The organism is Larkinella soli (genome assembly GCF_003703975.1).
GTDB classification, from domain to species: Bacteria; Bacteroidota; Bacteroidia; order Cytophagales; family Spirosomataceae; genus Larkinella; species Larkinella soli.
In genome coordinates this window covers 55703-164735 of sequence record NZ_QTJY01000003.1, presented here as the reverse complement: position 1 = coordinate 164735, position 109033 = coordinate 55703, and the positions used below count along the sequence as shown (strand labels likewise).

Here is a 109033-nt window from a genome sequence, read left to right as displayed (position 1 = left end):
TTCGTTGATGAACAGGCGGTTGGCCCGCCGGGAAGTGTCGGAGCCGAAACCGGCCACGCTGACGTATAGATCCTGAAAGCCGTCCTGATTGAGGTCAACCACGGTCACCCCGGTACACCAGACGTCGGTTTTCAGGCCTGCCGGTTCGGTGACGTCCTCGAACTGCATCCCGCCCCGGTTCAGATACAGCCGCCCCGACACCTGATTGCCTGAAAAGTAGACGTCCTGCCGGCCGTCGTTATTGAAATCCCCGATACCGACGCCCCCGCCGTTATACAGGTATTCGAACCGCAGGATATTGAACGTGTCGGACTCCTGAATCCGGTTGCTGAACCCGATTCCGGTCCGGGACGACGGCAGCCGCCGGAAGAGCCGGCCGCCGGTCGGCTCGCTCCCCAGCATCCAGGAGATGGAACCGATACAGGCAAGGAGGAGTAGGCGCTTCATGTCAGGAGTTTGGGGTTGAGGGGTTCGGGAGTTGTGGGGAGTTGCTGGTTTTATCCTTCCGACGCTTTTGTCATCACATTGCTTTTGTCATCCCGAGGAACGAGGGATCCTGGACCCGGAGGTTTATAGGGAAAACTCCTTGTCTCGTCAGGACCACCCCCCGGCCCCCTCCTTAGAAAGGAGGGGGAGTGCTCCGCCATTTTCAGGTTCTGCGAAGCCCCCCCTCCTTGCTAAGGAGGGGGCCGGGGGGTGGTGGTTCAGCCGGGGGCGGTCCGGAGAGTCTGCCCGAATGCGCAAGCGGCCCACTGACGGTTGGGGAAAGCGCCATAAGGGACTTTTGCGGCTCCGAAATGACGGATTCGGACCAGCAGGAGGGTCCCCCTGCGTCGGAATGACAAAAGCATCGTAGCGAAGAAAGACTGGGCTTGATAAATGCATTTGGTTGTATATAAGCATAGGGATGACAACCGAAATGGGGATAACGAAAGGTCAGAGGGAGGGGCGGTGAATGAACTGGAGCGGGATGCGGACGTGCCGGCGTTTGCCCGACGCGATGAGGTCGCTCAGTTGCCGGGCGAGGGCGGAGAAGTCCGTCCGGATCACGGAAATGCCGCCTGCCAGCAGGGCCTTGTAACCGGCGTCGTTGAAGGAAAGCAGTCCGATGTCCCGGCCCGGCTTCAGCCCCCGGCGGTCGAGGGTCCGGATGGTCTCGACCAGGTCCTCGTCGTCGAACAGGAGGTAGGCGTTGCCCGGTTCGAGGGGGGCTTCGTCCATACCGTCCAGAATGCGCCCTTCCGGGCCGAAGGCGTTCGTGAAGTTGAGGAAGGCGCTGTACCAGTCGGCGGGAATGTATTCCCGGTCGGTGGTGACGAAGTTCAGTTTCCGGTATTTTCCGAAGAGGCCCGCATTCTGTTCCAGCAGGTCCCGGAACTGCCGTCCGCAGCCGTAGCCCACCGAGGAGCAGTTCCGGGAAATCGGCGAGGGCCCTTCCTCCAGCAGAAAAAGCCGCTCGTTCGGGATTTTCCGCAGGGTGTTACGAAGGTCGTCGGACTCACCCAGGTGGTGGGGCATCACGACGTAGTAATGGTATTTCCCGGCCTGGTTATCCAGAATATCGCAGAAGAATTCCTTCCGGTATTCGTAGGCGAACATATCGATCCGGTAGTTCCGGCCCAGTGCGTCGCTCAGGGCATTGAAGAGGACATGGCTGCTGTCGTTGATCCGCCCGACCAGAAACAGCACCCGTTTGAGGGCTTTGCCGTCGGCGACGAAAAATCCTTTCCGGTAGAGGGAAGTGATGTGGCCGCTTTTCAGCAGGCTGCCGTAGGCTTTCTCGACGGTGGCCCGGGCCAGGTAATATTCGGCGCTGGTTTCGTTGATGGACGGAAGGCGGTCACCGGGTTTGAAAACGCCGGTTTCGATACCGGAGATGACGCCGTTGACGATCTGTAGAAATTTCGGGGTTTTGCCGGATTCGTCGATTTGCAGGAAACTTCCGTTTTTGACAGGACTGCCTATCATGATTTCGTCGGTTTGGGTGACCTTACATCCAGCCGATACCGAAAATGACCATGAGAACCAGAAGCAGCAGCAGCAAAATCTCGAAAAGGTAGGTCCGGTCGTAACGGCCCGGGCTGACCTGATCCTGCATCTTGTGACGATACTTCCGGATGATTCGGGTCAAAAACATGGTCGGTTGGCAGGGGCTAAGGTAGCCGGAAGGCGACGGAACCAGTTGGACGATTTGTGCAAAAACTTGGATAAATATTGCAAATCGGGGCGTTCGGGAGGGATTTGGCCCCCGGCTCACCACCGGGGGCCAGGCGTCATCTCAATAGCCGGCGTTCTGCCGGATGTTCGGGTTCAGGTCGATTTCGTTGTTCGGAATGGGGTAATAGAGGTTTTTCGGAACCGAGATCGACACGTCGTTGCGGTCGGAGCTGAAATTGAAACCGGTCAGGTTGATCTTGCCGCCGATGTGCCACCGGCGCAGGTCGAACCAGCGGTGGCCTTCCTCCCCGGCCAGTTCCAGAAACCGTTCGTTCATGATCCAGTTGAAGATCCGGTTTTTGTCGGTTTCCGAGGTAGCGTAATCGGCCGGGACGGTTCCGTTTGCCACCATCTTCCGGGCCCGGCTCCGGACCTGGTTGATCAGCCCGACGGCCTCGGCCGTCGATCCGCCCGATTGCAGAACGGCCTCGGCCTTCAGCAGCAGCACGTCGGCATAGCGCAGAATCCGGGCGTTGTTGAGCGACCCCACGCCCGACTGGGTTTTCTGGTCTTTCAGCACGTATTTCTTCACCGCCCGCGTCGAGTCCATCGTCAGTTTATACCGGGGGTCCTTCGGGTCGAAAGCCGCCTGGAGTTTTTTGGTCGCCAGATAGGGCGCGGCCCCGAACAGGCTGTAGTGGTTTTCGTACCAGCCCCAGTAGGCCGAGGTCGAGCCGACGTCGTTGTTGAAGTCGTTCGAAAGCCAGACGTTGTCGAAACCGGGCTGGGTGGCCTGAAACTCGAACAGCGATTCGGCGTTGTTCTCGGTGGCGACGTCGAAGTTCTGGCCGAAATCCGGCACCAGCGACGCCCCCGTGATCTTGTTGAAGGCCGCGATGGCCGCCGTGTAGTCTGCCGCCTGGTTTTTGATCGTCGCCCGGAACACCAGGGCCTTGCCGAGCATCCCGTTGGCCGAGTTGGCCGTGGCCCGGCCCCGGTTGGCGTCTTCCCATTTCGGGGGCAGCAGCCCGGCGGCTTCGGTGAAGTCCTTGATGGCCTGGTCGAGGAGGTCGCCTTCCTTCGAGTTGGGCTGCGTAATCTGCTCCGTGCTCTGGATGCGCTCGGTGATGAGCGGGGCGGTGCCGAAGAAGTTCGCCAGGTTGAAATACATCAATCCCCGCAGAAACAGGGCTTCGCCCTGGTGGTAGTTCTTCAGATTGGCCGTTTTGTACACGCCCGGCCCCACCTCCGCGATTTTCTGAAGGCTGGTGTTGGCCCGGTTGATGAGCTGATACGACGTTTTGTAGTAATAGTTCAGCTTCCCGTTGGCCGGCTGCAGGGTTCCGAAAATTTCAAAGGCCTCGGTGCCGGTGGTCGTGATGTCGTCGCCCGGGAGCTGCCATACGCCGTGAATCGGGTTGTTGGCATTGAAATAATAGAAGTCCGTCAGCTTGGCATAGACGGCCAGAATCGAGCGTTCGAAATCGATCTCTTCCTTGAAGTAGGCGGCTTCCGTGACGCTCAGCGGCTGGAGGTCGATGCTCTTTTCGTTGCAGGCATACGACACTCCGAGCAGGGCGATGGTGACCGATGCGGTGAGGGATTTAAGGCTTTTCATACGGGTGAATCAGAAGGATAGATTGATACCGGCAACAAGCGAACGGGCGGGCGGAATGGCGTCGTTTTCGGGGTCGAGGCCGGTCCAGTTCGTCAGCGTCAGCAGGTTGGTGCCGCTGAGGTAGATGCGGCCGTTTTCCAGACCGCCCAGTCTCCGCGCGAACGATTTCGGCAGCGTGTAGCCGATCTGGAGGTTCTTCAGGCGCGCAAAACCGGCGTCTTCCACGAAGCGGTCCGAGAAGCGGTTGTTCTGGGCCGGGTCGCTCCGGACGGCTCGCGGCATGGTGGTCGAGGTGCCGGGGCCGGTCCAGCGGTTGAGCGTCGAGGTCCAGTAGTTGTTGCCGGGGCCGGCCATGCTCTCCCCGCCCGCGCGGGCCGAGTTGTATTTCTGCACGTCGCCGATGCCCTGGAAGAAGACCGAGAGGTCGAAGCCCTTCCAGTTGGCGCCGAGGTTCAGGCCGTAGAAGTAGCCCGGGATGGTTTTGCCGATGAACGTTCGGTCGTTGGAGTTCACGATGTTGTCCGGGCTGGCGTTGATGCGTTCGCCGGCTTCTTTCGGGTTACCGTATACGTCCTGGAAATACATGTCGCCGGGGGCGAAGTTATTGTTGTTGTTCTCGTCCTTGTATTTGCCTTTCCACTGGTCGATTTCGGCCTGGGTCTGGAACACGCCCCCGACCTTGTATCCCCAGAGGTAGGAGAGGGGGTAGCCCACTTCGATGCGGCCGCCCTCCCCGCCGAACGGCTGGTCTTTGAAGACGCTCACCACATTGTTCTTCACGGTCGTCAGGTTGGCCGACGCATTGAAGCCCACCGCCCCGAACTGCTTGTTGTAACCGAGCGCCAGTTCGACCCCGCTGTTCCGCACCGAAGCGATGTTGATGATCGGGTCATTCTGGTTCCCCACGCTCGACGGAATGGCCGTCGACTGCAGGATGCCCTTCGTCAGCTTGTTGTAGTATTCCATGGTAATCGTGATGGACCGAAGCAGGGTGGCGTCCACCCCGACGTTGAAGGATTCGGCGGTTTCCCACGACAGGTTCACGTTCGGAAAGTCGGGCAGGCTGGCCCCGAAGCGGACGCTGCCGACCCCGTTGCCGTTGCCGGAACCGAAGGCGTAGTCGGGCGAGGTGGATACGGACGACAGGTAGGCGAAAGCCCGCGTTTTATCGTTACCCAGCCGCCCCCAGCCGGCCCGCAGCTTCAGGTCGTTGATCACCGCCACGCTCTGCATGAACTTCTCCCCGCTGACCCGCCAGGCCACGGCCACCCCCGGGAAAGTGCCCCATTTGTAGCCCGGGGCAAACTTCGAGCTGCCGTCCCGGCGCAGGGTGGCGTCGATGTAATACCGCCCGGCGTAGTTGTAACTGACCCGCCCGAGATAGCCGATCAGGGCTTCGCGGTCCTTGATGGTTCCGGCACTGACGTACTGGATCGGACCCCCGATCTGGGTGCGGAAATCCGGTTCGGCCGAGGTGAGCTGGCCGGTGCTGCCGCTGATGAATTCGTAGGTGTTGCGCTGTTCGCTGGCGTTGACCAGCAGGTCGAGCCGGTGATCGCCGAACGCCCGGACGAAGTTGACGCTGAATTCCTTCACCAGGTTCAGGTTGCGGGCATGGCGCTCGCCGTAGCTGCCTTTGGAGGTGCCGTCGTTACCCGCGTAGGGGTTGCCGGGCGTCTGCGAAAACAGGTATTCGTCGAAGTGGTGGAATTCGTTCCGGCGGTTATAGAACCAGTTGACTCCCAGCGTTCCCTTGAACCGCAGGCCCGGCAGGGGTTCGAGCTGGACGAAGGCCGAGCCGATGTTGTTCACCAGCGTGTAGTCGGTGCGGCCGATCTGCTGCCAGGCGTAGGGGTTGGCGTTGGTTTCCGGCCCCCAGAGTGGCGCCTGCTGGTCGATGTCATAGGCGGCCCCGGAGGTCAGATCGGTCGGCACGAACTTGGGGTTCTGCTTGAACGTCACCCGGTAGGCCGGGGCGAACCCGTAGGGGCCGTTGGGGTCGTAGATCGGCTGCCAGGGGGTGGTGCCGGCCAGGTAGCCGAGGTCGGTACGGAAGTTGTCGAGCGCCTGCACCAGCCCGACCCGGTAATTGACGCCGGTCGACAGATACTTCGAAATGGTGCTGTTGACGCTGGCGGCCAGGCTGTACCGCTTCAGGTTGTTCTGCACGGTGACGCCCTCGGTGCGTGAGAAGCCGCCGGAAACGTAATAGTTGGTATTTTCACTGCCGCCCGACACCCGGACGCTGTAGTCTTCCAGGACCGCGTTTTTGTTGATTCCCGGCGTCTGCCAGTCCACCGTGGGGCGGCCGCCGAGGTACTGCGGCTTGGAGGGGTCGAATTCGGCGGGCAGGTTTTTAGCCTCGTTCGGGTTGTTCTTGTAGGCTTCCTGCGTCAGCGCCGTCAGCTGCTGTACGTTCAGCATATCGTAGGTCTTCGGCAGGTTCTGCACGCCCCGGAAGGCGTTCACCTCCACCCGGGGTTTGCCGGCCCGGCCGCGCTTGGTCGTGATCAGAATGACGCCGTGGGCCGCCCGAACCCCGTAAACCGCCGAAGCTGCGGCATCCTTCAGTACCGACACGGACTCGATGTCGCCGGGGTTGAGCATGGTCAGGATGTTGACGTTCCCCCGGATGTCGCCCACCAGGCCGGACTCCGTGCCGTTCCCGTATTCCTGAAGGGGAATCCCGTCGATGACGTAGAGCGGCTCGGCGTTCCCGAACGTCCCGACACCCCGGATGCGCACCGTCGGGCGGGAGTTGGGGTTTCCGCTGTTCTGCGTGACCTGGACGCCGGTCAGACGGCCCTGCAGGGCCAGTTCGGGCGCCACGTTGACGCTTTTGGCAATTTCATCGGCCTTGATGTTCGAGATGGCCCCGGTCACGTCCTTACGTTCCCGCGACCCGTAACCGATCACCACCACGTCCTGGAGCGTCTTTTCGTCCGAAGCCAGCGAGATCGCATACTCCCCGGCGTTGGTGAGGGCGATTTCCCGGCGGACGTAACCCACAAACGATACCACCAGCTGGCGGGCGGTCGTCGGCACGGAAAGGGTGAAATTACCGTTGGCGTCGGCCGTGGTTCCCTGCGTGGTGCCGGCAATCATGACGTTCGCGCCCGGCAGGGGCGTGTTGGTCTTTTCGTCGATCACCCGGCCCCGAACCGTTCGGGTCTGGGCGAAAACACTGCTGATCGTCAGCAAAATGATCGTTACCACAAGAGAAAATCTCCGGTAAGGGTAAAATCGATTCATAATTTAATGAGGGATAAATGGTTGTTTTTAGCAGGATAAAAATGGTAACTTGAAAAGGAAATTTTGTCCTATTCTGTCATAGGTACCCTGCCGTCAGACGCGCACTTCGTATGCTCAAATCGGTATCGATCCTGGTTGCCGTCCTGCTCACCGCCTGCCTCTCCGTTCGGGCGCAGGTTTCCTTCGAGCACCTGACCCCGTCGGACGGGCTGTCACAGAGTACGGTCTGGGAGCTGGTACAGGATAAAAAGGGCTTTATCTGGATGGCGACCGCCGACGGTCTGAACCGCTACGACGGCTATTCGTTCAAGGTCTTCCGGCAGCAGCCCGACCAGCCCCGGACGCTCTCCGGCAACGACATCGCCACCGTTTTTGCGGACCGGAACGGCGCCATCTGGGCCGGGCCGCGAAAGGGCGGCCTTTGCCGGCTGCGGGAGGACGGAGAAACCTTCGAGCATTTCCGGGTAGCGGCCGGTGGCCGCAACATCGCTCAGATCAGTATTTCCTGTTTTGCCGAAGCCGACGGCAAACTGTGGTTCGGCACCTCGGAGGACGGGTTGTTCTATTATGATTACGTCAGGCGGCAGGTCCACCCGGTGAACCGGGCCGAAATCGGGCCGTCCGTCATGGCGCTTTACCGGGATACCGCCGGGCGGCTCTGGATCGGTACGGGAAGCGGTAAACTGCTGGCCCTTGCCTTTCGGGACCACCGGCTGACCGTCTATGCCATTCCGTTTCAGAAAGATGTCGTCGAGCAGCACCGGGGCATCAGCATTCTGCAGGAAGACCGCTTCGGCCGGTTCTGGGTCGGGACGTCCGGCCAGGGCCTGTTCCGGTTCGAACCCGCCGGGGGGACCTTTTCCCGCGTGTTCTACCGGCCGGGCGTTTACGAAACGATGAACATCATCACCGACGTGGTGGAGGACCGGCCCGGAAACCTCTGGGTCATCACCGACTTCGGGGCACTGCTGTATCCGAAAGGGGAGATCCGCACCCCCGAACTGAACCTGCCGGACATCGACAACGAGAAGAGCCTCAGCACCCACGCCCTCAAAAAAGCACTGCGTGACTCGGAAGGAAATCTCTGGATCGGCACCTGGCAGGGGGGCGTCAACATCCTGCGGGCCGAGTCGGAGAAGTTCGTATCGATCGGCCACCAGCCCCGCAACCCGCAGAGCCTTCTGACCGCCAAGGTGACGGCCGTGGCCCACGACCGCCACGGTGACCTCTGGGTCGGCTCGAACAAGGGACTGACCCATCTCTCCGCCGACCGCAAACGGTTCGAACACTTCACGACCCGCAACAGCCCGCTCGGCTCCGACGACATCAGCGCCCTGTTTTCCACCCCGGCCGGCAACCTCCTCATCAGCGCCTGGACGAGCGGCTTCGTTTTTTACGATGCGGCCCGGCAACGGTTTTATCCGTTTACCAACCTGGGCATCAGCAAGTCCGTCAAAGGGTTCGCCCGCGCCCGCGACGGCCGGGTGTGGGTCTGTACGCACGAAAAGGAACTTTACCTGTTCGATGAGAAAACCCACCGGGTCGAAGCCGTCGACATCAGCCCCCTGCGGAAAGCACACGAACGCTTCGATTTCAACGAATTTCTGGAAGACGCGTCCGGCAACCTCTGGATCGGCACCTACAACTCGGGCCTGCTGCGCTGGAACCGCCGGTCGGGAGCGGTCCGGTATTATTCCGCCGACGGGCGACGGGGCAGCCTCGGCGGCAACAGCATCACCTGTCTGTATGAGGACGGCCTCCGGCGGCTCTGGATCGGCACGAACGGCGCCGGCCTGAACCGGTACGACCGGCGGACGGATGCTTTCGTCCGCATCACCACCAAGAACGGCTTGTCGAACAACTTCATTTCCGGCATCCGCGAGGACCGGCGGCAAAACCTCTGGCTGTCGTCCAACGGCGGGATTTCCTGGTACGACCCGCGGACGGGCTCGGTCGAGAATTACTACCCCAGCGACGGGCTGGTGGGCCGGGAGTTTCTACCCCGGGCGTCCACGGACCTGCCCAACGGTGAACTGGCCTTCGGCAACATGCAGGGGCTGGTGGTGTTCCGGCCGGAACGGGTACGGCAGAAAGCCGCCCCACCCCGGGTCTACCTGTCGGACCTGAAGCTGTTCAACCGGCCGGTCAACCCCTCCGACGAGGATGCCCCCTCCCGCGTCGACATGACCGATGCCCGCAAACTGGTGTTCAGGGCCAGCCAGTCGGTATTTACGCTGGAGTTTACCGGGATTTCCTACCTCTATAACCGCAACATCCGGTATGCCTTCAAGCTGGACGGGTTCGAGCCGGACTGGAACTACGTGGGCCGGCAGCGGTCGGCCACCTATACCAACCTGCGGGAAGGAACGTATACGTTTCTGGTCAAATCCGCCGTCGGCAACAGCGACTGGAGCCGCCCGGTTTCAGTGGTCATCGAGGTTCTGCCTCCCTGGTACCGGACGTGGTGGGCCTATTCGCTCTACGGGATGGTCTTTCTGGGCCTGCTGTACGCCCTGCGCCGAGTGATCCTGATTCGCGAACGGCTGAAAGCCGACATCCGCATCAAGCAGATCGAAGCCGAGAATATCAAGGCGCTGGACGACGCCAAAACCAGCTTCTTCACGAACATCTCCCATGAGTTCCGGACGCCCCTGACCCTGATCCTGACGCCCCTCGAAAAACTGGTGGCCGAACGCAGTTTCGAGGAACACATCCAGCGCCAGCTCCTGACCATCCAGCGCAACGGCCAGCGGCTGCTCCGGCTCGTCAACCAGCTCCTCGACCTGTCGAAGCTCGAAAGCCGGAGCCTGATTCCGGATATATCGCGCAACGACGTGGTGCCGTTTGTGGAAAGGATCGTCCGGTATTTCGAGGAACTGGCCGAAAAGAAACGCGTGGCGCTGCAGTTCAAGAGTAACTATGACGCCTTCGATGGGTTCTTCGACCCCGATATTGTCGAGAAGATTCTGTACAACCTGCTGTCCAATGCCCTGAAGTTCACACCGGAGGGGGGCGAGGTCCGGGTCACGCTGCTGGTAACGGCCGCGCCCTCCGCCAATACGCTGACGATCACCGTTCAGGACACCGGCGTCGGCATTTCGCCGGAAAACCTGAGCCACATTTTCGAACGGTTCTACCAGGTGAACGGGCACGACACCCAGAAGAAATCGGGCAGCGGCATCGGACTGGCCCTGACCCGCGAGCTGGTCGAACTGCACCGGGGCCGGATCGAGGTGGAAAGCACCGAAAAGGCCGGAACCACCTTTCAGGTCACGCTGCCTCTGGACGAGCAGGCCTTCCCGGAAGAATGGCTTTCGTTTGCCGCCGAACCCGTCGCCGAAAACGGCCCGCCCCTGCTGCCGGTGATCGTCGAGGAGCGGCTGGCGGTGCATCCGGCCAAATCCCTGCCGCTGCTGTTGATCGTCGAGGACAACGAGGAACTCCGGAACTACCTGAAGGAACAGTTTTCCTCCACTTACCACGTCCTGACGGCTTCCGACGGTCGGCAGGCCCAGGTGCAGGCGCGCAAACACGTTCCGGATCTGGTCATCTCCGACTGGCTGATGCCCGAGATGGACGGCGCCGAACTGTGCCGCACGCTGAAGGCCGACGAAAAAACCAGCCATATTCCCTTCCTGCTGCTGACGTCGCGGTCGAGCAGCCAGAGCCAGCTCAATGCGTTCGATACCGGCATCGACGACTACGTGACGAAGCCGTTCAATCTGTCCCTCCTCGAAGCCAGGGTGAAGGGGCTGATCCTGAACCGGCAGGCGCTGCGGGAGAAATTCGGCAAGAGGCTGCTGACCGGTTCCGAAGCCCTCAGCCTGCCGCCGAAGGAGGAGCAGTTCATCAAAAAAACCATCCAGATCATCGAAGCCCACCTCGACGACCCGCATTTCGATGCCGAGCAGCTCGAAGACGCCATGAACATGAGCCGGATGCAGTTTTACCGGAAGCTGAAAAGTCTGGTGAATCTGTCGGGGACGGAATTTATCCGGCAGGTACGGCTGAAATGCGCCCTTCAACTGCTCGAAAGCCGGCAATACAACGTCTCGGAAGTGGCCTGGAAGGTGGGCTTCAACGATCCGGCCTACTTCAGCCGGTGCTTCAAAAAGGAATTCGGCAAGTCACCCCAGGAATACCTGACGAAACACTGAAGGGCGCCGGTCAGGGCAGACCGCCGGTGATTTCCTTCAGGGTGTCGAAAAAGCCCTTTTTGCGGGCCGAGCTGATCTGCCAGTTGACCGGCACCGACTGGTAACCCTCGTCAAAGCCTTCATTCTTCATCCGGTAATCGAAAAAGCCCCAGGAAGCATAGGCCGCCGTGGCCGCCCGAAAATTGTTGACGGGTTGGTCGAAGTCGAAGTGATCGTCTTCGTTGAAAACAATCGGCATCGGCCGGTAGCCGGGGAGGGCGCGGCTTTGCCGGACCATCTCCCCGATGCGGGCGGGGTCCGACACCCCGTTGCCGTGAAGGAGCAGAAAATCCGATTCGCGAACCACCTTTTCCGTCGGCAGTTTGCCCCCGCTGAAACTGGTGCCGACCAGCAGCCGGCCGCCCTTTCGTTTCTTATCCTTCACCCGCCGGATCAGTTCGTGGACCCGGGCGGGTTGCAGAATCGGGTGGTCGTAGCGGATGTCGCACTCGTTGTTGATTTCGATCAGCACGTGGCGGTATCCCTCGTTCAACAGCCACTCCGCCGTACCGTCCACCGCCCGGACCACGGCGGCTTCGTCCTTTAGAAATTGATCCTGTCCGAAATAGAACAGACCGAGAATCACCACCATGCCCAGTTCGTCGGCTTTATCGAGAATTTTCCTTAGGCGGTTGAAATAGGCCGGGTGCCAGGTTCCGTCGGGGTTGAAGGCCGAGTTGATCCAGGGCTGGCTTTGGGAATACCCCTCCGGGCTGCCGCCCTGGAGGTTCAGCGTAACCGCCAAGAGGCCGTGCCGGTTCCAGACCGGCATGGCCTCGACGAACTCGCGCGTGTTCCGGTCGGGGTCCTAGGTCCGGGTATCGGGGTAAGCCCATCTGGCACGGGTGTCGGAGTTCCGGTCGTCGAAGATGCCCTGCACCATGCGGGCGTTCGGCAGCAGCCCTTCGATCCGGTTTCCGTTCCGGTTCCGGCCCCGGAAGGTCGGCCGGCCATTGATGAAAAACTGTTCGCCCCGGATGGCCACGGTGGTTTTGCGGTGAGGGGGCGTTGGGAAACCAGGAGAGTGGGGCAGGAAGCCGGTGAGAAGGAGCAGGCAGAGGAAGGTTCGGAAGGAGGTCATGACGGGAACCGGTTGAAGTGGGGAAGGTATCGAATTCCCGGAAAAAGAAAAAGGCGCCGAACGGCGCCTTTCTGGTGTGGATTAACCCCGGCGGTCGTTGTAGCCGCGGTTGCGCTGTTCGAGCTGGCTGAGCCGGTCGCGCTGGGCGGGGGTCAGCACCGAGAGCAGTTCCTGCCGTTTCTGCTGCTGGATTTTCCGGTAGGCATACCGGTCGTTCCGTTCTTCGCGGGTCAGGCCCCGTTGTTCGTAGCGTTCCTGGATGTCGCGGATCTGGCGTTTCTGGCGGTTGCTCAGGTCCAGTTCGTTCTCCCAGCGCTGGAGCCGTCGTTCGAGGCCGGTCTCCCGCATTTCGTAGTCGTCGCGGTCCCGGTCGCGGTCGTAGCGGTCATTCCGTCCGTACTCGTAGTCGTCGCGCCGGTCGTAGCGGTCGCTGGTGGTGGGTCGCTGGGAGGTGCAGCCCCCGATCAGGAGGGCGGCCGTAACTATCGCAAAAAGTGCTTTTTTCATGACGTAATATCCGGTTGGTTGTCCAATGCGGGTTGGACCGGCGCGGGAGGGGCATGGTTTAACCGGCGGGCATAAAAAAACCTCCGGAGTGCGTCCGGAGGTTTTTAATATTCTTTATTCATCCCCTATACCGGTCGGTCACCGCGGATCAGACGAAGGATGATAGCAATGACTGCGATTACCAGCAATACGTGGATGATGTTACCCAGCCCAAAACTATTGAAGCCTACCAAACCGACTAACCAGAGGATGATCAGAATCACCGCAATGGTGTACAGAAGATTTCCCATGACGTTTCCTATATTTAGTTAAACATAACGTTCTACGGTTAACGATTGAGAAAATAGCGTGCCAAAGCATTGAAGCGGTTATTTACTGGGAAAAAGAGGCCAAATCGGCCCGATTTTGCCCCCAGTTCGATTGCGGAATCGTCGCTTTGTGGAGAAAATTTGGGGTTTTACTGTGGAAATTATTACTCAGATTCCCCGAAATGCAAAAACCCCGGCGTCGGCCGGGGTTTTCGGTACGGAATCGGGTAGGCTGATTACATCATGCCGCCCATGCCGCCGGGATGACCACCCGGAGCGGCTTTGTCTTCTTCCGGTTCGTCGGCCACGACGCACTCGGTCGTCAGCAGCAGGCCGGCGATCGACGATGCGTTTTCCAGCGCCAGACGGGTTACTTTCGTCGGGTCGATGATACCGGCACTGATCATGTTCTCGAAGCGATCTTCGCGGGCGTTGTAGCCGAAATCGGCATCGCCTTCCTTCACTTTGTTCACGATCACGGAAGCTTCACCGCCGGCGTTGGCCACGATCGTCCGCAGGGGCGACTCAAGGGCGACACGGATGATGTTGACACCGGTTTTTTCGTCTTCGTTCAGCGTGTTGACGGCATCGAGCGCTTTGATGGAGCGGATCAGGGCCACCCCACCGCCGGCTACGATCCCCTCTTCAACGGCCGCACGGGTCGCGTGCAGGGCATCGTCGACGCGGTCTTTCTTCTCTTTCATTTCGACTTCGGTAGCGGCACCGATGTAGAGAATGGCCACCCCGCCCGACAGTTTAGCCAGACGTTCCTGCAGTTTCTCACGATCGTAGTCGGAAGTCGTGTTTTCGATCTGAGCCTTGATCTGGTTGACACGGCCCTGGATGTCGTTTTTCTCGCCGGAACCATTGACAATCGTCGTATTGTCTTTGTCGACGATGATCTTTTCGGCCGTGCCGAGGTATTCGATGGTGGCGTTCTCCAGTTTGAAACCGCGGTCTTCGGAGATCACCTGACCACCCGTCAGGATGGCGATGTCTTCCAGCATGGCTTTCCGGCGGTCACCGAAGCCCGGAGCTTTCACGGCGGCCACTTTCAGCGCTCCACGGATTTTGTTCACCACGAGGGTTGCCAGGGCTTCACCGTCGACGTCTTCGGCGATGATCAGCAGCGGACGGCCCGTCTGAGCCACCTGCTCCAGCACCGGCAGCAGTTCCTTCATGGAAGAAACTTTCTTCTCGGAGATCAGGATGAACGGACGCTCGAGTTCGGCTTCCATCTTGTCGGTGTTGGTCACGAAGTAGGCCGACAGGTAACCCCGGTCGAACTGCATCCCTTCCACCGTTTTCACTTCCGTTTCCGTTCCGCGGGCTTCTTCCACCGTGATGACGCCTTCCTTACCGACTTTCTCCATGGCGTCGGCGATCATCTGACCGATCTCTTCGTCGCTGTTGGCGGAGATGGTCGCAACCTGAGCGATTTCCTTGGAGGTTTCGATGGGACGGGACTGGGCGGCCAGGTCTTTTACGACGGCCAGAACGGCTTTGTCGATCCCGCGTTTCAGATCCATCGGGTTGGCACCGGCGGCCACGTTCTTCACACCGATGGAGTAGATTGACTGGGCCAGAACGGTGGCGGTAGTCGTACCGTCACCGGCGGAGTCGGCCGTTTTGGAAGCAACTTCTTTCACCAGCTGGGCGCCCATGTTTTCGATGGCGTCCTTCAGCTCAATTTCTTTAGCTACGGTTACACCGTCCTTGGTGATCGCGGGAGAACCGAATTTCTTATCGAGAATCACGTTCCGACCTTTGGGACCTAAGGTAACCTTCACGGCGTCGGCCAGGGTGTCGACACCCCGTTTCACCTTGTCACGGGCTTCGGTGTCAAAAAATATTTTCTTGGACATTTTAGTAAAGAAATTAATGGGTTAACGAACGAATTGAAGTAAACGGTCGGGCCGCCGAAGCAGCCGTTCAGACAATCGCGAAGATGTCGGACTCACGCATGATGAGGTATTCCCTGCCTTCCACGGTGATTTCCGTACCGGCGTATTTGCCGTACAGAACCGTGTCGCCGACCTGTACCGTCAGCGGCTCATCCTTCTTGCCCGTACCGACGGCTACGATGGTACCGCGCTGGGGCTTCTCTTTCGCCGTATCGGGGATGATGATACCAAATGCGGTTTTTTCTTCAGCAGGAGCCGGTTCAACCAGCACCCGGTCAGCCAACGGTCTTACGTTTACTTTACTTTCCGTTACTGCTTCCATAGTAATGGGCTTGTGTTTAGATGTTAGAACTGTGTTATTCTCGTCGGGACGGCTTCGGATCCGGTGTCCGCCACCGCCAAAAGGTTTCGCATCCGCCACTGACACATATTATGCCAAGTCCGGCCGCTGCCTTAAAACTGACAAATTTTCCGGTTTGATTCTGCCAGTTTGGTAATCAATCGATTAGGGAGAAGAGTTTTCTGCGAAGAAAAAAAATGGCCGAAGACTATTTGGCAGAGTTTGATTTTTCGTTATCTTAATTGACGACAGCACCAATCGAATTCAGTACAGTAATGCCGATGAAAAACCTTCAGAAAGACTGGTTGACTCAGAATTGGATCGATTTTGAGTACAAAAAATTTGTCGTTCTGGCATACCTCCAACATGTTCAGCGACACTTCTCTGACAAAAAGTTTTACCCCGATCTGACAGAATTACGCGACCACTACGAGAGCGGCCTCCGGTTTAGGGCCCGTAAAGGTACACTTTCGGCCTCATTTCCAAAAGAAGTTACCGGAATTGATTGGGAAACTCTTGGCTTTCAGTACACTTCCCGCGTAGACGAAGATGAAAAACTCCGGGAAATCGACTCCATCATCGATTTTGCGGTGCCGCGTTTCGGGAAAACGCTCAGCGAAGGCCAGCAGATGGCCGACGAAATCGAAGCCGGGCTGAAACTGATTCCCATCGGGATGCTGCCCCTGTACCGCAACGAAGGCTACCTGTTTCTGCACTGGACGGACCATGCCCAGACGCACATCTATTACTTCTGCCTGAAGTGGAGCGGTCTGCCGTCCTTTCGGCCGAACCCGGCCGCCGATCCGGTCGGTGACCCGTCCGTCCGGACGCAGTACATCGACTCGGTCCGGAAAGGCATCGGCCGGACGTTCGAGGCCCTGAAACTCGATCTCATCCGCCGGCGGCCCCACCTGCCCAACCCGGCCACCTTCATGGTGGAGTCCAGACGCCGGCTGCCGCTGGAACATACCCTGCTGCCCCTGGCCGGGCGGCTCGTCGAACGGCAGGCCACCGCCTGACCGCTACTCTCTACGGTAAACCGTCTTTCAAATCCCCCAGAATGGAGGTTCTGAAAGACGGCTTTTCCGCTGTTTTAGCCGTTTTGACCCCATAGGTCAATCGGGTGTACCCGCTGCTGTACTGAACTTTAGGCACTGGCCTTCACCATGCGGCCGCTCAGACTCTGGTAGCGTTCGCAGGTTTCCATCCAGTCAAAGTATTCAGCCAGCACCGGCGTTCTGGATACACCCTCAGATTTTCCCAATTTTACTTCACGCATAAAATTGATGAACTCCTTCTGGGTTGTAACCAGCTCCCTTTGGGCTTCTTCCTTCTCCCGGCGTTCCTTTTCTTTTTCCTGCCGTTCCTTTGCGGCAACCTCTTCGGCCTGCTTCAGCTGGGCCTTATAGACGGTCGCTTCCTTTGTTCCCTCTTTGGAACCTCCGAGTCCAGGCTTACCAGTGATCGCTTCCAGCAAATCAAATTCGTTGGGAAACTTTTCAAATAGCTCCCGAAGGACTTCAACACCGGGGGCATTCCTTCCACTGTCCACGTGTTTAAGCAATTGCCGGCTGATACCGGAGGCTTTGGCCACCTCGGCATAGCCGCCCTTTCGGTTCATAAAATCGACCACGTACTTACGCAGCCTTTCTTTTTCTTCCATTAGGTTGATGGGGAGTTTGTGAAATTATTAGGAAACAATTCTTTCTTAGTTTGGAAACATTTGTTTATATTTGTAAGGCAAAGATTTACAAACACGGACAAATGTACCCAAATATATGAGAAACGCAAAAAAAATTGACACAAATGGTCGCAGAGAACTAGTGTACGGTCGTTTGAGGGGTATCAATCCGGATGGAACCACAGGCGAAAAGGTATCTAACTACAGCACCAAAATTCAAAAAGTCCTCCACGAGTGGAATATTGACGTTTCCAAAAAGTACATCATCAGGAGCTTATGGGGCGATGACTGCTATAACCCCGATGTGCTTGAAGCCGCCGAGGTGGTGCTGGCCCGGCATGAGCAGGAGATTCAGGATCGACGCCGGAAAAAGCAAGAAATGTTGCAAAGTGTGTAGGTCATGCTGTATACGACTGTCCTACACCAGGTCCGTAAGCACTTCGGCCTCTCCTGCAATGAATACTGCATTGCGGACATGATCTATAACCTGTCGGCCAATCCTAAAGCGCCGGTTCCAGGGTGGTGCAGCCAGTCACGCGGAAAAATGGCCGATGAAATGGGCATGTCCCGCCGGGCCATCATTACCATCGTTCAAGTCCTTGAGGAAAAAGGGTTGGTCGAACGCAACGAAAGCGACTTTTTACGCACGACCGACCTTTGGTATGATGCCGTTCAAGGTGTGAAGAAACTGCACACCCCCCCCTGTGAAGAAACTGCACACCCTGTGAAGGAAGTTCACACCCCCTGTGAAGAAACTGCACAGGAAAGGTGTGAAGAAACTGCACACAAAAATAATAATACTGAAAACAATACTGAAAAAGAGAGAGAGCCTCAGCCGGTTGAAGCGAAGAGCAGTGAAGAAGACGCCCCCGCAGCCAAGCCATCGAAAAGGAAGGCCCAAAAACCCGCCGAACTTGCTTTCCCCGACTTTGCCACCGACCGCTTCAAAACCGTGTGGGGCCAGTTGACCCGTCAACCGAAATGGTCTACTAAATCCGCTAACGCCCTCCAGTTGTCGCTGAACAAACTCGCCCGCTACGACGAAGCTTTCAGCATCAAGCTCATGGAAACCACTATCGAGCGAAACTGGACGGGGGTGGTATTCGAGGAAACCGACGAAGACTACCGCAAATACTGCGAACGCAAACCCCGGATCCCGGAAGAAAAGCCGCAGGAGCGTCCGCCCGGACAGGAAACCTATCAGGAACTGCTACAGCCCGAGTTCCGCCAGGAAAACCAACCGAAACCAAAACCCGTCCGCCAATTCTCATGGATGCACAACTGACCTGCCACACCTGCGGCCACACCACAACGCCGCTGGTCCGTCAGAACGGCCCCCACCTGGAAGCCGTCTGCCCCGAATGCAAGGCCCATCTGCGGTTTCTGCCCCAGCCGCTGACGGAATTAAAAATCTATTGGGGCAAGTATACCGGCCGGCGGATCGGTGAGGTGCAGGATGCGGGCTGGCTCAGCTGGTGCTATGACAACATCCGAACCCTCAACAGCCGCTACCGACAGGCGCTGAAGGAACAGATTGAACGCCTACGCTACCAGACCGCATGAAACCCTCGATTGGAATAGTGGTCGACGGCTCCTGCTGTCCCAACCCCGGCGCCATGGAGTGGCAGGGGGTATGCCTTGCCAGCGGCAAAAAGCTGTTCCGCTACGGGCCGATCCGGAACGGCACCAACAACGTGGCCGAATTTCTGGCGATTGTCCACGCACTTTCGATCTCGGACATTCTGACCATCTACACCGACAGCAGCACCGCCATGGCGTGGGTGAGAAACGGCGAGGGCAAAGCGCCCGCCACGGCCAGCGAAACGGTGAAAGACCTGGTACGCCGGGCCAACGTGAAACTCCAGACCTTAAACGATTCCTACCGTCGTCTGCGGTATTGGGATAAAATCCGCTGGGGTGAAAACCCGGCCGACTTCGGAAGAAAATAAACCCTATAACCATCTGTCCCTATGCCTAAATACCCCATGGCACCCGTCACGGTGCTACAGAACATCTTTAAGCCCGATGAGGTCGAATACACCTTCCTCTTCGACGTGCTGAAGCGCATTCAGTCTGGCGCCAGCCGCCCCATGGTCGAACAGATCCGCAAGGCCACCGACCCGGATACCCAACAGAAGCTGAAGATGAAACTGCCCTGCATCCTGTTTTCCGGGCAGTTCATCAAGCGGGCCAACGAGGCCATTACCCACCACAACGGCTACATCATCCTCGACTTCGACGATCTGCCCGACCCGGCCGCCTTCCGGGATACGTTGTCCGACGTGCCGTTCGTGTACGCGGCTTTTATCAGTCCCTCGGGAACGGGCGTAAAGTGCCTGGTGAAGATCCCGGGCAACAAGACCGCCCACCGGGGCCATTTTCAGGCGCTCTCGCGCTACTTTGCCGACATGGGCTATAAGGTCGACCCGTCGGGCAAGGACGTCGCCCGTATCTGCTTTGAATCGTGGGACCCCGACCTTTACATCAACCCCGAATGCGACGAGTTCACCGGCTACGAAGTGCCGGACGAAACTCCGCCCCAGGCGGCTACCCAGGCCCGCCACACCGACTACGGCAAGCTGAACATCTGCGCGTCGATGATCCGCCGGGCGGCCGATGGGGAGAAGCACAACCAGCTGCTGAAGGCCGCCCGACTGGCGGGGGGGTTCATTGCCGCAGGGCAGGTACGGGAAGAAGACGCCATTCACGTTCTGGAAAGCGAGGTTCGGGACAAGCCGGGCGTGGTCAACTTCCATACGGCCCAGAAGACGATCCGCGACGGCATCCAGTACGGCAAGGAGCGGCCCATCTACGACCACGTGCCGGAGGACGAACCCGCCCCTAAGACCGAGACCACCAACGGCATTCGGTTTCTGTCGGGCTGCTGGGATGAAATGGTGTCGGAGTTCAAAAACGGGCGGCTGCGGGGTGAAACGACCTACATGCCCGATCTGGACGAACACTTCACCATCAAGAAAGGCGAGGTAACCGTATTCACCGGTTACCCCAATAGCGGAAAGTCGGAGTTCATGCTCCAGATGGCGCTGTTCAAGTCGCTGTTCGACGGCTGGAAGTGGGCGGTCTTCAGCCCGGAGTCGTACCCCGAAAAAGACTTCTACAACGGACTGATTCACGCCATGGTGGGCAAGTCGGTCGACATCGGCTACAACAACCGGATGAGCGATCAGCAATACGCGGAGGCCGCCAACTTCATTCAGGATCATTTCTTCTACATCTACCCCGAAACGGCCCACACCATCGAAGAGGTGGAGTCCAACTTCGACTACTGCATCAAACACCATGGCGTTCAGGGGGTGATTGTCGACCCGTACAACCAGCTCAGCCGGGATTTCAGCCTCCGGGACGATCAGTACCTGGAAGGCTTTCTAACGAAGCGGAAGCGGTTTTCCATCAACCAGAACATTGCCTACTGGATGGTGGTGCACCCAAAAGGCGACCGCAAGAAGAACAAGGACGGCGAATACGACCTGATCGGTTTTTACGACCTGTCGGGCGGGGCGATGTGGGCCAATAAGATTGACAACCTGATCGTGATTCGTCGACCCTGGCAGGAAACCGACCCCAGCCGGACGGAAGTGGAGGCCCATGTCAAGAAGGTGAAGAAGCAGCGCTTAGTAGGGATTCCGGGTATGAAGGAATACACGTTCAGCCGGGCGTCGAATCGTTACTATCGTTTTGGGAAAAATCCGCTGGACGAACTGATCAACAGCGACGCGCAGGGACGCAGCGACGGCAAACTGAAAGTGGCCTAAACCCGGATCAAAATTCGGCTGAACCGAATCAGCCCCATGGCTACGGCCAGTAACAGCAGGTCTTTGCCCAGCAGCCGGTGAACCATCGCCCATTGCGCCGGATCGAAGGCAAGGTCGGTAAAATGGGGAACCCGCAGCACAAAGAAGGCGGCAAAGCAGACAAGCAGAGCGGCCCACCCCCATAGGCCCGGACTGGCAACGGTTCGGGCTTTGGCTTTGGGTAGCTGCGAGGCCGTCAGCAGCAGCGACGTGGTAAAGGCCACGCCCAGCCAGCGGCCGTAATCCATCGCAATGAAGCCCAGCGAAAAGGCCGCGACGAGGATAACGGCCAGGGCAATCAGCAGGTCTTTCGGTCGGGGCAGCTGAACCCGAGCGCCCGCCAGCCGGGGCATCACCCATAGCAGGGAGCCAAACAGCAGGTACAGCCCTCCGTAGACGAGGGGGTTTACCCCCGTCAGGTGGCGCGATGCTTCCCGGATGTTCTGACCCGGGGGCAGTTTCTGAAAGTATTCAAAGGCGGTAAACTGTGCGCGTTCAAAGCCCAGGGCGACGTATTGGCCGATGAGTTGTTCGGTGACGGCGGCCGAATTGCCCGGCAGGTAGGAGAGCAGCAGCGTCACCACAACTCCCCACAGTCCCAACACGGCCTGCCAGGGCCTTGCCACCCACGCATTGAGCCACAGGAACCCCAGGAGGAAGGGCAGAAACAGAAACAGGAAACTTTCGTGGATCAGACAGCCTAGCCCGATCAGTAGTCCCGCTGCGCCCACCCGCCAGCCCGGCCGTCGCACGCCGGTTTCGTAAAACGCCCAGAACAGCAGGTAGAAGAATAATTCCTTGCGGACGGCCAGCGGGTCTTTCAGATACAGGGCAGTCCCGAAAGGACAGTAAAACAGAGCGATCATCACCGGCAGCGTCCAGCCGCTTCCTTTCGCAAGACGCCGGATCAGCACAAGGGGAGCCATCAGGCAAAGGGTGTATAGGAGGGTAATGGCCGCCAGAATCCAAACCCAGCCCGGAAGGTGGATCAGCAGGTTGCCCATCAGCGCCCGGCGGTAAAAGCCGAAGGTGTAATTCATCAGCGTTTCCGCCAGCGTATAGCCTAACTCGCCCTTCCAGAGCGGCAGAGCGATTAGGTAAGCACAGATCAGGAAGGCATTTAAAATAAACAGGGCTTCCAGGCTGGAACGCCATTTCATAGTAACAGTAGACGATATGTTCTCCGCTATTAACCTACTATAATCCCCTCATTCTTGCAACTGATAATAAGTTGAAGGATAAAGACTTAGGAACAAATGTTTCAATAGTAAGATAAATGTTTAATTTTATTTGAAACAAATGTTGCGTATTTGGAAACATTTGTATAGATTTGTCTCATTCATTCACCCAAACAAAAAATCGCCCGCCGTGCCGGGAAGCTCTAAGCGGGCGATTCAAAAATCACATGAACACAAAGATGCAAAACGCCCCGGTCAATCGCAAGTACCAGCCGGTGGCCCTGGTTGAAAACGACCCCCAGGCTAAAGCCATGATCGCAACGCCGTATCGTACCTACCAACTCGAAAAACTCTACCGGCTGGCTCAGAGTACCCGAGCTAAGGCGATTGAGTTGCTTACGAAGGGCGACGAAGTTTCCGAAGAAAAGGCCATTCGGCTGATTGGGGTGGCCCGCGCTCAGAAAGAGCGGCTGCACAAGATTGTGTCCTTCTACGCTCAAGCCGCCCGCCTCCAATGAAGACGATTTCGGAAACGGTCGCTCAGGAAGCGGTCATCTTCTACAAGGAACACCTGAACCACTTCCCCGGCCAGAACACGATGGCGAACGCCACCTTCTGGGGTGGGCTGTTGATCGGTCTCTGCGAAGACTTCTGCGGGCTGCCCAAGCAAGACCCAGCCGTTCTGGTCGACTACGCCTACCGCTTCAGCGAGCGGTTTTGCTCGGAGCATCTGGACGATATGGTTCCCGATCCCGATAAACGCTGGCGCTGGCGGTACTACCTCTCCGGCATGCTGCTGCGGGTGAAAGGCGTCTACCATACCTGTTCGGCCCAGCACCACCAATGGGCGGAGTTCCTGAGAAACACCAAAACGATCTTTCTGGCATGATCTGGCTATCGAAACAACCCCGCTGGAAGAAAGCCCTGTTCTGGGTCGCCTTTACCGCAGCTGAATCTTATCTGGTCGTGCTTATCACCAGCCTTATCCAATAATTCCAAACTATCAAACCACTATCACAATGGCTATCTACGCTGAATCCTCCGAAACCCAACGCGAACTCGTGCCGGAAGGCAACCACATCGCCCGCTGCTACATGATGGTCGAAGTCGGCAAGGTCATGGAAACCTTCGAGGGGTCTGACCCCCGCCTGACGCCCAAAGCCATCCTCGGTTGGGAGCTGCCGATGAAGAAGAAGGTCTTTTCTGCCGAAAAGGGCGAGGAACCCTTCACCATCACCAAAGAATACAGCCTGTTCATGTCCGAGAAGGCCAACCTGCGCAAAGACCTCGAATCGTGGCGCGGCAAGGTATACACCGAAGAACAGGCCCGCAAAGTCGACATCACCGCCATTCTGGGTCATCCCTGCATGCTCAACATCGTGCATAAGGCGTCCAAGACGGGCAAGATCTACGCCAAGATCGCCAGCATCACGCCGATGCCCGAGGGCTTCACTTGCCCCGCCCAGATCACGCCGACGCTGCTGTTCTCGTGGGATTCCTTTACGCCCGCCAAGCTGGCCGCCCTGCCGGAATGGATTCAGAACAAGCTGAAGGAGTCCGAACAGTACCGCAAGCTGATGGGCGAGGAAAACCCGCAGCCGCAGGCCGCGCAGGTCGGCAGTCAGGAGCCGGTCGGCGTGGAGGAGGAGACGGGCGACCTGCCATTTTGAGTGTGTTCATGAATGAAAGGGTAAAACCAAGCAACCGGGCGGGCGAAGGGCCTGCCCCGGTTCTTCCCCCGAAACGAAAACGAGATGAGAGTGTGCAGCTTATTCGCAGGTATTGGAGGATTTGACCTTGCCGCCGAATGGATGGGGTGGGAGACGGTGGTGCAGGTTGAAATCGATGAATGGTGCCGCAAGGTGCTGGCTAAAAACTTTCCCAATGCAGAACGCTACAGCGACATCAAGACCTTCGACGGCAAGCCCTACCGGGGCGCAATTGACCTTGTTTGCGGGGGTTTCCCCTGTCAGCCCTACTCCCTCGCCGGAAAGCGGCTCGGCAAGGAGGATGAACGCCACCTGTGGCCCGAAATGCTTAGAGTCATTCGGGAAATTCAGCCGCGTTGGGTGGTGGGCGAAAACGTATTCGGCCTACTTAATTGGAACGCTGGACTGGTATTCAACGAAGTGTGCACTGACCTGGAAGCTGCGGGCTACGAAGTCCAATCGTTTGTACTTCCAGCTTGCGGTGTCAACGCCCCCCACCGCCGGGACCGACTTTGGATTATTGCCCACGCCAGCCGCTCAGGAGGGGTTCAACAGCGGCAGCGGGGAACCGTATCTGACCGAAACGGGCAGTGTGCGGATGAAGAACCCGGACGGGTCGAGCTCACGGCTGGGCTTGGCGGGAGTGGTCCGGAGCGGACTTCTATCAACGCCTACGGCAACCAACCGGGTCCGGTCGGAACGGTTCCGCAAGGGTCGCAGCCTGAATCCGGCAGAATTGGCGCAATCCCTACTTCCAACGCCCCGGAGCGCGATGACCGGGGGAGTTTCGGAGAGCCGGCTGAACGACAAACACAACAATCTGGAGACGGCCCTAAGTCGGGCCTTACTGCCAACCCCGAATGCCTGCAAAGCCAGCAACGACGTGAACCTGAACTGCTCGGGCGACGGTCGGCAGAAACTGAACAAGTTGGGATGGGCGGTAGCCAGTCTTTTGCCCACCCCGACAGCATCCTCGGATGCGAAGGGGGGCTGCACCCGAACCGACCCGAAGCGGCAGAACGACACGCTGGCTCACTCCATGCACGGTATGCTCGGAGAGGATGGGAAGACTTCCCAACTGAATCCCCGCTTCGTACTCGAAATGATGGGTTTTCCGCCAGACTGGACCGAACTCGAACCATCAAAGCCGCCGGAAACGCCGTAGTGCCCCAGCTGGTGTACCAACTCTTCAAAGCCATCGAACACATCGAATCTCAACCCGCCTGAAGCACATGGCCAGCCAATACAAAGACTTCCGCGCCGTGTGGGCCGAGCTGAAGGCCCGAAAGAAGGTCACCACCCTCGACCAGCTGCGCGACTACCTCGCCGGGTGCCGCACCCCGCACGACTTCGGTAAGGCTTTGGAAGAGGGCGAACGGGGCATCCCCTGGGGCCTGTGGCCCGATGCCATCGCCATCATCAAGCACTACGCCCGCCGGCAGGGGGTCAGACACACCCGCTACGGCTTTACCTGGAAGAACGAACCGGCCCGCCTCGTGGAGATGGGGCCGCAACACCAGAAGGCGGCATGACACTCCTGGACCTCTTTTCCGGCATCGGCGGATTCGCCAAAGGCCTCATGCAGGCCGGCTTTCACTTTGACTGGCACTTTAACAGCGAGATAGACAAACATGCCTCAGCCAACTACCAGTACAACTTCCCCGACTCGTCCAACCTCGGGTCAGTTACCGCTGTTCGATCCCATCAGCTGCCCCGACCCAACATCATCACTTTCGGAAGTCCTTGCCAGGATTTCTCGGTGGCTGGACAGCGAAGTGGGATGGACGGACAAAGAAGTTCTCTTATCCTCCAGGCAATGCGCCTTATTGCAGAATGCCGACCAGATATTTTTATCTGGGAAAATGTTAAAGGGGCTTTCTCCACAAACGATGGCGCAGACTTTTGGGCAATTGTCCAGGCCTTTGCCAACATTGGGGGTTACCGACTTGAATGGCAATTGCTTAATACAGACTGGTTTCTACCCCAGAATCGGGAGCGGGTCTACCTTATCGGACATCTTGATGGAAGAAGTCGACCCGGGGTATTTCCTTTCACCGAACGCGATTTCCCGCATCCTCTCGCAGCCGGGGCACAAACCGTCAATTGTCTCGATGCCAACTACTCCAAAGGAGTAGACAACCACGGACAGCGGACGGTGGTGCAGGTGGGTGACTACCGCCTGGACAGCGGTTTCCGCTGGCGTCAGGACGGCAACAGCCCTACCATCAACGCCCGGGCGCGTCAGGACGGAAGCGGACAGCCGATCATTAAGGTGGTCAACGGCACCCCCTACAGCCAGTCCGACCGGGTTTACGATTCAGAAGGTCTTGCCCCTACGCTCCGTCGCGGTTCACAGAACAGCGGGACAGTCGTTCCTAACATTCAGGCCGACACGGGCATCCGTCGTTTGACCGAGATCGAATGTGAACGCCTTCAGGGCTTCCCCGATAACTGGACTCGCTACGGCATTTACAACTACGAGGTCAAGTCCGTGCCGAAAACCCAGCGATACCGCATGGTCGGCAACGCCGTCACGGTCAACGTCGTGGAAGCCATCGGCAAACGCCTTCATTCCTGTTTCACCCACTAAACCCCCGTATCGCCATGATGTACTCTCCGATGAAGAAGCCCAACCACGACGCCGGTATCGTGGAAATCTACGCGATCTACGCCCGCCTGTGGGTGCAGAGCAAGGCCCAACAGATGAAAGACTACCTGAAGACCGAGGCCCGGCTGGTCACGCTGATTTCGGTGATCACCGTGCCGATCTACCTGTTTGTCCTGATCACCTTTCTGCGCCACTGGGGCGTGATTTGAAGCCATGAGAACGACCCTTTTGATCTGCCTTTTGTGCCTGCTGGCGACGCTGACCTGCCTTTCGCTGGGCGGCATCGCCCTGAAGGTTTACGCCACGGCCCTGGCCGTGTCCATCGCCTGGATTATCTACGAACTGCTAATGGCCGAGAAGAAATGACCCCCGCTGTAACCATTTTGTCTTGTGCCATTTTATCCGTTGCGGCCCTTTTCACCATTCTTACGATTGGCAACCTACTCGCTATTCGCCAGTGCCGTCGTGACCTTGCCCGTAACGATGCCGTCCGTGACCTCCGGCAGTACGTTCTTGACCTTGACTGTGCCTGTGCCAACCGGGCAGGCCGCCGGATGGGCAAGTACTACTACCGACTTCCGCCCTACGACTCCATGCTGACCGACGGTTTGCCGCTGGTACTGGAAAGCTACTTCTTTGACTGCGAAATCCGCCAGCTGACGGGGGCGGAGAAAACCAATGTAAAGCCATGATAAACCTGCACTTAGGAGACTCGCTGGAAGCCATGCGGCAGATGCCGGATAAGGCGTATGACCTCGCTATCGTTGACCCGCCTTACGGGATCGGGGAGGATGGAGGGACGAACCACACCAGGAGTTTACTGGCTAAAGCCAAGTCCTTTACTTCGAAAGGATGGGACAAAGATCCGCCCAAAGCTGAGTACTTCCGGGAACTGCGTCGCGTATCGAAAAATCAAATCATCTGGGGGGCCAATCACTTCATCAGCCGACTCCCTATTGACTCCTCCTGCTGGATTGTGTGGGATAAGGACAACGGGCAAAACGATTTTGCTGATTGTGAGCTTGCATGGTCTTCTTTCCCTACTGCTGTCCGCAAATTCAAATGGCGTTGGCAGGGGATGCTTCAGGAGAACATGAAAGACAAGCAGATTCGGATTCATCCTACCGAGAAGCCTGTCGCCCTCTACAAGTGGCTTCTAAAGAATTATGCCAAGCCTGGTGATAAGATCCTTGACACCCACCTCGGCAGTATGTCCATTGCGTTGGCCTGTCACGACATGGGGTACGATCTGGACGGCTGGGAGATTGACCCCGAATACTACCAGAAGGGAGTGGAACGCTACCAGAACCACATCAAGCAACTCAGTTTATTTCCTGCTGCCGTATGACCCACGACCAGCGCTACCTCTACGAGCAGGCCCTGAAAGGCGAGGTCTACCCCTGCACGATCTTCAAAGACCGCTATCAGGGGGCGTACTCCGGCGGGGCGTGGATTGCGATGGCGGTTTCCACGGAAGCGGTTCCCGAAGCCGTGCATGACAGTGATGGTTGGAATATTCTCATTTGGGAAGAACTGCGCAGAACCAACACCCCCGTCGGCCGGGGTAACACGCCCGCCGAAGCGTTGGACGCGCTGATTCAGGATATTAAAGCCAAGTATAAGCCATGAAAAAGAACTGCCGAAACTGTGCCCACTTTTCAGCCGAGTCCGATGGAGACTATGGAGAAATCTTTTGCGGCTACTATTGCTCTGAGAAGCCCCACGTGGCCTACCTGACCAGTTTCCCTTTCCAAAAGGAGATGCCTTGCTTCAAGCCGGACTTCTGGCTTACCATGATGCACGATCCTGAAATGAATCGCCTTCATGATGAGGATATGAGGATGGAACGACAGGAGCAAGAATGGGAGTCGTGGAAGTACTTCAATGCCAAGTACGTAACCCCTGCCGCCGTATGATGACCCCCGCCGAATATCAGGCCCACAGGGTGCCGAAAAAGCCCACCAAATACCGCAGCCGCCAGACCGAGGTGGACGGCATCCGCTTCGACAGCAAGGCCGAGGCCGACTACTACGGCCAGCTGAGGCTGAGGGCCGCCGCCGGGGAGATTCAGGGCTTCGATGTGCAGGTGCCGTTCCCGATCATCGTGGAGGGTGTGGTAGTCTGTACCTATGTGGCCGACTTCGTTTTGTATCACCTTGACGGTTCGCAGGAATGCCAAGATGTAAAAGGTGCCCGTAGCGGCCCCGCCTACAAACTGTTCCGCCTGAAAGCCAAGCTGCTCGAAGCGACGCGGGGCATTAAAATCACCATCATCACCAGTAAATCACCAGCTCGTAACCAGTAAATCATCAATGGCACCCGACTACCAATTCCCGCCCAAACCCGATTCGCTCCGAACCCGAATCGAAGCCAATCCGCACATCAACTACAAGGACAGCGCGGTTCACTACGACGGTGGACTGGGTTTCGGTCGCCATACGGTGAGGGTGTATTCCATCGACGGAAAGGGGGCAGAAGCCGCCCATGAGTTCACGATCTACGTGCCGTGGGTTCCGATAGCCCTTCGGCCGAAACAACGCGCCACAGCCCGGAATAAACGCCTAATCAAAGCCATCCTATGACCCCCGACCACCAACAGCGGTACAATCCGCACGCCGACCTGCAACCGAATCGCTACCGGGGGATGCTGCCCCGCCCCGCCGGACTCGTGGCGTTCGTCGTGCAGGCGGCTCACCAGCCGCAGGCGACCGTGTACTGCTACCCCGAAGCGTTAGAGCGCAAGATCGCGCACTACGAAGCCACCGGCCACCGCATTCTGTCCCGACCGCAAACCAAAACCAAGCCCCGCAGGAGGGGGTGAATAACCATGAGAAAAAAACCACAGTCTACATGGGAGGCAATCGGCTGCCCCAAGTACAACGAAGTCTCTGGAGCGTGGGAGATAAGAGAATGGACACCCGGAAATACGTCAAGCGACCCGGACAAGGTGACAAGCTTTGGTTCACAGGAGGAGGCTGATCGATATTGGTCTTCAAAGGTTTTAGAGTTAACAGATTAATTAGGCCACCACTCTATGAAGATTGCAAGAACTACGATCAGTGGGCCTTACACGTGCCTAAAAGATTGGCAGGACGACTGTTTCGTTCAGGCCGGAGATGATGGTTTGGTATTTAGTAGCAAAGGCAACTATCTCACCGCGTTCTTTGAAGCATTCCCCAATAACCCTGACACCTTCATTCGGGGCGAAGGCAAAACCATCGAGGAAGCAGAGGAATCAGCATGGGGGCAGCTTCAACGGTTCCAAGCCTGTTCTGGACACGACTTTGAACGTCGAAACTACCGGAATGGGGCGGGCTTTTGCAAACACTGTGGGATGTTCAAAAGCAAGGCATTCGAGCCGTTGGACCGCTGCCACATTTGCGGTGTCCCTACTCAGCATTGCTACGATACTAAACGCAATTGGTTTTGCGAGCAACACAAAGACCAACGGCCGGAAGAAGAGGTGCCTGAGTTCGAGAAACGGTTAAATGAACTGTTAGAAATAACAGCAAGAAGAACGGGAAAGAACCCATGAAACCCTACGCCCTCACCACCGCCGGTTTCCTGCTGCTCGTTCTGGGCGGCATGATCTGGGGCCTGTGGTGGGGGCTACAACCCGCTACGTTGCCATGAAACTATATCCCGAAGGCTTTGTGCCCAGCAAACAGTGGTGGGCGGCAGAACAGCTAAACCCCGAAATCGGCGCGGCTTACCTGTTCATTGATTCCAGCAAACAGCGGAATCACTACTACTACCTGCAACTGCCCGATTCCGTACTGGCGCTTACGCCTTCTCTGATGAGCATTGTGTCTGGTCCGGCTCAATCCCTCTTTGACCTGAACCCTCCGGGCATTCAAAAAATCGAGTTAGCCGAATTTAACCGCATCCTTCAGGAGATGGCTACGAAAATGGGCCTATCCGTTGAATTACCTTCATTGCAAGAGCAGAACCCATGCCCCTGATCGAATATCCCCAAAACACCATCGTCGCCGTCCGCGCTTTTGGCTACTACCTCCAACTAAAGGACGCCCGCAGGCATCGGCTGCTGTTCAGCGAACGCAACGGCTACCGTGGTAAACGCTTCGGGCGGTACCTCTTATCGTGGAACAAGATATACCGCTACCCATGAGCCGAACCATCCCCGAACTCGTCGCCCTCTACCACTATTGCCAGATACGGCTCGACTACTACCGAACCTTAGCCTGCCAGCAGGAGGGACGCCAGCGAAATGCCAGTCAGGAAGACGCCCTTTACTACGAAAACCACAGCCGCCGGATAGCGGGGCAACTGAACCAACTCCTTGATGAAGATGCAGACTAACCCCCAACTCACCCCCGGAGCCAAAGACACGCTCGGTTTGATCGTGCAAGGTCTCAAATACTGCTACCTCGAACACTACGACGACCTCAAGGGCAGCGGGCAGCTGCGCCAGACCCAGAAGTACCACGCGGGCAAGCTGGCCGAGCTGCTGGAGAAAGATCAGTCGGCCCTGTACCGGATGATTCACCAGCACAGCCCCGAGGCCGGGGAGATGGCCCTCGAAGCGCCCCTGTACGACACGTATGACCTCATCGGGGACATGATCGCCACCTGCATGGCACTGTCCGCCCAGAAGTCGCCCGAAGGCGGCACGGTGGGCATCCCCCTGATGCGGGAGATTCTGAAGGCCATCCGCGCCGGGCAGTTCGCCACGGTGGAGGAGTTGCCGCAAAACGTTGAAGCCGTATGAGATACTTCTATATCAGCTATCAGGCTCAGGTTTTAACCAGCGAAGTAACCGCCAGCTTTTACCGGCGTAACGCTAAGTATCCAAGCTTAACCGAACTTGAAGAAACCATTGTTGACCTGAAGCCTCACCTTAAGGGGGCAAACATCGTCGTTCTGAGCATTTCTGAAATGCGAGAGGAAGACATGAAGGTGTTCAACCCCATTGCGTATGAGCAATTAACCCGCAACGATTCCGCCCCATGACCCTGCTCGTCCGCCAGCGCGGCAAGGCCGTGCCCCTGCCCGCCGAGGCCGTCGTCCGCATCGAAGGCGAAGGGGCCTACAGCCGCGTCATCACCGCCGAGGACAGCTACCTCATGTGCGTCACCCTGAAAGAGTGGCAAGAGCGCCTTCCCGCCTTCCTGCGGGCCAGCAAGCAGGTCCTGGTGAACCCCGCCCATGTGGTGCGCTACGACGTGGAGAAGCCCGGGCGCACGTACTTCGGCCTGCTCTCGCTCACGGACGGCAGCCGCGTGGAGGTGGCCCGCCGGCGCGTGGAGACGGTCCGGGCGGGGCTGAGTGAGTTCCGCAAACATAGATCAAATCTATGAAGTTGTTGATTCTATTGAATTTATCTATATTAGCAAGGTAATCCGATAGCCCGTTGTGACGACACAACTCCTGGACATCGCCCTTCTGGATACCAACGACGGCCAGATCGAGGGCCTTCCCAAAAACCCCCGCTTCATCAAAGACGAGCGGTTCCATAAACTCGTGCAGTCCATCCGCGACGACCCGGAGATGCTCGACCTGCGCGAGTGCATCGTCTACCCCTACGACGACCGCTTCGTGGTCATCGCGGGCAACATGCGCCTTCGGGCCATGAAGGAGCTGAAGTACAAGACCGTGCCCTGCAAGGTGCTGCCCGCCGATACGGCCGCCGAGAAGCTACGGGCCTACACCATCAAGGACAACGTGCCTTACGGCGAGCATGACACCGATCTGCTTGCCAACGAATGGGACGTGGCCGAGCTGGCCGCCTGGGGCCTGGAGATGGACTGGCCGGTCGAAGCGGCAGAGGCCGAGGAGGACAACTACACCGGAGAGCCGCCCGCCGACCCCGTTACCGTACTGGGCGACCTCTACGAGTTGAACGGCCACCGGGTGCTGTGCGGGGATTCGACGGACTCGGATGCAGTGGTGCGGCTGATGGATGGGGAAGTGCCTGACCTGGTGCATACCGATCCGCCGTATGGCATGAACGCGGTCTCCAAAAGTGGCGTGTTGAAGGATACCTATGGGCGGGACATCTTAGGAGATGACAACCCCGACGTCGCCAAAGACGCCTTCCGGCTGATTTATTCCCTCTATCCTGACGCCAAACAGGTCTGGTGGGGCGCAAACTATTACTCTTCTGTTCTTCCCGATAGTGAATGCTGGCTGGTATGGGACAAGGACAACGGACAAAGCGACCAAACAGACTGCGAGCTGGCATGGGCCAACTTTCGAAGTGTGGTACGCCAGTTTACGAAAGCATCAGAGAAGACTAACCGCATTCACCCTACTCAAAAGCCGGTTGGTTTGGTGGCATGGATCTTTGATCGGTTCGATAGTAATTTCCGGCTGGTTGCTGACTATTTCGGCGGCAGCGGGGTCACATTGATGGCTGCAGAGCAATACCATCGCCCTGCTTACCTGATGGAATACGACCCGCGTTTTGTCGACGTGATCGTCAAGCGCTGGGTGGCGTACATGGCCCAGAACAACAGACCCTACACGGTCAAACGCAACGGAGAAGACATTACGAAGGCCGACTGGCTGACGGCATAACAACAACGTGAATACAACGTGAAAACGATGGCAGGCAAAAACGGCGGTACGCTGATCCGGCTGGAACCCGGGGAGTCGGGAAATCCGGCGGGGAGACCCCCCGGCAGCCGCAACCGTTCGACTATTGCCCGCAAGTGGCTCGAGGCGCAGGAGAAGGTGAAAAACCCCATTACGGGCCAGCAGGAACAGCTCAGTGAGGAGGACATCATGACCCTGGCGCTGATCAAGAAAGCCCGCAGCGGGGACACGAGCGCCTACAAGGCCTTGATGGACTCGGCCTACGGGCTGCCCAAACAGGACGTGAACCTCGGCGGGGAGCTATCGGTGCGGACAGTACGCATGGTGAAAGACTACGGGAATGAACCTGACCCAGAAGCAGACGCGGGCCATTGACCTGCTCGAAAGCGAGGCCATCACCGAACTGCTCTACGGTGGGGCGGCCGGGGGCGGTAAATCCGCGCTGGGCTGCTTCTGGCTCATCTTCAACTGTTACGAATACCCCGGCAGCCGGTGGCTCATGGGCCGGGCGGTGCTGAAAACCTTGAAGGAAACGACGCTGAAGACGTTTTTTGAAATCGCCGCCCGCGAGGGACTTGTGGCCGACGTGGACTACCAGTACAGGGAGAACGCCGGGGTGATTCGCTTTTCCGGTGGTTCGGAAATCCTGCTGAAAGACCTGTTTGCCTACCCGTCCGACCCCAACTTTGACAGCCTCGGTTCTCTGGAAGTAACCGGGGCTTTTATCGATGAGGCCAACCAGATCACCGAGAAGGCCAAGAACATCGTTAAGTCCCGCATCCGCTACAAGCTCGACGAGTTCGGACTCAAACCCAAACTGCTGATGACCTGCAACCCGGCGAAGGGCTGGGCCTATGAGTCGTTCTACCGGCCGTTCAAAGCCCAGCAGATGCCGCATGACCGGGCCTTCGTGCCCTCGCTGGTGACGGACAACCCGCACATCTCGCGCCACTACATCAACAACCTGCATACGCTCGACAAAGCCAGCAAGGAGCGCCTTTTGTACGGCAACTGGGAATATGACTCAGACCCGGCGGCATTGATCGAATACGACGCGATTTTAGACCTCTGGAAGAACGATTTCGTAGCCGAGGGCGAGAAGTACATCACCTGCGATGCGGCCCGCTTCGGGGGCGATGCGGCCAAAATCGCCGTCTGGTCGGGCTGGCGCATCATCGGCTGGCACAGCCTGCCCAAGTGCAGCATGACCCATCTGGCCGACCAGATCGAAGCCCTGATGACCAAGCACAACGTGCCGGCCTCCCATGTGATCGTCGATGAGGACGGCGTTGGGGGCGGGGTGTTCGACATCTTCCGCGACTACAAGCGCAAGGCCATCAAGGGCTTTCTCAACGGCTCTTCGCCGCTGGAGGAGGCCACCCCCCAGGGGCGCGTAAAACCCAACTACGCCAACCTGAAGGCGCAGTGCTACTACCGGCTCGCCGACCGCATCAACCACGGGGGCGTTTACATCGCCTGCCCCATGCCCACCGAAGAGAAGGAGCGGCTGATTCAGGACTTAGAGCAGGTGAAGCAGAAGGACATGGACAAGGACGGCAAACGGGCGGTGGTGCCCAAAGAGAAGGTCAAAGAGTTGATTGGCCGTTCACCGGACGGGGGCGACACGCTTATGTTCCGCGAATGGTTTGAACTGAAACCGAAAAAAGAATTGGTATTCCGATGAATGCACTCCAACGCACGGCCGCGAAGGTCTTTGGTCTGACGCCCCACCTGAAAGCCGAGGTCTTCCAGCCCGGTCCCGGCCCCCGCGCCCGCTTCTCCTACGTGGTCGCCAACGGCCGTCTGCAACTCTACGACTGGAAGGTCGGTACGCTGATCGATGAGGGCTACCTGAAGAACTCCGACCTCTACAGCGTGGTGACCTTCATCATCCGCAAGGCCATGCGGGCGCCGTTCTATCTCTACCAGGTGCGCGATGAGAAGTCGCTGCGCTCGTACAAGACGCTGACCGGCGAGGACGCCACCTCGGAGAGTCTGAAGGCGGCCAAGCTGATGCGCACCAAAGCGCTGGAGGAGGTCGACGGCGACCACCCGATCAAGAACCTTTTGGAGCGGCCCAACCCCTACCAGACGGGCCTGAGCTTCCGCGAGGCCGCCATCGGCTACGAGCTGCTGAGCGGTAAGCGGTTCATCCGCGTCAACTCGGGGGCGTTAGAGCCGCAGGAGCTGTACATCTACCCCTCACCGCTGATGGAGATAAAGGCTGGGGATAACTACGGGCAGATCAAGGGTTTCAGGTTTACCCCCTGGCAGGAGGATTTTACGCCCGAGCAGATGATCTACAGCCACAACTTCCGCCCCTCGATTGAAGGCTACGGGGCTGAACTGGAAGGGTTGTCTCCGCTGGAGGTGCTGGCCTTCTCGCTTCAGGAGGGCAATGACGCCAAGAAGCAGAGCATCACCCAGTATCAGAACGGCGGACCGAAGGGCATTCTGACGCTGGACGACAAGTTGATGGAGTCGCTCACTGAGGATCAGGCGGCGCAGATTGAATACAACATTGGCAGCAAGGTCGGCGGCATCCACGTATCGAGCGTAGGGCTGAAGTGGATGAACCTGGGCCTGTCGCCCAAAGACCTGGCCTTGCAGGAAGCCCGCAGCTTCGCCCTGCGCGACTTCTGCAACGTCTACGGGCTGGACCACCGGCTGTTTGGGGCCGACGCCACGTTCAACAACCGCAACGAGGCCAAGAAAGCCGCTATCGTCGACGCGGTGATCCCCCGGCTCATGTCGCTGAGGGACGATCTGAACCGGGCGTTTGAGCCGTTCAACCGGGGCGGAAAGCGGTACTTTGTCGACTGCGACGTGACGGACTTCCCCGAGATGCAGGAGGACATGGACAAGATGGTCGACCGGCTGACGAAAGCGTGGTGGCTGACGCCCAACCAGCGGCTGGCGGCGATGCAGTATGAGGAAGACGCCAGCAACCCCCTGATGAACGAGCGGTGGGTGCCTTCGGGCTTCACGCCGATGTCGGAATACGGGATGCAGCCGGGGCAGAATGAAGTGCCGGAAAACGATGGAAGTTATTAGGATATGTGCCTGTTTTTGAGTATCTTATTAGGGAATTAAACGGGAAGGCTATGGAAGTCGCAATCATCATAGGAGGTATCTGGATAGGCAAATACCATCTGGGGTTGCTGAAGTTTGATGTGGGGCACTCCAACGAATTGCGTGTACTTTCGGTCGGCTATCCGATCAACGTTGGCAACTGTAGTGAGCGTCGCAGTCTGCTCGGATTTCGGCGCTTCAAGTGGATAGGAAGCACCCGGTACACGATGGAAGTTGATCTGCTGTTCTTCAACTTCAACTTCGGTGCCAAACGACCTTTACCATCTGAAACCCTTTTTGTGTGAACCCATTGCCCCGATATGAGAACCAAAGACCAGGTTGAAACCGAACTCAGAAAGCTGGTGCGCCAGCGCAAGGACACCCACGCCAAACTGCTGGGGCAGGACGGCATCATCGACCGCGTGGCCGACCAGTTCATCCTCGGCAAGATCGAAGCCCTCTGCTCGGTCTGCGGGGCAAAGTACGACATGGGGACGCATGATCTGGTGCTGTCGGAAGCGAAGGCGGGGGTGGAAATGGAAGGGGCGCACTTAAACGGGCGGGCGGCGTAAGGCATGGAACAGAAATTCAACTTTAACGACTACATCAAGGTCAAGCTCACGCCCGAAGGATTTGTGGAGTGGAAGGCTTACGAAGATGGATTCCTGTCCGTGGAACTGCAAAAGACCTTAGAAGTCTACTATTCAGAGGTGGATGCAGAGGGCTATGTGCTTTTCCAGTTTTGGTGCTTCATTAAGATGTTCGGGCATCATTTCTTGGCCCCGTGGCCTAATCCGCCCTTTGAGTTAGATGCCAAGTTGAAGCTGTTTGATATGGAGTATTACCTATAACAACCGACCATGAACCCCTACGCCACCGAAATCCAAGCCATTGACCCCGACCAGCCCCACGAAGGGCCGCGCCGCTTTAGAGGGCCGGACGTGTGGGCCGACGATGCCCAAGCGGCTCAGAACTTCTGCCGCAACCACGACCTCGGCTACTGCCGGGTGATCGGCGAGCGGTGCAGTGATGGAACGATACGAGAACTGAAGTGATGAGCAACTTTGAACTGTTGCAACGCAAGGCCTTTACCAATAGCGGTACGTTGTTGTTGGATGCGCCGTCATTCCGTCTTATTGACAAAGGGGTTTTAAAGGCCGCTAACGCCAAGATTAAAACATTCCGCAAACGACTCAAGGCCGACGCGCCGTTTGCCGAAATCGTTGGTGTACTTAGCGGGTACGACTTTGAAAGCACTGAGCGTAATGTAAGCGGCTACTGTGACACCTATAACCGGGTGATTGCCTACAGGGAGGGCGGACTGCCGACCCTTTACCACGAACTGGCCCACGCGATTCAGGCTGAGGAAGGCAAGTTTGTCGCAGCGAACGTTGAACTCTCGTGGTGGGCCAGGATGGAGCAGGAAGCCGAATCAATGGCCTTTTACCTATACAACCTGATTCACAGGGATGCGCCGTTGGGGGTTGACCATTTTGGGGCCTATTTCAACACCGAGCATCTTGATTTTCTGAGAGAGTACATGGATGGGTACGTACAAGACGACCTTTTTCAACCATGAAGCCCGACAAAGACACCAGCCAGCCCCTGAAGCCCCTGCGGGACATCTGGCCGGGGGGCGACGAAGCCGAGCCGGAAGCGGCTGACCTGCTGACCGCCCTACAGGAAGCCCCCAAGCCCCGCTACCACGTCGGGCAGGGGGTCTGGACGCTCGACGGGGAAACGCCCGTCTGCCGGCCCGTGTCGTGCATCGTCTTCGCGCAGGATCACTGGGTCTACTTTCAGGGCGAGGGTGTCCCGCCCTGCCGGGAGTCGGAGTTGTTCGGGACGCTGGACGAGTTGATGGAAGCACTCAAACGGGAATAGGTATGCAAGTTGAAAACCCCGAATACATTGATACCAGCGGCCGATTGACTCAAATGGCTAAAGAGTGGGACGAGGCCGAAAAGGCTAAGCCCTACACGCCACAAGAACGGGAGATCATGAACCTGATCGTAAAGGCGCACAACCTTTTTATTAAAGAGCCTACCACTCATCCTGACGAAATGCGGCAATGGGTGGACGGTATTCATGCCCTTCAGAATGTTTTGGGTTGGAGGATTCTACGAAGAGACTATCCTAACGAATTTAGATGACCGCCCATGAACAACGACGATACGCCAAAGAAGCCAGCCGATTCCAGCGGCGCATGGAACGACGCGCCTACCGAATTGCCGCCCGTGTGTTGCGGGAATGGCTCCAGCAGGTGCAGGATGCAGTGTCCGGTGGTGAAGGCGGGCCAGCCTCAGCCGAGAATCGTATTACCCGTGAAGCCGTATACCGTCTCATTGAGGAAATCTACAACGCCGTCGGCCCCGCCGCCGCTGAACGGGAGTTCCACCTCGTCCGGGAGCGGGTGCGGTTTGCCATGAAGCGGGAATCGGTGCTGTTCTCCGCCGGCTTCTTCTCCCGCAAGTGGCAGGAGTTGATGCGTACCCTGATGGCCGACAAAGACACGGCCAGCCGCGTACAGCAGATCACCGTCACCACCCGGCGGCTGATCCGCGACGCGCTGACGCGGGCGGCTACCGACCGGCTCGACATCCGGGCCACGGCAAGGCTGATCCGAGAGGTTTTGGGCGGCAGGGCGATGCGTAACCGGGCGCTGCTGATCGCCCGCACCGAGACGACGCGGGCCGCAAACCTGGGGGCGCAGATGGGGGCCGAAAGTACGGGGCTGGTGCTGGAAAAAGTCTGGATTGCCACGGGGGATTCGAGAACCCGCCCCGCCCACCGGGCCATGCTCGGCAAGCCTCCGATTCCGAAGGATGCGCTGTTTGTGGTCGGAGGGCGGAAGATGAAATACCCCGGCGACCCGGCGGGAGGGGCGGCTAATGTGGTCTCGTGTCGATGTGCCGTTTCGTATGTACCCAAGATGCGGAACGGGCTGCCGGTGCTGGCCCCTAAACCCGACATCCCGCAGCGGCTGGCGGCCGGGGAGTTGATGCAGGAACTAAGCGAAGAAACGGTATGAACACCTTCCCAACCAAGTTAGACCAGATTCGCGGGGCGCTATACGACGCCGAACTGGACTACGAATACATGGAACTTCTAAACCGCATTCGGCTGGAGGGTAGCCACGAAGAACTGTCTTGGTTGACCTTTGGCGGGCCTGAATACTCGATTATCACCTTCCACTTCAACGAACGGGACGAACTCACGAAAATCGACTTCGAGCATTCTTACTGACATGAGCAGAAGCAGAAAGAAAAAACCTTACATCGCGATTACGACCTGCGACAGCGAAAAGGACTGTAAACGGTTCGCTAATCGTTCTTACCGCCGAAAAGCCAAACAGGCTCTGATTCGGGAAAAGGAAGTCCTGCCACTAATGCGAGAAACCAGTAGCGTTTGGGATTTCGGCAAGGATGGTAAGTACTACCGGGCAAATCCATGCCCAAACTGGATGCGAAAATGAACAATTTAGAGACTCCCAAACCTGCCCCACCGCGTCCGCCTATGCGTGTCGTCAAAGTCGGCCCCGGCACTTACGGAATGCTGGCTCTGGCCTTTGGGTCATTGACCTTTACGTTAGGCTTAGGCATTCTCATGTATGCTGTGAAAAACATTCTGAACCACCTATGACGCAAATTGACCCGAACGCCGTTTGGCGGCTCAGAAAAAGGATTCAGGACACCTGTACGGCTTTGGATCTTCTGTTATTGGACATTCAGACCAGCCGGGCAGACATGACCCTCGACGAGGCCCGTGACCTCTACGACGAATTAGGCGAAAAGATACTGCACATGAGTCCAGGTTCGGACGCCCAGACGGAGTACATCATCATCCGGGCCAGACTCGGGGACAAATTCGACTTGTAACCTATGACGCAAAACAAACGACCGACGGATTACGACGCTTTCGTGACGCTCTACGAGAAGTGCAAGCGGGAGATTCACAAAGCCAGCCGGGAAGACGCTTTTGAGGCTGCTCAGGAGCTTTTTTTCGTGCGGTATGGGTTTTACCTGTCCGTCAAGTTCGACGCCTTCATCAAGCGGTATAACGCCAATTCTCCGGTCAAGCAGGGAGCAACCCGGACGCTGGCGGCGGCCCGGGCAAAGTAGTGCGGGAACGAAAGTAAAACGTGTAGGTGGCGGCATCCCCCGGATTTAGCCCACCCCCGTACCTGTAGTCGTCAAGATCAATAGTAATCTCCTTAAAGAGCCGGGTTAATTGCCTGATTCTGATTTCGTGAGACAGTACCCCACGCGGAAACCGAAAACGCATGTACGTGTCGTTAATGTCCACCATGTATTGCATCAGTGGCGTAACCAGGTCGATGATCTCCTGATCGTCGGCGTTAAAGCCTGATGAGGTGGCAGGCAGGTTACTTCTTCCCATGTTACCAATCTTCGTAGCTATCCAAAAGCCGTACCTTGTCCGAGTAGACCCTAAACTTACGCACTCTATCCGGCAACCGACCGAAAGAGAACCGAGCGTCGTCCGCATCGCGGAACCCTTTCGGCTTCTTCCCTGCAAAGCGTAGTTCAACGAACAAGGCCAGCGACTCGCAATCCATAAGATAATCGTACTCCATTCGCTGATAGGCAGTCACATCTTTGAGCCAGTGGCTAATCCGTTCGGGGTAACCTACCATCTTCAGGAACTTAATTCTCTGCTTTTCAGCCTCGCGTAGTGCCTCCATGTCAGGGACAGGCAGGTGGAGAAGTGACATAATCGGCTTCGTTTATACTCCTAATATACTAAAAATCAGGTAAAAACTACTCAATAGTCGGGTAAAATCTACCCGGATTCATCGCGCACGTATAGGGAACTTCGCTAACACAACTGTTAGCTAACGTTTCCGCCGGTGAAATTCAAAGACCTCAACATTAGTGTAACCGATGTCGATGCCGTCAAAGGCGTCATCACCGGCTACCTTTCCTATTGGGATTTGGTGGATAGCGACGGCGATTACACGGTCAAGGGCAAAACCTTCGTCAAGACCGTCGCCGAAAACGGGCCGGTCGGCACCGGACGCATCAAGCACCTGCTGAACCACAACACCACGCAGCCCGTCGGCGTCTTTCAATCCCTACAGGAAGATACCACCGGCCTCGGCTACGAATCCCAGCTCATCAAGAACCGGCAGGGGCAGTTCATCCCCAACGCCGAACTGATCATCGCCGGATTCGACAGCGGCTACAAATTCGAGCATTCCATCGGCTACCGCACCATCAAGGAGCAGAAGACCACCCGGGGCAACGAACTGGCCGAAGCGCAGCTGTTTGAAGGCTCCACGCTCACCTTCTACGGAGCCAACCCCAACACCCCCCTGACGGGCCTGAAATCCCACGCCGACGTGCTGGAGATGATGGAAGCGCTCGAAAAGATGCTCCATACGGGCCACTGGCAGGATGCCACCTACGAATTAATTCAAGCCAAATACAACCAAATCGGCCAATACCTCAAGAGCAAAACCACTGAGCCGGAAACGCCCACTCAGCCGGATGTCCAGCAGATCGCCGACGCCATCAAAAACCGTTTCACGATCAATCTCCGCAACTGACAATGGCAGACGAGAGCATGGTGGTCATCGAGAAAGCCCTCGACACCGCTAAAGAAGACATCACCAAGCAGGTGAAGGAAATTACCAGTGCCCTGGATCACCGGCTCAAGGCCGCCGAGGCGCAGGTGGCCGACAAAGGCAAGACCGACGAAGAGCTGAAGAGCGAGATCAAGAACCTCGCCCAGAAGCACCAGGAATACACCGAAGCCGCCGAGAAAAAGTTCGCCGAACTTCAGCGGTCGAAGGCTCCGGCCAGCGAGGACAACGGCAGGCCCAAGTCCTTCATCAAGCACCTGCACGAGCTGTTCTACGAGAAAGGCGAAGGCGGTATGACCATCGCCGAGCGCGTCAAGAACAACCGCAGCAAGCAGCCCATCGAGTTCGACCTGAAAGCCGTGGGTGACCTGTCGGCCTCCAACCTGACCGGCTCGTACTTCATCGGCTACGACGTGCGCCCGGGCATCATCAACCCGCTTCAGGAGTCGCACATCCGGCCCATCTTCCCGCAGGGGCAGACGACCAAAGACACCGTTCGCTTCGCCCGGGAAACCGGCGGTGAGGGTGCCTTCACGACGGTAGCCGCCGGGGGCACAAAGCCGCAGATCGACTGGGACCTTCAGATGTACGACGCCCCGGTGCGCAAGATCGCCGGGTACTTCCGCCTGCCGGAAGAGATGATGGACGACATCCCGTACCTGATGAGCTACCTGACGATGCGGGGGCTGGAAGAGCTGCGCAACGTCGAAGACGACCAGCTGCTCTACGGTGACGGCAACGGCCAGAACCTGACGGGCATCGACACGGTGGCGACGGCCTTCGCGGCCGGTGCGCTGACGGTCGCCTCGGCCAACAATTTCGACGTGCTGGTGGCCGCCAAGAAGCAGCTGCGCAAGCTGAACCTGCTGCCCAACTACATTCTGGTCTCGCCGGAAGACTACGCCAAGATGCGCCTTGCCAAAGGCTCCGACGGCCACTACATCTTCCCGGTCTACCCGGGCACCGACCAGATCACCGTCGACGGCACCATCATCATCCAGAACAACAACGTCAACGACGACGACTTCTACGTGCTGGACACGAAGTGGATGCAGGTTCTCGACCGCATGGCCGCTCAGGTTCGCCTGTTCGATCAGGACCGCGACAACGTCATCAAGAACATGGTGACCTGCGTGATCGAAGAGCGTCTGGCCTTCCCGATCTACCGGCCGCAGGCCATCGTGAAAGGGTCGTTCGATGACGCCATCGCCGCACTGACCGCGTAACTCACCGGGGGAGGGGGCCGACCTCTCCCCACACTTTCCTTTCACGGACATGAAAAAAGCACTGTTACTGTTCGGTATCGCCTTTCTGGCCCTCTCCTTCCGCACGCAGGCCCAAAGCCCGGTGCTGGGCAAGGTCACCAAAATCACGGCGGCTACCTCCACCTCTGGTACTATCGTGCTGGAGGATACGACGGCGACCCTGCCGGTGATCATCACCTACCGGCGCGGTGATCTACACGTAGTGGTTCACGGCACCACCACGGGCGCCCGGGTGCGGGCCTACGACAAGGGCGGGCGGCTGGTGTTCACCTCCGGCATCGGCAGCGTCCGGGTCGTGGGGGCAGGCAACGGCACGGCCAGCCCGACAGCGGCCCAGAAGGTAACGTACCTCATCGCCAACAGCTACTGACATGGCTAAGAACGACAACCCCCGCGTCAAGATCAGACTGACCGCCGAGTCGACCGCCGCTGCCTATGGCAAGAAGGTGGGCAATCAGGTGTCGGTCGATCCCGACGTGGCAAAAGCCCTGGTCGACAAGGGGCGGGCCGAATACATCGAAGAGAAAGAAGAGAAGACGGCCGCCAAAAAGACCACCAAAGAGGACAAAGCCGCCGACGAGCGCAAGACCAAAGAAGCCTGACCATGACGCCGACGCTGTCCATATCGCCCGTTGACACCGCCCTGCTGAACCGCACCGAGGACTTCCCCGTGTCGGCCGACGAGGTGGCCCAGCAACTGGAGATGGACAACGTAAGCGTCGAGACGACCGCTCTGCTGGAGGCGCAGATTCTGCCTGCCGTGGGGATGGTCGAAGGGTTTCTCGGTCTGTCGCTGACGGTCTCCGAGCGCACAGCCACCTGGTCATCGATGAGCGGGGTGACACGCCTGCCTTACGGGCCGGTCCACGCCTCGCCCGCCCCCACCGTAACCTACGTGGCCGGCACGTCCACGGTGACCGACACGACGCCGGGCGTGCTGACATCAGGCGGCTACCCGTACCTGCGGGGACGCTTTACCGATGGGGTGACGGTGGAATACACGGCGGGCTTCAGCACGGCCGACGATGCGGCCTACCCCTTGCCGGAGGAAATCCGGCGGGCGGTGATCGTCTGCGCGGCCGATTTGTACAGCCAGACGACGGGCTTTCAGCCTCCGCGTAAACTGACGGGCAACTGGCGGCAGCTGGTGGCGCATCTGAAACGGTTCTCATGATCCGCGCGAAAATCACCATCAGCCGGGCCGTAGTGATCGACGACGGGGCCGGGGGCAGCACCCAGGGGGAGGCCGAAGACATCTTCACCACCTCGGGCAGCGTCAAATTCGCCAAACCGACGATGACGTTGGAAAACCTGCAACAAGGCTTCGGGATGGTGCTGGTCTTCGACTTCTGGAACCAGAACGTGCCCGAGCTACGGGCGGGGGATACCTTAAGCTACGGCGGCAGCGCCTGGACGCTGCAAGGGCCGCCGCTGCCTCTGGATGAAACCCAGCGCGTGCTGCGCATCATCGCCATACAACGATGAAGGTGCGGGGGCTGAAAGAACTGGAACGTGATCTGGCCCGCCTCGCCCGTCAGGTACCCGAGGTCGCCGAGGCCGAAGTGGAAGCCACCGGGCGGCTGATCGAGGCGAGAGCCAAAGCCAATGCCCCCGTCGATACGGGCAAGCTGCGGCAGAGCATCACCTACGAGGCCACCAGCGGAGGCAAGGGGGCGAAAGTGACCGCCAACGCACCCTACGCACCTTACATCGAGTTCGGCACGGGTGGACGGGTGGATGTACCCGACGGCTGGGGTGATCTGGCCGCCGCCTTTCGGGGCCGGGGCATCCGAAGCGTCAACCTTCCGGCCCGGCCCTTTCTGATTCCGGCCTACAGCGCCGAAACCCGCGCCCTGATGGAGCGGCTGATGCAGTACCTAAGAAGACTATGATCGACACGGCCACCGCCCTCCGTACCGCCTACGTTCAGTGCCTTTCGGGCCTGACGGTGAACGGCACGGCCGTGAAGGTCTACGATACCCAGGCGCCGGATACGGCCGCCGACCCCAAACTGGTCATCACTTCGGTGACGGCCACGGGCGATAACACCAAGACCACCTTCGGCCAGGAGGTCGAACTGAACCTGTCGGCGGTGACCACCGGGGCGGGCAACCAGATCGGCTTCAAACGCTCGGAGGACGTGCTGAACGCAGCGTTAGACCGCATCCTGCCCGCGCCGGGCGAGCATGGACTGCCGCAACAGCCCGGACTGAACATTTACGGCGTGTCGCTGGTGACGACCTTCCCCCTGTCCGCCGCGTCGGGCGGGGTGATTTTGTACCAGCGCATTGCGACCCTGAGACATCTGATTCACGAAACGACTTAAAACAACCTAAAAAGCAATGGCAACAACTGCATTTGAGGGCGGCCAGCTCAAACTCTACAAAGTCACTACGGGGTCACCCGATACCGAGACGCTGATCTCAATGCAGGTGACCACCTCGTTTTCGCTGTCTCGCGCCGCGATAGACATTACCAATAAAGACGGCAATGATTGGGAAGAAAGTATTCCTGGCTTAAAATCCGGTACGCTCGACCTGACCGCCCGCATCGACACAGCCCCAGCCACCGGCAAGATGGGCATTGAAGACACCTTCGCGTTGTTCGATTCGGGAGCAGTAACCCGTTGGCGGCTGAAAGGCACCGTTGGTGGTGACGAGGTGAAGCTGGACTTCGAGGGCTGGGTGGAATCGCACGATCTGACGCTCGACAATCAGGCGGCTGCCGACGTTTCGCTGACCATCCATGTGACGGGCGCGGTATCTATCACCATCGACTAAGCCTATGCGACTGACGGCCCGGATCACCGACGGCGAAAAGACCCTCCACCTCACCTTTGGTACCTACGCGGCCAAACGGTTCTGCGACCTCATGGAGTGCAGCGCCGACGAACTGGACATGCTGACCCAGTTTTCGGGGCGTAACCTGCACCGCGCAATGGTCGCAATGATGCAGGCGGGTGCTGAACATGCGGCAATGGCGATGGATTCCAACGTCAGGCTCACCGAGTTTGAAGCCTGCGAATGGATTGACGCGGCCGACAAGGAAGGGCAGGGAAAGGCGATTCGTGACGCCTTCTGCGCTTCCATCCTCAACATCCACCCCGACAAGGTGGATGAGTGGTTTGCAGGGCTGAACGACCGCGTCGCCGAGGCCAATGCCGCGCTGGAGGAAGCAAAAAAAAAGGCGCAGGACGGGACAAGCCCGTCACCTGGCGAGAGTTAGAATCCATCGCTACGGGCGAGATCGGCCGCACGTTCCGCGAGTTCTGGTTCGAGATGTCTTTCGGCCAGTTCCGGGTGCTGGCCGAGGGCTACTGGCAGAAGCAGCGCCGATTGCAGGAAGAGGCTATTCGACGGGAGCGGGTAACGGCTACGCTGATCCGCAACCAGTACGCTAAAAAACCCATCGAACCGCACAAACTGTGGCCGCTGCCCTCGGACCGCCCCGACACGCAGGGACTCGAAGGCGGGCAGATTCTCAAGCTACTCTACGCCAGCCTGAAACACCTCAACAAAGAAAAGAATGGAACGCCGGTTAACCGTTGAGATTACGCTGGACCCCTCCGATCTGGAACGGGGGGCCAACCGCGCTGAAGGCCGCATCCGCAGGCTCGGCCAGTCGGCACAGTCGGTCGGCCAGCAGATGGACCGGGGCTTCAAACTGCCGATGGGCAGTCTCAACAATTTTGTCGGGGGGCTGCTGTCCATGAGTGCCGCCATCGCAGCGGCCAAACAGGGCTTACAGATCGTGTCGGACTTTCAGCGGATGGACACGTCCCTGAAAGCCGTTTCCTCTTCGGCGCAGGATTACGCCCGCACGCAAAACTTCCTGAAGGCGACCGCCGACCAGTACGGGCTTTCCATTGAATCCCTTTCCAATGCCTACAAAGGGCTGAAAGCCGCCTCCAACGGCACGGCCCTGCAAGGTGAAGCCACCGAGAAAATATTCCTGGCCGTCTCCAAAGCCTCGGCCGCCCTGCAACTTTCCAGCGACCAGACCGAAGGCGCCCTGCTGGCCCTCTCGCAGATGATGTCGAAAGGCACGGTCTCGGCGGAAGAACTTCGGGGTCAATTGGGTGAACGCATCCCCGGAGCCTTCGGGCTGTTTGCAAAAGCGGCAGGGGTGTCGGAACAGCAACTCGGAAAGATGCTGGAACAGGGGCAGGTAGCCGCCAGTGATGTACTGCCTAAGTTCGCTGAACAGTTAGAGCGGGTCTACGGGGCCAACGCCCAGGCAAACGTCAATACGATGGCAGGGCAGTGGCAGCGGGCCACCGATCAGATTAAACTACTTGTCTCAGAGTTCAGCCAGACGGCGGGCATCGACACCTTTTTCGCCAAACTCGGCAAGGGCATCGCTTCCTTCGCGCAGGGCCTCCGCGCCCTGGTTGGAGGCAAGGATTTTCTGGCGCTGCGCGATCTGCTGAATCCCCGGCTGGCGGCGACCAAGCTGGAGTTGTTCGGGGCCAACGCCGGCCGGGTTCAGGACTTTAAAATCAAGGGACTGCCCGAACGCATCAAGGAGTTTGAGGGGGTGCAGCAGGCCATTGAGGACGTAAAGACCGAACTGGAGGTGACCGACTGGTCGGCCATCGCCCGTTTGAAGCGCGGGCCGTTCAGTCGCACCAAAGAAGAGGTAGAGGCCGAACTGACGTCGCTGCAACAACTGTTGAAAGACTACTCCCGCGCCAACGCCGAACTACGGCGGCAGGAGCGGGGCGCGGGCAATGCGCCCGTCATCAAACCGTCCGGGGGTGGGGGTACGACCAAGACCACCAAAGAACATTTCCGGGAAGCCTATACCATCTCCGACGTCTTTAAGAAGCAGCTGGATATTGTCGAAAAGCAGATTGCCGACTTCAAGGCCAAGAATCCGGGCGTCGAGGTGCCGGTGGAGCTGCGCATGAAGCAGGGCTTTTTGCAGGACCGCATGGGCATCGCCGACAAAACCGACCTGCCGTTTGTGCAGGCCTTCCAGCACCAGATCGAAGGGCTGGGCAAGTGGTTTGAAACCAACCCCGCCCTGCCGGGCATGAAGAAGTTTTTCGAGGGGCTGAATAAAGAGGCTGAGAAGCAAAAAGACGCCTTCGCCAATATCCTGATGAATATGGCCGAGGACATTCGCTATGCCGGGATTGAAACCGCCATGAGTGCCGCCGAAGGGTTCGGGCAGATTGCCGTGAGCCTGTTTACCGGCACGCAGAGCGCGTTGAAACAGATTCTGAGTATGGGGGTGGGCCTGCTGGCCGACTATCTCAACAAAGTGGCGCAGTCGAAGATTATTGCCGGTCTGGCGATGATCGCGGCAGGGGCGGTCTCCTTAGACCCCTTTCTGGTCGCCAAAGGGAAAGGCAACCTGAAAGCGGGGGCGGGGCTTAAACTGGCATCCGGGCTGGTGCGAGGAATGGGCAACATGATCCCCCAGCTTGCCACCGGCGGGGCGGCCACCGGCCCGACGCTGGCGATGATCGGTGACAACTACGACGCCCGCATCAACCCCGAATATGTCCTGCGGGGCGACCAGGTCAACACCCTTCTGGATAAGTACGGAGGGGGTGGGGGTGGCCTGAACGCCATTCCCGATACGGTGCGGTTTATTGCCCGGGGTCAGGACCTGGAAGCGGTTCTTCAAATGCGAAACCGGGAGCAGGGTGGCTGAGCCGGTCATCACCATCCGCAGCTACGGCCACGCTCCGGTGACCCTGACGCACCGGCAGATTCTCTACCTTCGGGCCGAAGGTAAATACACCCGCTTCTTTCTCACCGATAACCGCGAGGTATTGAGCAGCTACACGCTCAAGCGATACAACGCGCTTTTGCCGCATTTCTGGCGCACTTCCAAGACCTACCTAATCAATCCCCTCTACGTGCGGAAGTACGCTCACCGGGGCGGAATAGCGGCTCAAAACGGGTATGTAAAACTAAAGGGCGGACTACACTTTGAGGTGGCCCGTCGCCGGGTGGCCGACTTCCCCTTCAAGTACTTCCGGGCGTACAAAAGCTGATTACCAGTCGTCTTTCTTCGGGGCCTGCATCGCCTTTTTAAAGGTGGCTAAAAAGCCTTTGAAGCCTTCGTCCATCACCACAATGCCCTGTTTGGCCTGCTCGATCTGTTTCTCACTGAGTTTGACCTTTTCCATGTACATCGTCCGCATCTGTTCAATGGAGGTTCGGTCTAATGGGTTGCCAGGAATTGAGATGGCAATGTTTTTCACTTCGTAACGGTATCGTCCGTCCTTGAATTGAATCTCTATCGGAATCCAGTAGCGCCCGGACCCCTGGAAGCCCGTTGACGGACCAAAACTGATGCTTACAATGCCTTTAGCCGCCAGCAGCTTGCCCGGGTCATCTACCTGGATGACCGCATCAGCATTGTTGAACTGATTGAAGAAGAAAGCCTTCGCCTTGTTGTACAGGTCGGTAGCCGATACGCCCGGCACCTCTACTACTTCCGTATACGTCCACAGCCCCGTTTCCGGGTTCAGGGGCATATTCAGTTCCTCCGGCTTCATATACCGCTTTTGCCCTACGGCCGCCAGCGACCAGAGCATCAACACCAGCACCACACTCGTTCTCATTGCCTTTCAACGTTTTGATAGGCAATAGTAGCACATTGTATGCCAGAATGTCAATACTGTGCTTCGTGAACGGCTGCGGGGGGTGGGTGAACTGCTGCGGGGGGTGATGAAAAAAAGTCACAAAAAAGTGACTCAATTATTTGGATATGTGGCGCAAATATGCGACCTTTATAGAGTCAAACAATCGCACACATGACGGCTAAGCAAATCCTCAAAATCCTCCACGACGACGGATGGGTCAAGAAAGACCAGAAGGGTAGCCACCTTCAACTCGTTCATCCCGTTAAACGTGGAAAAGTGACGGTTCCGATGCATTCGGGTGACTTACCCCGGGGAACCATCAAATCGATTCTTAAGCAGGCAGGTCTTCAATGACCTGTCTGCCTGTTTATAACTTGTAAATCATGGCAAAACACAAAAACATCGTCCTGGTCGTGGAAAAGGCCGAGGACGGCAAGTTGTGGGGGCGCGTCAACTACGATGACAACCTGCTGGTTGACTATGCGGATGATCTGGAAACCCTCAAGGTGCAGATGACGGTTCTGTTGAAAGAGTTCAATGAGGTGGGTGATCCCCTCGAATGGGACGTCCGCTATGACCTGACGGCCTTCTTTGAATCGCATCCGTTTCTCAACATCAGCCGGATTGCCGAAGCGGCCGGCATGAACCCGAGCCTGCTGCGGCACTACGTCGCGGGCAGCAAGCACCCGTCGGCCGAGCAGGTCAAAAAGATCGAAGACGCCGTTCGGCAGCTGGGCCAGAAACTGGTCAACGTTTCCCTTGCCTGAAAGGGCAATTTTTCGTATCTTCTAAACGGTTGGTTGCCGTCTCCAGGCAGGCCGCACCACCCCCAGCAAAAGGTTGCAAAGCTGACAGAAAGCCCGGCCCAACGGTCGGGCTTTCACTCGGTTAGGGGGGGGCTGACATTGTAGTAAACGGCACGATTGCCCCTCGGGGCCGGGGTAACTTTGGGAAAGCCCCAAGACCATGCCCACGCCGGCCGGATACAACCTACGATTCTGGACCCGCTACCGGGAGCGTTCGCTGCCCGGCACGACCGACCTGGGCCGCCGCAAGCGCATTCACATCTACCTGAAGGGCTACGAGGGCAACCCCGACGAGCTGGAGCGCGACGAGGACTATATCACCGGGGGCGGTGACCCCTACCGCATCGAGACGGAAGGCAGCAACACCGACCCTTTCGAGCCGATCCTGGGCAAGAAGGCCACCATTCGGCTGGTCACCCGCGACACCTTCGCCCTGAAAGACCTCTACACCGACGACGACCGCACGTTCTTCGTCACCGTCGAAGCCGAGGAGACGGCGGACAACTGGGTGAATCTCTTCAGCGGCTGGATTACCCCCTTCGATGCCTCTGAGCCGTATGCTTCCGCACCCTATCCCGTGTCGTTTACGGCCAAATGCGGGCTTCAGACGCTCAAAAACATCGACTATCCCGGCGCTTCGCGGGTGTGGCCGTCCATCTCCACGGTCATCGAATGCCTCTCCCGGCTCGACTACGAATACCCGTTCGCCTTCTCGCTCAAACTGGCCGAGCAGAACCAGCTGGTGAGCGGGGATTACCCCACCGAGCCGTTCAATACGCTCTTTACCACCAAGCACAACGACCTGCGGTTTCAGGATGCGAACGGCGTCTGGCAGTCGTGCTACGACGTGCTGCGGGGGATACTCCTATCCTTCGGCGCCCGCATCGTGCAGGAGAACGGCGCCTTCCGCATCTACCGGGTGGGCCTCTACGCCGATACCGACGCGGGCAACCCGGCCATCGAGTGGGTCTACTACACCGACCCGGCCGACTGGGTGACGCCCGAGCTGATCGTCGAAGAGGTCGGCAAGCCCGTCTACCGCAGCTATGATCTGAAGCCCATCACCGGGGCGATGCTCTCCATCGAGCCGCAGTACCATAAGGTCGTCGTCAACCTCGAATACGGCCGGGAAAAGAACTTTCTGTCCAACACCGGCTACGAGAACATGGCCTCGGGCTTTCCCGTGGGTTACACCAAACTCGGGGGTATCGTCGCCTCGCGCGTGGGCGCGGGTACGGTGGAAGACCCCTATCGCCTGAGAATCGAAGGCACTTCGGACGCGGGAGCGCAGAAAAGCGACCCGCAGGCCGTCCAGCTGCCGGTGGTCACCATCACCGACGGCTACAGCGGCACCGACGAATGGACGCTTTCGGGCGAATACATCAACATCAACAGCCGGGGGCTGAAACTGCGCATCGTCGCCTACAACCCCGAAGGGCCGACCACCTACATCCTCCAGCCGGACGGCAGCTGGAAAGACAACAACGACCGGGGCAAGTCCCTGTACTTCTTCGACACCAACGAATACCAGGCGGGCGTGGGCATCACCAAAGCGCGGCCCACGAAGGGCAAACGCTTCTCGGTGACCATGCAGCCCGTCCCGGCGGGGCAACAGTACCAGCTGATCATCTACGCCTACCGGCCGATTAATTTGCAGGGGCAGACGGGTAGCCCCACCCCGGCCATTGAACTGAAGAACTTCTCGCTCAGCCGCGTCGACAAGTCCCGCGAGGCGATGCGCAGCGAGAAGTGGTCCGCCGAACTGGAGGGCATCGAAGGCCCGCGCCGGAAGACCGACGAGGTGATCGTGCCGCTGGGCGACCAGCAGGGCGCCCGCTTCGACTACATCACCGTGCCGCTCTCGGGCGTCCCGCAGCACCATACGGCCTACCGGCTGAACTACGCCTCGCTGCTCCGCATCGACGGACAAACCGGCACGTCGGGCTGGGTGTCCGATCCCGACCCGTTCGACAACCCCGCCCCGCTGGTCAAGATTCTGGCCCGCGACCGGCTGCGGCTTTTGGGCAAGCCCCGGCAATGCTACGACGGCGAGCTGTTCTGCCAGACCGACCTCAGGGCCTACGACGTGCTGCTGTTCCCCGAGCTGGGCGGCCTGCGGATGCTGATTCTGACGCTGGAATACACCGACCGCTACCGCATCGCCAAAGTGCGGGCCGTCGAGATTCCGGCCGAGGTCGGCTCGATGGTCTACACCAGCGAATGGGAGGATAGCAGCGGCAATCGGGTGCCCATCCTTGATACGGGCGACGGCAGCACCATTTCACCCAACACCGGCACCATCAACGGCAACGACGCCAGCTGGAAGGTGCAGCTGCTGCTGAAAGAGATGGCAACCGGGTTGGTCAAACTGGAAGTAGAAGGTGATGACGGACAGGGCAACAAGCCGCTGCCTCGACTTGACCCGGAGCGCCTGATTCTGCGTGTCCGGGATGCCGGTCGGGATCAACTGGTCGAATCTGTTACTAAGGTTTTAGTTGGCATGAAAGTACGATGAACGAACGCACGATAACTGTACGGAACCCGGTTTTTGACCCCCAAAAAGGCATCGTCTGGGAGTACTCGCTGGATAACGTCCACTGGCAGACCAATCCGGTATTTGAAGCCGACGAAAACGGTGATGCGTTCGTTCCGGGCCGTACCTACGATGTATTCGCGGCGGCCTTTCGAGGGCTGCCCGATGAAAAAGTTTTGGTTGCTGAATACACCTTTGGTTCCACCGATGGACGAGCAAACTTACAAGGATTGGACTCCGTACTCAGCGTCGATTCGGTCTCCGGGCGCATGGCGACCTTCGGCGGCCTCCGCCTCAACGACACCACCTGCTACGAGGAAGTAGACTGCGCCGCCGGGTTCATCAAGCAGCCCAACGGCACCATCCGCCTGGTGGCGACCTCGGCCACGGGCGGGGGTGAGCAGCAGACCCCGCCCACGGTTCCGGCGGGCATCACCGACCAGACGGCCATCGCGGGCCAGCCCTTCTCGTGGCAGTTTCCGGTCTTCCCCGGGGCGGTGCGCTACGCCATCACGGCCCCGCCGATGGGCATGATCCGCGACGAGGTGAACCGGGTCATCAAGACGCCCGACCCCCCGGCCGCCATCACCACCCAGCCCGGCAGCACCATCGTTAAGCTCACCGGCATCGGCCCCACGGGCCTGTCGACGTCGGTGGATATTCTCATCACCATCCAGCCCGCCCCGGTTCCCGAGCTGTTCACCGACATCTTCTGGTCGGATGAGGGCGGGGTGCTGTTCCTCTACGCCTTCGGCACCGGCGAGCAGATGCGGCTGGAGCTGCTGGACTCGGCCGATGTCGTCGTTCTCTCCGAACGCGCCTGGAGCCAGACGGGCCTGACCAAAGGCAGTTTGTTCGATGGCGTCTCCGACTTCTCCTACGTGATGATCGGCCCGGTGGATGGGGAAGAATACACGCTGCGGGCGCACGTGGAAGGCTCGCCCAACGTCATCGAGGAACAGTTTACTTACGAGGCCGGCGGGCAGGGCCGCATCTACCCCGAACCGTCCAACATCGTCGTGGGCAAGGCCATCACCGCTTCGAGCGGCACGGCCACCCACGCCAACGATGACGACGACGCCACCTTCTGGCTGTCTTCCAACGGCGCCCAGGAGGGCCTTCAGGTCGATCTGGGCAAGGATTACGTGCTGGACGAACTGGAGATCATTGCCGACGGACTGCCGGGCGCCAACGGCACCGGCGGGCTGTGGCTGATTTTGGCCAAAGACGGCGTGACGCTGCCCGCCATGACGACGGGGACGCTCACCAATGTCATCAATACCCCGGGCGTGTCGGCCACGCAGAACCTGGCAGGGATTAATGACTCCTGGCCCGTTGATCTGGGTAACCCCCGGCCGACGACGCGCTACATCCGCCTGCAACAGTCGGCCACGGGTGTGGCGGTCAAAATCAATGAGCTTCGCGGATCGGGGCACGTCAAGGTCAACACGCCCCCGGCGGTGCTGACGCCCATCGGCAACGTCACGCGGCAGGAAGGGCAGACGTGGAACCTGGACATTAGGCCCAACTTCAACGACGCCGACCTGGATAACCTGACCTACCGGGCCAAAGAGGTCGACAGCGCCGGGGCCGAAATCGGCAACCTCCCTTCATGGGTGACCTTCTCGGGCGGGGTGTTCTCCGGTACGGCGGTCTTCGGGGGCGCAGCCGGAACGACCACCGACGCCCGGCGCATCCGGGTCTGGGCCTCCGACGGGCAGGCCGAGACGCCCGCCGACTTTACGCTCACGGTCAACAAGGTCAACGTCGTCCAGTCGCTGACCAAACTGATCTTTCAGGTCGAAAAGACGGGCCAGCAGGCGGGAACGGCGCTGTTTACGGTCGATGCGGGGACGTGGGACGTGCAGGTGCAGGGCGTGGGCTTCACCTACAACCCGCCCGCTCCGGCGATCAAGACGGCGGCCACGGGCGCCTTCACCGACGACAACGGCGGCAGCCACAACCGCCGGGCCATCGGCTTTACGGGCCTGCAACGCGGCAGCACCTACAAGGTCATCGTGCGGCAGTCGGACAACCCGGGCAACCAGTTTTCGGCCAACGTGACAGTCACCGACAACACGACGAACATGACCGTGCAGCTGTACCCGGCCACCACCTCGGACAGCATCACCAACGTCTACTACGACGTGACCCGGCTTTCCTCAGAGAAGAAGGCCACCCTGCGCTCGGACGCCACGGCGCTGGTGCAGTTCCGGCTTCGTACCACGGGCGGCACGACGGTCATCGACTGGACCGACGGGGCGATTCCTTCGGGTAAGACCTATTACGAGCTGATTTCCAACGCCGTGCTGGCCGACGGGGGCTACATCGCCGAAGCGCGGCTGAAGACCAACACCTCGGCCGTTCAAAACACCTCGTTTACGGTCGGCACGCTGGTATCGCCCTCCATTGTCCGCATCGGCATCGCGCCCAACTCCATCGTCAACGGCATCTGTCGGTCGGTGGTCGTCTACGGGGAGGTTACCACGGGCAACCTCGAATATACCTGGTACGTCTATCCCGATGATTGGGGGACGATGGGGACGGGCAGCTACCCGCAGGGCTACAACCGGATGGCGGGCGGCATCGGCGGCAACGAACTGTCGGGCATCGAGTTTGAGACGCCCCGGGAGTTCAAGTTTCGGCTGCCCAACAGCACGCAGGTCATCTCGGTCTACTACAGCCGTAACGGGGATGCTGTCGGCACCATCCGGCAGGTCTACCCGGCCCGCCCGGTGGACGCGCCGGCGCAGAACCGCACCATCACCGCCCAGAACGACGTCTACGACTTCCGCGTCCGCCACGCAGGCGGCAAAGCCTACGTCTCCAACATCCGCAATTACAACAAGGCGGGGTACAATAACCTGCTGTTCTGGGAAAATGGCGCCATTACCAACGGGTTCAACGGTACCAGCCTGAACAGTATTCCGGTCGGCACCTTCGTCGGCTCGGAACTGGAAGTGGAAATCGACCCCGAACCCATGATGTTCGCCTGGTTTGTCACCAAGTCGACGACGGGCGCGGACTTGAATTTGAACACCAACGACCAGGGCAGCCCCTACTACCAGTGGATCTGGTTTGCCGGGCGCGGCACCCAGGAAGTCTATACCAACCTCCCCAGCTAAGACATGGAAAAGCCGAAACGATACAAAATTCAACAGCGCATCCTGACGCCGGGCAACAAGAGCTTTAGCCCCTACGGCAATTCGCTCATTGATGTGGGCCATGCCGAAACGCTCGACCAGGTGAAAGCCTGGTACAGCGAAAACCAGACCGTCAACAGCCATCGGGTGTGGGTCTTCGATAACGAGGCCGAAGACGGCGGTGCGTACCTGACCCCGGAAGAAGTGCAAACCCTCTTACGCTGATGCCCGAAATCGTCGACACCCGCTTTGAACCCGGCCAGCTGGCGCTGTACCCGTACCTCTACGACCCGATGACCTTACCGGCCGGGCGGCTGTACGGGGCGTATCCGCTGCTGCACCCCGACAACAACAAATACTATACGGTGGGCGTCACCCATCTGGATCATAGCGGCTGGGGCTTCGACAACACCAAGCGGGCGACCAGCCACAAGATCACCGGCGCCAATGTGATGAAAAACAACGGGGCCAACGTCTCCGGGGCGGCCAACATGACCCGCACGCAGGTGCGCAACGCGGCCAACCAATCCGCCTGTACGTTCTTCTTCGGCAACCAGAACCAGGAGGGCGAGTACTACGTGGCGGCCGGGTCGAATCAGGCGTTCTGGTACAACGAACGCATCCAGGAGATTCAGCTGGCGGATTTTGGCGCCAATGCCATCAACTACGGCAGCTACGGCGATACGTCGATGTACAACGCCGACACGCTGGTGGCCTCGAATGCCCTCAGCAGCAGCTTCGTCAACCGCTACGCCAACGCGACGGCCGCCAAAGCCTCCATCCCGTTTTTCAACAACACGTATACGGCGATGGACGGCAGCACCAAGACGCTGGCCGACGTGCATACGGCGGCCAACATCCGCCTGTACCCGCAGCAGCCCTACAACAACAACGCGCTGGTTCACCGGGCCATGCACGTTGAGGACTGCTACGTCATCGCGGGCTGGACCAAATACATCGTCTGGTTCGTCTGGCCGCCCTACGAGTCGGTCGGCGAATCCATCGCCCATTCGGGATGGCCGTATGTGTTCCGCACGACCAACCCCGCCGGTAAAGTGGAAGCGTTCGGCCATCTGCACATTCCCACCTCGCAGGCGGTAGCGATGGGCTTCTGGGCCATGCAGGGCGCACCCGGCGCCGACAAGAAGGGGCTGGTGCCCTTCAGCCAGGGCGGACGCGGGACGGCCGACATCAACAAACAGCACGCCTTCGGAATCTGGTACGGCGGCAAACCGCTCGAACGGTGGACGCCCGACCCGGGCAGCCCTTCGTCGTTTCCGTGGACATCGGAAGGGCAGCTGGGCTATTCTCAGGAGCCGAACAAGGGGCACGACGGCTACCATTCGGGCGTCACCCGCTGGAAGAAAAGTTACGACGCGCTGGGCGGCTACGGCACGAAAGCCTACGCCCAGGTGAGCTACGACGGCGGGGCCACCTGGAAAGACCCCGGCTCCAGCCCGTACATCCTCTACATGCTCAGCCAGAAGGCGGGCATCGCTGAAACGGAGGTGCTGTCGGGAAAAATCAAGGTGTGTTTCTACGACCCGTTCCTGCCGCCGAAAAAGGCGCAGCCGGGCATCCGCATCAAGCATATGGCGACCGGGCAGGTGTTCGCCTTCACCAAACCCGTCGTCGGCAACGAAACCAAAGCCGAAGTCTTCAACCTCTAACCGATGGCAGAGAAAACGCAAATACATGGAGGTGATCTTTTGGAATGCAGCGTCCCGCTGAGCAAACTGTGCTGGCCGGTGCCCGCCGATCAGCCGCCCGCGCTGGATACCTACCCAGCGTCCTACGGGCTGGTTAAAAAGCTCATCGACGGCATCGAGATCGGCGAGCCGGACTGGGCCGAAATGCCCGCCACGGGAGGCTTTCCCTCGCACCTGATCGTGCTGAACGCGGCGCAGAACGCCTCGCGGCTGGCCGTGGAGAACCTTTTGACCGACTACCCCGTGCAGGCGTTCGTGCAGCCGGGCGACAGCAACTGGTCGCTGGCGCTGAACCGCATCGTGCAGCGGTTCCGGGATGCGGGGCTACCGGGGCAGATTTCCTTCCCGGCCGGGGAGTTCGAGGGCATCAACCCGTTTGCCATCGACATGGACGGCATTAAGATCAAGGGGATACCCGGCCAGACGATCTTTAAACGTTCGGCGGCCCGGGGCAACGGCTTTGAAACCCGCCAGAACAACGTCATCATCGAGGGCATCACCTTCGACTGCGACGACAGCCCCATCGAAGGTGGCTTCTGGCTCTCGGGCAACGAAAACACCGTCCGCCTGTGCGAAGTCAGAAACGGGGACGCCACCTCCTTTGTGGTCTCCGGGGTGTTTTCGGACGGTCAGCAGTTCAACGTCGTGCCCACGGCCAACAACCGCGTTGAGTTCTGCATTGCCCGGGGCCAGAAACAGTACCACGCCGTCGGCGGCAAGGCCAGCTTTCTGGCCGGTGACGACGCCCGCAGCACCGTGTTCACCTACTGCTACAGCTACGACTGCAACGGGGACGCCTTCGATAGCGACAACGCCCCGGATACGGAGTTTCTCAACTGCCACGCCTACAAATCGGGCACGCTGAACCCTTCGGCGGGCTTCTGGACGGAAGGGGAGCAAAGCAACCCCTTCGGCCACCGCGTGACGCTGTTTAACTGCACGGCGACGAACTTTCTGATCGGCTTCGGCTGCTCGGAGAAGGCGAAAGTGCAGATGGAGGGCTGCAAGGCGTTCGAGTGCGTGTCGGGCTTCGAGGGGCTGAACAACGAGTTTTTGCTGGAACTGACCGGCTGTAAAGCCTACAAGTGCGGGGGCGGCCTGTCCGGCTCGGATACCGACGGGGTGTTCTCTTTCTCCGGCCCGGCCGTGATGTCCCACTGCTACTCGGAAGGCACGCTGGCGAAGTTCTCGGTCGCCAACTACTCGGGGGCTTCCCTGACGAACACCACCCTTACCGTGGAAGCCTGCAACCTGGATTCTTCGATGCAGGTAGCCTACGAGAATAAGGGCAATCAGTTCATCCGCATCATCAACACCACCTTCCGCGACGGGGTGATCAACTGGCAGCAGTCGGACGGCACGTCGACCCGGCAGGTGTTCATCGACGGCCTGTACATCAAGGGGTATATCGCCGGGGCAAGAATCGGGCGGGCAGTGATCTATAACTCGCATTTTGTGGCGGGCAACAATACGCAGACCGCCGTGGCGCTGAACATCACCCAGCCCAACACGATCATCTTTACCAGCCATTTCTCGGGCTACGCCCACATCACCAACTACGCGGAGTCGGGCTTCGGCATCACCCACGACGGCATCGTCAACCCGCCCCCGGCCGTCAGCCACAACCCCTCACTGTACGTGCAGGGGACGCATTCGAGCCGGGCTACCTTCCGCACGGAAGCGACTTCAGATACGCCTTCAGGCTTCGATACGATCAACGCGGCTCCGGGGGTGACGGGCTACCCGGCCGACCCCTTCGGCATCAACTGGTGGTACCGCACCCGGAACCATCTGGCGCACCCGGGCGGGGAATACTGGACGAATGACTTCATCAGCAACCTCAACGGGAGCTACATCGGCTGGCGGCTCAGAAACGGCTTCGACAATACGTGGTATGCGACCATCCGGGCGCTGACCACGCAGGCCATGTCGGGCCTTGCCGACGGCGATCTGGTGCAGTACGACGGCTCGGGCTTCGTCAACGGCCTGCCCAAGATGCGCAGCAAGGCGGGGGCGCCCACGGCCTCGGACATTCCGGCCTCGCGCTACGCCGTCTACAAGAACACCAGCGATAACAGCGTCAAACTGTGGGTCAACGACGGGGGGACGCTCAAATCGGTAACGCTCAGCTAAGACCATGTGCAACTGCGGAAATACGACCACTATCCCCCGCGATCAGGAAAGCATCGCCCTCGACAAGATCGTCTGGGTCGGCGGGCGGCCCGTGCTGCCCAATTACCCGGCCCCCCGCGACTGGATCGAGTCCGAACTGGCCAAGCTGCAACCGGGCGCGGCCGGCGTGGCGAAGGAAGTAGACGACTATACCGCCCTGACGCTGGAGCCGAACCCCATCCTGCCGACCAAGTACCGGGTGCTCAGCGAGGAGAGCGCGGGCCTGGGGCAGGGCATCTACCCGGCGGGGGAGTACACGCTCTTTGGCAACGGGGATATTGTCGGTCCCCAAAACATCCGCTACCGATGACAACTGACCTCAGACCCCAGCGCCGCCGGGTGGCCCTCTACCGGGGCAACGCCTACCTCGCCCGGGTGCGGTTCACCCTCTCGGACGGGGCCGACCCCCAGCCGGTGACGGCTGAACTGTGGCAGTACGGGCGCAAAAGCTCGATGCAGCCCACGATCTCCGCCGACGGGGACGATACCCTCGTCACGCTCTCGGGCCTTCAGACGGGCAACTTAGGGGCATCCACGGCGGTGCTGAAAATCTTCTGGGGCGGTGAGGTCGCCGGTGAGGTCGAACTGAAGGGCCTGTCGGGCGGGGCGGGCGCTTCCAATGACCCGCAGGAGGTCAACCTGACCTTCGAGCTGCCGGACGAAACGACGCTGGCCTTCGCCATGACCGTCCGCGTGGAAGGCGAGGACGGCCTGCCGGATGAACTGACCGAGTTGATCGAAGAGAACATCGAGGACGCCCCGGATTTTCGATTCATGTACTTAATCGCAAAAATGACCTAAAGCAATGGCAACACTCGCATCCCGCTTAAGCGACCTGATCACCGCCGTCGGTGGCGACATTAAAACCGCCTTTACCCGTATTGGTACACTGGCCGACCTCGACACCACCGACAAGGACAGCCTCGTCGACGCCATCAACGAGGTGCTGGGCGTGGCCGAAGCCGCTTCCGGGGGTGGCACCAGCATCAATGACGCCGTCGAGAACTCGACGACCCAGACGTGGTCCAACAGCAAGATCCGCGCCGAGATCGACGAGGCCAAGTCCGACGCCAAGAACGAAATCCTCGGCGGGGTGGGCACGGCCTACGACACGCTGGCCGAAATCGCTACCGCCCTACAGGCTAACGACACGGCCGATGCGGCCCTGGTAACGGCGGTGGGCAACCGGGTGCGGCATGACGTCAACAACCAGGGACTGAACTCGACGCAGAAGCAGAACGCCCGCACCAACATCGACGCCTACGGCTCGGTCGAAATCGGCAACCCCGACACCGACCTGGTGGCTCTGTACAACACGGCAAAAGCATAACCGATGGCGACGCTGATTTCACGGCTTTCGGACCTGATTACCCAGATCGGCGGCGACATCAAGGCGGCCCCGTATTCATCGCTGCTGGCGGGAGACCGGGCCATCAACGGCGTCAAGGTCGAGACATTCCCGATTTCTTCGCTGCAATCCTCTTCGACCAGCATGACCTCGGGGGCGGTGTACCATCACGCCTTTCTGGCCCCGTTCACCGAGACGGTGACCCAGATGGGCACCTTCGTTTCAACCAACCTGGGCGGGGGCGATACCGGAACCGGCAAAAACGGGCATGGCATTTACGAATGGGACACGGTCAACAGCCGTTTCAACCGCCTGGGTTGGGTCGATATGCGGACCATCTGGGCAGCGGGCGGGGCGGGTGAGAAGGTCGGCACGCTGGACACGCCGGTCAACCTGATCCGGGGCCGGGTCTATTACTTCATGATTATCGGCACGGGTACGACGATGGTCAACTTCCGGGCGGCCGGCCCCGCGTACCTTACCAACATCAACAAGACGGCTGAACCCTACCGTTCGGGCAGCAAGGCCTCGGCAGCCCTGGATGCCACGCTGTCAACCTTCAACGCACTGAACGTTAACCAGCTAATTCCTTATATCTACGCGAAATGAGCGACTCAACCAAGTTCTCCCCGATCCCGCCCCGCTCGGCCCCGGCCGTCAATCTGGGCATGGATGCGGCCGACGGCATCCGCGAACTGGTTTACGATGCAGCGGGTGCCTATGCGCGCACGCCGGGCGACGAAATCCGCGTCAGTGTCGGAAATGCAAGTGTCGCCACCTATGCCGACGCGCTGACCTACGTAACCACGTATGAGACGGCGACACCCTCGGGCCAGCGCCGGTATCACTTCGTCGAGGTGACCGCCGACGAGACCGCCGGGGGCGTGCCCTCGCTCTACCGCTACGTACCTACCGATTCAAGTCCTAAACTCCGCTGGATCGTCGAAGCCTGACTATGGGAAGATTAGACACCGCCTTCAAGGCCAAAGAGGGCCTCGGCCTCTCCGAGAACAGCTACACCAACGCCGAAAAGAGCCGCCTCGCCACGGCGGCCCAGAAGGCGTTGGTGCTGTTTGTCTCCAAATACAACGCCAACGCCGACTACTCGGACCTGCCGGCCGCCTATGCCGCCCTGCCCTCGGGCGGGGGGACGATCATTCTGGATGATATTAAGCTGAATGACCCTCCTTACACGGCGGTGGCAACCATCTCCAAGCCCGGCGTGAGCCTGATCGGCATCAGCCCCCCGCAGTACGACCGCGACAACGAAGTGCTGGTGAACGCCACGCCGGTGATCGAAGGGGCCGTCACGGTGCTGGCCTCGGGCTTTACGGCGCAGAACCTGGTCTTCAGCACCAAAGTGGTGGAGGGCGATAACCTGAGCCTGACGGTTCCGGGCTTCAACGGCAGCAACACGAATGATGGAACCGTCGTGAAGAAGGTGGCGAAGATTTACGATTGTGTCTTCCTCGGCAAGTTGCGCAGCTCGGCCTTTCACTGCGTCCGCATCGAGGACTATCAGGATGTGGACCTTCGCAACATCGTTACCCACGGCAATGTCTGGGGCATCGCCATCAAGGCCAACAACGTCTCGCTGGTGGGCTACCGGGGGAAAAACCACAACTTCGGGCCGATCATCGTCAAGGCCGACTGGGCGAAGAACATGCGCAACGTCCGCATCAACGACGTGGGCTACTACAGCACCAACGACCCCTCGCTGGGCTACACCGGCGCGTTCTTCGTGCAGAACTTCTCTTCGCTGTCTAAGCTGAAGGACGTCACCATCAGCAACGTCAACATCAAAAACGGCACCTTCCGCTTCTCCAACGAGAACAGCAGTCCCGTCGATGGGCTGGACGGCATTTCGGTGAGCAACCTGACGGTCGACAACAGCGGGCATGTGCAGATCAACTGTCTGTACTTCACGGCGACCACCACCTGCACGGGCCGCATTCAGCTGAGCAACGTGACGCTCCGGGGCGGGGCGGCCAACATCGAGGATTCGGCGAAGGCGTTCAAGAACGTGGTCTATTCGGGCCTGCAAACCGACTACACCATCAACGCCTACCTCTCCGGGCAGGGCACTGGCGTCCCGACGGGGTACACCTACAAGAAATCAGGGGTAGCGAATAACTCGGCCACGCAGATTGTCACCATCAACTACTCGGGCGATACCAACCCGGTGTTTCTGGTGGGCATCGGCTTTCAGTCGACCAATATCTCCGGGTCGCACCTGTTTCGGGTCGCCATCGGCTACGGGGTGGTCACCATCGACGCGCTGGGCACGCTGTCGACCTCGAACATCGCCAGCAAGTCGATCACCAGCCTGGCGCTGGCGGGCACGGCCAACGGGGCAACCAAAACGATCACCCTGTCGATCACGCAGGTGAACAACGTACCCGAAGCCGCCAACATCACCTACACCCTCACGCCGGTCATGGCGACGGGTGGCATGACCTATACACCGTTATGAGAGCCATTCACGGATCGGGGGGCGGCACTCGCCTGGTTGGCATTCTGGAAGCCGCTGGCGTCGTGCTGGATTCGGGCTTCAAGCCCGACGCCTACACGGGCGTATCGGCTTCGTCCTACGCCTTCTTTCCCCTTGCAATGGACAAACGGAAAGAGGCCAAAGCCTTAGTCGGCGAAATCCTTCACGATATGCTCGGGCGGATGTTCGACCCCTCGCCGGTCACCCGAAAGGGCGGCATTTCCCCCGCCGGTATCTGGAACGCCGTTCGGGGCCGGGAGTACTTAGGGCGTCAGGAGAAGTCGTTAGACCTTTTGCGGTCGATCATCACCGAAGCCGAGTTCAAAGCATGGGCGGCTGACCCCGCCCGGCCCGAATGCTGGACGCTGGCGGTCGATCTGATCACCGGGGCCGAGGTGTTCACCAACCTGAAAGACTACGACTTTGAAACCGCCCTGAAACTGGTGCTGGCTTCGGGCAGTATTCCGGTGTTTACGAAACCCGTAGAAATCGCCATAGAGGGCCAGAGGCGCCTTCTGGTGGACGGAGGCTTACGGAGTCACATCGCGTCCATGAAGTGGCTGGAAACGCACGCTACGGCCACCACGGAGATGGTTTCCATCTACAGCCGCCCGAAGGATTACAAGGACGAGAAAGGGGAGGGTTGGCAGCTGGCCGACGTCTACGCGGCCCTGACCAGAACGCTGGACATTATGACCATCGAGGTATCGAAGTCGGATGAGTGGGGCGAGGAAGTGCTGTGTAACCGGCACGGCATCGGCCTGCGGCAAATCTTTCTGCCCTCGGTGATGCAGTCGGTCTACGACACCGACCCCAAACGGCTCGAAGCCCTGCGTGTCATGGCGAGGCAGGCGGCGGTGGAGGCGCTGGGCGTGAAGGGTGAGGGGGTTTAGTTCATGCGCATGGGGTGCCGCTGGCCCAAGATGTACAGTTCGGTATGGTCATACGGGAAGAACTCATCCAACTCGGGTGCATCACCTTCCTCAATGACGTACCCCAATCCGGGATAGTCGGAGGTTCCATCGTTCCATTCAAGGAACTGGAACATCCATTCGGCGACAGCAAGGCTTTTTGCCAACCCTTCATAAGGATAGTGAATAGGGAAGTTATCCTCCAGCCCAACAAGGATACTTGTTTGAATGAACCCGTTCTTTTTCAGAGGCTTTTCCATAGAAAAAAACGGGCGCTGGGGGATAAAAAAGTTGCAGACCAGCCCAACGCCCGTGCGACAAAAAAGGAGGATGATAATGAGATAGTAATATACGCATTAAGTACCTGATTACCAAAGTACCGCACCCAAAATAACCGAGGGCCTGCCCCGGATTCCCACCACCGGCCCGGCCCGACCATCGAGAAAGGAAGCCGCCGCTGCCGGAGTTGTCTGATAACAACGTATCAACATAACCGCCGTAGGCCGCACCGCTCCGGCCGGCACCCCCAACGATGGAAAGTGCATCCGTAACCGAATTTTTCCAGATCCTGGCGAATGTGCCTTTCTGGGTCAAGGCCCTGCCCATCGCCTTTCTGGGCGCGTTGTTCACCCGCGTGGTGTCGGCCTCCGACGAGGCCGAAGTTCGCCACCGGCGCGATGTGGCCTACAACGTCGTCACGGTGCTGGCCTCCACCGCCCTGGCGATTCTGTTGGCGGGCTGGGCGCACGAGGAGCGCAGGCTGGGGGTCTACCCGGCGGGCATTCTGGCGATGGCGACGGGCGTGGGCGGAGTCTGGATTCTGATGGGCTTCCGGCGGCTGGCGCAAGGTTTTGAACGTAATCCCAATTCCACACTAAAAGGTTTTTTGAAACGCTGGTTGCTCGGCAAGGACGAAGAAAAGCCATGAGAAAGATTGCACAATGGTTCTACGGGGCGTATGCGGTGGATGTCGCCTACCTGCTGCCCTTCATTCAGGCCAGCCCGGAGGTCACCCGGATTCTGGATTTGCTCCTGTACTACATCCTGACGATGGCGTTGGGGGTGCTGGCCGTCGCCTACTGGGGCATTCTCGAGTTCACCAAAGGGCTGTCGGTGCCCTACAAGCTGCTGCTGTGCTGCATCATCGGCGTGTCGTCCATGATGTTCGCCATCTCCTTCTACGATGCCCGCATCATCAGCCTGTCGCTGCCGCTGCTGGTGACGCTGATCGCCATGTCGGGCCTGGTGCGGGTGTTCCGGCTCTACAAGGGCCAGCGGCCCGAGGAACTGACGCTCAACCGCCGCACCTGGCAGGTGGTGGCGACTATTCTGGGGCTGGTGGTGCTGGTCTCGCTCGGGGCGGGCATCACCTCGTTCTACCGGGAGAGTCCCGACACGCTGCACTACCTGGTGGGGGCCTCCAAGCGGCAGGAGAAGCTGGGCCGCCAGCAGCAGGTGAGCATCCGGCGCAACCGGCAGGAGACCCGTCAGGTGCGGGTGCTGGCCGAGGGGCTGGCCGAGGGGCTGAAGCAGTCGCTGAGCAATCAGGCGGCCATGCTCACGACACTGGCGGAGACCACGCGGGAGAACGCCCGGCTCAAACGGCAGCTGCGGGAGACCACCCGCGTGGTGCGGCAGGATCTGAGCCGGGTCAGCCGGCGGCAGGAGGCCACGCAGGAGAAGGTCGAAGCGGTGGTCATGAAGGTCGACACGGTGCAGAAAGTCGTCGCCTCCGTGGTGGCCGATACGACGCTGAGGGACAGCAGCCAGGCCGCCGGGGTGGTAGTCAGGCGGGATTCGGCTCCTGCCCCCCGAAAGCGCAAACTGTTTGATTTTCTGAAGCGCAGGCGGTAGGATAAACGCAACGAATTGAGTAACTTATAAACGAGATGGCAGTAAAGACCACACTGACCGACGCCGACTTCCAACAGGCGGCGGACTTGCTGGGCGTGGAGGTAGCGACGGTGAAGGCCGTGGCCGATGTAGAGGCCGCCGGCAAGGGATTCTTAAACGACGGGCGGCTGGTGCTCCGGTTCGAGGGGCATTGGTTTCGGAAGTTGACCAACCGGATTTACGACGTGGGCTACCCGACCATCTCACACCCGTATTTCGCCGATGGCCGCTACAATAAAGGCCCGGCGAAGGATTACAAGCGGCTGGCGGTGGCGATGAAGCTCAGTCCCGACGCGGCCCTGCAATCCACGAGCTGGGGCATGTTCCAGATCATGGGGTTCAATGCCTGGCGGTGCGGTTTTCAGGACGTTCATGCCTTCGTGGATGCGATGAAATTAGGGGTGCATGAGCATCTGCTCGCGTTCTGCCGGTTCTGCATCTCGAAGGGGCTGGCCGATGAGTTGAGGGCAAAGGATTGGGCGGGGTTTGCTGCCAAATACAACGGCGAGAACTACCGCGACAATCACTACGATTTGAAATTGGCGGCTGCCTATCGGCATTACAAGGAACAGGAAGGATAAGGGTTAGGAATAGTCTGGAACAAGCCGGGGCCATGCTCCGGCACCGTTCTCCCCACCCTTGAAGATACTGGCGCAGACCGCAACGGCGGACCGTCCTGCTTGCTGCGCCTTCATTGGACAGAGAAAAACAATGGGAAAGCCCGGGCCGCTTGGTTCCGGGCTTTTTGGTGTCAGGCGGGTTGCTGAAGGGCCGCCAGAATCTTGTCCTTGCGTAAACGGAGCTTTTCGGAAGTCTTTTCCCGACCAAGAATTACAGCCAACTCGGAGTTATCCTTTGCCAATTCACCCATTGCCCGCAGGAACCTATTACCCACTGTTAGCGGAACGACTTCCCACTCTTCCGCGATTGCCACAAGGGGCTTCTTTGAGTTTAGGACGTACATTACAATTTCCAGAGGGCTGGAAGGAATAGACTTCTTGCCTGAAGGCGCCGGGGCCGGAGGTGGCGTGGGTTTTGGCGGCTCGGGCTTATTTGGCTCAGGCGCAGAGTACTCCGTTTGCGGTTTAACTAAATACCATTTATTCTCCGGCCCTTCGACTTTCAAAGGAGCAGGTTCAGGGTTGGCGATGACCTCAAGGTAAGTATTTCTTGCCCTCTGGTAAAATTCATGAACCTGGCCGAAATAAAAGCCCTGCGCTTCCTTAAGAGAACGAAACACGTTTTCTTTAAGTAAATCGGCCTGAATAAATGACACCTGTTTGGGCGGGCCTTGTTCCCAAGGGTAGGTGTAGTCGTAAAAAATCCAACGCGATGGCTGGTCCCGGTTGTAGCCCTGATAAACGTATTTATGAAGGGATAAGTAGGTTCCATATCCTTTAACGATATACAGCCATTCGCCCAACTGAGGCCGGGGCATGAGTCGATCTAATTCTTCCTGTGGTAGTTCCATATCCATTTATCTGCCCTCTCTGGGCCGTTCTAAGTTCCACAGCATCCGCTCCCATTCCGGGCTGCTTCGCGCGGTGCTGGCTCAGCAGGGGTGCTGCTGCCAGTAGGCGTCGTACAGCCCGTTAAAGCGGTGCGTCGGCTCGCCTTCAAACCGCTGCGTTTGGGGATTCCATGAGCGGAAGCCCTGCATCAACTGCTCATCCAGCTGCCCGGTGGCGATCAGGTGTTCGACCTGCCGCTTGATGGTGGCGCAGGTTTCGTAGTCTTCGGCTTCAAAAGCCTTCTGGAAGTCGTAGCCCAACTCCCACGGGTTCGGAACTCGTTTCATGGTGTACAGGCGCTGGCGGGAATGGGGCATGGCGACGGCGGGTTAAGGCCGTAAATTAGTGATTTTTCAGGCGGGTTCTTTCTTTGCCGGGTTTTCGTAAAGGTTACCTGCCACCTGCCATTTCCAGCCAATCTCTCTAAACTCCATCGGAAGATTGTTGAGTGCCTTATCCTGCATGAGAAAACTGGCACTAAACTCATCCCAGAAGACAATAGTTGTCATTTCTCCGCGTCTGAGGCGGTCGCCCTCATAGATGTCTTTGCCATCTTTGTCTTTCAGTCCGGTGCATTGCATCAGGATTAGAGGCTGCTTGTCCTGAGCGTCCGCCCTCCAATTGATTCCGTAAACTTCCCATTCCCAACTTCCCTCCCCAATATCTACAGAGGAAAGGTCAGCGGTATGCTTATCGTATTTGAATACCGCCACAGAAGTGTATTTGTCGCCGGGATAAAACATTCGTTTTTGTTCGGCATCCCACGCCCTGAATTTAATCTGTCTCATGTCTATTACCTTTGTTCTATGCTCTTCAAAACCCGCACTACCAAAAACCTGACCGGCCGCGACCTGCGGCACTACCGCTCCCAGAAAGACCGGCTAAACCTCACCTACGAGATGGTTCCCGAACTGTTCCACTACCTCCAGTTCAAGGAGGCCCGCAGCGAACGCGGCAGCAAGGAGCAGAACCTGTCGCTGGAGGTCGGCTTTGTGGCGCTCAATTCGGAGGATTACCGCCAGCTGCTGGCCATGGTGGCTGATCTGGCCGGGGGTGATAAGCAGCACCCGACCTACGTTGCCATCCGCGCCCTGTGCGAGCAGACGCCCCCGCCTCTCAAGGAAGACCGCCGGATGTACGGTGACGAACTTCCCTATTGACTTAAGAGTCATTTTTAGCTATCTTTGTGCAGCCCCCCTTACGAGAGTATCGTAGGCCCGACCCGGAACCACTATTCCGGGTTTCTTTTTTCGGAAAGGCCACTGCCCTTAAATAGATTTTCAACTTCTTCGACAGGTAGCCGCTTACTTACCAGCCGGTTGTCCTGTAAGTGCCAGCGCCTTTTTTTACCCCACTTCCCGGCAGGAACGAAGTAAACGTAGTTAAGAAATGTCGGGTCGGTCGGGTCGGTTACCAGAACAATACGGTGGGTTTCGTCTTCAATGACTTCCTCGATTCGGCTCATTTCTCTATCTTGAAGTTTAGCCCCCGCCCATCGACCCGATGAAACGGCGGATGTACGGGGATGAGTTGCCGTATTAGGCGGGGTCAAAGGTTGTTTAAGGCGAACACGATGCCCTGACAGTACTTCTCTCTGTCTTCAAAAACAGTAAATGTAGCGTGAGGAATATCGGTACGGTACGACCAAGACCATTCCCCTTCCCCCCAAACGGCTTCGATCTTGTGGGCCGCCTTTTTCCGCTCGAAATACGCTTCGAGGGCGCCGTCTTCCTCAATTTCATCCCGGTTCGGTAGAGGACCGTTTTTGTCAAGATAAAACGTGCCACCGTCGTAACAGTCTAATTCGTCATCGAGCGCGCCACGGAGTTCCATGAGGTCATCGGACGCACCGAATACGACCACCAACCCTAAGTCACGGGCTTCTTTTTCCTGTTCAAAGGTCAGTTCGGCTCCGTATCGAGCATTATCGATAAGTCGGGCAAAACGTTCAGTCTCTGCTTCTGTTTTCGTTTCCATATCTCTATTTACAGTTCAACTTCTTCTCCACCTCCCCCTTCACCGCCAGCACCCGGGCCTCGTGCTGCGGCAGCATGACCCGATTCAGCAAATCCTCGCAGGCAGCCAGCGCGGCCCGGAGATCATCCTCGCCTTCAGCCTTGTGGGCCATGCGTTCGAGGGCATCCACGCGGGCGGCTTCGTCGTCGTTCTGGCGCAGGACAGGCTTGAGGAGGTAGTACAGGGCCGCTGACGCGGGGATGAGCAGGAGGTAGGGCAGGAGGGGTTTCATGGGGGATAGGAATGGGTTAAACCGGAAACTGTTGAACTCTCAAATGTTCGGGCCATTCCGAAGGGTCGGCCCCGTGTCGGTGTTTCAGGCCCAATTCCTTTGCAATGTGCGTGCCCAACTGCTTGACGAAAACGGCAATTCCGGCAGTCTGGCACTGGTCAACCAGATTCTCAATCCATTCAAGGCGACACGGCCGGTAGCGATACATCCCATTTTCGTTGCCACTTTCCCCGCCGATGATGACCCACTTGAGCAAGTCCTTCACCTTCGGGCCAAAATCAACTTCCTCGTCTAAAGGCAGAATGATTTCGCCGTGCATGGGTTCGAGGGAAAGAAAGTAAACGCCCCCATCTCGCGGAGCGGCTAAGGACAATAGGTCGAACAGTCGTTGAATACTGCTTTGACTGCCGATAGAAGTCCCGAGCCAGACGTTCTTAGGCATCCGGCCGTTTTTCCAGTCAAACATCATATTGCCCAGTTCAGGCAGATTATACCAATGGGCTTCATCGTATGCATTGCGCAAAGCATCGTGAATCCGTTCGGGCCGCTTGGTCAGCAGTTGAAAGGTCAGGTGCGGGCAACGGCGGATGATGTCGAAACACTCATAGCGGAACGGGTCAATCGCTTCATGGAAGAAGTCTGTCAGCGATGAGGTAAAGACCCGCTGCGGCTCCTTCAATCGCAAGGGCAGATTAAACACGGTTTTCGTGCGTTCTACGGCCTTCGGATTGTAGCGGGTATTGTTGAGGCTTTCCCGGTACATATAGCAGTACTTACAATCCTCATCCACTTTCGTGCAGCCTCTGGCTACGTTCCAGGTGGCATCCGTCCAGCTAATCGCGGTTTCGACTCCCATTTTGGTCTATCTTATTTGTATCGCTAACCTACAAAATAACCTGTATATATGCAAGATAATTAACTTTTATTTTCGGAGTTTCTGAGGGGGAAAGCGGTCAGTATCAATGTAGTTCTTCACCTGTCCGTCGGGACTGGGAATCTGCACCACTTCAATCAATCCGCGCTGGATGCGTTCGTAGATGGCCTGATGCGAGACGCCGCAAAGTTTGGCGTATTTGTACGGGGTGACGTAGTTCATACCGAAAGGTACGCTACATCTTGCATAATTGCAATCGGGATCATTGTAAGCACGGGCCGGGGACAAGCCCGCGCGGTACAGTAATTAACCAGTATAGCTATTCGGATCGTTACGCCTGTTTTTCCTGCTCACTGCCGACGCCCAGCCACGCCGGTTTTTCCTTGCTGTTCAAGCGTCTCATCTCGTGATGAACAATGGACGGCAGTATCTTCACGTAATACCGTTCGGTGGTCTTCACGCTGGCATGGCCCAGGATCAGCGAGACGGCTTCGAGCCGAAAGCCCATCGTCAGAAACAGCGCCCCGGCGGTCTTGCGGCCGATCTTGCAGGTGATCCGTTGCGGGAAGGCCAGTTCTTCCTCGATCCTATGCGTGTACGTGTTGATGGTCTTGCCCGACATGAACGGAATGCCGCCGGGGTAGCGCCTTAAGATCACGTCCACCTCCAGCAGCTTGGGAATCTGCGCCCGTAGGCCCGTCTTCAGCCGGCTGGTGTCGATCACCACGCCGTCGCCGGTCTCCACCTCCAGGGACGCCGGGTCTTCCACGTACCGGGCCAGATCGCCCGCGTCCATGCCCGTGTAGCAGATGAGCCGAAACCAGTCGAGCGCCACCCCGGCCTCGCCGAGCCATTTCATCCGCCACAGTTGGGTCAGGTGCCGCTCTTCCAGAAAATACACCGGCTTGGGCGGAGAAGTCGGAGGCTTGTAGTTCTGAAGCGGGTTCTCCGGCAGCTCCCCGGCCTCGTGGTAATACTCGAACACCTTCCGAAGGTGGGTCAGATGCCGCCCTGCGTCGGCGGCTTTCATGGGCCGCTTCAGCAGCCAGGTGTACAACGCCTTGTACCAGTGGCGGCTGGTCTGGGCGGGCGTCAGCTCGGTCTTCTCCAGTTTGAGCAGGTACTTGCGCACCGAGTTGAAATGGGCCTCCCAGTTCTGGAGCGTCTTGGGCGAGTAGGCCTGCTCGGTGCCTTCATACGACCGCATGTGTTCGATGTAGCCGCGCATCAGCTCCAGCACCGTCTTCGGGTGCTTTACGATGGGGTCGGGGGCTTTGGGCTGAAGGTGGGGCCGGTGTTCGGCCAGCCAGGCCGCCCGGACGGAGACTGCCGTCGGTGGGTCGGGCCTTCGGCCGGCCTGATAGTCGGATTTCTGCTGACGAAGGATCTCCTTGTGGCGGGCGTAAATCTCCGACAAATTGTCGTTGAGCGCCTGGGCCTCGGTGGAGCGGCCCACCATTTTCTGCTCTAAGTAATTCCACTTATCCGGGCGAACGTACTCGCCGGAGCCGTAATCGGTTGCCGTCTGGCCGTTGATGGTAAGGCGAATCTGGAGCTGGCGGTAGGCCGAACCCGTCGTTTGCCCGTGACGAAGCCTGAACTTAAGCGAAATCGCCATGCGTCGTTTGCTGATCATCGTATACACGTTTAATTATTGGACAGGAAAGCCAATATAACGTGTACACGTCGGGATTGATGTGAAATATGATTCAATGAGTGTAAAATGGCCTTACGGAGCTGGAATCGGCCATTTTTAGGTACTTTTGCTCCCCTTGTGGCGGGGATGCCCGTACCCGAAAGGGTGGGGCCGTACCGGATTTGAGGAATGCTGTACCTGAAAGGGGGTGCTGAAGGTACCTGGTATTTTCGGATTGATCATAGGTGCATTACGGGAACTTGGGGTACATAGGGGGCTAAACGAGCGGGGTTTTTGTCAATTATCCCCCAGAATGGAGGAGAGGAAGACGGTTTGCTTCATTTTACTTTATCCGCCGTATTGTTCCACTCATCAATCTCTATGAAAACCAACTCTTTACTCGCCGGAATCCTCCTGATCCTGACCACGTTTACACTCCGGGCGCAGGGCCGGCTCACCACCGCCCCCGACGGAGGCAACAAGAAGGCGACGGTGTCCGAACAGATCGGCATTTCGACCGTCACGATCCTCTACAACCGGCCCGGCGTCAAAGGGCGGGAAGGTAAAATCTGGGGGACGCCCGTGGCGCCTTACGGCCTGACCGACCCCGGATTCGGCACCAGCAAAGCCGCCCCCTGGCGGGCCGGCGCCAATGAGAATACCACCATTACCTTCTCGCACGACGTCAGGGTGGAAGGCAAAGACCTGCCCGCCGGAACCTATGGCCTTTTCATGATCCTGGGCGAGTCGGAAACCTCCGTCATCTTTTCGAAAAATTCGACCTCCTGGGGCAGCTTCTATTACGAACCCTCCGAAGACGCGCTGCGGGTGACGGTCCGGAACCAGCCGCTCGACCGGAGCGTCGAATGGCTCAAATACGAATTCGTCGACCAGACCGACCTCGGGGCGACCGTCGCCCTGCTGTGGGAGAAGCGAATGATTCCCTTCAGGGTGGAGGTGGACGTCCATAAAATTCAGGTGGCTTCGTTCCGGAACGAACTTCGCAATTCGCCGGGTTTTACGTGGCAGTCGTTCGTGCAGGCGGCCGGCTACTGCCTCCAGAACAAAACCGATCTGGAGCAGGCACTGGCCTGGGCCGATCAGGGCATTAGCGCCCCCTTCATCGGCCAGAAGAACTTCCAGACCCTCAGTACCAAGGCGCTCGTGATGGCCGCCCTAAACCGGCAGACTGAAGCAGAGGCCCTGATGAAGGAGGCCGTGCCGATGGGCAACATGAACGAACTCCACCAGTATGCCCGCACGCTGCTCCAGCAGAAACGCGCCAAAGAAGCCTATGAGGTCTTCAGGGTGAATTACGACAAGAACCCGAACCAGTTCACGACCAACGTCGGCATGGGACGCGGCCTGTCGGCCATCGGCGATTATAAAAAGGCGCTCCCGTACCTTCAGGCGGCCCTTCCTCAGGCGCCCAACGAACTGAACCGCAGCAGTGTGGCCGGTATGATCCAGAAACTTCAGGAGGGCAAAGACGCCAACATGTAACCGGCTTCAGAGCGGGACCCGGTAATAGTCCTGCCCGAGCTGCACTTCGAACCCGCATTTGTCGTACAGGTGCAGCGCCGACCGGTTTTCGGCATCGACCTCGATCAGGATGGCCTGGAGGGGTGTCTGCCGCAGAATCGTGATCAGTTGCAGAAGAATACTCCGCCCGAAGCCCTGGCCGTGGTGGTCGGGATCGACGCCCAGCCCGATGATGTAGGCCTGCTGCTTCTCTACCGTCACGCCCACCATGCCGACGATCCGTTCGTCCAGACAGGCCACGTACTGCCGTCGGTGCGGGGCCGCCATGGTGGCCTCCACCAGCCGCCGGGCTTCCTCCCGGGTGTCGCCGAACGCTTTGACGCTGAGGTCGGTGAGGGTGTCGAGTTCGTCGGGGCCGGCGGGTCGGAGCCGGATTCGGGGGTCGTAGTCGGGTACCTGCTCCCGGGGCAGAGGCTTCCAGATCAGCAGGTATTCGGAATGGGAATAAACGGCCCCGAGCTTCCGGATGAAGGCCTTGCCCGACCGGGAAAGCTGGTCGGTGATCAGCACCATCCGTTGATACCCGAACTTGCGGAACTCGTCGGCGGCCGTGTTCAGCAGGCGCGAAAAATAGCCTTTCCGGCGGGCCTGCGGCAGGGTATACCCGCAGACCTCCACCTCGGCGGAACCGGGCGCAAAGGCCGAAATGACGCTGATGAGCAGGTTTTTCTCGTAGAGCAGAAACCAGTGCGGCATCTCAGGAACGCAGTTGATGGACTTATCCCAGTACAGGTGGCTCCCCAGACCGTCTTCGGCCTGACACAGGCGCTCGATCCGTTGAATGGCCTGGCGGTGGGACGGTTTAAGCTCGTTCAGGGATTGAATCGTCATGCCGGCAAATTACGGAAACTTTCCGCAGCGGACGGCCCAAAGGTTTTTGAATGGTCCGGCGCCGGCCGGCGTAACCGAAGCCCGATTCCGGCCATCCAGACCAGCCAGAGCGTACTGCCGGCCAGGCCCGCCCAGCCCACCTCCGGAAAACCGGGCAGAACCGTGGCGAACAACTCACTCTGAGCCAGCAGATAAACTCCCGAAGCCGTATAGCCGAAAACCGCCATCCGACCGGAAATCCACCCGAGCTGCCGGAGGGCGAGCGCAGTCAATACCGTCCAGCCGATGGTGAACAACTGCCCGACGGATTCGCCGAGAAGCACCCCGCCGAACTGGTGGACGGCCTGAAAAACCGCTTCCGTGGTCGCCTTTACTGCCGGGTCATCGGTCGTGACGTAGGACCGGGCCAGCACCGGCACCACAAACGTCCAGCGGAGCAACCCGACGATCTGGGCAACGCCCCCGATCAGGCCGAACGTGGTGGCGAGCCGAACCAGGGGGTGCCGGTTTTCCAGCAGTTGACCCAGCCGGACAAACGCTGCCAGCAGGGGCAGTCCGGTCAGGGCAAACGCCCACCAGACCGCAATCAGCTGCGGGCCGCCTTCCTGAAACCGGGTCAGGATGACGCCCGGACTCTCCCGCAGAATAGCCGGGTAGTCGAAAATCAGGGTCAGAAGGGTGTAGGGAATCAGGACGAGGGTCGAGCCGAGAAGCAGCATCGTTCCGGCGGAACGGGCGGGTCGGGAAGTTTTCATGGGACGTAAGGGGGATTAACGGGAGAAAAAGGAATAACTGATACCGGGGGTCGGGTTGAGTTTCGGGCGGTGTCCCGGCGAGGTCAGCAGGGCGGCTCCCAGCCGAACGTTCAGCCCCTTCCAGACCATCCAGCGGAAACCGAGGTCGGCCATCAGGCCGTGGTCACCCCGGTAGGAACGGTCCAGCCCGCGAACCCAGGAGAGGGAGGCATAAAAGGAGGAGGGATGCTCCCGTTTCCCGACCGGCAGGAACCAGAAGCTCAGACCGGTGCGGACGAACGAGGTAGTGACGTAGGTGCCTTCCGGATTCCGGGAAACGACGGTCGGGTAATAGCCTGCATGGACCGACACGCTGCGATAGCGGTATTCCAGGCCGACCGACGGATTCCGGAAGGCGTTGATACTGAATTCGTGCCGGGAAAACCGGGACTGGGAGAAGGCCGGCCCGGCAGCGGCCAGCAGAAGGAAGAAAGCGATGGTCTTCATATCGTGTTGTGGAAAGGTGACGATACAAAGGTCGGCCGGCGGCCGGCGAATCTTCCGGACAAATGTCTATAAATCGGGAAGGCTGAAAGAAACGTTTACCGAACCTGTTTGCGGATGCGGCTGAGGTGCCGGGGCGTCACGCCCAGGATGGAGGCCAGGTAATGCTGCGGAACCAGTTGCAGCAGCTGGGGTTCTTCGGTCAGCAGTTTCTGGTACCTTTCTTCGGCGGTGAGGGTGATGAGGTTGAAGCGGCTGTCGTCGATGCAGACCATCTGGCTTTCCAGCAACCCGACGTAAAAAGCCTGAAACCGGTCGTTCTCCGCCCGAAGCTGATCGAAACGCTCTTTGGAGATGACGAGCAGGTCGGCTTCGGTCAGGGCGCGGATGTTCTCCCGGGCCGGCATCTGCTGCAGGAAGCTGCCGAGAGAAACGACAAAGCCGCCGGGCGACGCGATATACGTCGTGATTTCGTCACCGTCGTGGTTGTAGAAATACTGAAAAACCCCCTTGCGGACATAGCCGATCTTCCGGGTCGTCTGGCCCTCCTGAAGAAAATAGTCGCCCTTGCGGAACGACAGCGGGAGAAAGGCGCCCAGGATGGTTTCCCGGTCTTCGGCGGAAAAGCCGTTTTCCTCAAGAAAAGCGGAGAGATCGTTCATCGGTGGGAAAACGACCCCGAAGCACCGGGGCGCTCCGGGGTCAACGGGCAGGGCTACCAGTGATGCATGATTTCCGTTTCGGGTTGGGTCGAAACCTTGCGGACCTTTGCCGGGTCACCGACCGCCACCGACCGCATGATCGGCTGGGTAAACCGGTTCATCCAGGCAAACAGCCGGTCGGAGAAGGACACCTCCACCAACTCGCGGTTGAATTCAACCCCGTTGAGCAACTGCTCCACGGCCGAGGCCAGGTTCAGATCCGGCGCAGCCCCGCGGCTGCCGGCCAGGCCGTTTTCGAGCAGGAGAACCGGTTCGTATTCAGGGCAGAAGGCCGTCACCCGGATGCCCAGTTGCTGGCCTTCCGCCCGCAGCGCGCGGGAGAAGGCCACCACGGCCTGTCGGGTGGTCTGGTAGGGGACCCGGCTGCCGCCGAGCGTGGTTCCGGCCATCGAAGCCGTGTTGACGATGTGCCCATAACCCTGCCGGGCCATGTGCCTGTATACTTCCGTCGCCGTAAAAATAACGCCGTTCAGGTTGACGGCCAGCAGCCGCTCCCATTCGTCCGACGTCAGCTCCTGAACCGCCCCCGAGATACCGATGCCGGCATTGCAGAAGGCGTAGTCGATGCGACCGTACTGGTCGGCCACCCGCTGAACGAGCAGCCGCACCGCATGATAATCCGTAACGTCGAGCCGGTACCAGTCGATCCGACCTCCCGACCCGCTCAGTTCATCCGCCAGCCGCTCGACGCCTTTGGCGTCCACATCGGTGGCGATCACCGTTGCACCGTAACCGACGAGCTGTTCGGCCAGTTCGCGGCCGATTCCCGAAGCCGCACCCGTAATGAAAACTACTTCCTCGTAGAAAGACTTCATAAGCGCAGGGTTTTATTGAACGATACAGTAAGTTACGCAACCTCAACCAATTAACAATTGATTTGTTGACGGTATCTATTTACGGGACCGGAATGCGTAGCTTTGAAGGCGAGAATAACAACCTGAAATCATGTCCCACACGAATGATCCGCAGCCCTGGCAGGTGCTGAATTCGGAGTATCTCCACCGTAAACCCTGGTTCACCGTCCGGATGGAAAAAGTCCGGCTGCCGGGGGGCGGTGCCATCGACGAATACCATATCTTCGAATATCCCGACTGGCTCAACGTCGTGGCCGTCACGGATGACGGGCAGCTGGTGCTGATCCGGCAGTACCGCCACGCGGTCGGAGGGGTCCACTACGAGCTCTGCGCGGGCGTCATCGATCCGGGCGAAGAGCCGCTCGAAGCCGCCAAACGGGAACTGCTGGAAGAAACCGGCTTCGGCGGGGGCGAATGGAGCGAACTGATGACCCTTTCGGCCAACCCCGGTACCCACACCAACCGTACCTTTTCGTATCTGGCGACCGGCGTCCGGCCCCAGCAGGCCCAGGATTTGGAAAGCACCGAAGAAATCACCGTTCACATCGTCTCCCCGGAACGCGCCCTCGAAATCGTCGAGCAGGGTGAAATGTTTCAGGCGCTGCACCTGGCGCCCTTGCTGAAATATCTGCTGTCGTTGTCAAAAACCACCCCCCAGCCCCTTCCTGACCGGGGAGCGGAGGCTTCGTTGAAAGCATAACGCCCTCCCGTACGGAACCCCCCGGCCTGCTCCTGACCAGAGAGAGGCCGGGGATACTGTCTGCGCGTAGTGGCCGCCGGCCGTTCCCGTCGGACCGCTGCCTCAATAAAAATTTTCTCTCTTGTGCAACCGAATGGTTGCGGATATATTTGTAACCGTTCGGTGGCGAAGGAGGTATTCAACTGAAATTACCGTGGCCTGCGGCCGCCCCCTTTCCGTATGCGAAGAGATGTTTTTCAGGCGATTGCCGACCCGACCCGACGAGCCATCGTTTTGCTGATGGCCGTGCAGGCGATGACTCCGAACCAGCTTGCGCAGCACTTTTCCATTTCCCGGCAGGCGGTATCCAAACACCTGCGCATCCTGACCGAATGCCGACTGCTGCAACCCGAGCCACGGGGCCGCGAAATCTATTATGTCCTGGAGGCCGGCAAACTCGACGAGATCGGGCAGTGGCTGGAACAATGCCGGAAAAGCTGGGAAAGCCGCTTCAATCAACTGGATCAGGTATTAATCACCCTTCAAGCCAATCAACGTGATACGTCCACTCTCCTTTGACTTCTCGGTCGACAGACCCGGCAAAACCATTGTCGTACTCCGCGAGTTTTCCGCCGAACGCCCGTTCGTGTGGGCCGCCTTCACCCGGCCGGAATTGCTGGACCAGTGGTGGGCCCCCCAACCCTGGAAAACCCGGACCAAAACGATGGACTTCCGCGAAGGGGGGCAGTGGTTTTACGCGATGAACGGACCGGAAGGGGAGGAGAACTGGAATCTCCTTCAATACACGTCCATCCGGCCCCAGGAGCATTTTGCCGCTCATAGTTCGTTCACCGATGCCGAAGGGCGGGTGAGCCCGGAGATGCCCCAGTCGGGCTGGACCCTGACGTTCAAAGAGAGGGGGCCGGTTACGGAGGTGGAAATCCGAATTAGCTTCGAGGATGTAGCCCAGCTGGAAACCATCCTTAAGATGGGCTTTCAGGAGGGATTTACGCAGACGCTGGCGGCCCTCGACCAACAATTGGCCGGGGGGGGGCAGGACCGGATGGAAGGCAGCCGGGAAAGGTAATTGTGGAACTCTCCATGTCGCTGGACGGCTTCATCGCCCGCCCCGACGGCCGCACCGACGAGGTACATGCCTGGTACAGCCAGGGCGATACCGAGGTGCAGATGCCAAACCACGACCTCACCTTTAAAACCGACCCCATCAGCGCGGAGGTAATTCGGGAGTCGTTTCGCCAGTTGGGCGCGAACGTGACCGGCCGGAACACCTTCGAGGATGCTCAAGCCTGGGGTGGTCAGGACCCGATGGGCCTTCCGAGTTTTATCGTTTCCCACCATGTCCCCGACCGGTGGGCTGGTCCCGACTCGCCGTTCACGTTTGTTACCGACGGGGTGGCAAGGGCCATCGCCCTGGCCCGGTCGGCGGCCGGGGATAAGGCCGTCGGGGTAGCCGGTGCCGACATTGCCCGGCAATGCCTGCAACTGGGGCTGCTGGACGAAATTCAGCTCCATCTGGTACCGGTGTTGCTGGGATCAGGCATCCGGCTGTTTGAGGATTCCGGTTCAGGTACGATCGGGCTGGAGAAATTGCGGGTGGTCGAAACCGCCCACGTCACCCACCTCTGGTATCGTGTCGTCAAATAAATAAGGCATTTTTCACCTTCGGAGTCATCACTTTTAACCAGGCAATTGACATGGGTAACGACCAGACTATACAGCCCGCCGACAGCGGCTATGCGGACGTGAACGGGCTGAAGCTATACTTCGAGGTGTACGGCGAAGGGAAACCCCTGGTGCTGCTCCACGGCTCCTACATGAGTATCCCGTTGAACTGGTCGCGGTTCATACCGCTTCTGGCCGAAAGCCGGCAGGTAATCGCCGTGGAGATGCAGGGGCACGGCCGCACCCGGGATATTTTGCGCGAAATCAGTTATGAAGGAATGGCGGACGACGTTTCCGGGCTGCTAGGGCATCTCGGCGTCGATCAGGCCGATATTCTGGGATACAGCATGGGCGGTGGCGTGGCTTTTCAGGTGGCGGTGCGTCACCCGGAGCAGGTACGCCGGCTCGTCGTGATGTCTGCACCCTTTCGGCACGATGGATGGTGGCCCGAAGTGGAAGCCGGTTTTGCTACGTTCACCCCCGAGATGTTCGAGGGCACTCCGATCCGCGAACAATACGAGCGTCTCGGCAACGATCCGGCCCATTTCCCGGAATTTGTGCGAAAGGTGATTAGCATCGACCTGAAGCCCTATGACTGGTCGGAGGAGGTTAAAAAGATAACGGCCCCGGTCTTCCTGGCCATCGGCGACGCCGACGGGGTCCGCTATGAGCACGCTCTGGAGCTTTTTCGTGCCCTGGGGGGCGGAAAATTTGGCGACGTTCACGGCCTGCCCCCATCCCGGCTGGCGATTCTTCCCGGAACGACCCATATCGGGATGATGCAGCGGCCGGATTGGCTGGTTCCGATGATTACCGATTTTCTGGATTCCGACCTCCATCCGGAGCCGCCTACCTTTTAAACCACCCCCCAGCCCCCTCCTGGTAAGGAGGGGGTGGCTCCGCAGGGTTTAAATCTGGCAGCGCTCTCCCCCTCCTTGGCAAGGAGGGGGCTGGGGGGTGGTCAGAACGTAAGCCGGTAGAACGGGATCGGCAGGAAGCCCTGCTGGTAAGCCGTGCCGATGCGGTTGGTGCGCGGATTGTAGGCCTGCTGGAAAATGTTCTGATTATTGGTCAGATTCTGGAGGTCCAGGGCCAGTTCGTGGGTCAGCCGGGCGCGGTTGATCTTGTATCCGATCTTGATGTCGGTCCGGAAATAGGCGGTCTGCTGGTCGGTGAAGGCCCGGTTGTAATCCCGGATTTCGCGGCCCACTTCCGCCGAGCGGTTGAAGTTGATCGGGGTGACGTACCGGCCCCCGGCGGTGGTCAGCTTCCAGTTGATACTGAATACGTTGCCCCGCTTCCCGACCCGGAACTCCCGGCCCGCCAGCACGTTGGCGACAAACCGGTTGTTGAACGGCGTGTTCCGCTCGATGCCGTCGCTGCCCTTGTACTTCGACTCGAACAGGGAGGTCGTGACCAGAAAATAGTAGTTGTCGGCGAAATATTTCTCCAGCGTCACTTCCAGCCCATAATTCCGACCGGTGCCGGCATTGATCAGATTTCCCTTATCGACCGGCGCAAAGTCGGAGCCTTCGGTCAGGAGGGAGAAGTAGCTGGGCGTCCGCTCCACCGGGGCGTCGAAGATCCACTGGTGGTAGGCTTCGACCTTGAGCCGCAGGTTTTCCCGCAGCATCCGGTCATAGCCGACCACGGCGTGGTGGCTGCGCATAAACCCGAGGTCGCGGTTGGTCAGGGCATACCGGCCGTCGGGTTGCGGGCTCTGGTAGAAGTAGGTCAGAATGGGCTGCATCATGCTGTGCAGACCGTAGGCCACGTTCAGCGAGCTTCCCGGGCTTAGCTGATACGTCAGGCCCGCCCGGGGTTCGAGGGCCGTCGAGCCGTTCAGTTCGAGATACTGGAACGTCAGCCCGCCGTTCAGCGTCAGGCGTTCGTCGAAGCGGTGTTTCCACTGGCCGTAGACCTGCGTCAGCATGGTTTCGCCCTGGCTGTTGCGAAGCGAGCGGGCGGCCGGGTAGTACTCCTGATTGGAAAGGTCATACTGGATCAGGTCGGTGATGACCCCGCCCGACACCTTGTCCTTCGCGCTGATCTTGTGCGACAGGAAGGCGTTCAGGGACAGCTTCCGCTGCGTGAAGTCGGCTTTTTCCGCCCGGATTTCCCGGTCGATCACCTTATCGTTTTTGTACAGGATGGTGTCGCCCTCGAACAGCTGCGTCGACTGGGAGCCGGAGAAGGTCAGCTTGCCGTAGGTGCGGTCACTGAAGCGGTGTTCGTAGGAGAGGGCCGCGATGCCGGTCGAATACTTTACGCGGGTGTTGGTGTTTTCGTCGCCGTAGGCATCCGGTTTTTCGGTATCCACGTCCTTGCCCAGGAAGGTCGCGTTGCTCCGCCCGGCCAGGGTCCAGGCGCTCAGGTGCCCCCGTTTGCCCACCGGAATATCGGTCTTGAACGTAAAGTCCTGATACTGCGGCACCCCGACGATTTCAAAACCGATGTTCTTCATCAGGCCCAGGAAGGAATACCGGTAATTGATGAGGTAGGAAGCCTTCGACTTCTTCGAATAGGGCCCTTCCGCCCCGGCTTCCAGACCGTTGAAGCCCAGCTGGCCCAGAAATTCCCGCTTCTCGTCGTTGCCCTTCCGCAGCCGGACGTCGAAGACCGAACCGAGCGCGTTGGCGTATTCGGCCGGGAAGGCTCCCGTCAGAAAGTCGGATTTGGCGAGCAGGTTGTTGTTCAGGAGCGATACCGGCCCGCCCGAGGTGCCCAGCGATCCGAAGTGGTTCGGGTTGGGGATGTTGACCCCTTCGAGCCGCCAGAGGAGGGAAGCCGGTGAGTTGCCCCGGACGATGATGTCGTTGCGGGCGTCGTTGGCCCCGCTCACCCCGGCGAAGTTGGCCGCCATGCGCGAGGGGTCGCCGAAGCTGCCGGCAAACCGGGCGGCATCGGCCGCGTTGAAGGGCCGGGCGCTGACGGTCGCCATCTCGTTGGTCGCCACGGTGCGGTCTTCCGCCCGTTTGTAGGAGACGTTCACCTCGCTCAGGCTGGAAACGCTTTCGGTCAGCGGGAGGTCGAGGACGACCTCTTTCCCGGCGTTGACGATCACCTCATTCAGGGCCAGGTCTTCGTAGCCCACGGAGGTAATTTTCAGTTTGATGCGCCCGACCGGGACGTTGGTCAGCCGGAAGCGGCCGTCGGTGTCGGTCACCGTGCCGATCAGCGGCTCACTGTCGACAACCCGCACGGCGGCCCCGACGACGGGGGTGCGGGAGGCCGCATCGAGAATGGTACCGCGGACGGTCTGGGTGGGGCGGGTGGTCTGGCTGTAGGCGGCCAGGGTGAAAAGGAGGAGAAACAGGGTGGTAAGCGTCTTCATCTCGGCGAACGGTTTTGTGGTTGGTTTACAAGGAGTTCTGATTGATTGGCGGTGTAAAGTTCGCCGTCGGGAGCAGGAACCAAACCGGTTTCCGGCGAGCTGTCGGACCGCCCGGTTGAATTGTTAGACAACTTCGGTGAATTGTGGAAGGGAAGGGGCGAAAACGGAAGAAAAACCGGGGATGAAAAAGATTTTCAAAAAGTTATTGCAACGGATGCAACATTTTATATACCTTTCCCGTCCAATAAGCAAAAGCCGCCTGAAAGGATTGTTTTCCGGCGATGGGATGCCTTCTTGACCAATCTCTCCTGCAAAATCCGGCCGCGTTTCGTCAGCCGTTCTCTTCTTAACCACGCTTGAATTCCCGTATTCTTCTGGACAACGATTTTCATCGTTCCGGTTTTCGTATTTCTTCTACAAACGTTGAAATAATTTTTACCCCTTTTTTTCTCCCAACAAATACGATGGTCATGAAAAATTTCCTCAATGAATGCAGCAGAATGGCAGGAGCCCTCCTCGTTGCCGGTTTCCTCCTGGGTCAGAATCCGGTTTGTGCCCAGACCGAAGGGCATTACACCCGCATCGATTCGACGACGAACGGCTTCTGGAAACTCCGGACGAATTACGCCACCCGCTCCACGGTCATTCAGTTTTTCAATGCGCAGGGCGAGCCGTTGTATCAGGAAACCCTGGCGGGTCGGTATGTCAAACTGACGAAGCGGAACATCCGACTGTTCGACGGAATGCTGAAGCAGCTGATGCAGAGCAGCCTCCTGGCCGACCAGCTCAAAACCCATGAACTTCTTGCCAGTGAGCGCGCCACTTTTCTGCCCACTACATCACGGGAGCGCCCCGAAACCGAAGAAAGGCCCGTCGTGGTGGAGCCGAACGGAACCCTGACGGCCTATCCGGTGGTCAGCCCGACGGGCCGGCTTCAGGTCGGTTTCAACAATCCTGCTCAGGAAAAGATCACGATCGGCCTGGCGACCGAACTCAGCTATTATGTATATAAGGAGGCCACCACACTGGAAACCTACAACCGGGTGCTAAACCTGTCGAAACTGGCCGGCGGCAATTACCGCCTGGAGATCGGGAACTCCCGCCGACGGCTGACTTACCGGCTGACCATCGACAACGACCGCAGGACGTACCTGCTCCGGCCGGTCCGTTAAGACCGTCATTGTTCACTGACCCGAACCTGATTTTTTGTTCGGCACCGGACAGCCCGGTGTACGATTTCGGACAGGTATCCGGCGAAAATGGCCTTCAGGATTCACCAGAGGGCTATTTTCGTTTCTGGCCGGAGATTTGTTCTACAAAAATTAATTATATCTCCTTGGCTATGAGACGATCCTATCTGGGTGAGTTTGAAGAGGTGGTTCTGCTGACGGTGGCGGTGCTGGGTGAAGGTGCCTACGGGGTGGCCATCACCGACGAACTCGACCGGCAGACCGGCCGTTCCGTGAGCATCAGCGCTGTGCATGCGGCCCTCCACCGGCTGGAAGAAAAGGGCATGCTGACCTCCCGGCTGGGCGAGGCCACCGCCGAACGCGGGGGCCGCCGGAAGCGGCTGTTTGCGGTGACGGTGCTGGGCAGCCGGACGCTGCACGACATCCGGGCCATGCGCGAACGACTCTGGGATTCCATCGCTCCGCAATCCCTCCCCGCCGTCAGTCTATGAAACCGCAAACGATGCCGCCCCGCTGGGCCGGAAAGCTGCTGGAATGGTGCTGTGCACCCCACCTGCTGGAGGAGGTCGAAGGCGACCTGTACGAACGCTTCGGCCGGAACATGCATCTGTATGGGGAAAAAACCGCCCGGAGGCTCTATGCCCGGGAGGTGCTTGGATTCCTGAGACCGCAGTTTCTGAAACGAAAACAAGAAACCGACCCTAAACCTTTCTTTGTCGATATGCTGCGCAACTATTTTACTGTGGCCTTCCGGAACCTTAGCCGGAACAAAAGTTATGCGTTCATCAACGTGGCCGGCCTGGCGCTTGGTCTGGCGGCCTGCATCGTCATTTTTCTGGTGGTGCGGAACGAACTGACCTACGACGCCTTCCATGCCCGCGCCGACCGGACCTACCGGGTTACCCTGAACGGCATCGACTTCAACCCCAGCGTATCCTTCGCCGTGGCTCCGGCCCTTCGCAACGACTTTCCGGAACTGGAGCTGGTTTCCCAGTATTATTATGAAGGCGAAAGCCTGATCAAGGTCGGCAACGAGCGGTTTCGGGAGGAAGGGCTCGCCTGGGCGGATCAGGATTTTCCCCGGGTCTTCGATTTCGACTGGATCGAAGGCAACCCGGCCACCGCCCTGAAGGAACCGAATACCGTCGTGCTTACCGAGACCGTGGCCCGAAAATATTTCGGAGAAGCAGGCGCCGTCGGCAGGATCATCGGGCTGGATAACCGTCACAATCTGCGGGTTTCCGGCGTCATCCGGGATCTGCCCTCCAACACGCACCTGACGTTCCGGTACCTGGCCTCCTGGGAAACCGTCCGGAAAGAGGTCAACCTGAAGAATTTCTGGTCCATTCAGGGCGGTAATCTGTTCGCCGTTCTGCCCCCGAAACTGGACATCCGTCGGATTGAAGCCCGGCTTCCGGATTTTCTGGTCAAAAACTGGCCGGACCAGTTTGAGAATGACAAGGCGAAACTGCTGATGCAGCCGCTGCGGGAGATCCATTTCGATCAGCGCTACCTGTCGCAGGCCAGCAGTCCGCGCTCAAAAGGAACGATTTACGGACTGGCCGGAATTGCGGTGTTTATCATTCTTTCCGCCTGCATCAACTTCGTCAACCTCGCCACGGCCCAGGCCGTCCGGCGCTCCAAGGAGGTTGGGGTGCGGAAGGTGATGGGGGCGCAGCGGTCGCAGCTGGTGGGGCAGGTGCTGGGCGAAACCGCCATTCTGGTGGCGGTTTCGGTGCTGCTGGCCCTGGCTGCGGTCCGGCTCTTTATTCCCTACAGCCTGCCGCTGCTCAATATCCGGATCGATCCGTCTCATCTGGTGGAACCGGCCGTGATCGGGGTGATTCTGGCGCTGGTTTGCGGAACGATCCTCCTGGCCGGGCTGTATCCGGCGCTGGTGCAGTCGGGCTTTCAGCCGATCATCGCCCTCAAATCCCGGATGACCTCGCCGGGCGGACGCAGTCTCACGCTGCGCAAGGGGCTGGTGATCCTGCAGTTCACCTTCTCGCAGGTTCTGATCATCGGCACGCTGGTGGTGGCCCGGCAGATGGATTTCTTCCGGAATCAGGATCTTGGGTTCGACAAGGAGGCCATCGTCTTGTTTCCGGCGGGCCAGAAGGCCGACATCCTGCGGCAGAAACTGAAGGAAAACCCGGGTGTCGCGGAGTTTAGCTTTTCGTCGGCCAACCCGGCCACCAACTCCAGCTTCATGCCCTTTTCGGCTCCTGAATACGGCATGAACGAGAACGACGTGACCGAACTCAAGCTGGTGGACGAAGCCTATATGCCGATGTTCAAACTCGAACTGCTGGCCGGCGAACCCATCGCCCGGCAAACGAGCAAAGATACCGTCGGCCGGGTGGTCGTCAACCAGACGCTCATCAGACGGCTGGGCTTCCGGAACCCGCAGGACGCCATCGGCAAGCGGTTTCTGGCGGGCGATCAGCCCGCGCAGATCCGGGGTGTGGTGAAGGATTTTCAGAGCGAATCGAAGCACAGGAAAATTCGTGCCTGTATTCTGGCCTACAATACCTCCTGGCTCTGGCAGGTCAGCGTCAAACTCCGGCCCGAGGGCGTACCCCGGACCCTGGCCGCCCTCGAGCGCGAATGGCAGTCGATGAACCCCGATGACGTGTTTCACTACGAATTTCTGGACCAGCACATCGACCGGATTTACACCCAGGAAGAGAAAATGTACAACGCCTTCCGCCTGTTTGCCGGGATCGCCATCCTGATCGGCAGCCTGGGTCTGTACGGGCTGGTGTCGCTGATGGCCGTGCAGCGCACCCGCGAGGTCGGCATTCGGAAGGTGCTGGGGGCGTCGGTCGGCAGCATCGTCGGCTTGTTCTCCCGCGAGTTCGTCTGGCTGATGGCGATTGCTTTCCTGATCGCGGCTCCCGTGGCCTGGTGGGCGATGGACGGCTGGCTGCGGGAGTTTGCCTACCACATCAGCATCGGCCCGGCCCTGTTTCTGGTGGCCGTCCTGACCACCTTCGGCATTGCGGCCCTGACCGTCAGCTACCAGAGCATCCGGGCCGCGCTGGCCAACCCGATCAAGAGTTTGAAAACGGAATAGACATCCGATGAAAGCGAATCCTCCCTTCCTGGCCGAGCGTTTGCTGGCATGGTTCTGCGCGCCCCACCTGCTGGAGGAGGTGCAGGGCGACCTCCACGAACGCTACCTGCGCGACCTGGACCGGTTCGGCGCCGGCCGGGCCGGCCGGCGGTACTGGGTCAATGTGCTGAGTTTTATCCGGCCATTCGCATTGAAACGCCGGCCGGCCGATTTTCCAACGCCCTCCTTATTCCATCCCGTCATGCTACGCAATTACCTGAAAACCTCATTCCGCAGCCTGACCAAACACAAGGTCAGCACCCTCATCAACCTGTTCGGCCTGACGCTGGGCATCCTGGCCTGCCTCGGGATCTACCTGATTACCGATTATGAGCTGAGTTTCGATACCTTCCATCCGGACCGGGAGCGGATCTACCGGCTGGTCGGGGAGGGACAGTTCGGGGCCAAAGGAGAAAAACAGAAATTCGGCTTTCCGCCGAATGCGGTGCCGGCCGCCCTCCGGAAAGAAATTTCGGGGCTGGAAACGGTCGCGGCCTTTCATAACTTCGAGACGGATGTGTTGATTCCCGACGGAACGGAAAAACCGAAACGGTTCGAAAGCCGCCGGCACGGGGTCGACAACGCCGAACTGGTTATCGCCGACCCGGAGTTCTTCTCCATCTTTTCGTACGAATGGCGGGCCGGAAACCCGAAAACCGCCCTCCGGGAGCCGTATCAGGTGGTGCTTTCCGAACGAAAAGCGCATAAATACTTCGGGGACCTGGCGCCGGAGCAGATGCTCGGAAAAGAGGTGATTTACCTCGATTCGGTGCGGGTCCGGGTGGCGGGTATCGTGAAAGACCGCGACCGGCCGACCGACTTTACCTTTACCGATTTTATCTCCTCGGCCACGCTCCGGGCCAGCCCGCACATGAAGTGGATCAACCTCGACGAGTGGGACGACATCTGGTCTTCCACGCAAGCCTTCGTCAAACTGCCTGCCGGAACCGATCCTGCCCAGTTGACAAAACCGTTCCAGGATTTCTCCCGACGGCATTTCCGCCAGGAGTTCAAGTTCGTACCGGCCTTACAGCCCCTGTCCGACCTGCACTTCGATGCGGATTATATGGATAACTATTCCCGGAAAGCTCACCTGCCGACGCTGTACGCCATGATGGCCGTGGCCCTGTTCATCCTGCTGATTGCCGCCGTCAACTTCATCAACCTGGCGACGGCCCAGTCGGTCTACCGGGCGCGGGAGATCGGGGTGCGGAAGGTCTTCGGAAGCAGCCGGAAGGGTCTGGTCGCGCAGTTCATGAGCGAGACGGCCATGCTGACCTTCGGGGCCATGGTCGTGGCTATGGCGCTCGTCGGGCCGGTACTTTCGGCCTTCCGGTCGCTGATCCCGGCCGGTCTGACGTATGATCTGTTCAGTCTGAAAACCATCGGTTTTCTGGCCGTGGTCCTGATCGCCACCTCCCTGCTGGCGGGGTTATATCCCTCCTGGGTGGTTTCATCCTACCGCCCCGCCCTGTCACTGAAAGGGCATTCGGTCGTGATGGGCGGGCAGAAAGGGTTTCTGCGGAAGGGCCTGATCGTTTTTCAGTTCACGATTTCGCTGATCTTCATTATCGGCACCCTGCTGGTGGGCCGGCAGATGAGCTTCATGCGGAACAAAGACCTCGGCTTTTCAACGGACGCGGTCGTCTCGGTCGACGTCGGACGGGCCGGAAAGACCGAACTGGTGGCCGAACGGTTCCGGAAGCTGGCCGGGGTAGACCGGGTGACGAAGGAGTGGTTTCCGCCGATGGGCGAAAGCTTTATGATGACCAAACTGAAATACCGGGGCAAACGGGAGATTGAAATGGACGTGTCGGCCAAGGTCGGCGACGAAAACTATATTCCGCTGTATGGCCTGCGCCTGCAGGCGGGCCGGGCCATCATGAAAAGCGACACCTTCAGCGAAATGGTCATCAACCGCACCTACGCCGGGATGCTCGGGTTCCGGAAACCGGCCGACGCCCTCGGTAAACTGGTGGAATGGCAGGGAAAATACTACCCGATCGTCGGGGTGGTGGCCGACTTCCACGAGCAGTCGTTTCACGAAAAGATCGGCCCCGCGTTCATTGCCCACATGCCGCGCAATGAACGCAACCTCGGCGTCCGGCTGGCGACGAAGGGCCGCCCGATGAGCGAGGTAAAAGCCACCCTGGCCGCTATGGAAGAACAATGGAACCAGGTGCATCCCGACACGAAATTCAACTACCGGTTCCTCGACGACTCCATCGCCAGGCTGTACGAAAAGGAGACGAAAACAAGCCGGCTGGTCAGCACCGCCACCGGGATTGCCATTCTGATCTCCTGCATGGGTCTTTTCGGACTGGCTACGTTTACGGCCGAGCAGCGGACGAAGGAAATCGGCGTGCGGAAAGTGCTGGGCGCTTCGGTGGCGAGCATCGTGGCGCTGCTGTCGAAGGACTTCCTCAAACTGGTGGGGCTGGCGCTGCTGATCGCGTCGCCGGTGGCCTGGTGGGCGATGGATAAGTGGCTTCAGGACTTCATCTACCGCATCGACATCGAATGGTGGGTGTTTGTGCTGGCGGGCGTGCTGGCCTGCGGAATCGCCCTGCTGACGGTCAGCTTCCAGAGCCTCCGGGCCGCCCTGACCAATCCCGTCAACAGCCTGCGCTCCGAATGACGGTCACTGATCCAGCCACTCCTTGAACTCTCCGACCCGCTCCCGACTGACGATCACTTCGAAGGCCGTGGCGGGTTGGAGATCCAGTTTCAGCCGGCTGTTGAAATAGGTGTGAATCCGGAGGATGGAGGAGATGCGGACGATGAATTTCCGGCTGATGCGGAAGAAGGTCCGGGGCGGCAGAAAGGTTTCGGTCTGGTCGAGCGTGTAGTCCAGAATCCAGCGTTTTCCGGCCGCATCCACCGCGAAGGTCAGCCCCTCGTCGGAAAAGAGATAAGCCAGTGAATCGACCGGTACGTAGGCCAGCTGCTGTCCGGTTTTGACCAGCAGGCGTTCCTTGTAGGTCGGTTTCGGAACGGAGAGCTGCTTCAGCAGCTTTTCCAGCTCGGGGGCCAGCCCGGCGGGTTCACGGGTCAGGGAATCGTATTTGTCGAGGGCGGCCGACAGTTCTTCGGGGTCGATGGGCTTCAGCAGGTAATCCACGCTGTTGACCTTGAAAGCCTTCAGCGTGTATTCGTCGTAGGCCGTCGTGAAGATCACCGGCGTTTTCACCTCCACCTGTTTGAAAATATCGAAGCTGATGCCGTCGGCCAGCTGAATGTCCAGGAACATCAGGTCGGGTCGCGGAAAGGTCTGGAGCCACTTGACCGAAGCCTCGACGCTGTCGATAACGTCGAGCACTTTCAGGTCCGGGCGCAGACCGGTCAGCATGCGGGTCAGCCGCTTGGCGGCCGGCTGTTCGTCTTCGATCAGCAGAACGTTCATAGGCTGGCGTCAGTCGTTGATGAGAAGTTGTTCTCCGGCCGGGGTGCGGGCGGGCAGCAGCGGAAGGCTCACGGCGAAGGCCTGCGTGGTCACGATCACGTCCACGGGCTGGCTCGCCAGCAGCTGATACCGGTTGCGGATGTTCGGCAGCCCCAGGCCCGTCGAGTCCGTCGGCTGGTTTTTCCGCTGAAGGTTGTTGCGCACGATGACGCGCTCCTTCTCGATAAAGACCTCGATGAACAGCGGTTTCTGGGTAGAAATAATATTATGCTTGACGGCATTTTCCAGCAGCATCTGGAGCGACAGCGGCACCAGCCGGTCCGTCAGGTGCTCGTCCGGAAGGTCGATCCGGATGTTCAGGTTCTCCCCGAACCGAATCTGGAGCAGGAAGGTGTAGGCCTTCAGGGCGGTCAGTTCCTCCTTCAGGCTGACGGTTTGCAGGTCCCTGATTTCCAGAATATACCGGTATACCTTCGACAGCTTCTGCACGAACTCCACGGCCAGATCGGCGTCTTCCGGGATAATGGACGCCAGGGTGTTGAGGCTGTTGAACAGAAAATGCGGGTTGACCTGATTCTTCAGGGTTTCCAGCTGCGACTGGAGGTTCTCCTTCTTCAGCTGTTCGGCCTCCAGCAGGGCGGCCTGAAGGAGCCGGAAATAATAAACACTCTCGTAGATCGCCAGGCAGGTGCCCGTCAGGATGAGGCTGGTGGCATTTTTAGTGAAGGTGGAGGGCGTTTTGATGTTCGGATTCGGCAGGCAGAAATCCAGGAAGCCGTTGATGACGAAACAGGCCAGCAGGGTGAACGTTACCGAAAGAACCATCAGCCAGGTCAGGCGCCGGTGGGTCTGCGATACCAGCGGAAACCGCCTGCGGGTCTGAAAATAGATGACCCGGTTTCCTTCCCAGTAAATCCAGGTATGCAGCAGAGAAACCAGCCAGATCGGAGTCAGCGCCCGGGCACCTTCCGACAGGCTGTGGTCGAAGAAGACCAGCGGCATCATGAAGGCGATCAGCGGAATCCCGAACAGTCGGAAAAGCCGGTCGTCGAAACGGATGGGAGGAGACACGGTATGCATGATGGTCGAACTTCCTACAAAAGTCGGTGCCTTTCAGGGAGAAAGCTATAAAAAAAACGTGAATTGTCGATAATTCAGGGTGAACTGTCAATCCGCTGACCAAATGATTTTCAGGATTTGTACTTTTGCGATTCCGTTCCGGTTTCGGGGCGGCAGTCGAAGTTTTTCAGCGAAATTACCGTTCAGAGAATGATTATTCCATTAGCCCACCGGGCCGGACAGACCGAGGAGTACTACTTTTCGGTGAAGCTGGCGGAGGTGCGGAAGCTCCAGGCCGCCGGCCACGACGTAATCAACATCGGCATCGGCAACCCCGACATGATGCCCTCGGAAGAAACCCTGCAGGCTTTGTATGAATCGGCCCGCCGGCCCAACGCCCATGGTTATCAGTCGTATAAGGGAATCCCCGACCTGCGGGCGGCCATCGCCCGGTTTTACGTCCGGACCTACGACGTGCTGCTGAACCCCGACACGGAGATTCTACCCCTGATGGGTTCCAAGGAAGGCATCACGCACATTTCCCTGACCTTTCTGAACGAGGGCGACGAGGTGCTGGTGCCGGAACTGGGCTACCCGGCCTACCGCGCCGTCAGTAAAATGGTCGGGGCCGAAGTAAAGGAATATCCCCTGCTCGAACACCGCAACTGGCAGCCCGACTGGGAGGCCGTCGAGCGGCTGGCGACTCCCCGCACCCGGATCATGTGGCTCAACTACCCGCATATGCCCACCGGAGCGCCGGCCGTCCGCGACACCTTCGAAAGGGCCGTGCGGTTCGCCCGTGAACACCGGGTGCTGCTCTGCCACGACAATCCCTATAGCCTCATTCTCAATAAAAAACCACCCGTCAGCCTGTTGTCGATCGAAGGAGCGACGGAGGTGGCCATCGAGATGAATTCGATGAGTAAATCCCATAACATGGCCGGCTGGCGCGTGGGCTGGATGGCCTCCGCCAAACCGTATATCGACGCCGTCCTGACCATCAAGAGCAACGTCGATTCGGGGATGTTCCGGCCCATAATGGACGCGGCCGCCGAGGCCCTCGGCAACCCGGAAGAGTGGCATGAGGAACGGAACGCCGTCTACCACGAACGGCTGGATGCCGCCAAAGCCTTCCTGGACGCCCTGAACTGCACCTACACCGACGATCAGGAGGGCATGTTCCTCTGGGCAAAACTGCCCGACTCCATTCCCTCGGCGGAGCAGCTGGTCGACGACCTGCTTTACAACAAGCACATTTTTATCGCTCCGGGCTTTATCTTCGGCCCCAAGGGAAACCGCTACATCCGGGTTTCGCTGTGCATGCCGAAGGAACGGATTCAGGAAGCCACCCAAAGACTATGAATATCAGCATTATAGGCGTCGGTCTTCTCGGCGGTTCGTTTGCGCTGGCGGTCCGGGAAAAATATCCGAAAGCGCGGTTCATCGGCGTCGATGCCTCGTCCGTCAACGGGCGGCTCGCGCTGGCGAAAGGCATCGTGGATGAAGTGAAACCGCTTCAGGAGGCTGTTCCGCTGAGCGATCTGGTCGTGCTGGCGACGCCGGTGAACGTCATCCTGGACCTGCTCGAACCGGTGCTGGACCTGCTTCCGGCCGACGGGACCGTCACCGACCTGGGATCGACCAAGGGCCTGATCTGCGAACGCGCCGACGCCCATCCCAAACGCGCCCGCTTCGTGGCTGCCCACCCGATGGCCGGCACCGAAAACTCCGGGCCGGGAGCCGCCTTCCGCGACCTGCTGCCGACGAAGAACCTGATCATCTGCGACCGGGAAAAAAGCCATCCCGACAGCCTGAAGCTGGTGGAAGCGCTGTTTCTCGACATCGGCATGAAAATCTTCTACATGACGCCGAAGGAACACGACCTGCACCTGGCCTACGTCTCGCACCTGAGCCACATCAGCTCGTTTGCGCTGGGCCTGACGGTGCTGGAAAAGGAAAAGGACGAGCAGGCCATCTTCGACATGGCCAGCACCGGGTTCAGCTCGACGGTCCGGCTGGCGAAAAGCTCCCCGCAGATGTGGGCGCCCATCTTCGACCAGAACCGCGCCAACGTGTCGCAGGCGCTCGGCGATTACATCGAACTGCTCCAGGAATTCAAGCGGGTCATCGACGGGCAGGACCTGCACTCCTCCCTGCATTTCATGGCCCGGGCGAACGACATCCGCCGGGTGCTGGAAGGGATCGAGCGGAAGTAAACCGGCTGAGAGTCAAAAATTTTCAGGGGCTTTCCAACCTGCGGAAGGGGGTGCGGGTCTATGGGGCAAATCACCCGCTTCCAGACCCTATGAAACACCGCTTACTCCTGATTCTCCCCCTGTTCTGGGTGGCCTGTCAAACGGACAATGCCGTCGTTCCGGGCCTCGACCCCGGCGAGATGGCCTACAACGACGAAGCCGGGGCCGTCCGGAAACTGTACTGCAATTCCGGCAAATGCGAAGATCCGTTATCTATCGAGGAATATAAGTACGATGCGTCCCGGCGGCTGATCCGGGTCAACCGGATCAGCCGAAACGCCAAAGGCAGTCTGGAGGTGTTCAGCTATGATGAACTGACCTACGACGAAGCCGGCCGGCTGGTGCGGAAAACCAACTTTTTCAAAGCTTATAACCTCGACGGCTGGACCCCCGGCAGTGTATTCGAATTCGAGTATGAAGGCGGAAGCCTGAAAACCGAGCGTCAGTATCAGGTGCTGTATCCCCAGAATCAGCTCAGTCTGATCGGAACGGTCCGCTATGGTTTCCGGGACGGAAAAAAGGTACTTCAGGAAAGCTTCGATCTGCAGAACCGCCTGTCCACCAGGGTGGAATATGAATACCGCAAAAACGTGCTGAGCCGGGAAAGCTATTACAACGGGGAGGGAAAGCTGTTCCGGAAAGTCGAACACAGCTTTGCCGGAAACCGCCGGGTCCTCAACGAATACTGGTCCGGGCAGGATAAACCGATTTCCTCGATGGAGAAGCGGTATGACGACCAGAGACGGCTTTCGGCCGAGGAAACCAAAGTGATGAACCCGCTGCTCTGCGCCATGCTGCCCGGCTGGGTTCGCTACGAATATTGACGAAAATCAGTCCGAAGGCGGATCCAGAAAAGGCAACCCTAAACCGGGTTGCCTTTTTTTATGAGTGGATTCACCGGTCAGGTAAACCGGCTCGCGGCCGGTTTTTTCCGCTTCGCCGAATTAAAAAAGCGTTCTTTTCCGGGTGATTTTTCCTTTGTATGGGAATTAAAATTCACTCATGAAAAAATTGTGTTTGCTGCTGCTGTTGCTGACCGGCCCTCGGCTGGGCGCCCAGACCGTGATCCGGAGCGTTCAGGAGGCCATTCAGCTGGCCCGGCAACGGAACCCGGAGCTGGTCATCGCCCGGCAGAACCGGGCCGCCCAGGACCTCCAGCGGCAGGCGGCCCGTTCAGCCCTGCTGCCCACCGCCCGGGCCTTTGCCAATTTCGATTACAATTATTCCCTTCCCACCCAGCTGATCCCGGCCGAGTTTCTGGGCGGGCAGCCCGGCGAATTCCGGACCATCCAGTTCGGGGTGCCGTTTAACCTGACGGCGGGGGCCGAGGTGACGGCCCCCCTGCTGAACCGGGCCGCCCGGCTGGACCTCGGCCTGACCAGCCGGAACCTCCTGATCCTCGACAACCAGAACCTGGTGTTGCAGGATGAAATCTCGACCCAGGTGGCCCGCGTCTACCACGCCACCCTGCTGACCCGGGCGGCCATCGACATCGCCCGCCGGAACGCGGCCAACGCCGATACCATCGTCACCATTGCCCGCCGGCGGCTCGACAAGGGGCAGATCGAACCGCTGGAGTTCAACCGGCTGCAATCCATCGCCCTGACCAGCGAGGACGTGCTTCGCCAGAATGAACTGAGCTTTATCCGGAACCTCAACCAAATGAAAATCCTGGTCGGACTCACCACCGGCGATTCGCTCGTTCTGGAACAGAGCTTCTCGACGGAAGCACCCCATATTGAGGGCATTACGGGAGCCGGCACCGAACGGCCGCAGGTGATTCTCCGGCGGTCGCAGCTGGAACTGTACCGCCTTCAGCTCGACCGGGAAAACGCCCTACGGCGCCCGACGCTTTCGGCCTATATCCGGTATTCGCAGCAGGCCCAGCGCAAGGAGTTCGATTTTCTCGATTTCACTAAAAAATGGTTTCCCATCGGCATCACCGGCCTTCAACTGAATATTCCGATCTACACGGGCGGGCTGCGGACGGCCAACCTGACCCGGGCGCGGCTGCGGATTCAACAGGCGGAAACCGAGCTGAAGTACGCATTGAATCAGGCCGAACTGGATAACCTCGATCTGCGGAATACGTATACGCAGGCCGTCGGCTCCCTGGACCTGAACCGCCGGAACTTTGAACTAAGCGAGCAGAACACCCGCATCGCCCTGATCAAATACCGGGCGGGCATTTTTTCCTACGATCAGTATCTGAACGTCTTCAACGAAGCCCTCAACGTTCAGAACCGGTACCTGAACAACCTGTCGAACGTATTTATCAATGAGACGATTCTCCGCATCAGAAATGGACAATAAACGCATGAAAAACCGGGTCGTCATCCGAACGGTATTCGGCCTGACGGTCGTGGCGCTTGCGTTCGGGGCCTGCCGCCGGGGTGAGGAGGGCATCAAACCGACGTACCGCGAGCTGACCGAAGCCGTGTATGCCTCCGGCAGCATTTATCCCCGCAACGAGTACAAGGTATTTGCCAATGCCGACGGCGTCCTGCAGCAGCAGCTGGTCAGCGAGGGCGACTCGGTCAGCCGAAACCAGTTGCTGTTCGTGCTGGAAGGCATCACTGAACGGGCCAGAGAGCAGGCCGCCGGGGCCGTCTACCGGCAGTCGCGGTCGAACCTGAGCCCCGACTCGCCGGTTCTGGCCGAGCAGGAGGCCCAGGTCCGCAACGCGCGGACCCGCCTGGAAAACGATTCGGTCAATTTCTTCCGATTTCAGGACCTGTACCGGCAGAACGCCACCTCGAAGGCGGAACTGGAACGGGCGCAGCTGGCCTACCAGACGTCCCGGAACGACTATGCCGCCCGGCAGAGCGCCCTTCGGCGGACCCGCAATCAGCTCTTTGTCGATCTCCAGAATTCGCGGAGCCAGTTCGTGGCCACCGAAGAGGAGGGAAGCAACACCCGCGTGAAAAGTTTCGTGGCCGGGAAGGTGTACGAGGTCACCAAAAAGCCGGGAGAATTCGTCCGGCGCAACGATCAGCTGGCCCTGATCGGCAGCGGCCGGGCGGTGTACGCCCAGCTGGCGGTGGATGAAAGTGATTTCGGGAAGATGCGGGTCGGGCAGGAGGTGGCGATCAAGGCCGACGTCTATCCCGACAAAATTTTTAAGGGCCGGGTTTCCAAGATTTATCCCAAGCTGAACCGGGTCGATCAGTCGTTCCGGGTCGATGCGGAGTTCGTGGGGGAACAGCCCGACGCCTACTACGGCCTGACGGTCGAAGCTAACATCATCATCACGAAGCTGTCCCGGGTGCTGACCATACCGAAGGCGTACGTGGTCGGTAGTGACAGCGTCTGGGTCGAGCAGGGCGGGGAGAAGAAAAAGGTGAAATTTGTGAAAGGCGCCGAAAACTTCGACCTCGTGGAGGTGAAAGGCGGCCTGGATGAAAATACGACCGTGGTCGGAAGCCGGTTATGAATCTGCACATCACCTCCCAGATCGCCCGGACGCACCTGATGTCCAAAAAACGGCAGACGCTGGTCGCCATGCTGGGCGTGACGTTCGGCATCGCCATGTTCATCACCATGATCTCCTTCATGCAGGGGGTGAATCAATTTCTGGAGGACTCGGCCCTCGACGCCAGTCCCCACGTCCGGATGTACAACGAGGTGAACACCCAGCGCCCGAGCCTCGTCGACCGGCTGTATCCCGGCGATTCGGCCTTCAACGTGGTCTACCACCAGAAGCCGAAAGAGCAGCTGGCCCGGCTGAAAAACGGTCTGCTCATCGCCCGGCGGATCGAGCGTGAACCGGGCGTGCTGGGGGTTTCTCCGCAGGTCGGCACGCAGGTGTTCTACAACAACGGCCCCATCCAGATTTCGGGCACCATCGCCGGGGTCGAGATCGAACGCGAAGACCGCCTGTATAACCTCCGGTCGCGGCTGAAGTCCGGCTCGATCGACGCCCTGCGGAGCAATCCCAACGGCCTCATCATGGGCAACGTGCTGGCCCGGAAGCTCAACGTTCGGACCGGCGACAAGGTCAGCATCGCGACGCCGTCGGGAAACACCATGATTCTGAGGGTGATCGGGACGTTCGGCTTCGGAATCGGCACGCTCGACAACACGAAAAGTTACGCCAACCTGTCTACCGTCCAGGAAATCCTGCAGAAGGATGCCAGTTACATTACCGACATCCACATCAAGATGGTGGACCCGCTGCAGGCCATTCCTTTCGGCAAAAAACTCCGGGCCATGTACGGCTACTATACCGAAGACTGGGCAACCGCCAACTCGGCCATTCTGGCGGGCGAGAAAATCCGGAACGTCATGACCTTCGTGGTGTCGATGACGCTGCTGGTCGTGGCCGGCTTCGGAATTTACAACATCATGAACATGAACGTGATCAACAAGATCAAGGACATCGCCATCCTGAAGGCGACCGGTTTCGACGGCCGGGACATCGTTCTGATCTTTCTGCTTCAGGCGGTGTTCATCGGTGTGGTGGGCGGTTTGCTGGGACTGCTGATCGGTTTCACGCTCAGCTACTTATTGTCGATTACCCCGTTCGATGCGGGCGACTTTCTAAGCATAAAAACGTTTCCGGTCCTTTTCGAGCCGGCCTACTACGTCATGGGCATCCTGTTCGGGGTCGTCACGACGGTGCTGGCAGGGTATTTTCCCTCCCGCAAGGCGTCGAAGGTGGACCCGGTATCAATCCTGAGAGGCTGATGGAAAAGGTTTTAACGGCACGGCACCTAAACAAATACTTTTACGAACCCGACCGGTTTCAGGTGCTCCGGGAGGTAACGTTCGAGGTGGAGAAGGGGGAGTTTCTGGCGGTGGTCGGCAAGTCGGGCTGCGGCAAATCGACGCTGCTGTACCTGCTTTCGACGATGGATACGGACTATGAAGGTACCATCGCCATCAACGGCGAAACCGTGACCGGCCGCAGTCAGGATTACCTGTCGCGTTTCCGGAACGAGCACCTGGGGTTCGTCTTTCAGTTTCATTTTCTGCTGCCGGAGTTCACGGCGATCCGGAACGTAATGCTTCCGGCCCTGAAGCTGGGGCGGTATTCCGAAAAGGAGGTGGAACACCGGGCCTACGAGAAACTGAAGATGATCGGGATGGCCGAACACGCCAACAAGCCGGCCGGCAAGCTCTCCGGCGGACAGCAGCAGCGGGTCGCCATTGCCCGGGCGCTGATCAACGACCCCACCATCGTGATGGGCGACGAACCGACCGGCAACCTCGACAAAACCAATACGCAGATCGTTTTCGATATCTTTCGGGAAATTGCCCGCGAAAACCAGCAGACCATTATTGCCGTCACGCACGACCCCGACTATGCTGCCGGCTGCGACCGGGTCATCGAGATGTCGGACGGTATGATTATCGGAAGCCATGAAAATAAAGTTCAATAAATACGTCGAAATCCTTCTCTTCCTGTTCGCCGTCTGGGGTCTGTTCGTCCGGCACTGGCTGTTCGAGGAAATCTCCTGGCAGATGCAGGCCGCCATGTTCGTGCTGTCGCTGGGGGTGCTGCACTTCATCTGGATTTTTCACTACGGACTAAACGAATGGCTGAACCGGCGACTGCCTTTCGAGCGGAACATCGCTTTGCGGGTGGTGGTCCAGCTGCTGGGGGCCTGGTCGGTGGTGAAGACGCTGCTGTTCGCCGTCGGCTTTTTCATCGTCACGTACCTGGTTCCTTCCGCCTATAAGATGCTCAACGAGATCACGGTGATCTTCATCGGTCTCATGGTTTTTCTGGCGAACACCGTCATCTGTCTGGGCTTTATCGCCAGTCATTTTCTGAAACAGTGGCAGGAGAACGCCCTGCGGGCCGCGCAGCTGGAGAAGGAGAAGGTGCAGGTGCAGCTCGATAACCTGAAAAACCAGCTCAGCCCGCACTTTCTGTTCAACAGCCTGTCCTCCCTCGACGGCCTCATCCACGAAAACCCCGACCTGGCCTCGCAGTTTCTGCGGCAGCTGTCGAAGGTGTTCCGGTACGTCATCCAGAACAAGGACAAGGAACTGGTCAGTCTGGAAACCGAACTGGATTTCATCCGAAACTATATTTCGCTGCTGAAGACCCGGTTCAACGGCTCGCTCGACGTACAGGTGTCGGTGTCGGAGGAAGCCTCGGACAAGGCCATCGTGCCGGTGACGCTTCAGATCCTGATCGAAAACGCTATCAAGCACAACATTGCGGACTCGGCTCACCCGCTGACGATCCGCATCCGGGCCGACGAGGACTACGTGACGGTGGAGAACAACCTCCAGCGCAAAACCCGGGTCGATACGTCCAACGGCCAGGGGCTTACCAACCTGAAGGCGCTCTATCACTTCCTGAGCGATAAAAACGTGAAGGTGGAGGAGAAGCCGGAAAAGTTCGAGGTGAGTGTTCCGCTGGTTTAGATAAGTTTGAAGGTGGGAGGGTGACCAGGAATTGGCGAAACGTCGTACATTGGGAACGTTCAACGATTCCACTCATTATTCCCCTCAATCCTATGACGCAGGCACATAATGCCGACCACCTGCTGGATATCACCCTCCGGGAGCTGAACAGCGATCCGGGCCATCTGCAATCGATGGCCAACAGTTTTATCGACCAGTGGGTTCGGGCACTCGGCGCCGGCCATCGGGTCCAGGACGACATCGCCGACGAGCTGGAACAACTGAAAAAGGCGCTGGCGTCGGGAAAAACGCTGACTATCGCGGAGTCGCTGCACTCGCTGGCGAAGCTGGCCCGGCAGGCCGTTGAAACGGCGGAAGATGGTTCCCAGGAAAAGCTGAGACAGCTGTCGACGGTGCTCGACGACCTCGCCAAAAGTCTGGGCCGCAAATAAAAGAGGCAAAAAAAGCCGGCCTGATGTTCAGGCCGGCCGCATTCACAGGTTGGTTGGTTACTGAAAACCGTAAGGGCCGGAGCGCTTACAGGTTGTCGCGGAGCGTCGCGATCTGGTCGCGGGTGGCCCGCAGTTCGGAGAGCTGACTGCTCAGGGTTTCACGGATGTAGCCCGGGAGATCTTCTTCGTCCAGGGCTTCCTCGTATTCCTCGACGGCCGCGTTTTCTCCAAATACGCAGGAGTCCAGGACGGCGTTGCGGTCATGGCCCGTAAAGGTGGATTTAATGTCGATCCAGGCCCGGTGCAGCTTGCTGCCGGCACTCGTTTCCTCGACACCCGGCACGGTTCCGCCCATGCGGACGATGTCGTCGGCGATCTGGCTGCGGAATTTGCGGCTCTGGGTAGTGAGCTGGCGGAAAAGGTCGGCCAGGGCCGGGTCCTCGATATCTTCGGCGGCCTTTTCGAAGCCGTTGATCCGGTCGTTGTTGATTTTTACCAGGTCGTTCAGAACGTCCGTAATTTCATCGTTGGTGATCATAATCGGGTCAATAATGGTCAGTTGAAAGATTAACTTCCCGTCGATGTCGAATGTTTGTTCAACCCCTTTTTTCGATTGAATAGCCGATGACCATTCTGATGATCGAAGACGAGCCGCTGGTCGCCAAAACGCTGGAAAGACAGGTGCGGCAGCTGGAACCCGAAGCCCGGCTGGAAGGCCCGCTGGCGAGTGTGAAATCCGCCCTGGACTGGTTCGAACACCACCCCGAGCCGGACCTGATCCTGTCCGACGTCCAGCTGTCGGACGGAGTCAGTTTCGATATTTACCGGGAAACGAACCCTCGCTGCCCCATCATTTTTACGACGGCCTACGACGAATACGCCATCCGGGCCTTCAAGCTCAACAGCGTCGATTACCTGCTGAAACCCATCGAGCCGGAAGAACTCCGGGCGGCTTTCGAGAAATTCCACCGCTGGCAGCAGGGCGGCATTTCGACGGATTTCCGGGAGCAGCTGCGGGACCTGCTGTCCGACGTGTCGGGTACGGCCCGGAAATACAAACACCGGTTTACGGCCCATTACCTCCGGAACATCGTGCCGGTGCGGGAGGAAGAGGTGGGCTATTTCTGCCGGAATGAACTGATTTATCTGTATACGGCCGACGGCCAGAAGCTCGTGACCGACTATCACTCCCTCGATGAGCTGGAGGAACTCACCGACCCCAACGTCTTTATCCGGGCCAACCGCCAGTACCTGCTGAACCTGAACGCCATCGCCGGCTATCAATCTCATTACAGCGGGAAGCTGATCGTTTCTCTGAAAAAACCGCTGCATGAGGAAGTGACGATCAGTAAGGAGAAGGCGGCCCAGTTCCGGGCCTGGTTCGAGCAGGGCTGAATTATTCGACCTCAGAGGGGTTCACCTGCACCTTCACCAGATCAATGCGGGCTTCATTCATGGAAAGGACCGTGAAGGTGAAAGGCGGCATTTCAATGACGTCGTTGACCTCCGGGATGCGCTCGTTGACCGACAGGATGAGCCCGCCGAGGGTGTCATAGTCGCCCTCGGGGATTTTCCAGCCGTAGGTTTCATTCAGGTATTCGATTTCGTGCCGGGCGCTTAGGAGCCAGGTGTTTTCTTCCAGCGCCCGTTCGGTCCAGTCCTCGTTCGTGTCGTATTCATCCTGAATCTCCCCGAAAATCTGCTCCACCAGGTCCTCCACGCTGACGAGCCCCGAGGCTCCGCCGAACTCATCGACCACCAGCGCCAGGCTTTTCCGTTCGGCCAGGAATTTTTCGAGCAGCAGCCGGGCCGGCATGCTCTCGGGGACCACCCGGATCGGCGTCAGGATGGATTCGATGGTTTCCGGCTTTTTGAACAGCGCCAGGGCATGGCAGTAGCCGATCACATCGTCCAGATTGTCGCGGTAGACGACGATCTTGGAATGGCCGCTATCCTGAAAAGCTTTCTGGAGGTTCTCGATCGTGTCGTCGATCTCGATGGCCGAAATTTCGGTGCGGGGGATCATACAGTCGCGCACGGCGACATTCCGGAATTCGATGGCGTTGTTCAGAATGTCGGTGTCGATGGCGATCTCCTCCTCGGTATCGTCGGTCTGCTTCTGCTGATTGACCTCCTGAAGGTAGTGGTTGAGGTCGATCAGCCCGAACACCGGCCGGATTTCGGAGTACCGGCTTCCCGGAATGATCTGCACGATTTTTCGGGTCAGCCAGACCATCAGCCTCACCAGCGGGGCAATGGCCTGGTAGATGATCCAGATCGGAATGGCCAGCCGTTCCAGAAACGCGTCGGGGTGGATCAGCGCCAGGCTTTTCGGCACATAATCCGCCAGCGGCATGAACAGGACCGTCAGGACCAGCGTCTCCAGAATGATCAGAAAAATGGGATTGGTCAGCGGGTCGGGCAGGGAGTCCCGCAAAACCGGGTTCAGCACCGTGACGCCCAGCACCCCGTACAGCACCAGGAACAGCGTATTGCCCGTCAGGGTCGTGCCGACGAAGAGAATAGGTTGCTTGAGAAACGCCGAAACGAGCTTTTCGCCCAGCGGACCCTGCTTGCTGTGGAGTTCGAAATAAAGCCGGTTGACGGACTGGTAGGCCATCTCGACGGCCGAGAAGAACCCCGCCAGGACCAATGCAATGAATGCACCCAGCAAGATGCTATAGGATTCCATCCGATCAGGATTTCTTTTTGCGCGTCGGTTTTTTCTTCGGTTGTTTGAAGGTGACAACCGGCCCCTGGCCGCTTCGGTTCAGGCGCTGGGTACGAACATACTGAAAACCGAGCAAAAAGGCGAGACACAGCATAATCAGCCAGTAATGTTCACCAAAACTGCCTGTCCGCCGGAACTCCATGATCCAGAGAATAAAACAACCGATGGAAGCGGAAATAAGAAGGGTCTCCGTGATTTTCATAGGGGGTGTGGGGCAGACAACCGGCAGGCCCCGGAAAAAGGCGGGCCTGCCGGCTGAAAGAGCCTACTGCCGGCTGATGGCTTTAGGGGGCGCGGCCGAAGCTTTTCGGGCAACCACCGGCGCGGCTTCTTTATCGCGCATTTTGATGAATTCGCGGTAGCGACGGAAGGCCGCCATCGAGAAGCCGACCACCAGCACCAGGGTACCGAGCCAGAGCAGGTTGATCAGGGGTTTCTCCATCGCCTTCATGACGATATAGTCCCGCTGGGTGGTATTGGCGGCAAAGGTAAACAGCCCGGTTTGCGGGTCGATCTCGTTCAGTTGCAGCCGGAGGCCCAGTTCCTCGCTGGTTTCGGCCTTGCGGCCCACCATGCGGTCCCGGATGATGAAGGCCGGCGTCAGCACATATTCCCGCTCCTTGTCCAGAATCCGGATGACGGCTTTGACGGCCGCATCGTTCGGGCCGAGCTGCGTGCCTTCGACCTCCCGGGTCTGCACCACGTTGTCGAAGATGGCTACGTAATCGTTCACGAAAAAGGTATCTTTCGGAGCGATCCGGTAGGTTTCCGTAGGACTCCAGCTGCCTTCGCTGTTGGGGTCGGGAACCGAGTTGACGTAGGTGTAGAGGTCTTTCCCGAGCATACGCTGGATGTCCGGCGAAGGCAGGATACCGCCGTTGCCCATCTGTTCGTTGATCTGGGCCCGCGGGTAGAGCGAGAAGATTTTGCCGCTCGGTTCGCGGTACTCGACCTCGTAGTACGTGTTCTCGGGATGCAGCGCCAGCGTGTCGCCTTTTTTGTGGTACACCTTGCCGTTCAGCTCAATGTCGCGCAGGGCGATCCCGTGGAAGTCCCCGTCGATGGTGGTTACCCAGTTGCGCGGAACGTAGCCGGGAACGTCGCGGATTTCGATACGCTGGCCGCGGTAGGTCAGCATATAGCCGCTCATTTTCTGGGGCTGTCCAAGCCACAGGATGACGTTTTCCTTGTTCTCCTTGTTGTCGTTCTTGGTGTAATCCTCGCTGTTGGAGATCATCAGCCCCGTGTTGTTCATCGATACGACTTTCGAATAGCCGGACGAGAACAGCACCCCGATCAGCATCAGCCCGACCCCGATGTGGGTGACGGCCCCGCCGGACAGGCGGTAATTGCCCCGGATGATGCCCCAGAGAATAGTGCCGTTGGCAACGACGGCAAACACCGCCGTGGTCAGCAGCGCCATGTAGGCGGGTTTGGTGATCTGGCCGAAGGCGATCAGGGCCCCGCTGATGAACAGCGTAACCATGGCCGTGGTGATCAGGGCGTTCCAGTTGCCCTTGCCGGATTTCTTCCACCAGATATACTGCCCGACGCCCGTCAGGACCGCTACCAGCGCGAAAAACCAGGTCTGGAACTTATTGTAGTGGGCGATCTGATCGGCCGGCATGGCGAGGTTGGAAACCACTCCGAACGATTCCATGATCTTGTTATAGACCGGAATGGAGGTAGTGGCCAGCACCTGAAAACTGGCCAGACACAGCACGGTAGCGCCGATGAACAGCCAGAATTCCTTCGAATAAACGGAGGTTTCCTCCGCGTCGGAAGGAATCAGCTTCCATTTGGCCACCATCAGCCCGCCGGCCAGAAATACGAAAGCCAGCATATAGATCAGCAGCTGGCCGGAAAGCCCCAGGTCCGTAAAGGAGTGAACCGAGGAGTTACCCAGAATCCCGCTGCGGGTCAGGAAGGTGGAGTACAGAATCAGGATGAAGGTCGCGACGCTGAGGATGATGGCCGACTTCAGACCGGCCGAGCTTTTTTTGGCGATCAGCATCGTGTGGATGGCCGCCACCAGCACGATCCAGGGGACCAGCACCGAGTTTTCGACGGGATCCCAGTTCCAGTAGCCGCCGAAGTTGAGCGTTTCATAGGCCCAGTAACCGCCCATCAGAATCCCGACGCCCAGCACCATCGCCGAGAACAGCGCCCACGGCAGGGCCGGACGCATCCACTCCTTCGGTTCGTTGCGCCAGAGGCCGGCGAGGCAGTAGGCGAACGGAATCAGGGTCGTGGCATATCCGAGGAAGAGCGTCGGCGGGTGAATCACCATCCAGTAGTTCTGGAGCAGCGGGTTCATGCCCTTTCCGTCTTCCGGAACGTAGTTGGGGTTGGTCGTGAAGATGGGGGCGTCCGGCATCGCATCCCGCAGCAGCAGGAAGGGGGAGCTGCCGATCTTGATGGAGCCGCCGAACACGACGCCGAGAATCATGGAAGCCAGGAAAGCCTGAACCAGCGCGAAGATGGTCATCATGGGCGCTTCCCACCGCTTGTTGGTGTTGATCAGAATGACGCCCAGCACGGCGTTCCAGAAAAGCCAGAGCAGAAAACTGCCTTCCTGACCGTGCCAGAAGCTGGAGATGATGTATTCGGCCGGCAGCGAGCGCGACGAATAGCTCCAGGCGTAGTGGTATTCGTAATAGTGATTGGCAACGATGTAAAACAGGGCGCCCACGATGCCGACGATGGCGATGCCATGCAGGTAGAAAGCCCCGCGGGCCAGCCGTTTCCAGTCCTGATTCGCAGAAAGGTCGTCCTGGCCGAGGGCCGCTTTCAGATATGCATACGTCGCCACCAGGGCCGTCACGAACGAGATGAGGACGAACAGGTGCCCGATATTGCCTACAGTGGTATGAATCATTACAGTTTTGCGGTTTTCGCTTCGTACTCCTTCGTTTCCAGTTTGTTCTCCTGGTATTTCGACGGACACTTCAGCAGGATTTTATCGGCTTTGAAATGGTCGCCCTGCATGGTGCCGATCACGACGACCTGCTCCGAACGGTCGAAATCCTGGGGTTTCGGAGCGTTGTAGACCACCTTTTGGGTCCGGTTCTCGTTGTCTACCAGCGTAAATTCGAAATGGTTCGGGTCGACCTGGGGCTGATACACCATGTTGGTGATCTGGCCCTGCGTGTCCTTGGTCAGCTTCCCGACCACGTGCACGGCGTCGGCCTCCCCACCCTGGGCGAGTTCGGCGGCCTGGTTGAAGGAAACGTAGGAACTGGCGTCGCCGGCCGTGGAGACGATGATACCGATGGCGATGGCGATGACGATGATGGCGAGAATATGGCTCTTCTTCATTTTCTGATCTCTTTCTCTAACTTACTGATCTTGTTATCCAGTCGGACGAGGTAATACACAATACCGGCAAAGGTAACGCCGATCACCAGAACAACCACCCAGATTTTGCCGTCCTGACGGAGTTGGTCCGCCATTTCAACTTCCTGTGCCCGGGCGCCGACGGACAGCAGAAGAAACAGGCAAAGGGCTATTAGTTTATTGATCATATCGAACAGAAAGGCTGATTATGGAACAAAAGTAAGGATCAAATCATTCCGCCGTGGTGCGGGCTTTCGGCAGCGGGTCCTGAATGTCGTCAGTGAGTTCCCTGAGTCTTCTCAGCCGGACCCGCAGTTCGGTAATCCAGACGCCCAGCAGCGTAAAGCCGATGATGGCCGGATAGAATACCGCCCGCATCTGGTTGTCCATATCGTACTGACCGAAGGCCGGGTTGCCGCCGTTGCCGGGGTGCAGGGAGTCGGTCAGACGGGGCAGGATGAAGATCAGCGGGATAAACACGGCAAAGGTGAAGATGTTGTAGATTGCCGAAATCCGGGCCCGGCGCAGTTCGTCGTCGAACGAGTTGCGGAGGATGAGGTAGGCGAAATACATCAGCATCGCCACCGCTACCCCGTTCGTTTTCGGGTCGTTGGGCCAGGGCTCACCCCAGGTATAGTTGGCCCAGACCGAACCGGTCGCACAGCCGAGGACGCCGAAGAGGATGGCCGTATTGGCAAACTCGACGGCCACCGTGTCGTGGTCCATGTTGCCGGAGCGCAGGTACCGGATCGAGAACACCATCGAGGTGAGCATGAGAATGATCATGCCGAACCACAGGGGTACGTGAAAATAGACGTTCCGGATGCTTTCGTTCAGAATCGGCTGCCGGGGCACCGTCCCGATCAGTCCCTGAACGATGACGTAGGTCAGAATGAGAACCGCCAGCGCTTTCCACCAGCGGGTTGCCTTCGAATTATTTTTCATAGATAAACACGGGTTGAAACCGTGATTGAAAAATCGGAAATATTCTACCTGAAACCGGACCGCCGTCCCGGAGGCTAACTCCGCCAGAGATAGGGAAACAGCATCCAGGACAGGGCCAGGACAATGGCATCGATGGCCAGTAAAGTACCTATTTCATCCAGACTTACGCTACGGTCGAGTCCGTCAAGTGCATTTTTTGACACCCGAATCAGCATTAACAGCAAAGGAAGCACCACCGGGAAGCTGAGTACGGCCATCAGGGTGGCACTGTTCTCCGCCTTCGAGGCAATGCCGGCCACCAGTGTCAGCGAAGCGGCAAAGCCGACCGACCCCAACAGCAGGTTGGCCAGAAACAGCGGCAGGTCCTGCACCTGGTTGCCCATCACGAGTGTGTAAAAGCTGAAGCCCAGACCGGCCAGCACCACCATCAGGATCGTGTTGTAGAGAATCTTCGAGATGATAATCTGCTGCGGACTGGCCAGGGTATAATAATACAATAACCGGCCGGCCCGTTCCTGCACGAAACTCTTGGCAATGGCGTTGATGGCCGTAAACAGCAGGATGATCCAGAACAGCGCGTTCCAGA

At 58.8% G+C, this 109033-nt stretch carries 136 protein-coding genes and 1 pseudogene (2 of these 137 cut by a window edge); 96 read left to right on the top strand and 41 right to left on the bottom strand.

Translation table 11 applies throughout. The annotated features are described in order from the left end of the window. The 5 genes from DX909_RS10485 to DX909_RS10470 form a co-directional block, all read right to left on the bottom strand. Nucleotides 1-447 carry the 5' end (the start) of a VCBS repeat-containing protein gene (locus DX909_RS10485; RefSeq protein WP_128545124.1) on the bottom strand. 2934 nt of this gene lie to the left of the window's left edge, so 447 of the gene's 3381 nt are visible here — the first part of the coding sequence; it begins with the start codon at nt 445-447; its stop codon lies beyond the left edge, outside the window. Nucleotides 448-936: 489 nt separating this feature from the next. Beyond that, nucleotides 937-1968: a GntR family transcriptional regulator gene (locus tag DX909_RS10480; protein WP_128545123.1), complete on the bottom strand. Its 1032-nt coding sequence runs from the start codon at nt 1966-1968 to the stop codon at nt 937-939. A gap of 22 nt (nt 1969-1990) precedes the next feature. Continuing rightward, on the bottom strand, nt 1991-2137 hold the full coding sequence (locus DX909_RS29525; protein WP_164851253.1) for a hypothetical protein: 147 nt from the start codon (nt 2135-2137) through the stop codon (nt 1991-1993). A gap of 141 nt (nt 2138-2278) precedes the next feature. After that, complete coding sequence (locus DX909_RS10475; RefSeq protein WP_128545122.1) at nt 2279-3775, bottom strand: RagB/SusD family nutrient uptake outer membrane protein; 1497 nt, start codon at nt 3773-3775, stop codon at nt 2279-2281. A gap of 9 nt (nt 3776-3784) precedes the next feature. Then, entirely contained in the window at nt 3785-6991 is a 3207-nt protein-coding gene (locus DX909_RS10470; protein ID WP_164851252.1) for a SusC/RagA family TonB-linked outer membrane protein, read from the bottom strand. Nucleotides 6992-7137: 146 nt separating this feature from the next. Between DX909_RS10470 and DX909_RS10465 the strand changes: the two genes are divergently transcribed. Further along, complete coding sequence (locus DX909_RS10465; RefSeq protein ID WP_128545120.1) at nt 7138-11184, top strand: hybrid sensor histidine kinase/response regulator transcription factor; 4047 nt, start codon at nt 7138-7140, stop codon at nt 11182-11184. Between the two features lie 10 nt (nt 11185-11194). Here the strand turns inward: DX909_RS10465 and DX909_RS10460 are convergent, their stop codons facing one another. The 6 genes from DX909_RS10460 to DX909_RS10440 form a co-directional block, all read right to left on the bottom strand. After that, nucleotides 11195-11995, bottom strand: coding sequence for a hypothetical protein (locus tag DX909_RS10460; RefSeq protein ID WP_310589842.1), 801 nt, complete (start codon nt 11993-11995; stop codon nt 11195-11197). 36 nt (nt 11996-12031) lie between these two features. Then, a complete protein-coding gene (locus tag DX909_RS30040; protein WP_310589841.1) occupies nt 12032-12304 on the bottom strand; it encodes a hypothetical protein in 273 nt (90 codons plus the stop codon). Nucleotides 12305-12385: 81 nt separating this feature from the next. Next, on the bottom strand, nt 12386-12811 hold the full coding sequence (locus tag DX909_RS10455; protein WP_128545119.1) for a hypothetical protein: 426 nt from the start codon (nt 12809-12811) through the stop codon (nt 12386-12388). Between the two features lie 125 nt (nt 12812-12936). Beyond that, nucleotides 12937-13101, bottom strand: a complete 165-nt coding sequence (locus DX909_RS10450; RefSeq protein ID WP_128545118.1) for a lmo0937 family membrane protein — start codon at nt 13099-13101, stop codon at nt 12937-12939. Nucleotides 13102-13355: 254 nt separating this feature from the next. After that, nucleotides 13356-14984, bottom strand: coding sequence for a chaperonin GroEL (groL, locus tag DX909_RS10445; RefSeq protein WP_128545117.1), 1629 nt, complete (start codon nt 14982-14984; stop codon nt 13356-13358). A 67-nt stretch (nt 14985-15051) separates the two neighbouring features. Then, nucleotides 15052-15345 (bottom strand): co-chaperone GroES, encoded by a 294-nt coding sequence (locus tag DX909_RS10440; RefSeq protein ID WP_128545116.1) that lies wholly within the window; start codon nt 15343-15345, stop codon nt 15052-15054. 608 nt (nt 15346-15953) lie between these two features. Here DX909_RS10440 and DX909_RS29895 point away from each other — a divergent pair. After that, entirely contained in the window at nt 15954-16382 is a 429-nt protein-coding gene (locus DX909_RS29895) for a hypothetical protein (RefSeq protein ID WP_229311012.1), read from the top strand. A 128-nt stretch (nt 16383-16510) separates the two neighbouring features. Here DX909_RS29895 and DX909_RS10430 read toward each other — a convergent pair whose 3' ends face one another. Further along, nucleotides 16511-17026: a hypothetical protein gene (locus DX909_RS10430; protein WP_128545114.1), complete on the bottom strand. Its 516-nt coding sequence runs from the start codon at nt 17024-17026 to the stop codon at nt 16511-16513. A gap of 115 nt (nt 17027-17141) precedes the next feature. Between DX909_RS10430 and DX909_RS10425 the strand changes: the two genes are divergently transcribed. The 5 genes from DX909_RS10425 (at nt 17142) to DX909_RS10405 (ending at nt 20817) form a co-directional block, all read left to right on the top strand. Beyond that, on the top strand, nt 17142-17441 hold the full coding sequence (locus DX909_RS10425) for a hypothetical protein (RefSeq protein ID WP_128545113.1): 300 nt from the start codon (nt 17142-17144) through the stop codon (nt 17439-17441). Between the two features lie 78 nt (nt 17442-17519). Continuing rightward, entirely contained in the window at nt 17520-18329 is an 810-nt protein-coding gene (locus DX909_RS10420) for a helix-turn-helix domain-containing protein (RefSeq protein ID WP_128545112.1), read from the top strand. Continuing rightward, the gene (locus DX909_RS10415) at nt 18314-18607 is read left to right on the top strand and encodes a hypothetical protein (protein ID WP_128545111.1); all 294 of its coding nucleotides are present in this window, start codon (nt 18314-18316) and stop codon (nt 18605-18607) included. The genes DX909_RS10420 and DX909_RS10415 overlap by 16 nt, the downstream gene beginning before the upstream one ends. Then, the gene (locus DX909_RS10410) at nt 18604-18993 is read left to right on the top strand and encodes an RNase H family protein (protein ID WP_128545110.1); all 390 of its coding nucleotides are present in this window, start codon (nt 18604-18606) and stop codon (nt 18991-18993) included. The genes DX909_RS10415 and DX909_RS10410 overlap by 4 nt, the downstream gene beginning before the upstream one ends. Before the next feature lie 21 nt (nt 18994-19014). Then, nucleotides 19015-20817, top strand: coding sequence for a BT4734/BF3469 family protein (locus tag DX909_RS10405; RefSeq protein WP_128545109.1), 1803 nt, complete (start codon nt 19015-19017; stop codon nt 20815-20817). Here the strand turns inward: DX909_RS10405 and DX909_RS10400 are convergent. After that, a complete protein-coding gene (locus tag DX909_RS10400; RefSeq protein WP_128545108.1) occupies nt 20814-22016 on the bottom strand; it encodes a hypothetical protein in 1203 nt (400 codons plus the stop codon). The genes DX909_RS10405 and DX909_RS10400 overlap by 4 nt on opposite strands. Before the next feature lie 245 nt (nt 22017-22261). On the opposite strand from DX909_RS10400, the gene DX909_RS10395 reads away from it, so the two are divergent. The 38 genes and pseudogenes from DX909_RS10395 to DX909_RS10225 all read left to right on the top strand — a co-directional run bounded on the left by DX909_RS10395 (nt 22262) and on the right by DX909_RS10225 (nt 40099). After that, on the top strand, nt 22262-22552 hold the full coding sequence (locus DX909_RS10395) for a hypothetical protein (RefSeq protein WP_128545107.1): 291 nt from the start codon (nt 22262-22264) through the stop codon (nt 22550-22552). Then, nucleotides 22549-22923 (top strand): hypothetical protein, encoded by a 375-nt coding sequence (locus tag DX909_RS10390; protein ID WP_128545106.1) that lies wholly within the window; start codon nt 22549-22551, stop codon nt 22921-22923. Before DX909_RS10395 ends, DX909_RS10390 begins: the two co-directional genes overlap by 4 nt. Before the next feature lie 130 nt (nt 22924-23053). Further along, entirely contained in the window at nt 23054-23704 is a 651-nt protein-coding gene (locus tag DX909_RS10385; RefSeq protein WP_128545105.1) for a phage replication initiation protein, NGO0469 family, read from the top strand. 84 nt (nt 23705-23788) lie between these two features. Continuing rightward, a pseudogene (locus tag DX909_RS30080) lies at nt 23789-24263 on the top strand (DNA cytosine methyltransferase); the annotation flags it as partial. Continuing rightward, nucleotides 24225-24908: a hypothetical protein gene (locus tag DX909_RS29885; RefSeq protein WP_164851239.1), complete on the top strand. Its 684-nt coding sequence runs from the start codon at nt 24225-24227 to the stop codon at nt 24906-24908. The pseudogene DX909_RS30080 and the gene DX909_RS29885, both read left to right, overlap by 39 nt. Before the next feature lie 67 nt (nt 24909-24975). Beyond that, nucleotides 24976-25275: a hypothetical protein gene (locus DX909_RS10375; RefSeq protein ID WP_128545104.1), complete on the top strand. Its 300-nt coding sequence runs from the start codon at nt 24976-24978 to the stop codon at nt 25273-25275. Then, complete coding sequence (locus tag DX909_RS10370) at nt 25272-26333, top strand: DNA cytosine methyltransferase (protein WP_128545103.1); 1062 nt, start codon at nt 25272-25274, stop codon at nt 26331-26333. Before DX909_RS10375 ends, DX909_RS10370 begins: the two co-directional genes overlap by 4 nt. Nucleotides 26334-26347: 14 nt before the next feature. Next, nucleotides 26348-26560: a hypothetical protein gene (locus DX909_RS10365; RefSeq protein ID WP_128545102.1), complete on the top strand. Its 213-nt coding sequence runs from the start codon at nt 26348-26350 to the stop codon at nt 26558-26560. A gap of 4 nt (nt 26561-26564) precedes the next feature. After that, complete coding sequence (locus DX909_RS29515; protein WP_164851251.1) at nt 26565-26717, top strand: hypothetical protein; 153 nt, start codon at nt 26565-26567, stop codon at nt 26715-26717. A 17-nt stretch (nt 26718-26734) separates the two neighbouring features. Beyond that, the gene (locus DX909_RS10360) at nt 26735-27043 is read left to right on the top strand and encodes a hypothetical protein (protein ID WP_128545101.1); all 309 of its coding nucleotides are present in this window, start codon (nt 26735-26737) and stop codon (nt 27041-27043) included. Then, a complete protein-coding gene (locus DX909_RS10355) occupies nt 27040-27699 on the top strand; it encodes a DNA methyltransferase (RefSeq protein ID WP_128545100.1) in 660 nt (219 codons plus the stop codon). The genes DX909_RS10360 and DX909_RS10355 overlap by 4 nt, the downstream gene beginning before the upstream one ends. Continuing rightward, nucleotides 27696-27980, top strand: a complete 285-nt coding sequence (locus DX909_RS10350; protein WP_128545099.1) for a hypothetical protein — start codon at nt 27696-27698, stop codon at nt 27978-27980. Before DX909_RS10355 ends, DX909_RS10350 begins: the two co-directional genes overlap by 4 nt. Next, nucleotides 27977-28267, top strand: a complete 291-nt coding sequence (locus DX909_RS29510) for a hypothetical protein (protein WP_164851250.1) — start codon at nt 27977-27979, stop codon at nt 28265-28267. Before DX909_RS10350 ends, DX909_RS29510 begins: the two co-directional genes overlap by 4 nt. Next, nucleotides 28264-28656: a DUF1064 domain-containing protein gene (locus DX909_RS10345; RefSeq protein WP_164851249.1), complete on the top strand. Its 393-nt coding sequence runs from the start codon at nt 28264-28266 to the stop codon at nt 28654-28656. The genes DX909_RS29510 and DX909_RS10345 overlap by 4 nt, the downstream gene beginning before the upstream one ends. A 7-nt stretch (nt 28657-28663) precedes the next feature. Next, on the top strand, nt 28664-28933 hold the full coding sequence (locus tag DX909_RS10340) for a hypothetical protein (protein ID WP_128545097.1): 270 nt from the start codon (nt 28664-28666) through the stop codon (nt 28931-28933). Next, on the top strand, nt 28930-29172 hold the full coding sequence (locus DX909_RS10335; protein WP_128545096.1) for a hypothetical protein: 243 nt from the start codon (nt 28930-28932) through the stop codon (nt 29170-29172). Before DX909_RS10340 ends, DX909_RS10335 begins: the two co-directional genes overlap by 4 nt. Nucleotides 29173-29385: 213 nt before the next feature. Beyond that, nucleotides 29386-29886: a hypothetical protein gene (locus DX909_RS10330; protein WP_128545095.1), complete on the top strand. Its 501-nt coding sequence runs from the start codon at nt 29386-29388 to the stop codon at nt 29884-29886. Nucleotides 29887-29980: 94 nt separating this feature from the next. Further along, nucleotides 29981-30313, top strand: coding sequence for a hypothetical protein (locus tag DX909_RS10325; protein ID WP_128545094.1), 333 nt, complete (start codon nt 29981-29983; stop codon nt 30311-30313). After that, nucleotides 30304-30480: a hypothetical protein gene (locus tag DX909_RS29505; RefSeq protein WP_164851248.1), complete on the top strand. Its 177-nt coding sequence runs from the start codon at nt 30304-30306 to the stop codon at nt 30478-30480. The genes DX909_RS10325 and DX909_RS29505 overlap by 10 nt, the downstream gene beginning before the upstream one ends. Continuing rightward, the gene (locus tag DX909_RS10320) at nt 30477-30671 is read left to right on the top strand and encodes a hypothetical protein (protein ID WP_128545093.1); all 195 of its coding nucleotides are present in this window, start codon (nt 30477-30479) and stop codon (nt 30669-30671) included. The genes DX909_RS29505 and DX909_RS10320 overlap by 4 nt, the downstream gene beginning before the upstream one ends. Continuing rightward, nucleotides 30661-31080 carry a hypothetical protein gene (locus DX909_RS10315; protein WP_128545092.1) on the top strand — a complete coding sequence of 140 codons (420 nt, stop codon included), beginning with the start codon at nt 30661-30663 and terminating at the stop codon, nt 31078-31080. The genes DX909_RS10320 and DX909_RS10315 overlap by 11 nt, the downstream gene beginning before the upstream one ends. Further along, nucleotides 31077-31322 carry a hypothetical protein gene (locus DX909_RS10310; protein WP_128545091.1) on the top strand — a complete coding sequence of 82 codons (246 nt, stop codon included), beginning with the start codon at nt 31077-31079 and terminating at the stop codon, nt 31320-31322. Before DX909_RS10315 ends, DX909_RS10310 begins: the two co-directional genes overlap by 4 nt. Further along, nucleotides 31319-31669: a LytR/AlgR family response regulator transcription factor gene (locus tag DX909_RS10305; RefSeq protein ID WP_128545090.1), complete on the top strand. Its 351-nt coding sequence runs from the start codon at nt 31319-31321 to the stop codon at nt 31667-31669. Before DX909_RS10310 ends, DX909_RS10305 begins: the two co-directional genes overlap by 4 nt. A gap of 55 nt (nt 31670-31724) precedes the next feature. Further along, a complete protein-coding gene (locus DX909_RS10300; protein ID WP_128545089.1) occupies nt 31725-32888 on the top strand; it encodes a ParB/RepB/Spo0J family partition protein in 1164 nt (387 codons plus the stop codon). 27 nt (nt 32889-32915) lie between these two features. Beyond that, nucleotides 32916-33281: a DUF5681 domain-containing protein gene (locus DX909_RS10295; protein WP_229311020.1), complete on the top strand. Its 366-nt coding sequence runs from the start codon at nt 32916-32918 to the stop codon at nt 33279-33281. Next, nucleotides 33247-34590, top strand: coding sequence for a terminase large subunit domain-containing protein (locus DX909_RS10290; protein ID WP_128545088.1), 1344 nt, complete (start codon nt 33247-33249; stop codon nt 34588-34590). The genes DX909_RS10295 and DX909_RS10290 overlap by 35 nt, the downstream gene beginning before the upstream one ends. Continuing rightward, nucleotides 34587-35960, top strand: a complete 1374-nt coding sequence (locus tag DX909_RS10285) for a phage portal protein (RefSeq protein ID WP_128545087.1) — start codon at nt 34587-34589, stop codon at nt 35958-35960. The genes DX909_RS10290 and DX909_RS10285 overlap by 4 nt, the downstream gene beginning before the upstream one ends. Nucleotides 35961-36010: 50 nt before the next feature. After that, nucleotides 36011-36283: a hypothetical protein gene (locus tag DX909_RS10280; protein WP_128545086.1), complete on the top strand. Its 273-nt coding sequence runs from the start codon at nt 36011-36013 to the stop codon at nt 36281-36283. Nucleotides 36284-36298: 15 nt separating this feature from the next. Next, a complete protein-coding gene (locus DX909_RS10275) occupies nt 36299-36550 on the top strand; it encodes a hypothetical protein (protein WP_128545085.1) in 252 nt (83 codons plus the stop codon). A gap of 3 nt (nt 36551-36553) precedes the next feature. Continuing rightward, entirely contained in the window at nt 36554-36829 is a 276-nt protein-coding gene (locus tag DX909_RS10270) for a hypothetical protein (RefSeq protein ID WP_128545084.1), read from the top strand. A 9-nt stretch (nt 36830-36838) separates the two neighbouring features. After that, entirely contained in the window at nt 36839-37033 is a 195-nt protein-coding gene (locus DX909_RS10265) for a hypothetical protein (RefSeq protein WP_128545083.1), read from the top strand. Further along, nucleotides 37033-37557 (top strand): hypothetical protein, encoded by a 525-nt coding sequence (locus DX909_RS10260; protein ID WP_128545082.1) that lies wholly within the window; start codon nt 37033-37035, stop codon nt 37555-37557. The genes DX909_RS10265 and DX909_RS10260 overlap by 1 nt, the downstream gene beginning before the upstream one ends. Continuing rightward, the gene (locus DX909_RS10255) at nt 37554-37862 is read left to right on the top strand and encodes a hypothetical protein (RefSeq protein ID WP_128545081.1); all 309 of its coding nucleotides are present in this window, start codon (nt 37554-37556) and stop codon (nt 37860-37862) included. The genes DX909_RS10260 and DX909_RS10255 overlap by 4 nt, the downstream gene beginning before the upstream one ends. A 2-nt stretch (nt 37863-37864) precedes the next feature. Further along, on the top strand, nt 37865-38131 hold the full coding sequence (locus DX909_RS10250) for a hypothetical protein (RefSeq protein WP_128545080.1): 267 nt from the start codon (nt 37865-37867) through the stop codon (nt 38129-38131). Nucleotides 38132-38184: 53 nt separating this feature from the next. Further along, on the top strand, nt 38185-39009 hold the full coding sequence (locus DX909_RS10245; RefSeq protein ID WP_164851247.1) for a phage minor head protein: 825 nt from the start codon (nt 38185-38187) through the stop codon (nt 39007-39009). Then, nucleotides 39006-39224, top strand: coding sequence for a hypothetical protein (locus tag DX909_RS10240; protein ID WP_128545078.1), 219 nt, complete (start codon nt 39006-39008; stop codon nt 39222-39224). Before DX909_RS10245 ends, DX909_RS10240 begins: the two co-directional genes overlap by 4 nt. Before the next feature lie 392 nt (nt 39225-39616). After that, the gene (locus DX909_RS10230) at nt 39617-39856 is read left to right on the top strand and encodes a hypothetical protein (RefSeq protein WP_128545076.1); all 240 of its coding nucleotides are present in this window, start codon (nt 39617-39619) and stop codon (nt 39854-39856) included. A 3-nt stretch (nt 39857-39859) separates the two neighbouring features. Then, a complete protein-coding gene (locus DX909_RS10225) occupies nt 39860-40099 on the top strand; it encodes a hypothetical protein (RefSeq protein WP_128545075.1) in 240 nt (79 codons plus the stop codon). 278 nt (nt 40100-40377) lie between these two features. Here DX909_RS10225 and DX909_RS10220 read toward each other — a convergent pair whose 3' ends face one another. Continuing rightward, a complete protein-coding gene (locus DX909_RS10220) occupies nt 40378-40680 on the bottom strand; it encodes a hypothetical protein (RefSeq protein ID WP_128545074.1) in 303 nt (100 codons plus the stop codon). Nucleotides 40681-40845: 165 nt separating this feature from the next. Between DX909_RS10220 and DX909_RS10215 the strand changes: the two genes are divergently transcribed. From DX909_RS10215 to DX909_RS10155, 13 genes are read left to right on the top strand one after another with little or no spacing between them, the layout of a single operon-like run. Then, on the top strand, nt 40846-41544 hold the full coding sequence (locus DX909_RS10215; protein ID WP_128545073.1) for an HK97 family phage prohead protease: 699 nt from the start codon (nt 40846-40848) through the stop codon (nt 41542-41544). A 2-nt stretch (nt 41545-41546) separates the two neighbouring features. After that, the gene (locus DX909_RS10210; RefSeq protein WP_128545072.1) at nt 41547-42806 is read left to right on the top strand and encodes a phage major capsid protein; all 1260 of its coding nucleotides are present in this window, start codon (nt 41547-41549) and stop codon (nt 42804-42806) included. Nucleotides 42807-42855: 49 nt separating this feature from the next. Continuing rightward, nucleotides 42856-43215: a hypothetical protein gene (locus tag DX909_RS10205; RefSeq protein WP_128545071.1), complete on the top strand. Its 360-nt coding sequence runs from the start codon at nt 42856-42858 to the stop codon at nt 43213-43215. Between the two features lies 1 nt (nt 43216). Further along, the gene (locus DX909_RS10200; RefSeq protein ID WP_128545070.1) at nt 43217-43447 is read left to right on the top strand and encodes a hypothetical protein; all 231 of its coding nucleotides are present in this window, start codon (nt 43217-43219) and stop codon (nt 43445-43447) included. A gap of 2 nt (nt 43448-43449) precedes the next feature. Beyond that, nucleotides 43450-44019, top strand: a complete 570-nt coding sequence (locus tag DX909_RS10195) for a hypothetical protein (RefSeq protein ID WP_128545069.1) — start codon at nt 43450-43452, stop codon at nt 44017-44019. After that, nucleotides 44016-44330: a hypothetical protein gene (locus tag DX909_RS10190; RefSeq protein WP_128545068.1), complete on the top strand. Its 315-nt coding sequence runs from the start codon at nt 44016-44018 to the stop codon at nt 44328-44330. The genes DX909_RS10195 and DX909_RS10190 overlap by 4 nt, the downstream gene beginning before the upstream one ends. Next, nucleotides 44327-44737, top strand: coding sequence for an HK97-gp10 family putative phage morphogenesis protein (locus tag DX909_RS10185; protein WP_128545067.1), 411 nt, complete (start codon nt 44327-44329; stop codon nt 44735-44737). Before DX909_RS10190 ends, DX909_RS10185 begins: the two co-directional genes overlap by 4 nt. Then, nucleotides 44734-45171, top strand: a complete 438-nt coding sequence (locus DX909_RS10180; RefSeq protein WP_128545066.1) for a DUF3168 domain-containing protein — start codon at nt 44734-44736, stop codon at nt 45169-45171. Before DX909_RS10185 ends, DX909_RS10180 begins: the two co-directional genes overlap by 4 nt. A gap of 16 nt (nt 45172-45187) precedes the next feature. Continuing rightward, on the top strand, nt 45188-45625 hold the full coding sequence (locus DX909_RS10175; RefSeq protein ID WP_128545065.1) for a phage tail tube protein: 438 nt from the start codon (nt 45188-45190) through the stop codon (nt 45623-45625). Between the two features lie 4 nt (nt 45626-45629). After that, nucleotides 45630-46070, top strand: coding sequence for a hypothetical protein (locus tag DX909_RS10170; protein WP_128545064.1), 441 nt, complete (start codon nt 45630-45632; stop codon nt 46068-46070). 53 nt (nt 46071-46123) lie between these two features. Next, nucleotides 46124-46393, top strand: coding sequence for a hypothetical protein (locus tag DX909_RS10165; protein WP_128545063.1), 270 nt, complete (start codon nt 46124-46126; stop codon nt 46391-46393). Further along, entirely contained in the window at nt 46371-48506 is a 2136-nt protein-coding gene (locus DX909_RS10160; protein ID WP_128545062.1) for a tape measure protein, read from the top strand. Before DX909_RS10165 ends, DX909_RS10160 begins: the two co-directional genes overlap by 23 nt. Beyond that, nucleotides 48499-48852 (top strand): LytR/AlgR family response regulator transcription factor, encoded by a 354-nt coding sequence (locus tag DX909_RS10155; protein ID WP_164851246.1) that lies wholly within the window; start codon nt 48499-48501, stop codon nt 48850-48852. Before DX909_RS10160 ends, DX909_RS10155 begins: the two co-directional genes overlap by 8 nt. Here the strand turns inward: DX909_RS10155 and DX909_RS10150 are convergent, their stop codons facing one another. Then, nucleotides 48853-49425 carry a DUF4468 domain-containing protein gene (locus DX909_RS10150; protein ID WP_128545060.1) on the bottom strand — a complete coding sequence of 191 codons (573 nt, stop codon included), beginning with the start codon at nt 49423-49425 and terminating at the stop codon, nt 48853-48855. It abuts the gene before it with no gap. Nucleotides 49426-49617: 192 nt separating this feature from the next. On the opposite strand from DX909_RS10150, the gene DX909_RS10145 reads away from it, so the two are divergent. The 14 genes from DX909_RS10145 (at nt 49618) to DX909_RS10080 (ending at nt 64541) form a co-directional block, all read left to right on the top strand. Beyond that, nucleotides 49618-49800 carry a type II toxin-antitoxin system HicA family toxin gene (locus DX909_RS10145; RefSeq protein ID WP_128545059.1) on the top strand — a complete coding sequence of 61 codons (183 nt, stop codon included), beginning with the start codon at nt 49618-49620 and terminating at the stop codon, nt 49798-49800. A gap of 29 nt (nt 49801-49829) precedes the next feature. Further along, nucleotides 49830-50213, top strand: coding sequence for a helix-turn-helix domain-containing protein (locus tag DX909_RS10140; protein WP_128545058.1), 384 nt, complete (start codon nt 49830-49832; stop codon nt 50211-50213). Between the two features lie 199 nt (nt 50214-50412). After that, complete coding sequence (locus DX909_RS10135; protein ID WP_128545057.1) at nt 50413-52767, top strand: hypothetical protein; 2355 nt, start codon at nt 50413-50415, stop codon at nt 52765-52767. Further along, on the top strand, nt 52764-55910 hold the full coding sequence (locus DX909_RS10130; RefSeq protein WP_128545056.1) for a hypothetical protein: 3147 nt from the start codon (nt 52764-52766) through the stop codon (nt 55908-55910). Before DX909_RS10135 ends, DX909_RS10130 begins: the two co-directional genes overlap by 4 nt. Nucleotides 55911-55913: 3 nt before the next feature. Next, nucleotides 55914-56153 (top strand): hypothetical protein, encoded by a 240-nt coding sequence (locus DX909_RS10125; RefSeq protein ID WP_128545055.1) that lies wholly within the window; start codon nt 55914-55916, stop codon nt 56151-56153. Further along, nucleotides 56153-57598 carry a hypothetical protein gene (locus tag DX909_RS10120; RefSeq protein ID WP_128545054.1) on the top strand — a complete coding sequence of 482 codons (1446 nt, stop codon included), beginning with the start codon at nt 56153-56155 and terminating at the stop codon, nt 57596-57598. The genes DX909_RS10125 and DX909_RS10120 overlap by 1 nt, the downstream gene beginning before the upstream one ends. 3 nt (nt 57599-57601) lie before the next feature. Next, nucleotides 57602-59770: a hypothetical protein gene (locus DX909_RS10115; protein ID WP_128545053.1), complete on the top strand. Its 2169-nt coding sequence runs from the start codon at nt 57602-57604 to the stop codon at nt 59768-59770. A 4-nt stretch (nt 59771-59774) separates the two neighbouring features. After that, the gene (locus DX909_RS10110; protein WP_128545052.1) at nt 59775-60119 is read left to right on the top strand and encodes a hypothetical protein; all 345 of its coding nucleotides are present in this window, start codon (nt 59775-59777) and stop codon (nt 60117-60119) included. Then, nucleotides 60116-60610 (top strand): hypothetical protein, encoded by a 495-nt coding sequence (locus tag DX909_RS10105; RefSeq protein ID WP_128545051.1) that lies wholly within the window; start codon nt 60116-60118, stop codon nt 60608-60610. Before DX909_RS10110 ends, DX909_RS10105 begins: the two co-directional genes overlap by 4 nt. 4 nt (nt 60611-60614) lie before the next feature. Further along, nucleotides 60615-61139, top strand: a complete 525-nt coding sequence (locus DX909_RS10100; RefSeq protein ID WP_128545050.1) for a hypothetical protein — start codon at nt 60615-60617, stop codon at nt 61137-61139. A gap of 3 nt (nt 61140-61142) precedes the next feature. Further along, a complete protein-coding gene (locus DX909_RS10095) occupies nt 61143-61766 on the top strand; it encodes a hypothetical protein (RefSeq protein ID WP_128545049.1) in 624 nt (207 codons plus the stop codon). Further along, the gene (locus tag DX909_RS10090) at nt 61763-62110 is read left to right on the top strand and encodes a hypothetical protein (protein ID WP_128545048.1); all 348 of its coding nucleotides are present in this window, start codon (nt 61763-61765) and stop codon (nt 62108-62110) included. Before DX909_RS10095 ends, DX909_RS10090 begins: the two co-directional genes overlap by 4 nt. Nucleotides 62111-62112: 2 nt before the next feature. Beyond that, nucleotides 62113-63630, top strand: coding sequence for a hypothetical protein (locus DX909_RS10085; RefSeq protein ID WP_128545047.1), 1518 nt, complete (start codon nt 62113-62115; stop codon nt 63628-63630). Further along, entirely contained in the window at nt 63627-64541 is a 915-nt protein-coding gene (locus tag DX909_RS10080) for a patatin-like phospholipase family protein (protein ID WP_128545046.1), read from the top strand. Before DX909_RS10085 ends, DX909_RS10080 begins: the two co-directional genes overlap by 4 nt. Here the strand turns inward: DX909_RS10080 and DX909_RS10075 are convergent. Further along, on the bottom strand, nt 64538-64819 hold the full coding sequence (locus tag DX909_RS10075; protein ID WP_128545045.1) for a hypothetical protein: 282 nt from the start codon (nt 64817-64819) through the stop codon (nt 64538-64540). The genes DX909_RS10080 and DX909_RS10075 overlap by 4 nt on opposite strands. Nucleotides 64820-65091: 272 nt before the next feature. Between DX909_RS10075 and DX909_RS10070 the strand changes: the two genes are divergently transcribed. The 3 genes from DX909_RS10070 to DX909_RS10060 are packed head-to-tail and all read left to right on the top strand — an operon-like array spanning nt 65092 to nt 67033. After that, nucleotides 65092-65487, top strand: coding sequence for a hypothetical protein (locus tag DX909_RS10070; protein ID WP_128545044.1), 396 nt, complete (start codon nt 65092-65094; stop codon nt 65485-65487). Beyond that, the gene (locus tag DX909_RS10065; RefSeq protein ID WP_128545043.1) at nt 65484-66413 is read left to right on the top strand and encodes a hypothetical protein; all 930 of its coding nucleotides are present in this window, start codon (nt 65484-65486) and stop codon (nt 66411-66413) included. Before DX909_RS10070 ends, DX909_RS10065 begins: the two co-directional genes overlap by 4 nt. A gap of 35 nt (nt 66414-66448) precedes the next feature. After that, the gene (locus DX909_RS10060; RefSeq protein ID WP_128545042.1) at nt 66449-67033 is read left to right on the top strand and encodes an N-acetylmuramidase family protein; all 585 of its coding nucleotides are present in this window, start codon (nt 66449-66451) and stop codon (nt 67031-67033) included. A gap of 170 nt (nt 67034-67203) precedes the next feature. On the opposite strand, the gene DX909_RS10055 is transcribed toward DX909_RS10060, so the two are convergent. From DX909_RS10055 to DX909_RS10045, 3 genes are all read right to left on the bottom strand, one after another. Further along, nucleotides 67204-67923 (bottom strand): hypothetical protein, encoded by a 720-nt coding sequence (locus tag DX909_RS10055; RefSeq protein WP_128545041.1) that lies wholly within the window; start codon nt 67921-67923, stop codon nt 67204-67206. 81 nt (nt 67924-68004) lie between these two features. Then, nucleotides 68005-68280, bottom strand: coding sequence for a hypothetical protein (locus DX909_RS10050; RefSeq protein WP_128545040.1), 276 nt, complete (start codon nt 68278-68280; stop codon nt 68005-68007). Between the two features lie 36 nt (nt 68281-68316). Then, entirely contained in the window at nt 68317-68751 is a 435-nt protein-coding gene (locus DX909_RS10045) for a YopX family protein (RefSeq protein WP_128545039.1), read from the bottom strand. A gap of 18 nt (nt 68752-68769) precedes the next feature. Here DX909_RS10045 and DX909_RS10040 point away from each other — a divergent pair, with 18 nt between their 5' ends. Next, nucleotides 68770-69123, top strand: coding sequence for a hypothetical protein (locus DX909_RS10040; protein ID WP_128545038.1), 354 nt, complete (start codon nt 68770-68772; stop codon nt 69121-69123). Nucleotides 69124-69194: 71 nt separating this feature from the next. On the opposite strand, the gene DX909_RS10035 is transcribed toward DX909_RS10040, so the two are convergent. From DX909_RS10035 to DX909_RS10015, 6 genes are all read right to left on the bottom strand, one after another. Continuing rightward, a complete protein-coding gene (locus tag DX909_RS10035; RefSeq protein WP_128545037.1) occupies nt 69195-69428 on the bottom strand; it encodes a hypothetical protein in 234 nt (77 codons plus the stop codon). A gap of 83 nt (nt 69429-69511) precedes the next feature. After that, nucleotides 69512-69940 carry a hypothetical protein gene (locus tag DX909_RS10030; RefSeq protein ID WP_206512989.1) on the bottom strand — a complete coding sequence of 143 codons (429 nt, stop codon included), beginning with the start codon at nt 69938-69940 and terminating at the stop codon, nt 69512-69514. A 4-nt stretch (nt 69941-69944) separates the two neighbouring features. Continuing rightward, a complete protein-coding gene (locus DX909_RS10025) occupies nt 69945-70211 on the bottom strand; it encodes a hypothetical protein (protein WP_128545036.1) in 267 nt (88 codons plus the stop codon). Nucleotides 70212-70227: 16 nt separating this feature from the next. Next, nucleotides 70228-71067, bottom strand: a complete 840-nt coding sequence (locus tag DX909_RS10020) for a DUF5131 family protein (protein WP_128545035.1) — start codon at nt 71065-71067, stop codon at nt 70228-70230. 66 nt (nt 71068-71133) lie between these two features. Next, nucleotides 71134-71307 (bottom strand): hypothetical protein, encoded by a 174-nt coding sequence (locus DX909_RS29500; RefSeq protein WP_164851245.1) that lies wholly within the window; start codon nt 71305-71307, stop codon nt 71134-71136. A gap of 109 nt (nt 71308-71416) precedes the next feature. Next, on the bottom strand, nt 71417-72721 hold the full coding sequence (locus DX909_RS10015; protein ID WP_128545034.1) for a tyrosine-type recombinase/integrase: 1305 nt from the start codon (nt 72719-72721) through the stop codon (nt 71417-71419). 381 nt (nt 72722-73102) lie between these two features. On the opposite strand from DX909_RS10015, the gene DX909_RS10010 reads away from it, so the two are divergent. Next, nucleotides 73103-74224 (top strand): DUF2911 domain-containing protein, encoded by a 1122-nt coding sequence (locus DX909_RS10010; protein WP_128545033.1) that lies wholly within the window; start codon nt 73103-73105, stop codon nt 74222-74224. A gap of 6 nt (nt 74225-74230) precedes the next feature. On the opposite strand, the gene DX909_RS10005 is transcribed toward DX909_RS10010, so the two are convergent. The 5 genes from DX909_RS10005 to DX909_RS09985 all read right to left on the bottom strand — a co-directional run bounded on the left by DX909_RS10005 (nt 74231) and on the right by DX909_RS09985 (nt 77869). Beyond that, nucleotides 74231-75094, bottom strand: a complete 864-nt coding sequence (locus DX909_RS10005; protein ID WP_128545032.1) for a GNAT family N-acetyltransferase — start codon at nt 75092-75094, stop codon at nt 74231-74233. After that, a complete protein-coding gene (locus DX909_RS10000) occupies nt 75091-75849 on the bottom strand; it encodes a DUF4386 domain-containing protein (RefSeq protein ID WP_128545031.1) in 759 nt (252 codons plus the stop codon). Before DX909_RS10000 ends, DX909_RS10005 begins: the two co-directional genes overlap by 4 nt. 15 nt (nt 75850-75864) lie before the next feature. After that, nucleotides 75865-76335 carry a hypothetical protein gene (locus tag DX909_RS09995; RefSeq protein WP_128545030.1) on the bottom strand — a complete coding sequence of 157 codons (471 nt, stop codon included), beginning with the start codon at nt 76333-76335 and terminating at the stop codon, nt 75865-75867. Nucleotides 76336-76430: 95 nt separating this feature from the next. Then, complete coding sequence (locus tag DX909_RS09990; protein ID WP_128545029.1) at nt 76431-76994, bottom strand: Crp/Fnr family transcriptional regulator; 564 nt, start codon at nt 76992-76994, stop codon at nt 76431-76433. A gap of 53 nt (nt 76995-77047) precedes the next feature. Further along, a complete protein-coding gene (locus DX909_RS09985) occupies nt 77048-77869 on the bottom strand; it encodes an SDR family NAD(P)-dependent oxidoreductase (RefSeq protein ID WP_128545028.1) in 822 nt (273 codons plus the stop codon). A gap of 130 nt (nt 77870-77999) precedes the next feature. Between DX909_RS09985 and DX909_RS09980 the strand changes: the two genes are divergently transcribed. From DX909_RS09980 to DX909_RS09960, 5 genes are all read left to right on the top strand, one after another. After that, nucleotides 78000-78608 (top strand): NUDIX hydrolase, encoded by a 609-nt coding sequence (locus DX909_RS09980; protein ID WP_128545027.1) that lies wholly within the window; start codon nt 78000-78002, stop codon nt 78606-78608. A 219-nt stretch (nt 78609-78827) separates the two neighbouring features. Next, a complete protein-coding gene (locus DX909_RS09975) occupies nt 78828-79166 on the top strand; it encodes an ArsR/SmtB family transcription factor (RefSeq protein ID WP_128545026.1) in 339 nt (112 codons plus the stop codon). Next, nucleotides 79144-79674, top strand: a complete 531-nt coding sequence (locus DX909_RS09970; RefSeq protein WP_128545025.1) for an SRPBCC family protein — start codon at nt 79144-79146, stop codon at nt 79672-79674. Before DX909_RS09975 ends, DX909_RS09970 begins: the two co-directional genes overlap by 23 nt. A 2-nt stretch (nt 79675-79676) precedes the next feature. Beyond that, the gene (locus DX909_RS09965) at nt 79677-80252 is read left to right on the top strand and encodes a dihydrofolate reductase family protein (RefSeq protein WP_206512988.1); all 576 of its coding nucleotides are present in this window, start codon (nt 79677-79679) and stop codon (nt 80250-80252) included. A gap of 50 nt (nt 80253-80302) precedes the next feature. Beyond that, nucleotides 80303-81130 (top strand): alpha/beta fold hydrolase, encoded by an 828-nt coding sequence (locus DX909_RS09960; protein WP_128545024.1) that lies wholly within the window; start codon nt 80303-80305, stop codon nt 81128-81130. A 101-nt stretch (nt 81131-81231) separates the two neighbouring features. Here DX909_RS09960 and DX909_RS09955 read toward each other — a convergent pair whose 3' ends face one another. Next, nucleotides 81232-83604, bottom strand: a complete 2373-nt coding sequence (locus DX909_RS09955; RefSeq protein ID WP_128545023.1) for a TonB-dependent receptor — start codon at nt 83602-83604, stop codon at nt 81232-81234. Nucleotides 83605-84104: 500 nt separating this feature from the next. Here DX909_RS09955 and DX909_RS09950 point away from each other — a divergent pair, with 500 nt between their 5' ends. The 4 genes from DX909_RS09950 (at nt 84105) to DX909_RS09935 (ending at nt 90547) form a co-directional block, all read left to right on the top strand. Then, a complete protein-coding gene (locus tag DX909_RS09950; RefSeq protein ID WP_128545022.1) occupies nt 84105-84776 on the top strand; it encodes a hypothetical protein in 672 nt (223 codons plus the stop codon). Nucleotides 84777-84946: 170 nt separating this feature from the next. Further along, entirely contained in the window at nt 84947-85285 is a 339-nt protein-coding gene (locus DX909_RS09945; RefSeq protein ID WP_128545021.1) for a PadR family transcriptional regulator, read from the top strand. Beyond that, the gene (locus DX909_RS09940) at nt 85282-87870 is read left to right on the top strand and encodes an ABC transporter permease (RefSeq protein WP_206512987.1); all 2589 of its coding nucleotides are present in this window, start codon (nt 85282-85284) and stop codon (nt 87868-87870) included. The genes DX909_RS09945 and DX909_RS09940 overlap by 4 nt, the downstream gene beginning before the upstream one ends. 7 nt (nt 87871-87877) lie before the next feature. Beyond that, nucleotides 87878-90547 carry an ABC transporter permease gene (locus DX909_RS09935; RefSeq protein WP_128545020.1) on the top strand — a complete coding sequence of 890 codons (2670 nt, stop codon included), beginning with the start codon at nt 87878-87880 and terminating at the stop codon, nt 90545-90547. Nucleotides 90548-90550: 3 nt separating this feature from the next. Here DX909_RS09935 and DX909_RS09930 read toward each other — a convergent pair whose 3' ends face one another. Further along, complete coding sequence (locus DX909_RS09930) at nt 90551-91312, bottom strand: LytR/AlgR family response regulator transcription factor (protein ID WP_128545019.1); 762 nt, start codon at nt 91310-91312, stop codon at nt 90551-90553. 9 nt (nt 91313-91321) lie between these two features. Next, nucleotides 91322-92383 carry a sensor histidine kinase gene (locus DX909_RS09925; RefSeq protein ID WP_164851244.1) on the bottom strand — a complete coding sequence of 354 codons (1062 nt, stop codon included), beginning with the start codon at nt 92381-92383 and terminating at the stop codon, nt 91322-91324. Nucleotides 92384-92581: 198 nt separating this feature from the next. Between DX909_RS09925 and DX909_RS09920 the strand changes: the two genes are divergently transcribed. The 9 genes from DX909_RS09920 (at nt 92582) to DX909_RS09880 (ending at nt 101435) form a co-directional block, all read left to right on the top strand. Next, nucleotides 92582-93733, top strand: coding sequence for a pyridoxal phosphate-dependent aminotransferase (locus DX909_RS09920; protein WP_128545017.1), 1152 nt, complete (start codon nt 92582-92584; stop codon nt 93731-93733). Further along, entirely contained in the window at nt 93730-94587 is an 858-nt protein-coding gene (locus DX909_RS09915) for a prephenate dehydrogenase (RefSeq protein ID WP_128545016.1), read from the top strand. Before DX909_RS09920 ends, DX909_RS09915 begins: the two co-directional genes overlap by 4 nt. A gap of 89 nt (nt 94588-94676) precedes the next feature. Beyond that, complete coding sequence (locus DX909_RS09910; protein ID WP_128545015.1) at nt 94677-95450, top strand: hypothetical protein; 774 nt, start codon at nt 94677-94679, stop codon at nt 95448-95450. A gap of 178 nt (nt 95451-95628) precedes the next feature. Further along, nucleotides 95629-96939, top strand: a complete 1311-nt coding sequence (locus DX909_RS09905) for a TolC family protein (protein ID WP_128545014.1) — start codon at nt 95629-95631, stop codon at nt 96937-96939. A gap of 4 nt (nt 96940-96943) precedes the next feature. After that, a complete protein-coding gene (locus tag DX909_RS09900; protein ID WP_128545358.1) occupies nt 96944-98059 on the top strand; it encodes an efflux RND transporter periplasmic adaptor subunit in 1116 nt (371 codons plus the stop codon). Then, the gene (locus DX909_RS09895) at nt 98056-99312 is read left to right on the top strand and encodes an ABC transporter permease (protein ID WP_128545013.1); all 1257 of its coding nucleotides are present in this window, start codon (nt 98056-98058) and stop codon (nt 99310-99312) included. Before DX909_RS09900 ends, DX909_RS09895 begins: the two co-directional genes overlap by 4 nt. Continuing rightward, the gene (locus tag DX909_RS09890; RefSeq protein ID WP_128545012.1) at nt 99312-100007 is read left to right on the top strand and encodes an ABC transporter ATP-binding protein; all 696 of its coding nucleotides are present in this window, start codon (nt 99312-99314) and stop codon (nt 100005-100007) included. The genes DX909_RS09895 and DX909_RS09890 overlap by 1 nt, the downstream gene beginning before the upstream one ends. Continuing rightward, nucleotides 99988-101004 carry a sensor histidine kinase gene (locus DX909_RS09885; protein WP_128545011.1) on the top strand — a complete coding sequence of 339 codons (1017 nt, stop codon included), beginning with the start codon at nt 99988-99990 and terminating at the stop codon, nt 101002-101004. Before DX909_RS09890 ends, DX909_RS09885 begins: the two co-directional genes overlap by 20 nt. A 92-nt stretch (nt 101005-101096) precedes the next feature. Then, the gene (locus tag DX909_RS09880) at nt 101097-101435 is read left to right on the top strand and encodes an alpha/beta hydrolase family protein (protein ID WP_128545010.1); all 339 of its coding nucleotides are present in this window, start codon (nt 101097-101099) and stop codon (nt 101433-101435) included. A gap of 85 nt (nt 101436-101520) precedes the next feature. Here the strand turns inward: DX909_RS09880 and DX909_RS09875 are convergent, their stop codons facing one another. Beyond that, entirely contained in the window at nt 101521-101973 is a 453-nt protein-coding gene (locus DX909_RS09875) for a ferritin-like domain-containing protein (protein WP_128545009.1), read from the bottom strand. Nucleotides 101974-102059: 86 nt separating this feature from the next. Between DX909_RS09875 and DX909_RS09870 the strand changes: the two genes are divergently transcribed. Then, the gene (locus DX909_RS09870) at nt 102060-102830 is read left to right on the top strand and encodes a LytR/AlgR family response regulator transcription factor (protein WP_128545008.1); all 771 of its coding nucleotides are present in this window, start codon (nt 102060-102062) and stop codon (nt 102828-102830) included. 1 nt (nt 102831) lies between these two features. On the opposite strand, the gene DX909_RS09865 is transcribed toward DX909_RS09870, so the two are convergent. The 7 genes from DX909_RS09865 to DX909_RS09835 form a co-directional block, all read right to left on the bottom strand. Next, nucleotides 102832-104127, bottom strand: a complete 1296-nt coding sequence (locus DX909_RS09865) for a hemolysin family protein (protein ID WP_128545007.1) — start codon at nt 104125-104127, stop codon at nt 102832-102834. Nucleotides 104128-104131: 4 nt separating this feature from the next. After that, nucleotides 104132-104368, bottom strand: coding sequence for a hypothetical protein (locus DX909_RS09860; RefSeq protein ID WP_128545006.1), 237 nt, complete (start codon nt 104366-104368; stop codon nt 104132-104134). A 63-nt stretch (nt 104369-104431) separates the two neighbouring features. Continuing rightward, nucleotides 104432-107044, bottom strand: a complete 2613-nt coding sequence (gene ccsA, locus DX909_RS09855; RefSeq protein ID WP_128545005.1) for a cytochrome c biogenesis protein CcsA — start codon at nt 107042-107044, stop codon at nt 104432-104434. Beyond that, nucleotides 107044-107484 (bottom strand): cytochrome c maturation protein CcmE domain-containing protein, encoded by a 441-nt coding sequence (locus tag DX909_RS09850; RefSeq protein ID WP_128545004.1) that lies wholly within the window; start codon nt 107482-107484, stop codon nt 107044-107046. The genes ccsA (DX909_RS09855) and DX909_RS09850 overlap by 1 nt, the downstream gene beginning before the upstream one ends. Next, nucleotides 107481-107690 carry a CcmD family protein gene (locus tag DX909_RS09845; protein WP_128545003.1) on the bottom strand — a complete coding sequence of 70 codons (210 nt, stop codon included), beginning with the start codon at nt 107688-107690 and terminating at the stop codon, nt 107481-107483. Before DX909_RS09845 ends, DX909_RS09850 begins: the two co-directional genes overlap by 4 nt. Nucleotides 107691-107733: 43 nt before the next feature. Beyond that, nucleotides 107734-108534, bottom strand: coding sequence for a cytochrome c biogenesis protein CcsA (gene ccsA / locus DX909_RS09840; protein WP_510186346.1), 801 nt, complete (start codon nt 108532-108534; stop codon nt 107734-107736). Next, a protein-coding gene (locus tag DX909_RS09835) for a heme exporter protein CcmB (RefSeq protein ID WP_164851243.1) crosses the window boundary here: on the bottom strand, nt 108522-109033 show its 3' portion. The gene runs 130 nt beyond the window's last position; 512 of the gene's 642 nt are visible here — the last part of the coding sequence; its start codon lies off the right edge, out of view; its stop codon occupies nt 108522-108524. The genes ccsA (DX909_RS09840) and DX909_RS09835 overlap by 13 nt, the downstream gene beginning before the upstream one ends.

Bases quoted from the DNA above. Each gene is read 5' to 3' on its own strand.
- DX909_RS10480 (WP_128545123.1), bottom strand. From the start codon at position 1,968: ATGATAGGCAGTCCTGTCAAAAACGGAAGTTTCCTGCAAATCGACGAA.
- DX909_RS29525 (WP_164851253.1), bottom strand. From the start codon at position 2,137: ATGTTTTTGACCCGAATCATCCGGAAGTATCGTCACAAGATGCAGGAT.
- DX909_RS10475 (WP_128545122.1), bottom strand. From the start codon at position 3,775: ATGAAAAGCCTTAAATCCCTCACCGCATCGGTCACCATCGCCCTGCTC.
- DX909_RS10465 (WP_128545120.1), top strand. From the start codon at position 7,138: ATGCTCAAATCGGTATCGATCCTGGTTGCCGTCCTGCTCACCGCCTGC.
- DX909_RS10460 (WP_310589842.1), bottom strand. From the start codon at position 11,995: ATGCCGGTCTGGAACCGGCACGGCCTCTTGGCGGTTACGCTGAACCTC.
- DX909_RS30040 (WP_310589841.1), bottom strand. From the start codon at position 12,304: ATGACCTCCTTCCGAACCTTCCTCTGCCTGCTCCTTCTCACCGGCTTC.
- DX909_RS10455 (WP_128545119.1), bottom strand. From the start codon at position 12,811: ATGAAAAAAGCACTTTTTGCGATAGTTACGGCCGCCCTCCTGATCGGG.
- DX909_RS10450 (WP_128545118.1), bottom strand. From the start codon at position 13,101: ATGGGAAATCTTCTGTACACCATTGCGGTGATTCTGATCATCCTCTGG.
- groL (WP_128545117.1), bottom strand. From the start codon at position 14,984: ATGTCCAAGAAAATATTTTTTGACACCGAAGCCCGTGACAAGGTGAAA.
- DX909_RS10440 (WP_128545116.1), bottom strand. From the start codon at position 15,345: ATGGAAGCAGTAACGGAAAGTAAAGTAAACGTAAGACCGTTGGCTGAC.
- DX909_RS10430 (WP_128545114.1), bottom strand. From the start codon at position 17,026: ATGGAAGAAAAAGAAAGGCTGCGTAAGTACGTGGTCGATTTTATGAAC.
- DX909_RS10425 (WP_128545113.1), top strand. From the start codon at position 17,142: ATGAGAAACGCAAAAAAAATTGACACAAATGGTCGCAGAGAACTAGTG.
- DX909_RS10420 (WP_128545112.1), top strand. From the start codon at position 17,520: ATGATCTATAACCTGTCGGCCAATCCTAAAGCGCCGGTTCCAGGGTGG.
- DX909_RS10415 (WP_128545111.1), top strand. From the start codon at position 18,314: ATGGATGCACAACTGACCTGCCACACCTGCGGCCACACCACAACGCCG.
- DX909_RS10410 (WP_128545110.1), top strand. From the start codon at position 18,604: ATGAAACCCTCGATTGGAATAGTGGTCGACGGCTCCTGCTGTCCCAAC.
- DX909_RS10405 (WP_128545109.1), top strand. From the start codon at position 19,015: ATGCCTAAATACCCCATGGCACCCGTCACGGTGCTACAGAACATCTTT.
- DX909_RS10400 (WP_128545108.1), bottom strand. From the start codon at position 22,016: ATGAAATGGCGTTCCAGCCTGGAAGCCCTGTTTATTTTAAATGCCTTC.
- DX909_RS10395 (WP_128545107.1), top strand. From the start codon at position 22,262: ATGAACACAAAGATGCAAAACGCCCCGGTCAATCGCAAGTACCAGCCG.
- DX909_RS10390 (WP_128545106.1), top strand. From the start codon at position 22,549: ATGAAGACGATTTCGGAAACGGTCGCTCAGGAAGCGGTCATCTTCTAC.
- DX909_RS10385 (WP_128545105.1), top strand. From the start codon at position 23,054: ATGGCTATCTACGCTGAATCCTCCGAAACCCAACGCGAACTCGTGCCG.
- DX909_RS10375 (WP_128545104.1), top strand. From the start codon at position 24,976: ATGGCCAGCCAATACAAAGACTTCCGCGCCGTGTGGGCCGAGCTGAAG.
- DX909_RS10370 (WP_128545103.1), top strand. From the start codon at position 25,272: ATGACACTCCTGGACCTCTTTTCCGGCATCGGCGGATTCGCCAAAGGC.
- DX909_RS10365 (WP_128545102.1), top strand. From the start codon at position 26,348: ATGATGTACTCTCCGATGAAGAAGCCCAACCACGACGCCGGTATCGTG.
- DX909_RS29515 (WP_164851251.1), top strand. From the start codon at position 26,565: ATGAGAACGACCCTTTTGATCTGCCTTTTGTGCCTGCTGGCGACGCTG.
- DX909_RS10355 (WP_128545100.1), top strand. From the start codon at position 27,040: ATGATAAACCTGCACTTAGGAGACTCGCTGGAAGCCATGCGGCAGATG.
- DX909_RS10350 (WP_128545099.1), top strand. From the start codon at position 27,696: ATGACCCACGACCAGCGCTACCTCTACGAGCAGGCCCTGAAAGGCGAG.
- DX909_RS29510 (WP_164851250.1), top strand. From the start codon at position 27,977: ATGAAAAAGAACTGCCGAAACTGTGCCCACTTTTCAGCCGAGTCCGAT.
- DX909_RS10345 (WP_164851249.1), top strand. From the start codon at position 28,264: ATGATGACCCCCGCCGAATATCAGGCCCACAGGGTGCCGAAAAAGCCC.
- DX909_RS10340 (WP_128545097.1), top strand. From the start codon at position 28,664: ATGGCACCCGACTACCAATTCCCGCCCAAACCCGATTCGCTCCGAACC.
- DX909_RS10335 (WP_128545096.1), top strand. From the start codon at position 28,930: ATGACCCCCGACCACCAACAGCGGTACAATCCGCACGCCGACCTGCAA.
- DX909_RS10330 (WP_128545095.1), top strand. From the start codon at position 29,386: ATGAAGATTGCAAGAACTACGATCAGTGGGCCTTACACGTGCCTAAAA.
- DX909_RS10325 (WP_128545094.1), top strand. From the start codon at position 29,981: ATGAAACTATATCCCGAAGGCTTTGTGCCCAGCAAACAGTGGTGGGCG.
- DX909_RS29505 (WP_164851248.1), top strand. From the start codon at position 30,304: ATGCCCCTGATCGAATATCCCCAAAACACCATCGTCGCCGTCCGCGCT.
- DX909_RS10320 (WP_128545093.1), top strand. From the start codon at position 30,477: ATGAGCCGAACCATCCCCGAACTCGTCGCCCTCTACCACTATTGCCAG.
- DX909_RS10315 (WP_128545092.1), top strand. From the start codon at position 30,661: ATGCAGACTAACCCCCAACTCACCCCCGGAGCCAAAGACACGCTCGGT.
- DX909_RS10310 (WP_128545091.1), top strand. From the start codon at position 31,077: ATGAGATACTTCTATATCAGCTATCAGGCTCAGGTTTTAACCAGCGAA.
- DX909_RS10305 (WP_128545090.1), top strand. From the start codon at position 31,319: ATGACCCTGCTCGTCCGCCAGCGCGGCAAGGCCGTGCCCCTGCCCGCC.
- DX909_RS10295 (WP_229311020.1), top strand. From the start codon at position 32,916: ATGGCAGGCAAAAACGGCGGTACGCTGATCCGGCTGGAACCCGGGGAG.
- DX909_RS10290 (WP_128545088.1), top strand. From the start codon at position 33,247: ATGAACCTGACCCAGAAGCAGACGCGGGCCATTGACCTGCTCGAAAGC.
- DX909_RS10285 (WP_128545087.1), top strand. From the start codon at position 34,587: ATGAATGCACTCCAACGCACGGCCGCGAAGGTCTTTGGTCTGACGCCC.
- DX909_RS10280 (WP_128545086.1), top strand. From the start codon at position 36,011: ATGGAAGTCGCAATCATCATAGGAGGTATCTGGATAGGCAAATACCAT.
- DX909_RS10275 (WP_128545085.1), top strand. From the start codon at position 36,299: ATGAGAACCAAAGACCAGGTTGAAACCGAACTCAGAAAGCTGGTGCGC.
- DX909_RS10270 (WP_128545084.1), top strand. From the start codon at position 36,554: ATGGAACAGAAATTCAACTTTAACGACTACATCAAGGTCAAGCTCACG.
- DX909_RS10265 (WP_128545083.1), top strand. From the start codon at position 36,839: ATGAACCCCTACGCCACCGAAATCCAAGCCATTGACCCCGACCAGCCC.
- DX909_RS10260 (WP_128545082.1), top strand. From the start codon at position 37,033: ATGAGCAACTTTGAACTGTTGCAACGCAAGGCCTTTACCAATAGCGGT.
- DX909_RS10255 (WP_128545081.1), top strand. From the start codon at position 37,554: ATGAAGCCCGACAAAGACACCAGCCAGCCCCTGAAGCCCCTGCGGGAC.
- DX909_RS10250 (WP_128545080.1), top strand. From the start codon at position 37,865: ATGCAAGTTGAAAACCCCGAATACATTGATACCAGCGGCCGATTGACT.
- DX909_RS10245 (WP_164851247.1), top strand. From the start codon at position 38,185: ATGGAACGACGCGCCTACCGAATTGCCGCCCGTGTGTTGCGGGAATGG.
- DX909_RS10240 (WP_128545078.1), top strand. From the start codon at position 39,006: ATGAACACCTTCCCAACCAAGTTAGACCAGATTCGCGGGGCGCTATAC.
- DX909_RS10230 (WP_128545076.1), top strand. From the start codon at position 39,617: ATGACGCAAATTGACCCGAACGCCGTTTGGCGGCTCAGAAAAAGGATT.
- DX909_RS10225 (WP_128545075.1), top strand. From the start codon at position 39,860: ATGACGCAAAACAAACGACCGACGGATTACGACGCTTTCGTGACGCTC.
- DX909_RS10220 (WP_128545074.1), bottom strand. From the start codon at position 40,680: ATGGAGGCACTACGCGAGGCTGAAAAGCAGAGAATTAAGTTCCTGAAG.
- DX909_RS10210 (WP_128545072.1), top strand. From the start codon at position 41,547: ATGGCAGACGAGAGCATGGTGGTCATCGAGAAAGCCCTCGACACCGCT.
- DX909_RS10205 (WP_128545071.1), top strand. From the start codon at position 42,856: ATGAAAAAAGCACTGTTACTGTTCGGTATCGCCTTTCTGGCCCTCTCC.
- DX909_RS10200 (WP_128545070.1), top strand. From the start codon at position 43,217: ATGGCTAAGAACGACAACCCCCGCGTCAAGATCAGACTGACCGCCGAG.
- DX909_RS10195 (WP_128545069.1), top strand. From the start codon at position 43,450: ATGACGCCGACGCTGTCCATATCGCCCGTTGACACCGCCCTGCTGAAC.
- DX909_RS10190 (WP_128545068.1), top strand. From the start codon at position 44,016: ATGATCCGCGCGAAAATCACCATCAGCCGGGCCGTAGTGATCGACGAC.
- DX909_RS10185 (WP_128545067.1), top strand. From the start codon at position 44,327: ATGAAGGTGCGGGGGCTGAAAGAACTGGAACGTGATCTGGCCCGCCTC.
- DX909_RS10180 (WP_128545066.1), top strand. From the start codon at position 44,734: ATGATCGACACGGCCACCGCCCTCCGTACCGCCTACGTTCAGTGCCTT.
- DX909_RS10175 (WP_128545065.1), top strand. From the start codon at position 45,188: ATGGCAACAACTGCATTTGAGGGCGGCCAGCTCAAACTCTACAAAGTC.
- DX909_RS10170 (WP_128545064.1), top strand. From the start codon at position 45,630: ATGCGACTGACGGCCCGGATCACCGACGGCGAAAAGACCCTCCACCTC.
- DX909_RS10165 (WP_128545063.1), top strand. From the start codon at position 46,124: ATGTCTTTCGGCCAGTTCCGGGTGCTGGCCGAGGGCTACTGGCAGAAG.
- DX909_RS10160 (WP_128545062.1), top strand. From the start codon at position 46,371: ATGGAACGCCGGTTAACCGTTGAGATTACGCTGGACCCCTCCGATCTG.
- DX909_RS10150 (WP_128545060.1), bottom strand. From the start codon at position 49,425: ATGAGAACGAGTGTGGTGCTGGTGTTGATGCTCTGGTCGCTGGCGGCC.
- DX909_RS10145 (WP_128545059.1), top strand. From the start codon at position 49,618: ATGACGGCTAAGCAAATCCTCAAAATCCTCCACGACGACGGATGGGTC.
- DX909_RS10140 (WP_128545058.1), top strand. From the start codon at position 49,830: ATGGCAAAACACAAAAACATCGTCCTGGTCGTGGAAAAGGCCGAGGAC.
- DX909_RS10135 (WP_128545057.1), top strand. From the start codon at position 50,413: ATGCCCACGCCGGCCGGATACAACCTACGATTCTGGACCCGCTACCGG.
- DX909_RS10130 (WP_128545056.1), top strand. From the start codon at position 52,764: ATGAACGAACGCACGATAACTGTACGGAACCCGGTTTTTGACCCCCAA.
- DX909_RS10125 (WP_128545055.1), top strand. From the start codon at position 55,914: ATGGAAAAGCCGAAACGATACAAAATTCAACAGCGCATCCTGACGCCG.
- DX909_RS10120 (WP_128545054.1), top strand. From the start codon at position 56,153: ATGCCCGAAATCGTCGACACCCGCTTTGAACCCGGCCAGCTGGCGCTG.
- DX909_RS10115 (WP_128545053.1), top strand. From the start codon at position 57,602: ATGGCAGAGAAAACGCAAATACATGGAGGTGATCTTTTGGAATGCAGC.
- DX909_RS10110 (WP_128545052.1), top strand. From the start codon at position 59,775: ATGTGCAACTGCGGAAATACGACCACTATCCCCCGCGATCAGGAAAGC.
- DX909_RS10105 (WP_128545051.1), top strand. From the start codon at position 60,116: ATGACAACTGACCTCAGACCCCAGCGCCGCCGGGTGGCCCTCTACCGG.
- DX909_RS10100 (WP_128545050.1), top strand. From the start codon at position 60,615: ATGGCAACACTCGCATCCCGCTTAAGCGACCTGATCACCGCCGTCGGT.
- DX909_RS10095 (WP_128545049.1), top strand. From the start codon at position 61,143: ATGGCGACGCTGATTTCACGGCTTTCGGACCTGATTACCCAGATCGGC.
- DX909_RS10090 (WP_128545048.1), top strand. From the start codon at position 61,763: ATGAGCGACTCAACCAAGTTCTCCCCGATCCCGCCCCGCTCGGCCCCG.
- DX909_RS10085 (WP_128545047.1), top strand. From the start codon at position 62,113: ATGGGAAGATTAGACACCGCCTTCAAGGCCAAAGAGGGCCTCGGCCTC.
- DX909_RS10080 (WP_128545046.1), top strand. From the start codon at position 63,627: ATGAGAGCCATTCACGGATCGGGGGGCGGCACTCGCCTGGTTGGCATT.
- DX909_RS10075 (WP_128545045.1), bottom strand. From the start codon at position 64,819: ATGGAAAAGCCTCTGAAAAAGAACGGGTTCATTCAAACAAGTATCCTT.
- DX909_RS10070 (WP_128545044.1), top strand. From the start codon at position 65,092: ATGGAAAGTGCATCCGTAACCGAATTTTTCCAGATCCTGGCGAATGTG.
- DX909_RS10065 (WP_128545043.1), top strand. From the start codon at position 65,484: ATGAGAAAGATTGCACAATGGTTCTACGGGGCGTATGCGGTGGATGTC.
- DX909_RS10060 (WP_128545042.1), top strand. From the start codon at position 66,449: ATGGCAGTAAAGACCACACTGACCGACGCCGACTTCCAACAGGCGGCG.
- DX909_RS10055 (WP_128545041.1), bottom strand. From the start codon at position 67,923: ATGGAACTACCACAGGAAGAATTAGATCGACTCATGCCCCGGCCTCAG.
- DX909_RS10050 (WP_128545040.1), bottom strand. From the start codon at position 68,280: ATGCCCCATTCCCGCCAGCGCCTGTACACCATGAAACGAGTTCCGAAC.
- DX909_RS10045 (WP_128545039.1), bottom strand. From the start codon at position 68,751: ATGAGACAGATTAAATTCAGGGCGTGGGATGCCGAACAAAAACGAATG.
- DX909_RS10040 (WP_128545038.1), top strand. From the start codon at position 68,770: ATGCTCTTCAAAACCCGCACTACCAAAAACCTGACCGGCCGCGACCTG.
- DX909_RS10035 (WP_128545037.1), bottom strand. From the start codon at position 69,428: ATGAGCCGAATCGAGGAAGTCATTGAAGACGAAACCCACCGTATTGTT.
- DX909_RS10030 (WP_206512989.1), bottom strand. From the start codon at position 69,940: ATGGAAACGAAAACAGAAGCAGAGACTGAACGTTTTGCCCGACTTATC.
- DX909_RS10025 (WP_128545036.1), bottom strand. From the start codon at position 70,211: ATGAAACCCCTCCTGCCCTACCTCCTGCTCATCCCCGCGTCAGCGGCC.
- DX909_RS10020 (WP_128545035.1), bottom strand. From the start codon at position 71,067: ATGGGAGTCGAAACCGCGATTAGCTGGACGGATGCCACCTGGAACGTA.
- DX909_RS29500 (WP_164851245.1), bottom strand. From the start codon at position 71,307: ATGAACTACGTCACCCCGTACAAATACGCCAAACTTTGCGGCGTCTCG.
- DX909_RS10015 (WP_128545034.1), bottom strand. From the start codon at position 72,721: ATGATCAGCAAACGACGCATGGCGATTTCGCTTAAGTTCAGGCTTCGT.
- DX909_RS10010 (WP_128545033.1), top strand. From the start codon at position 73,103: ATGAAAACCAACTCTTTACTCGCCGGAATCCTCCTGATCCTGACCACG.
- DX909_RS10005 (WP_128545032.1), bottom strand. From the start codon at position 75,094: ATGACGATTCAATCCCTGAACGAGCTTAAACCGTCCCACCGCCAGGCC.
- DX909_RS10000 (WP_128545031.1), bottom strand. From the start codon at position 75,849: ATGAAAACTTCCCGACCCGCCCGTTCCGCCGGAACGATGCTGCTTCTC.
- DX909_RS09995 (WP_128545030.1), bottom strand. From the start codon at position 76,335: ATGAAGACCATCGCTTTCTTCCTTCTGCTGGCCGCTGCCGGGCCGGCC.
- DX909_RS09990 (WP_128545029.1), bottom strand. From the start codon at position 76,994: ATGAACGATCTCTCCGCTTTTCTTGAGGAAAACGGCTTTTCCGCCGAA.
- DX909_RS09985 (WP_128545028.1), bottom strand. From the start codon at position 77,869: ATGAAGTCTTTCTACGAGGAAGTAGTTTTCATTACGGGTGCGGCTTCG.
- DX909_RS09980 (WP_128545027.1), top strand. From the start codon at position 78,000: ATGTCCCACACGAATGATCCGCAGCCCTGGCAGGTGCTGAATTCGGAG.
- DX909_RS09975 (WP_128545026.1), top strand. From the start codon at position 78,828: ATGCGAAGAGATGTTTTTCAGGCGATTGCCGACCCGACCCGACGAGCC.
- DX909_RS09960 (WP_128545024.1), top strand. From the start codon at position 80,303: ATGGGTAACGACCAGACTATACAGCCCGCCGACAGCGGCTATGCGGAC.
- DX909_RS09955 (WP_128545023.1), bottom strand. From the start codon at position 83,604: ATGAAGACGCTTACCACCCTGTTTCTCCTCCTTTTCACCCTGGCCGCC.
- DX909_RS09950 (WP_128545022.1), top strand. From the start codon at position 84,105: ATGGCAGGAGCCCTCCTCGTTGCCGGTTTCCTCCTGGGTCAGAATCCG.
- DX909_RS09945 (WP_128545021.1), top strand. From the start codon at position 84,947: ATGAGACGATCCTATCTGGGTGAGTTTGAAGAGGTGGTTCTGCTGACG.
- DX909_RS09940 (WP_206512987.1), top strand. From the start codon at position 85,282: ATGAAACCGCAAACGATGCCGCCCCGCTGGGCCGGAAAGCTGCTGGAA.
- DX909_RS09935 (WP_128545020.1), top strand. From the start codon at position 87,878: ATGAAAGCGAATCCTCCCTTCCTGGCCGAGCGTTTGCTGGCATGGTTC.
- DX909_RS09930 (WP_128545019.1), bottom strand. From the start codon at position 91,312: ATGAACGTTCTGCTGATCGAAGACGAACAGCCGGCCGCCAAGCGGCTG.
- DX909_RS09920 (WP_128545017.1), top strand. From the start codon at position 92,582: ATGATTATTCCATTAGCCCACCGGGCCGGACAGACCGAGGAGTACTAC.
- DX909_RS09915 (WP_128545016.1), top strand. From the start codon at position 93,730: ATGAATATCAGCATTATAGGCGTCGGTCTTCTCGGCGGTTCGTTTGCG.
- DX909_RS09910 (WP_128545015.1), top strand. From the start codon at position 94,677: ATGAAACACCGCTTACTCCTGATTCTCCCCCTGTTCTGGGTGGCCTGT.
- DX909_RS09905 (WP_128545014.1), top strand. From the start codon at position 95,629: ATGAAAAAATTGTGTTTGCTGCTGCTGTTGCTGACCGGCCCTCGGCTG.
- DX909_RS09900 (WP_128545358.1), top strand. From the start codon at position 96,944: ATGAAAAACCGGGTCGTCATCCGAACGGTATTCGGCCTGACGGTCGTG.
- DX909_RS09895 (WP_128545013.1), top strand. From the start codon at position 98,056: ATGAATCTGCACATCACCTCCCAGATCGCCCGGACGCACCTGATGTCC.
- DX909_RS09890 (WP_128545012.1), top strand. From the start codon at position 99,312: ATGGAAAAGGTTTTAACGGCACGGCACCTAAACAAATACTTTTACGAA.
- DX909_RS09885 (WP_128545011.1), top strand. From the start codon at position 99,988: ATGAAAATAAAGTTCAATAAATACGTCGAAATCCTTCTCTTCCTGTTC.
- DX909_RS09880 (WP_128545010.1), top strand. From the start codon at position 101,097: ATGACGCAGGCACATAATGCCGACCACCTGCTGGATATCACCCTCCGG.
- DX909_RS09875 (WP_128545009.1), bottom strand. From the start codon at position 101,973: ATGATCACCAACGATGAAATTACGGACGTTCTGAACGACCTGGTAAAA.
- DX909_RS09870 (WP_128545008.1), top strand. From the start codon at position 102,060: ATGACCATTCTGATGATCGAAGACGAGCCGCTGGTCGCCAAAACGCTG.
- DX909_RS09865 (WP_128545007.1), bottom strand. From the start codon at position 104,127: ATGGAATCCTATAGCATCTTGCTGGGTGCATTCATTGCATTGGTCCTG.
- DX909_RS09860 (WP_128545006.1), bottom strand. From the start codon at position 104,368: ATGAAAATCACGGAGACCCTTCTTATTTCCGCTTCCATCGGTTGTTTT.
- ccsA (WP_128545005.1), bottom strand. From the start codon at position 107,044: ATGATTCATACCACTGTAGGCAATATCGGGCACCTGTTCGTCCTCATC.
- DX909_RS09850 (WP_128545004.1), bottom strand. From the start codon at position 107,484: ATGAAGAAGAGCCATATTCTCGCCATCATCGTCATCGCCATCGCCATC.
- DX909_RS09845 (WP_128545003.1), bottom strand. From the start codon at position 107,690: ATGATCAATAAACTAATAGCCCTTTGCCTGTTTCTTCTGCTGTCCGTC.